General features: G+C 72.3%; 104 protein-coding genes, 2 pseudogenes and 2 riboswitches (2 of these 108 cut by a window edge). Of the genes and pseudogenes, 39 read left to right on the top strand and 67 right to left on the bottom strand.

Going from position 1 to position 115343, the window contains the following annotated elements; genetic code table 11:
* Positions 1-257, bottom strand: partial view of a histidinol dehydrogenase gene (gene hisD, locus KYY02_RS07505; RefSeq protein WP_371236737.1) — the 5' end (the start) only. Its footprint begins 1069 nt before the window's first position; 257 of the gene's 1326 nt are visible here — the first part of the coding sequence; the start codon lies at positions 255-257; the stop codon falls past the left edge of the window.
* Positions 258-449: 192 nt separating this feature from the next.
* Between hisD and KYY02_RS07500 the strand changes: the two genes are divergently transcribed.
* From KYY02_RS07500 to ybaK, 4 genes are all read left to right on the top strand, one after another.
* A complete protein-coding gene (locus tag KYY02_RS07500) occupies positions 450-2027 on the top strand; it encodes an oxidoreductase (protein WP_371236736.1) in 1578 nt (525 codons plus the stop codon).
* A gap of 148 nt (positions 2028-2175) precedes the next feature.
* A complete protein-coding gene (locus KYY02_RS07495) occupies positions 2176-3252 on the top strand; it encodes a hypothetical protein (RefSeq protein WP_371236735.1) in 1077 nt (358 codons plus the stop codon).
* An 11-nt stretch (positions 3253-3263) separates the two neighbouring features.
* Positions 3264-4004 (top strand): LON peptidase substrate-binding domain-containing protein, encoded by a 741-nt coding sequence (locus tag KYY02_RS07490; RefSeq protein WP_371236734.1) that lies wholly within the window; start codon positions 3264-3266, stop codon positions 4002-4004.
* A 600-nt stretch (positions 4005-4604) separates the two neighbouring features.
* Positions 4605-5153 (top strand): Cys-tRNA(Pro) deacylase, encoded by a 549-nt coding sequence (ybaK, locus tag KYY02_RS07485; RefSeq protein WP_371236733.1) that lies wholly within the window; start codon positions 4605-4607, stop codon positions 5151-5153.
* A 105-nt stretch (positions 5154-5258) separates the two neighbouring features.
* On the opposite strand, the gene KYY02_RS07480 is transcribed toward ybaK, so the two are convergent.
* From KYY02_RS07480 to KYY02_RS07465, 4 genes are all read right to left on the bottom strand, one after another.
* Positions 5259-5966: an AAA family ATPase gene (locus KYY02_RS07480; RefSeq protein ID WP_371236732.1), complete on the bottom strand. Its 708-nt coding sequence runs from the start codon at positions 5964-5966 to the stop codon at positions 5259-5261.
* Positions 5967-6000: 34 nt separating this feature from the next.
* Positions 6001-6822, bottom strand: coding sequence for an ABC transporter permease (locus KYY02_RS07475; protein ID WP_371236731.1), 822 nt, complete (start codon positions 6820-6822; stop codon positions 6001-6003).
* Positions 6823-6902: 80 nt separating this feature from the next.
* Positions 6903-7877: an ABC transporter ATP-binding protein gene (locus KYY02_RS07470; RefSeq protein WP_371236838.1), complete on the bottom strand. Its 975-nt coding sequence runs from the start codon at positions 7875-7877 to the stop codon at positions 6903-6905.
* A gap of 232 nt (positions 7878-8109) precedes the next feature.
* Positions 8110-9318 (bottom strand): NYN domain-containing protein, encoded by a 1209-nt coding sequence (locus KYY02_RS07465; protein ID WP_371236730.1) that lies wholly within the window; start codon positions 9316-9318, stop codon positions 8110-8112.
* Between the two features lie 221 nt (positions 9319-9539).
* Here KYY02_RS07465 and KYY02_RS07460 point away from each other — a divergent pair, with 221 nt between their 5' ends.
* Positions 9540-9707 (top strand): hypothetical protein, encoded by a 168-nt coding sequence (locus KYY02_RS07460; protein ID WP_167353504.1) that lies wholly within the window; start codon positions 9540-9542, stop codon positions 9705-9707.
* Between the two features lie 104 nt (positions 9708-9811).
* On the opposite strand, the gene dnaE is transcribed toward KYY02_RS07460, so the two are convergent.
* Positions 9812-13351, bottom strand: coding sequence for a DNA polymerase III subunit alpha (gene dnaE / locus KYY02_RS07455; protein ID WP_371236729.1), 3540 nt, complete (start codon positions 13349-13351; stop codon positions 9812-9814).
* A 239-nt stretch (positions 13352-13590) separates the two neighbouring features.
* On the opposite strand from dnaE, the gene KYY02_RS07450 reads away from it, so the two are divergent.
* From KYY02_RS07450 to KYY02_RS07435, 4 genes are all read left to right on the top strand, one after another.
* Positions 13591-14928: a DUF2252 domain-containing protein gene (locus tag KYY02_RS07450; protein ID WP_371236728.1), complete on the top strand. Its 1338-nt coding sequence runs from the start codon at positions 13591-13593 to the stop codon at positions 14926-14928.
* Between the two features lie 68 nt (positions 14929-14996).
* Positions 14997-15698 (top strand): hypothetical protein, encoded by a 702-nt coding sequence (locus KYY02_RS07445; RefSeq protein WP_371236727.1) that lies wholly within the window; start codon positions 14997-14999, stop codon positions 15696-15698.
* 92 nt (positions 15699-15790) lie between these two features.
* Positions 15791-16606 carry a DsbA family protein gene (locus KYY02_RS07440; RefSeq protein ID WP_371236726.1) on the top strand — a complete coding sequence of 272 codons (816 nt, stop codon included), beginning with the start codon at positions 15791-15793 and terminating at the stop codon, positions 16604-16606.
* 90 nt (positions 16607-16696) lie between these two features.
* Complete coding sequence (locus KYY02_RS07435; RefSeq protein WP_371236725.1) at positions 16697-18382, top strand: alkaline phosphatase D family protein; 1686 nt, start codon at positions 16697-16699, stop codon at positions 18380-18382.
* Positions 18383-18394: 12 nt separating this feature from the next.
* Here KYY02_RS07435 and KYY02_RS07430 read toward each other — a convergent pair whose 3' ends face one another.
* Entirely contained in the window at positions 18395-18970 is a 576-nt protein-coding gene (locus tag KYY02_RS07430; protein WP_371236724.1) for a dienelactone hydrolase family protein, read from the bottom strand.
* Positions 18971-19077: 107 nt separating this feature from the next.
* On the opposite strand from KYY02_RS07430, the gene KYY02_RS07425 reads away from it, so the two are divergent.
* Positions 19078-20193 (top strand): mechanosensitive ion channel family protein, encoded by a 1116-nt coding sequence (locus tag KYY02_RS07425; protein WP_371236723.1) that lies wholly within the window; start codon positions 19078-19080, stop codon positions 20191-20193.
* Positions 20194-20200: 7 nt separating this feature from the next.
* On the opposite strand, the gene KYY02_RS07420 is transcribed toward KYY02_RS07425, so the two are convergent.
* The 6 genes and pseudogenes from KYY02_RS07420 to KYY02_RS07395 form a co-directional block, all read right to left on the bottom strand.
* On the bottom strand, positions 20201-20941 hold the full coding sequence (locus KYY02_RS07420; RefSeq protein WP_371236722.1) for an SDR family NAD(P)-dependent oxidoreductase: 741 nt from the start codon (positions 20939-20941) through the stop codon (positions 20201-20203).
* A gap of 105 nt (positions 20942-21046) precedes the next feature.
* A pseudogene (locus tag KYY02_RS07415) lies at positions 21047-21601 on the bottom strand (cation:proton antiporter domain-containing protein); the annotation flags it as partial.
* A gap of 59 nt (positions 21602-21660) precedes the next feature.
* A complete protein-coding gene (locus KYY02_RS07410) occupies positions 21661-22152 on the bottom strand; it encodes a GNAT family N-acetyltransferase (RefSeq protein ID WP_371236720.1) in 492 nt (163 codons plus the stop codon).
* A complete protein-coding gene (locus tag KYY02_RS07405; RefSeq protein WP_371236718.1) occupies positions 22149-23093 on the bottom strand; it encodes an RluA family pseudouridine synthase in 945 nt (314 codons plus the stop codon). Before KYY02_RS07405 ends, KYY02_RS07410 begins: the two co-directional genes overlap by 4 nt.
* Positions 23094-23136: 43 nt before the next feature.
* Positions 23137-23733, bottom strand: a complete 597-nt coding sequence (gene lspA / locus KYY02_RS07400; RefSeq protein ID WP_371236717.1) for a signal peptidase II — start codon at positions 23731-23733, stop codon at positions 23137-23139.
* A gap of 66 nt (positions 23734-23799) precedes the next feature.
* The gene (locus tag KYY02_RS07395; RefSeq protein ID WP_371236715.1) at positions 23800-24345 is read right to left on the bottom strand and encodes a TraR/DksA family transcriptional regulator; all 546 of its coding nucleotides are present in this window, start codon (positions 24343-24345) and stop codon (positions 23800-23802) included.
* Positions 24346-25514: 1169 nt separating this feature from the next.
* Between KYY02_RS07395 and ileS the strand changes: the two genes are divergently transcribed.
* A complete protein-coding gene (gene ileS / locus KYY02_RS07390) occupies positions 25515-28661 on the top strand; it encodes an isoleucine--tRNA ligase (RefSeq protein WP_371236714.1) in 3147 nt (1048 codons plus the stop codon).
* Positions 28662-28870: 209 nt separating this feature from the next.
* Here ileS and KYY02_RS07385 read toward each other — a convergent pair whose 3' ends face one another.
* From KYY02_RS07385 to rsmH, 16 genes are all read right to left on the bottom strand, one after another.
* Positions 28871-30112 carry a DivIVA domain-containing protein gene (locus KYY02_RS07385; RefSeq protein ID WP_371236712.1) on the bottom strand — a complete coding sequence of 414 codons (1242 nt, stop codon included), beginning with the start codon at positions 30110-30112 and terminating at the stop codon, positions 28871-28873.
* A gap of 52 nt (positions 30113-30164) precedes the next feature.
* Positions 30165-30455 (bottom strand): YggT family protein, encoded by a 291-nt coding sequence (locus KYY02_RS07380; protein WP_217136548.1) that lies wholly within the window; start codon positions 30453-30455, stop codon positions 30165-30167.
* A gap of 48 nt (positions 30456-30503) precedes the next feature.
* Positions 30504-31145 (bottom strand): cell division protein SepF, encoded by a 642-nt coding sequence (locus KYY02_RS07375; RefSeq protein ID WP_371236711.1) that lies wholly within the window; start codon positions 31143-31145, stop codon positions 30504-30506.
* A 128-nt stretch (positions 31146-31273) separates the two neighbouring features.
* Complete coding sequence (locus KYY02_RS07370; protein ID WP_371236709.1) at positions 31274-31993, bottom strand: YggS family pyridoxal phosphate-dependent enzyme; 720 nt, start codon at positions 31991-31993, stop codon at positions 31274-31276.
* 6 nt (positions 31994-31999) lie between these two features.
* Positions 32000-32728, bottom strand: a complete 729-nt coding sequence (gene pgeF, locus KYY02_RS07365; RefSeq protein ID WP_371236708.1) for a peptidoglycan editing factor PgeF — start codon at positions 32726-32728, stop codon at positions 32000-32002.
* Positions 32725-33915, bottom strand: a complete 1191-nt coding sequence (gene ftsZ / locus KYY02_RS07360; protein WP_030820607.1) for a cell division protein FtsZ — start codon at positions 33913-33915, stop codon at positions 32725-32727. Before ftsZ ends, pgeF begins: the two co-directional genes overlap by 4 nt.
* A 288-nt stretch (positions 33916-34203) precedes the next feature.
* On the bottom strand, positions 34204-35001 hold the full coding sequence (locus tag KYY02_RS07355; RefSeq protein WP_371236707.1) for a cell division protein FtsQ/DivIB: 798 nt from the start codon (positions 34999-35001) through the stop codon (positions 34204-34206).
* A 25-nt stretch (positions 35002-35026) separates the two neighbouring features.
* Positions 35027-36121, bottom strand: a complete 1095-nt coding sequence (gene murG / locus KYY02_RS07350) for an undecaprenyldiphospho-muramoylpentapeptide beta-N-acetylglucosaminyltransferase (protein WP_371236706.1) — start codon at positions 36119-36121, stop codon at positions 35027-35029.
* A 6-nt stretch (positions 36122-36127) separates the two neighbouring features.
* The gene (ftsW, locus tag KYY02_RS07345; protein WP_371236704.1) at positions 36128-37480 is read right to left on the bottom strand and encodes a putative lipid II flippase FtsW; all 1353 of its coding nucleotides are present in this window, start codon (positions 37478-37480) and stop codon (positions 36128-36130) included.
* 74 nt (positions 37481-37554) lie between these two features.
* Positions 37555-38982, bottom strand: coding sequence for a UDP-N-acetylmuramoyl-L-alanine--D-glutamate ligase (gene murD / locus KYY02_RS07340; protein WP_371236703.1), 1428 nt, complete (start codon positions 38980-38982; stop codon positions 37555-37557).
* On the bottom strand, positions 38964-40034 hold the full coding sequence (mraY, locus tag KYY02_RS07335; protein ID WP_371236836.1) for a phospho-N-acetylmuramoyl-pentapeptide-transferase: 1071 nt from the start codon (positions 40032-40034) through the stop codon (positions 38964-38966). The genes murD and mraY overlap by 19 nt, the downstream gene beginning before the upstream one ends.
* The gene (locus KYY02_RS07330) at positions 40034-41464 is read right to left on the bottom strand and encodes a UDP-N-acetylmuramoyl-tripeptide--D-alanyl-D-alanine ligase (RefSeq protein ID WP_371236701.1); all 1431 of its coding nucleotides are present in this window, start codon (positions 41462-41464) and stop codon (positions 40034-40036) included. The genes mraY and KYY02_RS07330 overlap by 1 nt, the downstream gene beginning before the upstream one ends.
* 4 nt (positions 41465-41468) lie before the next feature.
* Entirely contained in the window at positions 41469-42989 is a 1521-nt protein-coding gene (locus KYY02_RS07325; RefSeq protein ID WP_371236700.1) for a UDP-N-acetylmuramoyl-L-alanyl-D-glutamate--2,6-diaminopimelate ligase, read from the bottom strand.
* Positions 42990-43159: 170 nt separating this feature from the next.
* Positions 43160-45118 carry a peptidoglycan D,D-transpeptidase FtsI family protein gene (locus tag KYY02_RS07320; protein WP_371236698.1) on the bottom strand — a complete coding sequence of 653 codons (1959 nt, stop codon included), beginning with the start codon at positions 45116-45118 and terminating at the stop codon, positions 43160-43162.
* Positions 45119-45123: 5 nt separating this feature from the next.
* Positions 45124-45576 carry a cell division protein FtsL gene (gene ftsL / locus KYY02_RS07315; RefSeq protein WP_371236696.1) on the bottom strand — a complete coding sequence of 151 codons (453 nt, stop codon included), beginning with the start codon at positions 45574-45576 and terminating at the stop codon, positions 45124-45126.
* Positions 45577-45650: 74 nt separating this feature from the next.
* Entirely contained in the window at positions 45651-46607 is a 957-nt protein-coding gene (gene rsmH / locus KYY02_RS07310; protein ID WP_371236695.1) for a 16S rRNA (cytosine(1402)-N(4))-methyltransferase RsmH, read from the bottom strand.
* 417 nt (positions 46608-47024) lie between these two features.
* On the opposite strand from rsmH, the gene KYY02_RS07305 reads away from it, so the two are divergent.
* From KYY02_RS07305 to KYY02_RS07290, 4 genes are all read left to right on the top strand, one after another.
* Positions 47025-47573 (top strand): beta-class carbonic anhydrase, encoded by a 549-nt coding sequence (locus KYY02_RS07305; protein WP_371236694.1) that lies wholly within the window; start codon positions 47025-47027, stop codon positions 47571-47573.
* A gap of 261 nt (positions 47574-47834) precedes the next feature.
* Positions 47835-48881, top strand: a complete 1047-nt coding sequence (locus KYY02_RS07300) for an AAA family ATPase (RefSeq protein WP_371236693.1) — start codon at positions 47835-47837, stop codon at positions 48879-48881.
* Positions 48881-50242 (top strand): DUF58 domain-containing protein, encoded by a 1362-nt coding sequence (locus KYY02_RS07295; protein ID WP_371236692.1) that lies wholly within the window; start codon positions 48881-48883, stop codon positions 50240-50242. The genes KYY02_RS07300 and KYY02_RS07295 overlap by 1 nt, the downstream gene beginning before the upstream one ends.
* 47 nt (positions 50243-50289) lie before the next feature.
* A complete protein-coding gene (locus tag KYY02_RS07290; protein ID WP_371236835.1) occupies positions 50290-52626 on the top strand; it encodes a transglutaminase TgpA family protein in 2337 nt (778 codons plus the stop codon).
* Positions 52627-53010: 384 nt separating this feature from the next.
* On the opposite strand, the gene KYY02_RS07285 is transcribed toward KYY02_RS07290, so the two are convergent.
* The 3 genes from KYY02_RS07285 to KYY02_RS07275 all read right to left on the bottom strand — a co-directional run bounded on the left by KYY02_RS07285 (position 53011) and on the right by KYY02_RS07275 (position 55235).
* A complete protein-coding gene (locus KYY02_RS07285) occupies positions 53011-53412 on the bottom strand; it encodes an SCO2097 family morphological protein (RefSeq protein WP_371236690.1) in 402 nt (133 codons plus the stop codon).
* A gap of 290 nt (positions 53413-53702) precedes the next feature.
* Positions 53703-54473, bottom strand: a complete 771-nt coding sequence (locus KYY02_RS07280; protein WP_371236688.1) for a methyltransferase — start codon at positions 54471-54473, stop codon at positions 53703-53705.
* Between the two features lie 222 nt (positions 54474-54695).
* Complete coding sequence (locus KYY02_RS07275; protein WP_371236686.1) at positions 54696-55235, bottom strand: SAV_6107 family HEPN domain-containing protein; 540 nt, start codon at positions 55233-55235, stop codon at positions 54696-54698.
* Positions 55236-55404: 169 nt separating this feature from the next.
* Here KYY02_RS07275 and KYY02_RS07270 point away from each other — a divergent pair.
* The 3 genes and pseudogenes from KYY02_RS07270 to KYY02_RS07260 all read left to right on the top strand — a co-directional run.
* Positions 55405-55691: pseudogene (locus KYY02_RS07270) on the top strand (hypothetical protein); the annotation flags it as partial.
* A gap of 47 nt (positions 55692-55738) precedes the next feature.
* On the top strand, positions 55739-56365 hold the full coding sequence (locus KYY02_RS07265; protein ID WP_371236684.1) for a TetR/AcrR family transcriptional regulator: 627 nt from the start codon (positions 55739-55741) through the stop codon (positions 56363-56365).
* 391 nt (positions 56366-56756) lie between these two features.
* Positions 56757-58253 carry a phytoene desaturase family protein gene (locus tag KYY02_RS07260; protein WP_371236683.1) on the top strand — a complete coding sequence of 499 codons (1497 nt, stop codon included), beginning with the start codon at positions 56757-56759 and terminating at the stop codon, positions 58251-58253.
* 6 nt (positions 58254-58259) lie between these two features.
* On the opposite strand, the gene KYY02_RS07255 is transcribed toward KYY02_RS07260, so the two are convergent.
* From KYY02_RS07255 to KYY02_RS07230, 6 genes are all read right to left on the bottom strand, one after another.
* A complete protein-coding gene (locus KYY02_RS07255) occupies positions 58260-59225 on the bottom strand; it encodes an SCO2102 family sporulation regulator (protein ID WP_371236682.1) in 966 nt (321 codons plus the stop codon).
* 56 nt (positions 59226-59281) lie between these two features.
* Positions 59282-60205, bottom strand: a complete 924-nt coding sequence (gene metF / locus KYY02_RS07250) for a methylenetetrahydrofolate reductase [NAD(P)H] (protein ID WP_371236681.1) — start codon at positions 60203-60205, stop codon at positions 59282-59284.
* Between the two features lie 107 nt (positions 60206-60312).
* Complete coding sequence (thiE, locus tag KYY02_RS07245) at positions 60313-60978, bottom strand: thiamine phosphate synthase (protein WP_371236680.1); 666 nt, start codon at positions 60976-60978, stop codon at positions 60313-60315.
* Positions 60979-61122: 144 nt separating this feature from the next.
* Entirely contained in the window at positions 61123-61488 is a 366-nt protein-coding gene (locus KYY02_RS07240) for an Rv2175c family DNA-binding protein (protein WP_371236679.1), read from the bottom strand.
* A gap of 73 nt (positions 61489-61561) precedes the next feature.
* Entirely contained in the window at positions 61562-62803 is a 1242-nt protein-coding gene (locus KYY02_RS07235) for an NAD(P)/FAD-dependent oxidoreductase (RefSeq protein WP_371236677.1), read from the bottom strand.
* 32 nt (positions 62804-62835) lie between these two features.
* Positions 62836-63228, bottom strand: coding sequence for an avidin-fold protein (locus tag KYY02_RS07230; protein WP_503167862.1), 393 nt, complete (start codon positions 63226-63228; stop codon positions 62836-62838).
* Positions 63229-63279: 51 nt separating this feature from the next.
* Positions 63280-63391: riboswitch (TPP riboswitch) on the top strand.
* Here KYY02_RS07230 and thiO point away from each other — a divergent pair.
* The 5 genes from thiO to KYY02_RS07205 all read left to right on the top strand — a co-directional run bounded on the left by thiO (position 63389) and on the right by KYY02_RS07205 (position 68571).
* Complete coding sequence (gene thiO / locus KYY02_RS07225; RefSeq protein WP_371236676.1) at positions 63389-64555, top strand: glycine oxidase ThiO; 1167 nt, start codon at positions 63389-63391, stop codon at positions 64553-64555. Its footprint overlaps the riboswitch before it by 3 nt.
* The gene (gene thiS / locus KYY02_RS07220; RefSeq protein ID WP_371236675.1) at positions 64552-64752 is read left to right on the top strand and encodes a sulfur carrier protein ThiS; all 201 of its coding nucleotides are present in this window, start codon (positions 64552-64554) and stop codon (positions 64750-64752) included. Before thiO ends, thiS begins: the two co-directional genes overlap by 4 nt.
* A gap of 2 nt (positions 64753-64754) precedes the next feature.
* Positions 64755-65549, top strand: coding sequence for a thiazole synthase (locus KYY02_RS07215; RefSeq protein ID WP_371236674.1), 795 nt, complete (start codon positions 64755-64757; stop codon positions 65547-65549).
* Between the two features lie 183 nt (positions 65550-65732).
* Positions 65733-67658: a Stk1 family PASTA domain-containing Ser/Thr kinase gene (pknB, locus tag KYY02_RS07210; RefSeq protein WP_371236673.1), complete on the top strand. Its 1926-nt coding sequence runs from the start codon at positions 65733-65735 to the stop codon at positions 67656-67658.
* Between the two features lie 34 nt (positions 67659-67692).
* Positions 67693-68571, top strand: coding sequence for a deoxyribonuclease IV (locus tag KYY02_RS07205; protein WP_371236672.1), 879 nt, complete (start codon positions 67693-67695; stop codon positions 68569-68571).
* A gap of 13 nt (positions 68572-68584) precedes the next feature.
* Here the strand turns inward: KYY02_RS07205 and KYY02_RS07200 are convergent, their stop codons facing one another.
* The gene (locus KYY02_RS07200; protein WP_371236671.1) at positions 68585-69232 is read right to left on the bottom strand and encodes a sulfite oxidase-like oxidoreductase; all 648 of its coding nucleotides are present in this window, start codon (positions 69230-69232) and stop codon (positions 68585-68587) included.
* A gap of 184 nt (positions 69233-69416) precedes the next feature.
* On the opposite strand from KYY02_RS07200, the gene bfr reads away from it, so the two are divergent.
* Entirely contained in the window at positions 69417-69935 is a 519-nt protein-coding gene (bfr, locus tag KYY02_RS07195; protein ID WP_371236670.1) for a bacterioferritin, read from the top strand.
* Between the two features lie 20 nt (positions 69936-69955).
* Here the strand turns inward: bfr and KYY02_RS07190 are convergent, their stop codons facing one another.
* Complete coding sequence (locus KYY02_RS07190; RefSeq protein ID WP_371236669.1) at positions 69956-70192, bottom strand: (2Fe-2S)-binding protein; 237 nt, start codon at positions 70190-70192, stop codon at positions 69956-69958.
* 144 nt (positions 70193-70336) lie between these two features.
* Positions 70337-71689 carry a class II 3-deoxy-7-phosphoheptulonate synthase gene (locus tag KYY02_RS07185; protein ID WP_371236668.1) on the bottom strand — a complete coding sequence of 451 codons (1353 nt, stop codon included), beginning with the start codon at positions 71687-71689 and terminating at the stop codon, positions 70337-70339.
* 50 nt (positions 71690-71739) lie between these two features.
* Between KYY02_RS07185 and KYY02_RS07180 the strand changes: the two genes are divergently transcribed.
* Positions 71740-71841 carry a trp operon leader peptide gene (locus tag KYY02_RS07180; protein ID WP_371236667.1) on the top strand — a complete coding sequence of 34 codons (102 nt, stop codon included), beginning with the start codon at positions 71740-71742 and terminating at the stop codon, positions 71839-71841.
* Between the two features lie 107 nt (positions 71842-71948).
* Positions 71949-73829 (top strand): anthranilate synthase family protein, encoded by a 1881-nt coding sequence (locus KYY02_RS07175; protein WP_371236665.1) that lies wholly within the window; start codon positions 71949-71951, stop codon positions 73827-73829.
* On the opposite strand, the gene KYY02_RS07170 is transcribed toward KYY02_RS07175, so the two are convergent.
* The 4 genes from KYY02_RS07170 to KYY02_RS07155 form a co-directional block, all read right to left on the bottom strand.
* The gene (locus KYY02_RS07170) at positions 73781-74776 is read right to left on the bottom strand and encodes a 2-hydroxyacid dehydrogenase (protein ID WP_371236664.1); all 996 of its coding nucleotides are present in this window, start codon (positions 74774-74776) and stop codon (positions 73781-73783) included. The two genes, KYY02_RS07175 and KYY02_RS07170, sit on opposite strands and share 49 nt — an antisense overlap.
* 79 nt (positions 74777-74855) lie before the next feature.
* Positions 74856-75548, bottom strand: coding sequence for a response regulator (locus tag KYY02_RS07165; protein ID WP_371236662.1), 693 nt, complete (start codon positions 75546-75548; stop codon positions 74856-74858).
* Entirely contained in the window at positions 75545-76777 is a 1233-nt protein-coding gene (gene macS / locus KYY02_RS07160) for a MacS family sensor histidine kinase (protein WP_371236661.1), read from the bottom strand. The genes KYY02_RS07165 and macS overlap by 4 nt, the downstream gene beginning before the upstream one ends.
* An 87-nt stretch (positions 76778-76864) precedes the next feature.
* The gene (locus KYY02_RS07155) at positions 76865-77611 is read right to left on the bottom strand and encodes a lysophospholipid acyltransferase family protein (RefSeq protein WP_371236833.1); all 747 of its coding nucleotides are present in this window, start codon (positions 77609-77611) and stop codon (positions 76865-76867) included.
* 180 nt (positions 77612-77791) lie between these two features.
* On the opposite strand from KYY02_RS07155, the gene KYY02_RS07150 reads away from it, so the two are divergent.
* Both KYY02_RS07150 and KYY02_RS07145 read left to right on the top strand, forming a co-directional pair.
* Positions 77792-78589 carry an alpha/beta hydrolase gene (locus tag KYY02_RS07150; RefSeq protein ID WP_371236659.1) on the top strand — a complete coding sequence of 266 codons (798 nt, stop codon included), beginning with the start codon at positions 77792-77794 and terminating at the stop codon, positions 78587-78589.
* Entirely contained in the window at positions 78582-79241 is a 660-nt protein-coding gene (locus tag KYY02_RS07145; protein ID WP_371236658.1) for a hypothetical protein, read from the top strand. The genes KYY02_RS07150 and KYY02_RS07145 overlap by 8 nt, the downstream gene beginning before the upstream one ends.
* Before the next feature lie 6 nt (positions 79242-79247).
* Here the strand turns inward: KYY02_RS07145 and KYY02_RS07140 are convergent, their stop codons facing one another.
* From KYY02_RS07140 to KYY02_RS07115, 6 genes are all read right to left on the bottom strand, one after another.
* Positions 79248-80024, bottom strand: a complete 777-nt coding sequence (locus KYY02_RS07140) for an endonuclease/exonuclease/phosphatase family protein (RefSeq protein ID WP_371236656.1) — start codon at positions 80022-80024, stop codon at positions 79248-79250.
* A gap of 259 nt (positions 80025-80283) precedes the next feature.
* Positions 80284-81237, bottom strand: a complete 954-nt coding sequence (locus KYY02_RS07135; RefSeq protein WP_371236654.1) for an ROK family glucokinase — start codon at positions 81235-81237, stop codon at positions 80284-80286.
* A 126-nt stretch (positions 81238-81363) separates the two neighbouring features.
* Positions 81364-81882, bottom strand: coding sequence for a DUF5304 domain-containing protein (locus KYY02_RS07130; RefSeq protein ID WP_371236653.1), 519 nt, complete (start codon positions 81880-81882; stop codon positions 81364-81366).
* Positions 81883-81939: 57 nt separating this feature from the next.
* The gene (locus KYY02_RS07125; protein WP_371236651.1) at positions 81940-83094 is read right to left on the bottom strand and encodes an ArsA family ATPase; all 1155 of its coding nucleotides are present in this window, start codon (positions 83092-83094) and stop codon (positions 81940-81942) included.
* A 187-nt stretch (positions 83095-83281) separates the two neighbouring features.
* Entirely contained in the window at positions 83282-83725 is a 444-nt protein-coding gene (locus KYY02_RS07120) for an SRPBCC family protein (protein ID WP_371236650.1), read from the bottom strand.
* Positions 83726-83851: 126 nt separating this feature from the next.
* A complete protein-coding gene (locus KYY02_RS07115) occupies positions 83852-84649 on the bottom strand; it encodes a metallophosphoesterase family protein (RefSeq protein ID WP_371236648.1) in 798 nt (265 codons plus the stop codon).
* Positions 84650-84945: 296 nt separating this feature from the next.
* Here KYY02_RS07115 and KYY02_RS07110 point away from each other — a divergent pair, with 296 nt between their 5' ends.
* Positions 84946-86742: an AMP-dependent synthetase/ligase gene (locus KYY02_RS07110; protein ID WP_371236647.1), complete on the top strand. Its 1797-nt coding sequence runs from the start codon at positions 84946-84948 to the stop codon at positions 86740-86742.
* Positions 86743-86870: 128 nt separating this feature from the next.
* Here the strand turns inward: KYY02_RS07110 and KYY02_RS07105 are convergent, their stop codons facing one another.
* Positions 86871-88013, bottom strand: coding sequence for a glycosyltransferase family 4 protein (locus KYY02_RS07105; protein ID WP_371236646.1), 1143 nt, complete (start codon positions 88011-88013; stop codon positions 86871-86873).
* 120 nt (positions 88014-88133) lie between these two features.
* Between KYY02_RS07105 and KYY02_RS07100 the strand changes: the two genes are divergently transcribed.
* Entirely contained in the window at positions 88134-89369 is a 1236-nt protein-coding gene (locus KYY02_RS07100) for a glycosyltransferase 87 family protein (RefSeq protein ID WP_371236644.1), read from the top strand.
* A gap of 264 nt (positions 89370-89633) precedes the next feature.
* Here KYY02_RS07100 and KYY02_RS07095 read toward each other — a convergent pair whose 3' ends face one another.
* The 5 genes from KYY02_RS07095 to KYY02_RS07075 all read right to left on the bottom strand — a co-directional run bounded on the left by KYY02_RS07095 (position 89634) and on the right by KYY02_RS07075 (position 95015).
* Positions 89634-90824 carry a hypothetical protein gene (locus tag KYY02_RS07095; protein WP_371236642.1) on the bottom strand — a complete coding sequence of 397 codons (1191 nt, stop codon included), beginning with the start codon at positions 90822-90824 and terminating at the stop codon, positions 89634-89636.
* Between the two features lie 32 nt (positions 90825-90856).
* Positions 90857-91870: a C40 family peptidase gene (locus tag KYY02_RS07090; RefSeq protein WP_371236640.1), complete on the bottom strand. Its 1014-nt coding sequence runs from the start codon at positions 91868-91870 to the stop codon at positions 90857-90859.
* A 176-nt stretch (positions 91871-92046) separates the two neighbouring features.
* Positions 92047-93087, bottom strand: coding sequence for a C40 family peptidase (locus tag KYY02_RS07085; RefSeq protein WP_371236639.1), 1041 nt, complete (start codon positions 93085-93087; stop codon positions 92047-92049).
* Between the two features lie 279 nt (positions 93088-93366).
* On the bottom strand, positions 93367-94710 hold the full coding sequence (locus KYY02_RS07080) for an NYN domain-containing protein (RefSeq protein ID WP_371236638.1): 1344 nt from the start codon (positions 94708-94710) through the stop codon (positions 93367-93369).
* Between the two features lie 65 nt (positions 94711-94775).
* Positions 94776-95015 carry a hypothetical protein gene (locus KYY02_RS07075; RefSeq protein ID WP_004989130.1) on the bottom strand — a complete coding sequence of 80 codons (240 nt, stop codon included), beginning with the start codon at positions 95013-95015 and terminating at the stop codon, positions 94776-94778.
* Positions 95016-95171: 156 nt separating this feature from the next.
* Here KYY02_RS07075 and KYY02_RS07070 point away from each other — a divergent pair, with 156 nt between their 5' ends.
* The 7 genes from KYY02_RS07070 to KYY02_RS07040 all read left to right on the top strand — a co-directional run bounded on the left by KYY02_RS07070 (position 95172) and on the right by KYY02_RS07040 (position 101496).
* Positions 95172-95906 carry a rhomboid family intramembrane serine protease gene (locus KYY02_RS07070; RefSeq protein WP_371236636.1) on the top strand — a complete coding sequence of 245 codons (735 nt, stop codon included), beginning with the start codon at positions 95172-95174 and terminating at the stop codon, positions 95904-95906.
* Entirely contained in the window at positions 95903-96184 is a 282-nt protein-coding gene (locus tag KYY02_RS07065; protein WP_371236634.1) for an Lrp/AsnC family transcriptional regulator, read from the top strand. Before KYY02_RS07070 ends, KYY02_RS07065 begins: the two co-directional genes overlap by 4 nt.
* A gap of 224 nt (positions 96185-96408) precedes the next feature.
* Positions 96409-96744, top strand: coding sequence for a small secreted hydrophilic protein (locus KYY02_RS07060; RefSeq protein ID WP_371236633.1), 336 nt, complete (start codon positions 96409-96411; stop codon positions 96742-96744).
* On the top strand, positions 96656-98170 hold the full coding sequence (locus KYY02_RS07055; RefSeq protein ID WP_371236632.1) for a sensor histidine kinase: 1515 nt from the start codon (positions 96656-96658) through the stop codon (positions 98168-98170). Before KYY02_RS07060 ends, KYY02_RS07055 begins: the two co-directional genes overlap by 89 nt.
* Positions 98167-98829, top strand: coding sequence for a response regulator transcription factor (locus tag KYY02_RS07050; protein WP_371236630.1), 663 nt, complete (start codon positions 98167-98169; stop codon positions 98827-98829). The genes KYY02_RS07055 and KYY02_RS07050 overlap by 4 nt, the downstream gene beginning before the upstream one ends.
* A gap of 77 nt (positions 98830-98906) precedes the next feature.
* Positions 98907-100322 (top strand): SLC13 family permease, encoded by a 1416-nt coding sequence (locus KYY02_RS07045; protein WP_371236629.1) that lies wholly within the window; start codon positions 98907-98909, stop codon positions 100320-100322.
* Between the two features lie 10 nt (positions 100323-100332).
* Entirely contained in the window at positions 100333-101496 is a 1164-nt protein-coding gene (locus tag KYY02_RS07040) for a glycerate kinase (RefSeq protein ID WP_371236628.1), read from the top strand.
* A gap of 91 nt (positions 101497-101587) precedes the next feature.
* On the opposite strand, the gene KYY02_RS07035 is transcribed toward KYY02_RS07040, so the two are convergent.
* From KYY02_RS07035 to ctaE, 6 genes are all read right to left on the bottom strand, one after another.
* Positions 101588-103006: an aminotransferase class V-fold PLP-dependent enzyme gene (locus tag KYY02_RS07035; protein ID WP_371236627.1), complete on the bottom strand. Its 1419-nt coding sequence runs from the start codon at positions 103004-103006 to the stop codon at positions 101588-101590.
* 162 nt (positions 103007-103168) lie between these two features.
* A riboswitch (SAM riboswitch) is annotated at positions 103169-103285 on the bottom strand.
* Positions 103286-103362: 77 nt separating this feature from the next.
* The gene (gene trpD / locus KYY02_RS07030) at positions 103363-104427 is read right to left on the bottom strand and encodes an anthranilate phosphoribosyltransferase (RefSeq protein WP_371236626.1); all 1065 of its coding nucleotides are present in this window, start codon (positions 104425-104427) and stop codon (positions 103363-103365) included.
* Positions 104428-104584: 157 nt separating this feature from the next.
* Entirely contained in the window at positions 104585-106222 is a 1638-nt protein-coding gene (gene qcrB / locus KYY02_RS07025) for a cytochrome bc1 complex cytochrome b subunit (protein WP_371236625.1), read from the bottom strand.
* Positions 106219-107277 (bottom strand): cytochrome bc1 complex Rieske iron-sulfur subunit, encoded by a 1059-nt coding sequence (gene qcrA / locus KYY02_RS07020; RefSeq protein ID WP_371236624.1) that lies wholly within the window; start codon positions 107275-107277, stop codon positions 106219-106221. Before qcrA ends, qcrB begins: the two co-directional genes overlap by 4 nt.
* The gene (qcrC, locus tag KYY02_RS07015) at positions 107274-108086 is read right to left on the bottom strand and encodes a cytochrome bc1 complex diheme cytochrome c subunit (protein ID WP_371236623.1); all 813 of its coding nucleotides are present in this window, start codon (positions 108084-108086) and stop codon (positions 107274-107276) included. Before qcrC ends, qcrA begins: the two co-directional genes overlap by 4 nt.
* 80 nt (positions 108087-108166) lie before the next feature.
* The gene (gene ctaE / locus KYY02_RS07010) at positions 108167-108778 is read right to left on the bottom strand and encodes an aa3-type cytochrome oxidase subunit III (RefSeq protein WP_371236621.1); all 612 of its coding nucleotides are present in this window, start codon (positions 108776-108778) and stop codon (positions 108167-108169) included.
* A gap of 227 nt (positions 108779-109005) precedes the next feature.
* Between ctaE and KYY02_RS07005 the strand changes: the two genes are divergently transcribed.
* Positions 109006-109407: a hypothetical protein gene (locus KYY02_RS07005; RefSeq protein ID WP_371236620.1), complete on the top strand. Its 402-nt coding sequence runs from the start codon at positions 109006-109008 to the stop codon at positions 109405-109407.
* A 116-nt stretch (positions 109408-109523) separates the two neighbouring features.
* On the opposite strand, the gene KYY02_RS07000 is transcribed toward KYY02_RS07005, so the two are convergent.
* The 4 genes from KYY02_RS07000 to ctaC form a co-directional block, all read right to left on the bottom strand.
* Positions 109524-110801 (bottom strand): L,D-transpeptidase, encoded by a 1278-nt coding sequence (locus tag KYY02_RS07000; protein WP_371236619.1) that lies wholly within the window; start codon positions 110799-110801, stop codon positions 109524-109526.
* A 119-nt stretch (positions 110802-110920) separates the two neighbouring features.
* Complete coding sequence (locus tag KYY02_RS06995) at positions 110921-111319, bottom strand: cytochrome c oxidase subunit 4 (RefSeq protein WP_371236618.1); 399 nt, start codon at positions 111317-111319, stop codon at positions 110921-110923.
* Positions 111316-113052: an aa3-type cytochrome oxidase subunit I gene (ctaD, locus tag KYY02_RS06990; protein WP_371236616.1), complete on the bottom strand. Its 1737-nt coding sequence runs from the start codon at positions 113050-113052 to the stop codon at positions 111316-111318. Before ctaD ends, KYY02_RS06995 begins: the two co-directional genes overlap by 4 nt.
* Positions 113049-114008 carry an aa3-type cytochrome oxidase subunit II gene (ctaC, locus tag KYY02_RS06985; RefSeq protein WP_371236615.1) on the bottom strand — a complete coding sequence of 320 codons (960 nt, stop codon included), beginning with the start codon at positions 114006-114008 and terminating at the stop codon, positions 113049-113051. The genes ctaD and ctaC overlap by 4 nt, the downstream gene beginning before the upstream one ends.
* Before the next feature lie 299 nt (positions 114009-114307).
* Here ctaC and KYY02_RS06980 point away from each other — a divergent pair, with 299 nt between their 5' ends.
* Positions 114308-115343, top strand: the 5' portion of a protein-coding gene (locus KYY02_RS06980; protein WP_371236614.1) for a cysteine desulfurase/sulfurtransferase TusA family protein. Its footprint extends 353 nt past the window's final position; 1036 of the gene's 1389 nt are visible here — the first part of the coding sequence; it begins with the start codon at positions 114308-114310; its stop codon lies off the right edge, out of view.

The following is a 115343-nucleotide window of genomic DNA, read 5'->3' as shown; positions in this document are numbered from 1 at the left end:
GCGCGCACGGCCGGGTCCAGCTCTTCCAGCGCGCGCCGGATGGCGGCGGCCGGGACCCGTACCCGGTCCAGCTTCACGCCGTCGAAGCGCTCGGCGAAGTCGATCAGTGCCGCGTCACCCCGATGATGCACGTCCTCGCAGATGGGCCGCACCTTCTCCAGGGCAGCCGCGACGTCGAAGTCGGCTCGGGGCAGCAGGTCGCGCAGGGCGGGGCCCTCGGGGAGGGCGTCGCCGCGCAGATCGATTCGCGAGATCACGTGCCCAATTCTCTCAGACCCGCGCGGTGTACCGTCCGCCGTCCCAATGGCTGATACGTCACCCCTGCGGTGACGGTCCGCGCACGTTCCGGAGATCCTCTTCACTTTCCGTGTTCAGCGCGTCACCGTACCGGGCATGAACGGTTGTACGAAGGAACGAACCGGCGAGTAGGCGGGGAGGAGGGGAGTGCCGTGACCGACGGGGTGGGACCGGGCTGCGGAGAGCCGCCGGAGGATCTGACCGCCGCGGAGGCCGGCATGTGGCAGGCCTTCCGCAACGGCAGCGTATACGACCTGAGCAGCGGGGACACGGTCGTCGACGATCCGCACGGAGGACATCCGTGGGGCCCCGAGCGGACGGTCCGGGCGCGCGTGGTGTGCTGGCTGCTGCTGGACGGGCCGCCCGCCCTGGCCGGCCGGGTCTCGTCGCTGAAGCTGGTCGGGGTGCAGATCAGCGGAGCGCTGGACCTCGCGGGCGGCACGGTGGTGCCCTACCTGGAGATGCGGGCCTGCCGTTTCGAGCGGGACGTGCTGCTGCCGGAGGCCCGCTTCACGACCGTGCGGATGGTGGACTGCTCGGTACCGCGCCTGGAGGCGGCCCGGCTGCACACCGAGGGCGACCTGCACCTGCCGCGCTGCCGCTTCCTGGGCGGCATACGGCTCACCGACGCCCGGATCGGTACGGATCTGCTGCTCAACCAGGCGATCGTGCACCGGGACCGCAGCGGCCGCTCGATAGCGGCCGACGGCATGAACGTGGGCCAGGACCTGCAGGCGGAGCTGCTGGAGTCGCACGGCGAGCTGAGCCTGCGCAGCGCGACGATCGGCGTGTCGCTGAACCTGCGCGGGGCCCGGCTGGTCAACCCGCACACCCGGCTCGCGCTGAACGCGCCGCAGCTGACCGTGGAGCGCTCGCTGTATCTCACCCCGGCGGGGGTGGGCGCCCAGGCGCGCAGCGGGATGACACCGGCACGCGGGACACGGATCCAGCGCTTCGAGTGCCAGGGCGGGGTGCGGCTGGACGACGGGCGGTTCGGGGACGCGGTCGACTTCGAGGGGGCCCGGTTCGTCCTCACCGACGAGCAGGAACTGTCGCTGCGCCGGGTGCAGACGTCGGAACTGCGCTTCCTCGGGGAACGGCCGGTGCGCGGCAAGGTCGTGCTGTCGGGGGCGAGGGTGGTCAACCTGATGGACCGGGCGGACAGCTGGCCCGGCCCCGGCCGGCTGCACATGGGCGGCTTCGCCTACGAGAACCTGGTGCCGCGCGGGCCGTTCCCGCTGGCGTTGCGGCTGCGCTGGGTGGACGCGGCGAGCGCCGAGTACACCCCGGAGCCGTACGAGCGGCTGGCCGCCGTGCTGCGGGAGGGCGGGGAGGACGAGGACGCCCGCGAGGTGCTGCTCGCCAAGCAGCGCCGGCGCCGCGAGAGCCTGCCGCCGGCGGCCAAGCTGTGGGGTTACGCGCAGGACTGGACGGTCGCCTACGGATACCGTCCGGGCCGGGCCGCGGTGTGGATGGCGGTCCTGTGGGCGTGCGGTTCGCTGGCCTTCGCCCGCTCCGACCATCCGCCTCTCAAGAGCGGCGAGCATCCCGCGTGGAACCCGCCCCTGTTCACCCTGGACCTGCTGCTGCCGGTGATCGACCTCGGCCAGGTCGGCTTCTGGCAGCTGCGCGGCGGCTGGCAGTGGCTGTCGGCCGCGTTCGTCCTGCTGGGCTGGATCCTGGCGACGACGGTGGCGGCGGGGGCGACACGGACGCTGCGACGCACGTGACGGCCTGCGCGACCGCCCGGGGCCGGGGGCGCGAGGGGCCCGTCCAAGGTGAGGAACGCTCCGTTTTTTACCTGGCCTTGACCGGTTCCCGTACAACCTTCCACGACTTCCGTGTCGCCTCTGGCGCGCTGTGACCTGCGGACCTTCAATGGTCGGCACCATGGCTCTGCTGCACGCGTTCACCCGTGCGTCCCGGGTGCGAGGCAAGACGACGGGCGCCGCGTCCCCCGACCCCGTCGGGCTGCCCGCCGACGACGAGGTGCTGCTCGACGCACCCGACGACCTGCTGGGCCCGGCGCTGGTCGGGGCCGCGGGCGGCGACCACACGCCCGTCGCCGAACTGCTCGCCGTCACCAGGCGCACCGGCGCCTGGGAGCACCGCGACCGGTACGTGCGGCGGCTGGCCGTCTTCGCGCGTTCGCGCCCCGAGTGGCTGGACACCTGGCGCGCCCGTGACCCGTGCGACCCCGGCGGGCTGCTGGTCGACGCCCAGCGGGCGGTGGACCGCGCATGGGACTCGCCGGCCCGGGTCGAGCTGCTGCGCGAGGTGAGCCCGCTGATCACGGCCGCCGCCCGGGCGGACAACCACGACCCGGTGCCCTGGCGGCTCGCCCTGGACCACGCCCGCGGCGCGCGCGCCGGGCACACGTACTTCGAGGAGCTGTGGGAGGCGGCGGTCCGGCGGGCCCCGCACCACCACGGCTGCCATGTGGCGGCCCTGCTCTATCTGGCGTCCTCCTGGCACGGTTCGCACCGCGAGTGCCTCACCTTCGCGGACCTGGCCGCGCAGGACGCACCGGAGAACTCGCTCACCCAGTCGCTGCCGCTGCGGGCGGCGTTCGGCTACCTGACCGACCGTTGCGGTCCCGAGGTGCCCCGCGAACGGCTGGAGGCGGCGGCCGACCGGGCCGCGGCCCTGTCCGCCCGGCTGCCGGCGGGCCGGCCCTGGCCGGCCGAACTGCGCAATCTCCTGGCCTACGTCCTGGTCCGGCTGGAACGCCGGCGGGACGCCCTGGAGCAGCTGCGGCTGACCGGCCCGTACGCCACGTCCTTCCCCTGGGACCGTGACGCGGACGATCCGCTCGGCCGGTTCCTGGAGGTCCGTCGGAGCGTGCGCGCGGCGGTCGCGTCCGGCTGTCCCGATCCGGGATCCGGCTCCCCGGCACCGGCCTCCGGTCGACCGAGGAGTGAGCAGGGCGGCCGATTCCGCTTCGGCGACCGTTAGGCTCTTGGTTCGTGACGACCGTCCGGCTTCCGCTCTTCCCCCTGAGCACGGTGCTGTTCCCGGGGCTCGTGCTTCCGCTCAACGTCTTCGAGGAGCGCTATCGCGCCATGATGCGCGAACTGCTGAAGACCCCGGAGGACGAGCCGCGCCGGTTCGCCGTCGTGGCGATCCGCGACGGGCACGAGGTGGCGCCGAGCGCACCCGGCCTGCCCGATCCGACGGCCGTGCCCGCGCGCGGCCCGGCGGCGGGCTTCGGCGCCGATCCGCTGCACGCCTTCCACAAGGTGGCCTGTGTCGCCGACGCGGCGACGATCCGGGAGCGGGCCGACGGCACCTTCGAGGTGCTGGCGACCGGTACGACCCGGGTGCGGCTGCTGTCCGTCGACTCCTCGGGGCCGTATCTGACGGCCGAGGCGGAGCCGCTGGCCGAGGAGCCCGGCGACGAGGCGGGGACGCTGGCCGAGGGGGTGCTGCGGTCCTTCCGCCAGTACCAGAAGCGGCTGGCGGGGGCGCGGGAGCGGTCGCTGACGACCGGCGCGGACCTGCCGGACGAACCGGGTGTCGTCTCCTACCTGGTCGCCGCCGCGATGATGCTGGACACGCCGACGAAGCAGCGGCTGCTCCAGGCACCGGACACCGCGTCCCGGCTCCGTGACGAGCTGAGGCTGCTGCGCACGGAGACGGCCCTCATCCGCAACCTGCCGTCACTGCCCGCAGCCGATCTCACAAGGGGACCGACCAGTCAGAACTGACGCAAAACCGATGGGGTGCGCGGTGCCCGCCCGCCTAAGATCATCATGGCCGTGATCGCGCAGATGCGGGAGGGACGACCGCATGAACCCTCGCAGCGTGCTGACCGTCGCCGCGACCGCCGCGGCGGGCTCCGCACTGGTGACCGCTCCCGCACAGGCGTCCACGGGTGGCACCGCCCCCGCCGCGGAGGCGGGCATCCGGGCCGGGGACGGGTGCACGAGTTCCGAGCAACGGCCGGCTCCGCATCTCCCCGGGCGTCGGTCCCGGCCGTATCGCGGTCTTCCACACCGCGTCGGGCGGCCCGACGATCACGGCGAACCCGGGGTTCCGCGACTCCGCCGGGACCACGACCTGGGGACCGGACGAGAGCATCGGCCCGAACGAGCGGGCCGACAGCACGGGGAACACGAGCCGCCCGTGCTCCCGTGACCACAAGGGTCCGACCGAGGTCTCCGGCCAGGAACCTTCGGGACCGCCCGGGCGACCTGCTGACCGCGGGACGACCCCAAGCGGTAGCGCTCGCGGCCGCCTTCGCCGGGGACCGTTCCGGCCGGAGGCGGCCGCCTTCCCGTCACAGCTCGTCTGGAAGGATGTACCGGATGGCGAAGAAGTCCAGGAAGCAGCAGAAAGAAGGGGCGCGCGAAGCGCATCAGCACAAGGGCGGTGGCGGGCGACGGGCGGGCACGCCCGCGACGGTGGCGCTCACCGCGGCCGGGGTGCCGTTCACGGTGCACTCCTACGACCACGACCCCTCCCACCCCTCGTACGGCGAGGAGGCGGCCGAGGCGATGGGGGTCTCGCCGGACCGGGTCTTCAAGACGCTGGTGGCGGACGTCGACGGCGTGCTGACGGTGGCGGTGGTGCCGGTGGCGGGACAGCTGGACCTGAAGGCCCTCGCGGCGGCGACCGGCGGCAAGCGGGCCGCGATGGCCGACCCGGCCCTGGCGGAACGCACCACGGGCTACGTCCGGGGCGGCATCTCCCCCCTGGGCCAGCGCAGGAGACTCCCCACGGTGGTGGACGAGTCGGCCACCCTCCACGAGACGATCTGCGTCTCGGCGGGCCGCCGCGGCCTGGAGGTGGAACTCTCCCCCGGCGACCTGACCGAGCTCACCTCAGCGACCCTGGCCCCGATCGGCCGCGGATAGCCCGCACCCGCGGGCAGCCGTGCCGCAGGGCGGCACGGGTGGGCGCGACGGCGCCACGCAGACGCCGGGCCGCGCGAACACCCCCGCCCAGCGGCACCGGGCGCCCTACGCGCCCGGCACCTCGTACGCCCCCGCAGGCAACTGCTCCGGGTCCCGCGGCCCGAACAACCCCGTCAACCCCAGGTGCAGCACCAGCGCCGCGAACGGCCACGCCAACAGCGCCCCCTTCGCGCCCAGCTTCAGCGGCGCGTCGAACGTGACCCCCTCACCCACGCTCCTCGCCTGGGCCATCACGTCCGACGCCGGCCCCAGCCACACCCCGAGCCGCCACGCCAGCACCGATCCCAGCAGCCCGCCGACCGCCAGCGCCACCACCAACGGCACGCCGCCACGCCGCCGCACCAGGAACACGACGAGCGCGCTCACCGCGCCGAACCCCAGCGCGAGCAGGGTGAACGTCCCGTCCACTCCGATGCTCTGTTCGCCCTCGGAGTCCTTGAGGTACACGACCCAGCTGCCACCGGCCACGTCGCCCACGTACGGCACGCGCGGCGCCAGCCACCACCACAGCACCCCGAGCAGCACCCCGCCGAGCGCCACCGCCACCGCGGTCACGGCGGCCTCCCGTATCTCCACCTTCATCCCGGGGCCGTCCTGTTCGTACCACCAGCCGTGCCGTGGCTGACCGGTGGCGGGCCCGGTCCCGTCCGCGTGCGGAGTCATGGCGGCCGTCTGCCCGTCGGACGGCGGCCGCCACACATCCCGCGGGGAACGCTCGTGCGGAGGCGGTGGTGGTGTCAGAGGTGCGCTCACCCTGCCATCGTGCCAGGCCCGGCTGTGCGGCGCGTCACCGGACGGCAGCCCTGCGGTACGCCCAGGTCGCGACGGCCAGCGAGAGCACGCCGACGCCCCCGCACACGGCGAGGTCACCGAGCACCCGCGCCCAGTCGGGGTGCGGTCCGAAGGTCCGTGCGAAGGCCTCGACGCCGTACGTCGACGGCAGCAGGTCCCGGACGAGACGCACCGCCTCCGGCATCCGCTCCGCCGGCAGCACGCCGAGCAGCAGCGCGGCCGACATGCCGAGCTGGCCCAGCAGCGTGGCCACCTCCGCGCGGGGCGCGAGCAGGCCGAGCGCCGCGCCGAGTCCGGCGAGCGCGGCCCCGGCGAGCGGGATCACGGCGGCCAGCACCCACAGGTTCGCCAGCGGCAGCTCGAACAGCACGCATCCGAAGACGGCGGTCACCAGGGTCCCCGGCACGGTGAACGAGGCGTACGCACCCGCCACGCCCAGCACCACCGCCGCCGGCGGCACCGGCAGCGTCGCGTAGTGGTCGAGCCCGCCGCTGGCCCGCAGCTGCCCGAAGTACTGGGCGAGCAGGTTCAGCGCGACGAAGGCGACGACCAGGACCGCCGAGCCGGCGACCACGGCCTGCGCCTCGCCGCCGCCGTCCACGACCCCGCGCATCAGGACCATGATCCCGACCGACTGGAAGGTCGCCACGAACAGCAGCGGTATCCGAGCGACCCGGGCCCGGGACAGTTGCGCCCGGTACACGGCCGCCAGCGACGGCCACAGCCGCGCCCGGGGGCCGAGTCCGGCTGCTTCCGGCGCGGCCTCCTCCACGGCCAGGACACCGCCCGGCACGACATCGGCGGGTACGACACTCACGTCGTGCTGCTCCCCTTCGTTCGGAGGTTCGCCCGGAACCGCTGCGACCCCGTTCCGTACGGATGTCGCGGCCCGTGTGCTCACGCCTTCACCAGCCCCTGTCGTGCGGCGCCGCCCAGCGCCAGGTAGACGTCCTCCAGGCTGGGCGTGGCCAGCGTGAAGTCGTCCAGCGCGGCGAAGGCCGCCCCGCCGGTGACGGTGGCGACGACCGTGCGGGCCTCCTCCGGCGCGAGCCGCAGGGTCCAGCGGCGGCCCGACTCGACGACCCGGTCCCGCAGTGCGGCGACCTCGGGCACGTGCAGGGGCGCCGCCTCGCGCCACACCAGATCGACCCGGACCTCGCCGGCAACCCGCTCCTTGAGTCCGGCCGGGCTGTCGCAGGCGATGACCCGGCCCCGGTCGAGCACGGCGACCCGGTCGAGCACCGTCTCGGCCTCGATGACGTTGTGGGTGACCAGCAGGACGGTGGTGCCGTGTCCGGCGCGGCGCCGGTCGACGGCGGACCACACGGCACGCCGGGCCACCGGGTCCATGCCGGTGGTGGGCTCGTCCAGGACGAGCAGCGGCCGCTCCCCCACCAGCGCGGCGGCGAAGCAGGCCAGCCGGCGCTGGCCGCCGGACAGCTTCTTCAGCGGCCGTCCGGCGATCGGGGCGAGCCCCAGTTCGTCCAGGACGTCGTCCCGCTCGGCCCGCGCCCGCCGCACGTCGAGTCCGCGCAGCCGCCCGGTGGTCTCGGCGGCGAGGGACACGGTCAGCTCGTCGAGGGCGCTGGACTCCTGGCCGAGGTAGGCGAGGATGCGGGCGGCGCGCTCGGGGTGGCGCACGATGTCGTGGCCGAGGATCTCGACGCTGCCGCGGTCGGGCCGCATCAGCCCGGTCAGCTGGCGCACGAGAGTGGACTTGCCGGCGCCGTTCGGCCCGAGCAGCCCGAAGATCTCACCCCGCCGGATGTCGAGTCCCACGTCGTCGGTGGCCCGGACCTCGGGCGTCGCGGGGACCCCGCGCCGGCCGCGCACCGCCGGATAGGTCTTGGTCAGCCCGCGCACCGCACACACGACGTCACCACCGTGCCGGAATCCCTGTGCCGCGCGCGTACTCACAAGGGACGAGCCTACGGGGTCGAGGGCCCCGCCCCGCCCTCGGGTCCACCCCGCCGCCCGCACACCCGCCCCGGCCGCCCACCGGTCCACCGGATCGGGTGGCGGACGGGCACAGGCCGGGGCCCGGGGGACGGGACCCCTCCGGCGGAGCCCCGAAACCGGGGAACGGGGGCGACGCACCGCCCGCTCACTCCTCGGCGGGAGCCCTTTCCGTACCGGTGCGGAGATCCAGTTCGCGCCAGAAACCCGCCCGGATGGCGTAACGGTCACGCTCGTCGATCTGGTCGTCCTTGTGGGCGAGCAGGCCGAAGCGGGCCGCGTAGCGCAGCAGTTCGCCGTCGACCCGATGCGGGATGCGGGGGTACATGGCGGACAGCTTCTGGATGTGGCTCTGGTCGCCGAGCCGCTCCACCCAGCGCCGGGCGAAGACCTGCCCCACCTCGAAGGGGTCCCCGCCGACGGTGGTGATGTCCTCCTCCCGGTCGGCCCACCGCTGCTCCGCCGTGGTCAGCTGGGCGAGCGTCGGCATGGAGGCCGCGTCCGGCGGCTCGGCGACCGGCCGGTCGACCCAGCCCTTGTCGGAGGACCAGCGCAGGGTGGCGGAGGCGGGCTGCTGGGGCGGGTGCGGGCCGGGGCCACGCAGCGCGGCCAGGTCCTTGGGGGTGGGTACGCCCTTGGCCGTGGACGGCCGCTCGGCGGTGCCGTTGTGCTCGGCGCCGGTCGGGTGCTGCGGCTCCTGGGCGGTCCGCCCTGCCGTCGCGCCGAGCGCGGACTCCGGCAGCGGGGCGGAGAGGATCGCGGCGATCTCGGACCGCGGCACGGGCGACGGGGCGCACACCCCGGTGTGCTCCTTGGCCCGCACGGCCCGGGTGATCCACACCCGGTCCAGCACCCGGCGCTCGTCGGCCTCGGCGACCAGGTCCTCGGACTGGTTGTAGTCGCCGTCGGCGGCCTGCACGGCCCACAGGTGCACGGCGACGCCGTGCTCCTTGGCGGCCATCATGCCCGGCAGCAGGTCGCCGTCCCCGGTGACCAGGACGATGTCGGAACAGGCGCGGTTGCGGGCCAGCTCGGTCAACTCGGCGTGCATCGCGGCGTCGACGCCCTTCTGCGCCCAGCGGCCGTCGCTGCGGGTCAGCGCGCCGAGCCGGACGGTGACCCGGGGCATCACGCGCAGCCTGCGGTGCTCGGGCTGCGGAACGCGGTCGGGGGCGCCGTCGAACCAGTAGATGCGCAGCAGCGGCTGACGCGTGTCGGACTCGGCGCGCTCCCGCAGCCCCTGGATGAGGGCGGCGTGGTCGACGGTGATGCGGGACCGCGACGGCTCCCCGGCGAGGAGACTGGCGGCGGCCCCCAGCAGATACCCGGCGTCCACCAGGACGATGCAGCGGTCCACGCGGTCCACCCTCTTTCCGGGAGGTTTGCTTCGGGCTTGCTTCGAGTCTGCCCGACCACGCCGGGGTTAACGGCCCGAACTCGATCTTCGGCGTGGCGTTTCCACGGTTCCTCCCCCGATCACCCTGATCACACACGGTAATTGTCCGATATGCATCCGTCACCGGGCTGTGTGAATCTGGTTCCGGCCCTGGCCCCTAGTCCCCCACAGGAGGCACCACCATGGCCAAGAACAAGAACCGTGACCGTAAGCAGCCGCAGGCCGAACGCGCCCAGCGGGCGGCACAGTCGTCCACGATGGAGACGCCGGACGAGCAGCGCACCACACAGGTCGTACCCGGCGAGGTCGGCCGGGGCAAGGGCCGGCAGAAGCGCTTCGGCCACAACTGACGTCCGTGTGACGGGCCGCCGCCCGGGCGCAGGAAGCTCCACGCACGGCAGGAGGGGCGCACCCACCGCAGGGTGCGCCCCTCACACCTGCCGGGCGGGCGTCCTCAGCCCGCCAGGCAGGACGGTCCGAGGAGGACCTTCAGATCTCCGAACAGGGCCGGGTCCGGCTTCACCCGGTGCCGGTCCAGGCGCAGCACCGTCGTCCTCGTCGGTCCCTGGAGCTTGATGCGGACCTCGCTGTCGCCCTTGTGGTGGGTGAGGATCTCGCCGAGCCGGCTGACCATCGGCGGGGTCACGCGGGTGGCCGGGATGGTGAGCACCACGGGCGCGTTGGTGCCCGCGTTGGACAGGTCGGGGATCATCAGCTCCATCGCGACCAGCCGCGGCACGTCCTCCCGCTTGTCGAGCCGACCCTTGACGAACACCACGGCGTCCTCGACGAGTTGCGTCGAGACGAGCTGGTACGTCGCCGGGAAGAACATGCACTCGATGGAGCCCGCGAGGTCCTCCACGGTGGCGATCGCCCAGGCGTTGCCCTGCTTGGTCATCTTGCGCTGCAGGCCCGAGATGATGCCGCCGATGGTGACCACCGCGCCGTCGCCGAAGTCGCCGCCGGTGAGCTGGGAGATGCCCGCGTCCGCCTTGTCGGACAGCACGTGCTCCAGGCCGAACAGCGGGTGGTCGGAGACGTAGAGGCCGAGCATCTCGCGCTCCTGGGCGAGCAGGTACGCCTTGTCCCACTCGTCGTCGGTGAAGGTGACGTCGAGGCCGAAGCCGGGCTCGCTGCTCTCCTCCTCGCCCATGCCGCCGAAGAGGTCGAACTGTCCCTCGGCCTCCTTGCGCTTGACCGCGACCACGTTGTCGATCATCGACTCGTAGTGGGCGGTGAGGCCCTTGCGGGTGTGCCCCAGCTCGTCGAAGGCGCCGGCCTTGATCAACGACTCCGTGGTCCGCTTGTTGCAGACGACCGCGTCGACCTTGTCGAGGTAGTCCGGGAAGGAGGCGTACTTCCCCTTGGCCTTGCGGCACTTGATGATCGACTCGACCACGTTGGTACCGACGTTGCGCACGGCCTCCAGGCCGAAGAGGATCACGTCGTCGCCCTGGGCGGCGAAGTTGTGCACCGACTCGTTGACGTTCGGCGGGAGGACCCTGATGCCCATGCGGCGGCACTCGTTGAGGTAGATCGCCGACTTGTCCTTGTCGTCCTTCACCGAGGTGAGCAGCGCGGCCATGTACTCGGCCGGGTGGTTCGCCTTGAGGTAGGCGGTCCAGTAGGACACCAGTCCGTACGCGGCGGAGTGCGCCTTGTTGAAGGCGTAGCCGGCGAAGGGCACCAGCACGTCCCACAGGGCCTGGATGGCCTCGTCGCTGTAGCCGTTCCTGCGGGCGCCGGCCTGGAAGATGGTGAAGTTCTTCGCCAGTTCCTCGGGCTTCTTCTTGCCCATGACGCGACGGAGGATGTCGGCCTCGCCGAGCGAGTAGCCGGCGATGATCTGGGCGGCCTTCTGCACCTGCTCCTGGTAGACGATCAGGCCGTAGGTGACGTCCAGGACCTCCCTGAGCGGCTCCTCCAGCTCCTTGTGGATCGGGGTGATCTCCTGGAGCTTGTTCTTGCGCAACGCGTAGTTGGTGTGCGAGTCCATGCCCATCGGGCCGGGACGGTAGAGCGCGGAGACGGCGGAGATGTCCTCGAAGTTGTCCGGCTTCATCAGCCGCAGCAGCGAACGCATCGGTCCGCCGTCGAACTGGAAGACGCCGAGGGTGTCGCCGCGCTGGAGGAGTTCGAAGGTCTTCGGATCGTCGAGCGGCAGGCTCAGCAGGTCCAGGTCGACGCCCTTGTTGGCCTTCACCATCTTGACGGCGTCGTCCATGATGGTCAGGTTGCGCAGGCCGAGGAAGTCCATCTTCAGCAGGCCCAGCGACTCGCACTGGGGGTAGTCCCACTGCGTGATGGTCACGCCGTCGGTGTGCCGCACCCAGATGGGGGCGTGGTCGACGATGGGCTCGCTGGACATGATCACACCGGCGGCGTGCACGCCCATCTGCCGGACCAGGCCCTCGACGCCCTTGGCGGTGTCGATGACCTTCTTCACGTCCGGCTCGTTCTCGTACATCGCGCGGATCTCGCCGGCCTCGCCGTAACGGGGGTGCGAGGGGTCGGTGATGCCGTTCAGGTCGATGCCCTTGCCGAGGACGTCGGCGGGCATCGCCTTGGTGAGGCGGTCGCCCATCGCGTACGGGTAGCCCAGCACGCGCGCGGAGTCCTTGATGGCGTTCTTCGCCTTGATCTTGCCGTAGGTGCCGATCATGGCGACCTTGTCGGCGCCGTACTTCTCCGTCACGTACCGGATCACCTCGACGCGCCGGCGCTCGTCGAAGTCGATGTCGACGTCGGGCATGGAGACGCGCTCGGGGTTGAGGAACCGCTCGAAGATCAGTCCGTGCGGGATCGGGTCGAGGTCGGTGATGCCCATGGCGTAGGCGACGATCGAGCCGGCCGCGGAACCACGGCCGGGGCCGACGGCGATGCCGTTGTTCTTGGCCCACATGATGAAGTCGGCGACGACGAGGAAGTACCCCGGGAACCCCATCTGGATGATGACGTCCATCTCGTAGTCGGCCTGCTTCTGGCGGTCCTCGGGAACGCCGCCGGGGAAGCGGCGCTCCATGCCGCGGCGGACCTCCTCCTTGAACCAGCTGACCTCGGTGTACCCCTCCGGGATGTCGAACCTGGGCATCAGGTCCCGCTTGACGAACATGCCCGTGGTGTCGACCATCTCGGCGATCAGCCGGGTGTTGGCGCAGCCCTGCTGCCAGGCGTCCGAGGAGTCGATGGCGTACATCTCGTCGGTGGACTTGAGGTAGTAGCCGGTGCCGTCGAACTTGAAGCGGTCGGGGTCGGAGAGGTTCTTGCCGGTCTGGATGCACAGCAGCGCGTCGTGGGCGGTCGCCTCGTGCGCGTATGTGTAGTGCGAGTCGTTGGTGACCAGGGGCGGGATGCCGAGCTTCCGGCCGATCTCCAGCAGGCCGTCGCGGACCCGGTGCTCGATCTCGATGCCGTGGTCCATCAGCTCCAGGAAGTAGCGGTCCTTGCCGAAGATGTCCTGGTAGTCGGCGGCGGCCTTGAGGGCCTCGTCGAAGTGGCCGAGGCGCAGCCGGGTCTGCACCTCGCCGGAGGGGCAGCCGGTGGAGGCGACGATGCCCTCCGACCACTTCGCGATGGTCTCCTTGTCCATCCGGGGCCACTTCTGCAGCCAGCCCTCGGCGTACGCGTCGGAGGAGAGCCGGAAGAGGTTGTGCAGACCGGTGTTGTTCACCGCCCACATCGTCTTGTGGGTGTAACCGCCGGAACCGGAGACGTCGTCCCGCTTCTGGTGCGGCTGGCCCCACTGGATCTTGCGCTTGTTGCGCCGGGACTCGGGCGCGACATACGCCTCGATCCCGATGATCGGGGTGACTCCGGCCTTCTGCGCGGAGTGGAAGAAGTCGTACGCCCCGTGCAGGTTGCCGTGGTCGGACATGGCGATGTGTGTCATGCCCATCTCATTGCAGGCGTTGAACATGTCCTTGAGCCGCGCGGCACCGTCCAGCAGCGAGTACTGGGTGTGGACGTGCAGGTGCGTGAACGGCGGCTTCGACACGGTTCGGCCTCCAAGGAGAACTCTCGGCGACGGGCGGGCGGACAGTCCGGGGGACAGCGTCGAAGTCTATGCCCCGGCACGGGTACGGGGCGCGCGTCCCGACGTACCTTCGGGCGGTGGCGCGGGCGCTCCCGCGCCCCGTCGCGCGTCAGGCAGCGGGCACTCCCGCGCCCGGTCGCGCGTTAGGCAGGGGACGGACCAGCCGTCCCGAGACATCCCGCACCTGGAGGCACACAGCGATGTCGGTCCCGCAGCTCAACGACGAGCACCGCGGTGAGGAGATCCTCGCCGTCCTCGACACCGCCTTCGGCGAGCTCCTGGCCGCCGACCCGGCGGCGTTCCGGGTGAAGTTCCGGAAGATGGCGGCCTCGGCGTTCGCCTTCTACCGCGGGACGGCGTGCCTCTTCTACCACGACCTGGACGCGAAGGGCGCCGGGCGGACGCACAGCGCCCCGTACCTGGACGAGCGCACCTCGCGCGTGTGGATCCACGGCGATCTCCACGCGGAGAACTTCGGCACGTACATGGACTCCAACGGCCGCCTGGTCTTCAACGTCAACGACTTCGACGAGGCCTATGTCGGCCCCTTCACCTGGGATCTCAAGCGCTTCGCGGCCTCCGTGGCGCTGATCGGCTACGCGAAGGCGCTCAGCGACGGGCAGATCACCGAGCTGGTCACGATCTACGCGGCCGCCTACCGGGAGCGCATCCACGCGCTGGCCACCGGCGCGAAGAGCGACGAGGTGCCGCCGTTCACGCTGGACACCGCCCAGGGGCCGCTGCTCGACGCGTTGCGCGACGCCCGCTCGCTGACCCGGTTCGGGCTGCTGGACTCGATGACGGAGATCCGCGACTTCGAGCGCCGCTTCGCCTCCGGCGGCGGCGCGGTCGAGCTGGACGCCGCCACCCGCTACAAGGTGCTCGACGCCTTCGACGGCTATCTGGAGACGCTGCCGGACGCCTCCCTGGCCCGCCCGGACTCCTACCGGGTGAAGGACGTCGTGGGCCGCCGCGGCATCGGCATCGGCTCGGCCGGGCTGCCGTCGTACAACATCCTCCTGGAAGGGCACAGCGACGCCCTGGAGAACGATGTGGTGATCTACATCAAGCAGGCCCAGACCCCGGCCGTCTCCCGCCACATCCCCGACCGGGCGATCCTGGACTACTTCCAGCACGAGGGCCACCGCACGGTGATCTCCCAGCGCGCCCTCCAGGCGCACGCCGACCCGTGGCTGGGCTGGACCGAGCTGAACGGCGCGGGCCAGCTGGTCGCCGAGGTCTCGCCGTACGCCGTGGACCTGGACTGGGGCGACATCGACGAGCCGGAGGAGATCGCCCAGGTCGTCGCCGACCTCGGCCGGGCCACCGCCGCGATGCACGCGGCGGCGGACGACACCTCCGGCGAGTCCCTGGTGCCGTTCTCCACCGAACGCGCCATCGACGCAGCGATCGCCGCCGACGAGGACTCCCTGGCCCCCCTCCTGGTCGAGTTCGCGCACGACTACGGAGCCAGGGCGCGCGGCGACCACCAGATCTTCCTGGACCTGTTCCGCAACGGCAGGATTCCGGGACTGTAACCATCGGGACGTCCACAGGAACCCTTTAGGGATCCCTTACCGGAGCACGTGACACACTCTTCACCGCCATGGACATATCCGGAACCCAGCTCAGAGCCGTGCGCGCGGCGCTGTTCACGGCCGTCGTCGTGACGCTCAGCACCGCGTCGCACGTGCTGCTGTCCGGGGTCCCGCTGCCGCTGAACACGGTGGCCCCGATCGCCGCCGCCGTGTTCGCGGCGGCGTACGCCCTGGCGGGTCGGGAGCGTTCCTTCGGGCGGATCGCCGCCCTGCTGATCCCGCTGGAGCTGGCCGCCGACACCGTCTTCACCACCGGCCAGCACGTCTGCTACGGCCGGATGGGCGGACCCGTGGCGGGCCCGCTGCGTTCCGTCGGCTTCGACGTGCTGTGCGGGGACGGCACCGGTGTGGGCGCCCCGCTCGCCCGGGCCACCGGGCACACCGCCGAGGGCGGCGACCGGCTGGCGACGCTGCTGGCCCAGGCCGATCCGGCGACCGCCTGGGCGCTGCTCGGCGCGCACATCGGGGTCGGTCTGTTCGCCGCCGCCTGGCTGCGCCGCGGCGAGCGGGCGCTGGCCCAGCTGCTGGGCGCGGTGACGGCCACGACGTTCCGGCCGCTGCTGCTCGCGGTCGCCGCGGTGACCGTGCGCCGGGCCCCGGGGACCATCCGTCCGGTCCGCCCGGTCCGCCGCACCGCCGTCGTCCGGACCCTGCTGCTCGCGCACTCCCTGGGGCGGCGCGGACCGCCGTGCTCCGCCACCTCCGCCTGAGGCGTCCCCGCCCCGGCGGCCCCCCGAGCACCAGCAGTCCCCCATACGTATCCCGCACACGGCCCGTGTGCGTCCCCCGTGGAGACATCACCATGAGCAAGCGGAACAGCCAGGCGGCGAAGACGGCGGCCCGGGAGCGGCTGCGCGTGGAGCGCGAGCGCCAGGCGAAGAAGGCGAAGGCCAAGCGGCAGCTCGTCGTCGCCCTGTCGGTCGTCGGCGTGCTGGCCGCGGCCGGCGGCATCGGCTACGCGGTCGTCCAGGCCAACCAGCCCGACCACTGGGAGTCGGCGAAGGACGCCAAACTCGTCAAGCCGGCCAACACCAGCGGCGAGAACGGCACGACCGTCGTCATCGGCGAGCCCGAGGCGAAGAAGACCCTCGAGCTGTACGAGGACCTGCGCTGCCCGGTCTGCGCCTCCTTCGAGCAGACGGTCGGCAAGACCATCGAGAAGGACGTCGAGGACGGCAAGTACAAGATCCGCTTCATAGGCGCCTCGTTCCTCGACCGCAGCATGACCGGCGAGGGCTCCAAGAACGCCCTGAGCGCCCTGGGCGCCGCGCTGAACGTCAGCCCCGAGGCGTTCCTCGCCTACAAGAGCGCGCTCTACTCGGCCGAGTACCACCCCGAGGAGACGGACGACAAGTTCAAGGACGACGCGTACCTGATCAAGATCGCCGACACGGTCGACGCCCTGGAGAACAACAAGGAGTTCCAGTCGGCCGTCGAGGACGGCACCTACGACAGGTGGGCGCTGGAGATGTCCGACGTGTTCGACAACAACGAGGACGTCCAGGGCACACCGACGCTGATGATGGACGGCAAGAAGCTCACCGGCTCCGACGGGCAGAACGCGCCCATGACGGTGGACGAGTTCAACAAGGCGGTCGACGCGGCCCTCAAGGCCTGAGCCCCGGCCGGCTGACGGCGCGCTGAAGAGCGGGCGAACTTTCACGGTTTCGCCCGCTCTTGCGTGTACCTGTCAGTAGCCTGATCGGCTGTGACCAGTCGACACAGATCATCCGAGAGCGTCGCCTCCGCCATCGCGGACACCGACTCCCTTTCCCCGCGCCGCCGTTCGGTCGTCAAGGCGGCCGCCGCCACCGCGGTGCTGGCCGGACCGTTCGCCGCCGCCCTTCCCGCGCGCGCCGCGACCGCACAGGCACCCGTCTTCCTGCACGGCGTGGCCTCCGGCGACCCGCTGCCGGACGGCGTCCTGCTGTGGACCCGGGTGACGCCGGTTCCGGAGGCGACACCCGGCTCCGGGCTCGGTCCGGACACCGAGGTGAGCTGGACCGTCGCCCGGGACAAGGCGCTCACCGACGTCGTCGCGAAGGGCTCGACCCTCGCCACCGCCGCCTCCGACCACACCGTCAAGGCGGACATCCGCGGCCTGCGGCCGGCCACCGACTACTGGTTCCGCTTCTCCGCCGGCGGCGCCGACTCCCCCGTCGGCCGCACCCGCACCGCCCCGTCCGCCGACGCCGCCGTGACCGGACTGCGCTTCGGCGTGGTCTCCTGCGCCAACTGGGAGGCCGGCCGCTTCTCGGCGTACCGCCACCTCGCGGCCCGCGGCGACCTGGACGCCTGGCTGCACCTGGGCGACTACATCTACGAGTACGGCACCGGCGAGTACGGCGCCCGGGGCGAGGTCGTCCGGCCGCACACCCCCGCCCACGAGATCGTCACCCTCGCCGACTACCGGCTCCGGCACGCGACGTACAAGACCGACCCCGACCTCCAGGCGCTGCACGCCAAGGCGCCGGTCGTCGCCATCTGGGACGACCACGAGCTCGCCAACGACGCCTGGTCGGGCGGCGCCGAGAACCACACCGAGGGCGCGGAGGGCGCCTGGGCGGCCCGCCGGAACGCCGCCAAGCAGGCCTACTTCGAGTGGATGCCGGTACGGCCCGCGATCGCCGGCACCACCTACCGCCGGCTCCGCTTCGGCAAGCTGGCCGACCTCTCGCTGCTGGACCTGCGCTCGTTCCGCTCCCAGCAGGTCCCCCTGGGCGACGGCAGGGTCGACGACCCGGACCGCACGCTCACCGGGCGCGCCCAACTGGACTGGCTGAAGGCGGGTCTGACGGCGTCCGACACCACCTGGCGGCTGGTCGGCACCTCGGTGATGATCTCGCCGTTCGCCCTCGGCTCCCTTCCCGCGAGCCTCCTCAAGCCGCTCGCGAAGCTGCTGGGCCTGCCGCAGGAAGGCCTCGCCCTCAACACCGACCAGTGGGACGGCTACACCGACGACCGTCGCGAACTCCTCGCGCACCTGCGCGCGAACGCCGTCCGCAACACGGTCTTCCTCACCGGCGACATCCACATGGCGTGGGCCAACGACGTGCCGGTGAACGCCGGCACCTATCCGCTGTCGGCGTCGGCCGCCACGGAGTTCGTGGTCACCTCGGTCACCTCCGACAACCTCGACGACATCGTGAAGGTCCCCGAGGGCACCGTCTCCGGGCTCGCCGCACCGCTGATCCGGGCCGCCAACCGCCACGTCCACTGGGTCGACACCGACCGGCACGGCTACGGCGTGCTGGACATCACCGCCGAACGGGCGCAGATGGACTACTACGTGCTGTCGGACCGTACGGCGTCGGACGCCACGGCGAAGTGGGCCCGCTCCTACCGCACCCGCAGCGGCACGCAGCGGGTCGAGCGCGCCCACGCCCCGGTCTGATCCGCGCCCGGATCAGTCCTCCAGGGAGTCGAGGAAGCCGAGCGCCACCCGCCAGGTGGCCTCGGCGGCCTCCTCGTCGTAGTCCGGCAGGTCGGGGTCGGTGTAGAGGTGACCGGCCCCCGCGTACCGGTACACCTCGACGTCGGCCCCGGTCCGGCCCATCCGCAGGTACCAGGCGGTGAGCCAGTCGTCGGTCTCGAACGGGTCGGGCTCGGCGACGTGCAGTTGCACCGGCAGTTCGTCCGCCGAGGCGCTCTGCGCGATGTCCGACGTGCCGTGCAGGAGCAGCAGTCCGCGCGCCCTGTCGTCGCCGAGCGCCAGCGTCTGGGCGACGGAGGCTCCGAAGGAGAACCCCGCGTACACCAGCCCCCGCTCGGAGTAGGGAGCGGCGGCCAGCACGGCCCGCCTCAGCAGCTCCTCCTTGCCGGTCCCGTCCTTGTACGCCATGCCCTCCTCGACCGTGTCGAACGTGCGGCCCTCGAAGAGGTCGGGCGTCCACACCTCGTGTCCGGCCGCGCGCAGCCGGTCCGCGGCCCGGTGCACCGCGGGCCGCAGACCGTAGGTCGAGTGAAAGAGCATGATGTTCATGCGGTCCATGGTGCCAGCCCGGTGTGAGGACGCCGGACCGCGGCGCTACCCGTGATCGCGTGGAAGTCACATGTTCATGTCCGCCCGGGCCGGTTAGGTTCGGGGGCATGGATGACGTGCTCCGCCCGTTGATCGTCGTCGGCGGCTCGGTCGTGCTCACACTGCTGCTCGGCTGGGCCACCGACCTGCTGCTGCGCAAGGCCGACGAACGCCACCACGAGACCCCGCTGTGGGGCCTGCTGCGCCGCGCCCGGGTCCCCTACCAGCTGGTGCTCTGCGCGATGCTGCTCAGGGGGTCGTACGACGAGGCACGGCTGTTGCCGGACCGCGAGGTCGCCCTCGGCCGGCTCCTGACCCTCGTGCTGATCGGGTCGGCCGCCTGGCTGGTGGTCCGGATCGCGGCCGCGGTCGTCGAGACCACGTACACCCGGTACGCCAGCATCCACCGCGAGCGGAACCCCGCCCGGGTCCGCCGGGTGCGCACCCAGGTGACGCTGATCCGGCGGGTGGTCTCGGCGATCGTCGGTGTGGTGGCGGCGGCCGCGATGCTGCTGACCTTCCCCGCGATGCGGGCGGCCGGGGCCTCGCTGCTGGCCTCGGCCGGCATCCTCGGCATCGTCGCCGGTGTGGCCGCCCAGTCCATGCTGGGCAACATGTTCGCCGGGCTGCAGATCGCCTTCGGCGACATGGTGCGCATCGGCGACACGGTGGTCGTGGACGGCGAGTGGGGCACGGTCGAGGAGATCACGCTGACCTTCCTGACCGTGCGCACCTGGGACGAGCGCCGGATCACCATGCCGGTGTCGTACTTCACGTCCAAGCCGTTCGAGAACTGGTCGCGCGGGACGCCGCAGATGACCGGCACCGTCTTCTGGCACGTCGACCACTCGGCACCGCTGGAGGCGATGCGCGACAGGCTCCGGGACATCCTCCGGGAGTGCCCAACCTGGGACGGCCGCGCCTTCAACCTGACCGTGACGGACAGCACCCCCAGCACCATGGAGGTGCGCGCCCTGGTGACGGCCAAGGACGCCGACGACATCTGGACGGTACGGGTCACGGTCCGCGAACAGATGATCCGCTGGCTGACGGTCGAGCACCCCTACGCCCTCCCCCGGGTCAACACGGCGGACGCGGTGCCCGTGCCCCGCTTCGACGGGTACCGCGTTCCCGACGGCGTACCCGCGGCCCGCCGTGCGCACCACCATCCCCGGGAACGCTGACCCGCCTTCAGTGGCCCCGTTCGGCCCCGCCGTTGACCTGGATGATCTGCGAGGTGATGTGCGCGGCGCCCGGGGAGGCGAGCCAGTGCAGGGTCGCGGCTACGTCCCCGGGCGTTCCGGCGCGTCCGTCGGACGTCTCGGCGATCAGCCGGGCCCGCCGCTCCTCGTCCACGCCGTCGCCGAAGAACCCGGTGTCCTCGATGTAGCCCGGCGCGACCACGTTGACCGTGATGCCGTGCGGCCCCAGTTCCCGGGCCAAGGCGTGGGCGTACGGATGCAGCGACGCCTTGGCCGCCGCGTACGACCTCCGTCCGGACCCCCGGTAGGCGGCGATGGAACCGAGGAACAGCACCCTCCCGCCCGGTTCGGCGAGCCGTTCCCTCAGGGCCTCGGTGAGCAGGACGGCGGTCAGCACATTGAGGCGGAAGTTGACCGTCCAGTCACGGGCCACCGCGTCGAGGGGGTCGTCGCCGCCGACGGGGGGTTCGAGGAGTCCGTTGCCGCCGGCGCAGTGGATCAGCACGTCCACGGCGCCGAACTCCCGGCCCACGAACCCGGCCGCGCCGCGCACGGCCTCCGGGTCGGCAAGATCGGCGGCGTACGTCAGGGCGCCCGGCACCTTCGCCCGCTCCAGCACGTGCCCGCGCCGTCCGAGCAGCAGCACCTGGTCCCCGTCGGCGGCGAACACCTGCGCGGCGGCCAGTCCGATCCCGGTACCGCCTCCGCTGATCACAACGTTCCGAGTCATGGGGCGATCCTAGGAACACGGAGCCCACGGCGCCGCGCAGCTCACCGCAGGCTGCGCACGTCCAGGTGCCGCAGCACCCGGTCCACGACCTCCGGATCCGCTCCGGCTCAGCCCGATCTGCAGGGTCGCGTCCCCGAGGAAGTCCATCAGCTTGTTGGCGCCCCAGCCCAGCGCGAGCCCGACCGCCACCGCCACCACGGCCGACAGCACCAGGTCGAGTCCGGCCTCCCGGGCCGAGAAGCCGCCGCTCACGGCGGCGGCGATCGCCACGTTGCAGAGGACGATCGCCGTGACGTCTTGAAGAGCCCCTCGCCCCCAGGATCGACACCAGCCGGCGCGGCAGCCCCGGCACGATCGTATGGGCGACGACGGCCACGCACAGCGTGGTGACGAGGACCAGCGCCACCGCGAGCAGCGGGATCGGTCCGGCGTTCGCCGCGAACTGCCGCCAGGAGGTCCGCCGTACGGCGGCGTGGAGCAGGGGCGGAAGCAGCAGCGGGAGGATCAGGTCGGGCGGGACGTCGACGTTCGGCACGAACTCCAGCAGGGCCGGTACGGCCCCGAGGACCGTCATCAGCACCGGCGCGGGCAGTCCCAGCCGTTCCCGGCCGGGGCGCTCACCACGGCCCCGAGCAGCAGGGTCAGCTGCTCCACGGTCACGTCTCCGGGCGGATCGACGATCAGCGGGCGGGACCCCCGCCCTGCCGCGTCGAGGCGCCTCACCCGGCCGTTCTCGGCCCCGGCGGCAGAACGCGCCGCATGGCACGGTGCGGCATCCCGGCGTCCGGGAACTCGGGGCCGTAGGCCTCATAGCCCAGCCTCGCGTAGAAATCGAGGGCGTGGGTCTGCGCGTGCAGGTCGACGGCGGCGAGGCCCTGCGCGCGGGCCGCGTCCTCGATGGCCCGCACCAGCGCCGCCCCGACCCCGAGGCCCCGGGCCCGGCGGACCACCGCGAGCCGGCCGAGCGAGCCGACCGCCGGGTCGCCGCCGTTCCTCGCCGCGGCGGCCTCGCCGTGCAGCAGCCGTCCGGTGCCGAGCGGTGTGCCGTCCCGCCCGGCCGCCAGCACATGGACGGCGCCGGTGTCGTGGGCGTCGTACTCGATGTCCTCGGGAACGCCCTGCTCGGCGACGAAGACCTCCTTGCGGACCGCGAAGCACGCCTCCCGGTCGGCGGACCCCTCCGCCACGCGGACCGTGAAGGCGGCGCTCACGCGTAGGTCTCCTCGCGGACCTGGTCCAGCGCCTGCCGCAGGTCCTGCGGGTAGTCGCAGGAGAACTCCGCCCACTGCCCGTCGCCCGGGTGCTCGAAGCCGAGGCGCACGGCGTGCAGCCACTGGCGGGTCAGCCGGAGCCGCTTGGCGAGCGTGGGGTCGGCGCCGTAGGTCAGGTCGCCGACGCAGGGGTGCCGGTGGGCGGCCATGTGGACGCGGATCTGGTGGGTGCGGCCGGTCTCCAGCTTGACGTCGAGGAGGGAGGCGGCGCGGAAGGCCTCGATGAGGTCGTAGTGCGTGACGGACGGCTTGCCCTCGGCGGTGACCGCCCACTTGTAGTCGTGCTGCGGATGGCGGCCGATGGGGGCGTCGATGGTGCCGCTGGTGGGATCGGGGTGGCCCTGGACGAGCGTGTGGTAGCGCTTGTCGACCGTGCGCTCCTTGAACTGGCGCTTCAGCGACGTGTACGCGTACTCCGACTTGGCGACGACCATCAGGCCGGAGGTGCCGACGTCGAGGCGGTGCACGATGCCCTGGCGCTCGGCGGCGCCGGAGGTCGAGATGCGGTACCCGGCGGCGGCCAGACCGCCGATCACCGTCGGGCCGGTCCAGCCCGGCGAGGGGTGGGCGGCCACGCCGACGGGCTTGACGATCACGACCACGTCGTCGTCGTCGTGCACGATCTCCATGCCCTCGACCGGCTCGGCGACGACCTGGACCGGCGCGGGCGCCTGCGGCATCTCCACCTCGAGCCAGGCGCCGCCGCTGACCCGTTCGGACTTGCCGACCACCGATCCGTCGACCGTGACCTTCCCCGCGGCGGCGAGCTCGGCCGCCTTGGTACGGGAGAAGCCGAACATGCGGGAGATGGCGGCGTCGACGCGCTCGCCCTCCAGGCCGTCGGGCACGGGCAGGGTGCGGATCTCGGGAATCGTGCTCACCCGTCGAGTATGCCGGACGGGGCCGACGACTCCGTACGCGCGTTCAGTCCTTGTGGACGGTGCCGTCCGGGTCGAGGCCCCGGAACGACAGCAGCACGATCAGGATGCCGCCGCACACGATCGCCGAGTCCGCCAGGTTGAACACGGCGAACCCCTTGGGCGCGATGAAGTCGACCACCGCGCCCTCGAAGACGCCCGGCGACCGGAAGATCCGGTCGGTGAGGTTGCCGAGAGCGCCGCCCAGCAGCAGGCCCAGCGCGATCGCCCACGGCAGGCTGTAGAGCTTGCGGGCGAGGCGGATGATCACCACGATCACGGACGCGGCGATCACCGTGAAGATCACGGTGAAGGCCTCGCCGAAGCCGAAGGCCGCGCCCGCGTTGCGGATCGCCTCGAACCTCAGCCACTCCCCGACCACCTCGACGGGCTCGTGGTGCTCCAGCCTGGCGACCACGATCATCTTGCTGATCAGATCGAGGGCGTACGCGAACACGGCGACGGTGAACAGCACGGCGATCCGCCGCTTGCCCCGGGGCCGCCCGGCCCCCGCCACCGTCTCCTCGGTGCCGGCCCGCTCCTGCTCCTCCCCGTCCGCGTCCGGGGTGTCCGGCGTACCGATGATGCGCTCCGCCTCTGCCACGTGAGTCCCTCAGCCTAGGTGCCTGACTAAAGGACGAGGGTACGGCACGCCCCGGGCGCCCGCCGGTCAGTACCGCCGCTCCTGCTTCTGCTTGCACTCGACGCACAGGGTGGCCCGGGGGAAGGCCTGCATGCGGGCCTTCCCGATGGGGTTGCCGCAGGTCTCGCACAGGCCGTAGGTACCGGCGTCGAGGCGCTGCAGGGCGCGCTCGAACTGACTGAGCATCTCGCGCGCGTTCGCGGCGAGCGCGAGTTCGTGCTCGCGCGTGATGTTCTTGGTGCCGGTGTCGGCGTCGTCGTCGCCCGCGCCGTCGCCGGGGTCCCGCATCAGGCCGGCCAGCGACTGCTCGGAGGAGGTGATCTCCTCGCGCAGCCGCAGCACCTCGGACGTCAGCTCGGCCCGCGCCCCCTCGGCCTCTTCCGGGGTCCAGGGATCCTCGCCCGGCCGTACCGCGAGGTCGCCCGGCTCCGCCGCGCCGATCCGGGCCTTGGGTACGGGGCTCTTCGCCGCCGTGGCCGTGCCAGGAGTCTTCTTCGCACCCACCGTCGTCACTCCCGTCTGCGCCGCGGCATCCACCGCGTCCGCGTCATCGGCCGTGCTGTGCCCGGCCACATCCTGTACGGGCCCGGCGGCACCGCCGCCCGAGCCCGGGAACCCGGCCTCTCGGCCCCCCGCGGGAACCGTCCCCGAACCGGCCCCCCGTCCCGAGACCTTCTTCCCCGCCCCGCCCCCACCAGGCCCGACCGCCTCGCCGGCCGCCTTCCCGGCCGTCGCCTTCCCGTCGGGGGCCTTCTTCGCAGGGGTCCTCCTCGTCGCGGACGCCTCCCCGGCGGCCGTCTTCCGCGCGGACGCCTCCCCCGCAGCCGCCTTCCGCTCGGCCACCCTCCCGGTCACGGCTCTCCTGGCCGGCGTCTTCTTCGCGGGCGCCTTCCTCCCGGGCACCGCGGGGAGCGGCTGCGCCGCCGTCCCGTCGCCGTGCACCGTGCGTGCCGTCGGCCCTTCCGCGGCGGCCGGCGCCTTCTCCGCCGCCTGCCCGGCGGGTGCCTTCCCCGCCGCCCCCCGCCCGGCGGGCGGCTTCGCCGCCGTCGTCCGTGACGCCGCAGCTCCGGCCGGCCCGCCCGCGTCCTCGGTCCCGCCGCCATGAGCGGGCCCGCGCCTGCCGGACGGTGCCGGCTGCTGTACGGCGGTCTTCTTCGCCACCATGGCCGCGGCCCCTTCACATATTGTGATCTTGCGCGCAAATCGTGTTGGGACGATAAATCGACTCGAGTCCCGCGGCAACGGGGCGCACCGCCCGGTTCCCTCGCCCCGCGGACGCCGCGCGGCGAACCTGCATGCGTTGTGCCCAGCTCCCCGCCGGGTATGCCACCGACACGGGCGTCCCTGGATCCGGACGGGCGCACTTCGCCATTCGGGGGAGGCCGGGTCGCACGGCGAGCGGGAATCCGGTCGGCCGCCGTCCCCGCCACGCCGTACACTGGGCGGAGCGAAAAGCGTGGATGGGGACGAGTAGCGGCGTACGCAGCCCAGAGCGACCCGGGGACGGTGTGAGCCCGGGGGCGAGCGCGACGTGAAGATCACCCCGGAGCCGCCGGAAGAAACCCCGCACGGGGCGGTAGAACCGGCATCGCGACCCCAATGAGGGGGCTCACCGGAGCACGCGTGGCGCCGGGGGCCAAGGAGGGTGGTACCGCGGGAGCGCGCCGACGGCGGCGCAGGGATCGACACAGCTCTCGTCCCTCCGGACGGAAGGCAGCAAGTCCGCCGGAGGAAGCCAGCTGATGACAACGCCGACGTACCGCCAGGTCCCCGCCCAGATCGACCTGCCCGCCCTCGAGCACGCGGTGCTCGACTTCTGGCGCGAGCAGAAGATCTTCGCCAAGAGCCTGGAGCGGTCCGAGGGACGCCCCGAATGGGTGTTCTACGAGGGTCCGCCCACTGCCAACGGCATGCCCGGCGCCCATCACATCGAGGCCCGCGTCTTCAAGGACGTCTTCCCCCGCTTCCGCACCATGCGCGGCTACCACGTGGCCCGCAAGGCCGGCTGGGACTGCCACGGCCTCCCGGTGGAGCTGGCCGTGGAGAAGGAGCTCGGCTTCTCCGGCAAGCAGGACATCGAGGCGTACGGCATCGCCGAGTTCAACGCCAGGTGCCGCGAGTCGGTGACCCGCCACACCGACGCCTTCACCGAGCTGACGACCCGCATGGGCTACTGGGTCGACCTCGACGACGCCTACCGCACCATGGACCCGGAGTACGTCGAGTCCGTCTGGTGGTCGCTGAAGGAGATCTTCAACAAGGGCCTGCTGGTCCAGGACCACCGCGTCGCCCCCTGGTGCCCCCGCTGCGGCACCGGCCTGTCCGACCACGAGCTGGCGCAGGGCTACGAGACGGTCGTCGACCCGTCCGTCTACGTCCGCTTCCCGCTCACCTCCGGCCCGCTGGCCGGCGAGGCCTCGCTGGTCGTCTGGACGACGACCCCGTGGACCCTGGTCTCCAACACCGCGGTCGCCGTCCACCCCAAGGTCACCTACGTCGTCGCGACGAAGGGCGCCGAAGGCGCGGAGAAGCTGGTCGTCGCCGAGCCGCTGCTCGCCAAGGCCCTCGGCGAGGGCTGGGAGGCCACCGGCCGGTCCTTCACCGGCGCCGAGATGGAGCGCTGGACGTACCGGCGCCCCTTCGAGCTGGTCGAGTTCCCCGAGCCCGCCCACTACGTGGTGAACGCCGAGTACGTCACCACCGAGGACGGCACGGGTCTGGTCCACCAGTCCCCCGCCTTCGGTGAGGACGACCTCAAGGTCTGCCGCTCCTACGGCCTGCCCGTCGTCAACCCGGTCCGCCCCGACGGCACCTTCGAGGAGGACGTCCCCCTGGTCGGCGGCGTCTTCTTCAAGAAGGCCGACGAGAAGCTCACCGCGGACCTGGAGGAGCGCGGCCTGCTCTTCAGGCACATCCCGTACGAGCACAGCTACCCGCACTGCTGGCGCTGCCACACCGCGCTGCTCTACTACGCGCAGCCGTCCTGGTACATCCGCACCACCGCCATCAAGGACCGGCTGCTCCAGGAGAACGAGAACACCAACTGGTTCCCGGACACGGTCAAGAACGGCCGCTACGGCGACTGGCTGAACAACAACATCGACTGGGCGCTGTCCCGCAACCGCTACTGGGGCACCCCGCTGCCGGTCTGGCGCTGCGAGGACGGCCACCTCACGGTCGCCGATTCCCGCGCGGAGCTCACCGAGCTCACCGGCACCGACCAGTCGGAGCTCGACCCGCACCGCCCGTACATCGACGAGGTCACCTTCGCCTGCCCGACGTGCGCGAAGACGGCCACGCGCGTGCCGGAGGTCATCGACGCCTGGTACGACTCGGGTTCGATGCCGTTCGCGCAGTGGGGCTACCCGTACAAGAACAAGGAACTGTTCGAGGCCCGCTACCCGGCGCAGTTCATCAGTGAGGCCCTCGACCAGACCCGCGGCTGGTTCTACACGCTGATGGCGATCGGCACCCTGGTCTTCGACAAGTCGTCGTACGAGAACGTCGTCTGCCTCGGTCACATCCTCGCCGAGGACGGCCGCAAGATGTCCAAGCACCTGGGCAACATCCTGCAGCCGATCCCGCTCATGGACCAGCACGGCGCCGACGCGGTCCGCTGGTTCATGGCGGCCGGCGGTTCCCCGTGGTCGGCCCGCCGGGTGGGCCACGGCACGATCCAGGAGGTCGTCCGCAAGACGCTGCTGACGTACTGGAACACGGTCGCCTTCCAGGCCCTGTACGCCCGCACGTCGAACTGGGCGCCCTCGGCGGCCGATCCGGCCCCGGCCGACAGGCCCGTTCTCGACCGCTGGCTCCTTTCCGAACTGCACGCGCTCACCGACCAGGTGACCCAGGCGCTGGAGGGATACGACACCCAGCGCGCCGGCAAGCTGCTGTCCGCGTTCGTCGACGACCTGTCCAACTGGTACGTCCGCCGCTCCCGCCGCCGCTTCTGGCAGGGCGACAAGGCCGCGCTGCGCACGCTGCACGAGGTCGTCGAGACGGTCACCAAGCTGATGGCCCCGCTGACCCCGTTCATCACCGAGCGGGTCTGGCAGGACCTGATCGTCCCGGTCACCCCGGACGCCCCGGAGTCGGTCCACCTGTCCTCCTGGCCCGAGGCGGACCTGTCCGCGATCGACCCCGAGCTGTCCAAGCAGATGGTGCTGGTGCGCCGGCTCGTGGAGCTGGGCCGGGCCACGCGCGCGGAGTCGGGCGTGAAGACCCGCCAGCCGCTGAAGCGCGCGCTGATCGCGGCGGGCGGCTTCGCCGACCTCGGCCCCGAGCTGCACACGCAGATCACGGAGGAGCTGAACGTCGAGTCGCTGGCGTCGCTGTCCGAGGTGGGCGGCTCGCTGGTGGACACCACGGCGAAGGCCAACTTCCGTGCGTTGGGCAAGCGGTTCGGCAAGCGCGTCCAGGACGTCGCCAAGGCGGTCGCGAACGCGGACGCCGCCGCGCTCTCCCTGGCGCTGCGCGAGGGCACGGCCTCGGTGGAGGTCGACGGTGAGACGATCACCCTCGCCCCCGAGGAGGTGATCATCACGGAGACCCCGCGCGAGGGCTGGTCGGTGGCGTCCGACGCCGGTGCCACCGTCGCCCTCGACCTGGAGATCACCGAGGAGCTGCGCCGCGCGGGCCTGGCCCGTGACGCGATCCGGCTGATCCAGGAGGCCCGCAAGAACAGCGGCCTCGACGTGGCCGACCGGATCGCCCTGCGCTGGACGGCGACGGAGCCGGCCACGGTCACCGCGCTGGCGGAGCACGCGGAGCTGATCGCCGACGAGGTCCTCGCCACGGACTTCGCCCAGGGCGAGGCGGACGACACGTACGGGACGGCGTTCACGGACGAGGGCCTGTCCCTGACGTTCCGCCTGCGCAAGGCGTAAGGGGACGTACGCCGAAGGCCGGTGTCCACCGATTTCTCCGGTGGACACCGGCCTTCGGCGTTGCGTACGTCGGACATCACGCCTGAGCCCGAACAGGCGCCGCACACCCCGTGAACACGCGTAGCGAAAGGGCGGGCCCCGGGTTCGTGAACCCGGGGCCCGCCCTGAACGCTGCCGACCGCTACGCCGTACTCATGGCCACAGAGCCGTCAGTTGTCGTCCTCGTCGATCAGGAAGCCGCGCATCGGCGAGGGGGCCTGGCCCATCGGCGAGGGGCCCTGCGGACGCACCGGCGCCATCGGCTGGGTCATCGCCGGCTGCATCTGCTGCTGACCGCCGCCGTAGGACGGGCCGCCCTGACCGCCGGGGCCGCCGCCCATCGTCTGGTTGCCTCCGTAGGACGGCGCACCGGCGCCGGCCGGAGCCATCGAGGGTGCCGGGGACGGCGGCAGCGACGGCGCGGCGCTCGCGGGCTGGCGCGGCGGGGCGAGCGAGTCGTCCGCCTGGGTCTCCAGCTGGCGCAGCTGCGACTCCAGGTAGGACTTCAGCCGCGTGCGGTACTCGCGCTCGAAGCCGCGCAGGTCCTCGACCTTGCGCTCCAGCGTGGCGCGGGCGGACTCCAGGGAGCCCATCGCGACGCGGTGCTTCTCCTGCGCGTCCCGCTCCAGGGCGTCCGCCTTGGCACGGGCGTCCCGCTCGAGGCCCTCGGCACGCGAACGCGCCTCGCCCACGATCTTGTTGGCCTCGGAGCGGGCCTCGGCGATCGCCTGGTCCGCGGTCTGCTGGGCCAGCGACAGGACGCGCGCGGCGCTGTCACCGCCCGGACCGCCCTGACCGGGCATACCGGGGCCCCCCTGGCCGGGCATACCGGGGCCGCCCATGTGGCCGCCCATCGGGCCACCGTGGCCCATCTGCCCCTGCATCGGGCCACCCTGGCCCATCGGCCCGCCCTGACCCATGGGACCGCCCTGGCCCATGGGACCGCCCTGGCCCATCGGCCCGCCCTGGCCCATCGGGCCGGGACCCTGCGGGCCGCCCTGTCCGCCGGGGCCGGCGGGCAGTTGAGGAGCACCGCTCGGCAGCTGGGGCGGACCACCCATGGGGCCACCCATCTGCTGCTGCGGCGGGCCCGATATGCCGGCGGGCACCGGAGCGCCGGGACCTCGCATGCCCTGCTGGGGCATACCCTGGGGCGGCCCCTGCTGTTGCTGCTGCTGTTGCTGCTGCTGGTCCTGCTGCTCGGGAGGCTTGCGCATGTTCTGCTGGTTCTGGGCAGCGGCGCGCGTGGCCGCGGCCAGCTTGGCGCGCAGGTCCTCGTTCTCGCGGAGCAGGCGCGTCAGTTCGGCTTCGACCTCGTCGAGGAAGGCATCGACCTCGTCCTCGTCATAGCCTTCTCGGAGGCGGACGGTCGTGAACTGCTTGTTCCGCACGTCCTCGGGGGTCAACGGCATCTCTTCACCTCAACGTAGTCATCGGCAGTCGGCAAGACCGTATCGTCCACAGTCACCTCGCGAGATTGCCCACGATCGAGATCAGGATGTAGACGATGATCATCAGGACGAAGAAGGACAGGTCGAGCGCCACGCCCCCGAGACGCAGCGGCGGGATGACCCGCCGCAGAAGCTTCAGCGGTGGATCGGTGACAGTGTAGGTGGCCTCCAGGACGACCACCATCGCCTTGCCGGGTTGCCACGAGCGGGCGAACTGGAACACGTAATCCATGACCAAACGGAAGATCAGCACGATGAGGAACACCATCAGCGCGATGTAGATCACCTGCGCGAACACGCTCATGGCCTGCTTTCCCTCTCCCCTGTACCGCTCTTGATCCGGTCCTGCGTCTCAGCTCTGGTTGAAGAACCCGCCCTCTGCGATGCGGGCCTTGTCCTCCGCCGTGACATCGACGTTAGCAGGAGACAGCAGGAACACCTTCTGCGTCACCCGCTCGATACTGCCGTGAAGACCAAACACCAAACCGGCCGCAAAGTCGACAAGTCGCTTCGCGTCCGTGTCATCCATCTCGGTCAGATTCATGATCACCGGCGTGCCTTCACGGAAGTGTTCCCCGATGGTACGGGCCTCGTTGTAGGTCCGGGGGTGAAGTGTGGTGATCCGGTAAGGCTCTCGTTCCGACACGACCTTGGGCATGATCACCGGTGCGTTCTTCTCCAGGCTTGCGCGTTCTTGTGTGATGGATGCCACGGGCGCGATCCGCGCCGGGCGTGGCGATTCCGCGGGGAGCGAAGCGGATCGGGCGATCGGTTCGCGCGGCGCGGGAGGATGGACGACTCGTACCTCTTCGTCCCTTTGGGACTGATGCGACACGTGCGGCTGATGCGACGGCTCGTGCCGCCGGTGGTCCCGCTCGGGCTCCGGGTCGAGTTCGGGTTCAAAGTCGTCGTCTGGGTCGAATCCGCGGCCGTCGTACCCATCGTCCTCCACGAGGCCGAGATAGACCGCCATCTTGCGCATCGCGCCGGCCATGCTTCGAGTCCTCCGCTCTGTGGTGGATCCGCTGACGACCGCCGAGTGCCCGCGATCCACTGGGTCTTACGTCCGCTGTTCGGCGGAACTGACCATATTTTCTGCTGTGGTCCGACTTCTTGGCGACGTTACCCGAGCCCGGGGCGGACTCCGAGTACCGCACTGCCGACGCGCACATGTGTCGCTCCGGCGGCCACGGCCTGTTCGAGGTCCGCGCTCATCCCCGCCGAGACCATGTTCGCAGCCGGATAGGTCCGGCGCAGGTCGGTCGACAGATCCACCAACCGCTCGAAGGCCGCCCGTTCACGCCCCGCGTACTCCCCGGTGAGCGGGGCGACGGTCATCAGTCCGCCGAGCCGCAGCCCTTCGGAGCGCGCGATCAGCTCGGCCAACTCCGCGACGCCGCCGGGCGCCACGCCTCCGCGCTCGCCCCGGCCGCTGTCACCGGCGTCGAACGCCACCTGGATCAGACAGCCGATCTCCCGCCCGGCCCGCACGGCCTCCCTGGAGAGGGAGGTCACCAGTCGGACACGATCGACGGACTGTACGAAATCGGCGTAACCTACCACAGAGCGCACCTTGTTGGTCTGAAGTTGACCGACAAAGTGCCAGGCAAGGGACAAATCCGCACATTCCGCCGCCTTGGGGGCGGCGTCCTGGTCGCGGTTCTCGGCGACATGACGCACCCCGAGCCCGGACAGGATCCGCACGTCGTCCGCGGGGTAGGTCTTGGTGACCACGATCAGGGTCACCTCGTCGCGTCCGCGCCCGGCGGCGGCGCACGCGGCGGCGATCCGGCTCTCCACTCTCGCCAGGTTCGCGGCGAGTTCGTCCTTACGGTCCGTCATGTCCCATCAGTCCAGCCACACGTAGCCCGCGAGCCGCCCGGTGGTGCGGTCGCGGCGGTACGAGAAGTGATCGGCCGACTCCAGCGTGCACACCGGCGACTGCTCCCGGTCGCGCACCCCGAGCCGTTCGAGCTGCGCGTGCACGCCCGCGCCCACGTCGACCGCCGGCGTGCCCCAGCTCGTCCCGGCGTGCGCCGCCGGCTCGACGGCGGCCACCTCCTCGCGCATCGCCTCCGGCACCTCGTAACACCGGCCGCAGACGGCGGGACCGGTGCGGGCGACGATCCGCGCGGGATCGGCGCCGAGTCCGGTCATGGCCCGTACGGCGGCGGGGACGGTTCCGGCGACCATGCCGGGCCGGCCCGCGTGGGCCGCGGCGACGACGCCCGCGACGGGATCGGCGAGCAGCACCGGCACACAGTCGGCGGTGAGCACCGCGAGGGCGAGCCCGCGCCGCGCGGTGACGATCGCGTCGACCTCGGGGACCGGGTCCTCGCCCCAGGGCTCGTCGACCACGGCCGCGTCGGCCCCGTGCACCTGGTTCATCCAGACCACCCGGGCCGGGTCCACACCGAGGGATCCGGCAGCCAGTTCGCGGTTGGCGCGTACGGCGCCGGGGTCGTCACCGACGGCTCCGCCGAGGTTGAGCTCCTCGTACGGAGCGGCGCTCACCCCGCCCCACCGGTCGGTGAAGGCGAAGTGCGCGCCGCTCACGCTCTCACGCCGTCCTATCACTTCAGGAAGTCCGGTACGTCCAGTTCCTCGGCCGCGCTGTCGTAGGTCCGCGACGGCGGGACCGGGGGCTGGACGACCGGGATGTCCACCGGCTCCGGCGCCACCGGCTCCGGGTCCTCCTTCGGCGTGACGCTGCCGAGCGAACCGAAGGACGGGCGGCTCTCCGGCTGCCGCGCCGGGGCGGGCTCCTCGCGCTTGGCGGAGGACGAGCCGAGGACGTTGTCCCGCTTGGCCGGCGGCTGGCCGCCGTCGAAGCCGGCCGCGATCACGGTGACCCGGACCTCGTCGCCGAGGGCGTCGTCGATCACCGCGCCGAAGATGATGTTGGCCTCGGGGTGGGCGGCCTCGCTGACCAGCTGGGCGGCCTCGTTGATCTCGAACAGACCGAGGTCGGAACCGCCGGAGATGGAGAGCAGCACGCCGCGGGCGCCGTCGATGGAGGCTTCGAGCAGCGGCGAGGAGATGGCCATCTCGGCCGCGGCCACCGCACGGTCGTCGCCGCGGGCCGAGCCGATGCCCATGAGGGCCGAACCGGCCTCGGACATGACCGACTTGACGTCCGCGAAGTCCAGGTTGATCAGACCGGGCGTGGTGATGAGGTCGGTGATGCCCTGCACACCGGAGAGCAGCACCTGGTCCGCCGACTTGAAGGCGTCGAGGACCGACACCTGGCGGTCGGAGATGGACAGCAGGCGGTCGTTCGGGATCACGATGAGGGTGTCGACCTCTTCGCGGAGCTCGGCGATGCCGTCCTCGGCCTGGTTCGCGCGACGCCGTCCCTCGAAGGTGAACGGGCGCGTGACCACGCCGATGGTGAGGGCGCCGAGCGAGCGGGCGATGTTGGCCACGACGGGTGCGCCGCCGGTGCCGGTGCCGCCGCCCTCGCCGGCCGTCACGAAGACCATGTCGGCCCCCTTGAGGACCTCCTCGATCTCCTCGCGGTGGTCCTCCGCGGCCTTGCGGCCGACGGCCGGGTTGGCTCCGGCGCCGAGTCCGCGGGTGAGTTCACGGCCGACGTCGAGCTTGACGTCGGCGTCGCTCATCAACAGGGCTTGCGCGTCGGTGTTGATGGCGATGAACTCGACGCCCTTGAGACCGACCTCGATCATCCGGTTGATGGCATTGACACCACCGCCGCCGACACCGATGACTTTGATGACTGCGAGGTAGTTCTGCGGTGCTGCCACGTCGAAGGCCTCTCGCCTCGAGTTACGTGTCGCCCGGCCGCTGAGGCACTGATGCCCCCGCGACCCGACGACTGATGCCGAATGGGACGGTCCGTAGCGCCGACCCGAACCCTAACGTTGAAGTTTAGGGTTACCAGTGTGTCCGTTCCCTGGAGTCTTCTGAACAGGACACTAAGTCGACAAGCGGCGCCCGTTCAACGAACACGCCGAACCTCCCGTTTTTCTTTTCACCCTATGTGATCAGCCGTAGCGCTGCCCAATCAGGGTGCTGGCCTGCACCGATGTGCGTCAACTTCCCGCTGACGCGGGGGCCGTGGGCACGCTGACGTCGAAGTGCCGCGCACCGGGCTCCGCTTTCATCAGTGCGGTGAGGGCACGGCCCTTCTCGGCGCCCTTCTCACTGCTTCCCCAGTCGACCGTACGACCGTCCGCCAGTTCCAGCGAGATGTCGTCGTAGGAACGGACCTTGACGCTGCGGGTGGCGTGCGCCACGGGGTCCGGGAGTGCGCCGGCCACCCGCACCGCCTCCCGGGTCAGCCGGCCCTCGCCGAAGCGGCGCAGGCTCGCCGCCGCGGAACCGGCCCTGGAGACGGCCACCTTGAGCGTGGGCACGCCCTCGGGAGCCCTGGAGACCGTGGCGAACCGGACACCTTCCTCGTCCACCTCGATGAACTTCCCGCCTTTGCGAACGAGGAGGACAGCGGTACGTTCCGTTACTTCCAGGGTGATTTCGTGCGGCCAGGAACGGACCACTTCGACGGTGTCGATCCGGGGCAACGCCGAGGAAAGCCGCGCCTCGATCGCGTCGGTGTCGACGGAGACCAACTGTTCCCCGAGAGGGACGTCGGCGGCCTCGCGCACCTCCGCGGGCGTCAGGACCCGGGTTCCCGACACCGACACGCGCTCCACACGCACCAGGTCCGACCCGTACAGCAGCCAGAACGTCCCGCTGCCGAGGAACACCAGGGCGACGGCCGATGCGATGATCCGACGAGCCTGCCGCCGTCCGAACCGCCGGAAACGCGGCGGCGGGCCGGACGACTCCCGCTTGCGTTCACCACGCTCGGCGGTGGTCGATCCGGCCATGCTGCCTGCCCTCCGTCATACGCCTCTAGCGGTGCGCACGGGCGGCGATCGCCTCGTACACCATGCCGACGAGCAGGTCGTCGGCGTCCCGGCGGCCGAACTCGGCGGCGGCGCGGGACATCTCGTACAGCCGGTGCGGGTCGGCGAGCACGGGCAGGACGTTCTGCTGCACCCACTCGGGCGTCAGCTCCGCGTCGTCGACCAGCAGACCGCCGCCGGCCTTGACCACCGGCTGGGCGTTGAGCCGCTGTTCGCCGTTGCCAATGGGCAGCGGGACGTAGGCGGCCGGGAGCCCGACGGCGGAGAGTTCGGCGACGGTCATCGCGCCCGCGCGGCAGAGCATCATGTCGGCCGCGGCGTACGCGAGGTCCATCCGGTCCAGGTAACTTACCGGGATGTAGGGAGGCATGCCCGGCATCTGGTGCACCTGCGGCAGTTCGTTCTTCGGGCCGACCGCGTGCAGGATCTGGATGCCGGCCTGCTGGAGCCACGGAGCGACCTGCTGGACGACCTCGTTGAGCCGGCGAGCGCCCTGTGAGCCGCCGGAGACCAGCAACGTGGGCAGATTGGGGTCGAGGCCGAAGGCGGCACGGGCTTCGGGGCGCACGGCGGCCCGGTCCAGGGTGGAGATGGAGCGGCGCAGCGGGATGCCGATGTAGCGGGCGCCCCGCAGCTTGCTGTCGGGCGTGGAGACCGCGACCTGGGCGGCGTACCGGGAACCGATCTTGTTGGCCAGTCCGGGCCGGGCGTTGGCCTCGTGGATCACGATCGGCACGCCGAGCCGCTTGGCCGCGAGGTAGCCGGGCAGGGCGACGTAGCCGCCGAAGCCGACCACGGCGTCCGCCTTGGTGCGTTCCAGGACCTGCTCGGCCGCCTTGATGGTGCCGCGCAGCCGGCCCGGAACGGTGATCAGCTCGGGGGTGGGCTTGCGCGGCAGCGGCACGGCGGGGATCAGCGCCAGCTCGTACCCGCGCTCGGGTACGAGACGGGTCTCCAGGCCTCGCTCCGTGCCCAGGGCCGTGATGCCCACGGCCGGATCCTGCCTGCGCAGGGCGTCCGCGAGGGCGAGCGCGGGCTCGATGTGGCCCGCGGTTCCTCCGCCGGCGAGTACGACATGCACCGAAATTCACCGCTCTCCGGACGAACGCGCCACCGGGGCACGCCGTCGCATCGTGTTCCGTCTGCGGGGCCGCTGTGAACCCCCGTTCCGCTTTCTACCAAAGCGGGGTTGCCGCATGGCAAGCGCCATCCGTGCAGCGGGGTCCTCACGCGCGAAGGCGATCAGCAGCCCGATGGCGAACATGGTCGGCAGCAGGGCGGACCCTCCGTAGGAGAACAGCGGGAGCGGGACTCCGGCGATCGGCAACAGGCCGAGCACCGCACCCATGTTGATCACGGCCTGGGCCGTGATCCAGGTGGTCACGCCTCCCGCGGCATACCTGACGAAGGGGTCCTCCGTGCGTCCGGCCACGCGGATACCCGCATAGCCTAGAGCCGCGAACAGGGCGAGTACCGACAGCGTTCCCGCCAGGCCCAGTTCCTCACCGGTGATGGCGAAGATGAAGTCCGTGTGGGCTTCCGGTAGTTGGCCCCATTTCTCCACGCTCGCGCCAAGCCCGGAACCGAAAATTCCGCCGGAGGCGAGGGCGTAGATCCCGTGCACGGCCTGCCAGCAGTCGACCGGTCCCGTCTGGGGCTCGGTGGCGCCGAGGCAGGTGAGCCGGGCCATGCGGTTGGGGCTCCTGCGGATGAGGATCGCGCCGAGCAGCGCGGCGATCGACAGCACGCCGACGAACAGCCGGGTCGGCGCCCCGGCCAGCCACAGCAGACCGAAGAGGATCGCCGTCAGGATGATCGCCGTGCCCATGTCGCCGCCGAGCATGATCAGTCCGAGCAGCATGAAGGTGGCCGGGACGAGCGGCACCAGCATGTGCTTCCACTGGGACAGCAGCCGCCTGTCCTGCTTGCGGGCGAGCAGGTCGGCGCCCCACAGCACCAGCGCGAGTTTGCCGAACTCGCTGGGCTGGAGCTGGAAGGAGCCGCCGAGGGCGATCCAGTTCTGGTTGCCGTTGACCGAGACCCCTATCCCCGGCACCTGCACCAGGGCCATCAGGACGACGGATCCCGCGAGGATCGGGTAGGCCAGGGCGCGGTGCAGCTTCACCGGCATCCTGGAGGCCGCCAGCAGCAGTACGCCGCCGATCGCGGCGGCCAGCAGTTGCTTGCGGAAGAAGTACGAGCCCGGCAGCGACATCTGCAGCGCCTTGATCTGGGAGGCCGAGTAGACCATCACCAGGCCCAGCACGATGATCAGCGCACTGCCGCCGAGGATCAGGTAGTAGGAGGTCAGCGGCCGGTCCCAGGCCCTGCGCGCCCGGGTGACCAGGGCGTGGAAGGGGTTCTCGCCCGGGGGCCCGGGTACGACGGGCCTGCGCACGGCCCGCTGTACGGGCGGGCGCCCGGTACGGCTACCGGTCATCCTGGCCTCCGCTGCACGCAGTCGACGGTCCCACGCGTCCCTCCCGAGGTCGCCCGGCGCCAGGCGGGCCGGGGTCAGGCGCCGAGCTCGCGCACCGCCTGTGCGAACGCGTCACCGCGCTTGTTGTAGTTGGCGAACATGTCCATCGAGGCGCAGGCCGGGGCCAGCAGCACCGTGTCGCCGGGCCGGGCGAGCCGCCGCGCCTCCTGGACGGCCCGGAGCATCGCCCCAGTGTCGGTCCGGTCGAGGTCGACGACGGGTACTTCCGGGGCGTGTCGCGCGAGGGCTTCGCGGATCAGGGCGCGGTCCCGGCCGATCAGCACGGCGCCGCGCAGCCGCTTCGCCGCGCCGGCGACCAGTTCGTCGAAGACGGCTCCCTTGGCGAGCCCGCCCGCGATCCACACGATCGACTCGTAGGCCGCCAACGAGGCTTGCGTCGCATGCGTGTTGGTCGCCTTGGAGTCGTCGACGTACGCGACCCCGTCCACGTCGGCGACGTGCGCGATGCGGTGGGCGTCCGGGGTGAAGGCCCGCAGACCGTCCCGCACGGCGCTCGCGGGCACCCCGTAGGCCCGCGCGAGGGCCGCGGCGGCAAGGGCGTTGGCGATGTTGTGCGGGGCCGGGGGCGTCACGTCGGAGACCTCGGCGAGTTCCTGGGCGTTCCTGTGCCGGTTCTCGACGAAGGCCCGGTCGACCAGGATGCCCTCCACGACGCCGAGTTGGGAGGGCCCCGGCGTGCCCAGGGTGAAGCCGATCGCGCGGCAGCCCTCCTCGACGTCGGCCTCGCGGACCAGGTCCTCGGTCGACGGTTTGTCGGTGGCATCCGCGTTGTAGACGCAGGCGACGCGGTTGCCCTCGTAGATCCGGCCCTTGTCGGCGGCGTACGCCTCCATGGAGCCGTGCCAGTCGAGGTGGTCCGGGGCCAGGTTGAGGACGGCCGCCGCGTGGGCGCGCAGGGAGGGCGCCCAGTGGAGCTGGTAGCTGGACAGCTCCACGGCGAGCACGTCGTACTCCTCCTCGCCGAGCACCACCTCGAGGAGGGAGACGCCGATGTTGCCGACGGCGGCGGTGCGCAGGCCCGCCGCCTTCAGGATGGAGGCGAGCATCTGGACGGTCGTGGTCTTGCCGTTGGTTCCGGTGACCGCGAGCCAGGGAGCCGCGTCGGGCTTCCTGAGCCGCCAGGCGAGTTCGACGTCGCCCCACACCGGCACCCCGGCCGCGCCCGCCGCCGCGAACAGCGGCTTGTCGGGCCTCCAGCCGGGGGCCGTGACGATCAGCTCGGTGTCCTCGGGCAGGGTGTCACCGTCGCCCAGGCGCACGGTGACGCCCAGCGCCTCCAGTTCGGCGGCCTGCTCACGCGCCCGCGCGTCGTCCCCGTCGTTGACGACGGTGACCTGCGCGCCGAGCCCGTGCAGCACCTTGGCCGCCGGGACGCCGGAGACTCCGAGTCCGGCGACGGTGACGTGTTTTCCCTGCCAGTCGGTCACTTGTCCGCTGCCCATCCCGCGTAGAAGAGGCCCAGTCCGACGATCACACAGATGCCCTGGATGATCCAGAAGCGGACCACCACAAGGACTTCGGACCAGCCCTTGAGTTCGAAGTGGTGCTGGAGTGGTGCCATCCGGAAGACCCGCTTCCCGGTGAGCCGGAACGAACCGACCTGGATGACCACCGACATGGTGATGAGGACGAACAGACCGCCCAGGATGGCCAGCAGCAGCTCGGTGCGGGAGCAGATCGCGAGACCCGCGAGCACACCGCCGAGTGCCAGCGAACCGGTGTCGCCCATGAAGATCTTGGCCGGGGAGGTGTTCCACCACAGGAAGCCCAGGCAGGAACCCATCAGCGCGGAGGCGACGACCGCGAGGTCCAGCGGGTCGCGCACCTCGTAGCAGGCGCCCGGGTTGGTCAGGGTGTCCCCGTTGGCGCAGGACTCCTGGAACTGCCAGACGCCGATGAAGGTGTAGGCGCCGAAGACCAGCACGGAGGCGCCGGTGGCGAGACCGTCCAGACCGTCGGTCAGGTTCACGCCGTTCGACATGGCGAGGATCATGAACAGCGCCCAGACGACGAACAGCACCGGGCCGATGGTCCAGCCGAAGTCCGTGATGAACGACAGCTTCGTGGAGGCCGGGGTCTGGCCGCGGGAGTCCGCGAACTGCAGCGAGAGCACCGCGAAGGCGACGCCGACGATCAGCTGGCCGGCCATCTTCGCCTTGGCCCGCAGACCCAGCGAACGCCGCTTGACGATCTTGATGTAGTCGTCCAGGAAGCCGACCAGGCCCATGCCGACCATCAGGCCCAGCACCAGCACGCCCGAGTACCTCGGTGACTCGCCGCTGATCACCTTGCTGAGGAAGTACGCGGCGACCGTCGCCAGGATGAAGGCGATACCGCCCATGGTCGGCGTACCGCGCTTGCTGGCGTGCTCGCGCGGGCCGTCGTCACGGATGTACTGCCCGTACCCCTTGCGCGCGAGCAGTTTGATCAGCAACGGGGTGCCGATCAGCGTCAGGAAGAGGCCAATGACTCCTGCGAACAGGATCTGATTCATCATCGGGCTGCGACCTCACCCTCGGCACCGGTCTCGAGCAGCGCCTGCGCCACGCTCTCGAGCCCGACCGAACGGGACGCCTTCACGAGAACGACGTCTCCCGGGCGCAATTGGCTGCGCAACAGGTCGACCGCCGCCTGTGCGTCGGACACGTGCACCGACTCCTCACCCCACGAACCCTCGTTATATGCGCCCAGTTGCAGCCAGGCGGCTTCCCTGCCCCCGACCGCGACGAGCTTGCTGACGTTGAGCCGGACGGCGAGCCGTCCGACCGCGTCGTGCTCGGCGAGCGCCTCGTCCCCGAGCTCGGCCATCCTGCCGAGCACCGCCCACGTACGGCCCCCCTTCGCCCGTGAGGCTTCGCCCATGGCCACCAGCGCGCGCAGCGCGGCCTTCATGGACTCGGGGTTCGCGTTGTAGGCGTCGTTGACGACCGTCACGCCGTCCGGGCGCTCGGTGACCTCCATCCGCCAGCGGGAGAGGGAGCCCGCTTCGGAGAGCGCGGTGGCGATCTCGTCTGCGGACATGCCCAACTCGTGGGCGACGGCGGCCGCGGCGAGCGCGTTCGACACGTGATGCTCACCGTACAGGCGCATGGTCACATCGGATGCACCGGAGGGTGTGTGAAGCCTGAAGGCAGGCTGTCCGCTGTCCGTGAGTCGCACGTTCTCGGCCCGAACGTCCGCTTCGTCGGATTCTCCGAAAAGGATCACCTTCGCCTTCGTACGGGACGCCATGGCCCGTACGAGCGGGTCGTCCGCGTTGAGGATCGCGGCGCCGCCCTCCTCGGCCGGGGGCAGGGACTCCACCAACTCGCCCTTGGCCTGCGCGATCTGCTCCCGGCCGCCGAACTCGCCGATGTGGGCGGAGCCTACGTTCAGGACCAGTCCGACCTTCGGGGGCGTCAGACCGGTGAGGTACCGGATGTGGCCGATGCCACGCGCTCCCATCTCCAGCACGAGGAACCTCGTCTCCTCGGTGGCGGTGAGCGCGGTGAGCGGCAGCCCGATCTCGTTGTTGAGCGAACCGGGGGTGAAGACGGTCGGCGCCGCACGCTGCAGGACCTGCGCGATGAGGTCCTTGGTGCTGGTCTTGCCGGCCGAGCCGGTGAGCGCGACGAGGGTGGTGCCGAGCCGGCCGACGACGTGCCGGGCGAGGGCGCCGAGGGCCGCCTGGACGTCCGCCACGACGATCGCGGGGACCCCGACGGGCCGGGAGGCGAGCACGGCGACCGCGCCCGCGTCGACGACCTGCGCCGCGAAGTCGTGGCCGTCCACGCGCTCGCCGACGAAGGCGACGAACAGGCTGCCCGGCCCCGCCTCCCGCGAGTCCCGGACGACCGGTCCGGTGACCTGGACGGACGGGTCCGGTATGTCGTGCGTCTGCCCGCCGACGACTTCTGCGATCTCGGCGAGGGAGAGGGCGATCACAAGTTCATCCCTGGGTTTTCTCGATGGCTTCCCGAAGCACCTGGCGGTCGTCGAAGGGACGCACCACCCCGGCGATGTCCTGTCCCTGCTCGTGGCCCTTGCCGGCGACCAGCACCGTGTCACCGGGCCGCGCCCGGGCGACGGCGGCGGCGATCGCGGCGGCGCGGTCCTCGAAGACCTGCACCTCGCCACGCTCGTGGGCAGGCACGGAGGCGGCGCCGTGGAGCATGGCGGCGAGGATCGCGAGGGGGTCCTCGGAGCGGGGGTTGTCGGAGGTCAGTACGGCGGTGTCGGCGAGCCGCGCGGCGGCGGCGCCCATGGGCATCCGCTTGGTCACATCGCGGTCGCCGCCGCAGCCGAGCACGACGTGCACCCGGCCCTCGGTGACCTTGCGCAGGGCACGCAGCACCGATTCCACGGCGTCGGTCTTGTGGGCGTAGTCCACCACCGCGAGGTACGGCTGTCCGGCGTCCACGCGCTCCAGCCGGCCCGGCACGCCCGGTACTGCGGCGACGCCGTCGGCGGCGGCCTGCGGGTCGAGTCCGGCGGCGGCGAGGGCGACGATCGCGGCGAGGGTGTTGGCCACGTTGAACGGTCCCGGCAACGGCGACCTCGCGCCGATCCGCTCGTCCTCGGGGCCGATCACGGTGAACGTCGAGTCCATCGGGCCGACCGCGACGTCCTCGGCGCGCCAGTCGGCGTCGGGGTGCCCCTCGGCGGAGTAGGTGACGACCGGGACGCCGGCCTCCCTGGCGAGCCGGCGGCCGTACTCGTCGTCCACGTTGACCACGCCGAGCCTGCTGCGCTCCGGCGTGAACAGCTGGGCCTTGGCCCGGAAGTAGTCCTCCATGCCGGAGTGGAACTCCATGTGCTCCGGGCTGAGGTTGGTGAAGACGGCGATGTCGAAGACGCAGCCGTCGACCCGGCCGAGGACCAGGGCGTGGCTGGAGACCTCCATGGCGACCGCGTCGGTACCGCGCTCGCGCATGACGGCGAACAGGGCCTGCAGGTCGGTGGCCTCGGGTGTGGTGCGCTCGGACTTGATGCGCTCGTCGCCGATGCGCATCTCGACCGTGCCGATCAGTCCGGTGCTGTGGACCGTCCTCAGCCCGCCCTCGACGAGGTAGGCGGTGGTGGTCTTGCCCGAGGTGCCGGTGATGCCGATCTGGAGCAGATCGCGACCCGGGTGGCCGTAGATGGTGGCCGCCAGCTCGCCCATCCGGGCGCGCGGGTCGTCGACCACCAGCGCCGGCAGGCCGGCCGCGGCGACGCGCTCGGCGCCGGACGGGTCGGTCAGCACGGCGACCGCGCCGAGGCCTGCGGCCTGGGTGACGAAGTCGGCGCCGTGGGCGCGGGCGCCCGGGAGGGCGGCGTACAGGTCGCCGGGGCGGACGGCGCGCGAGTCGTGGGTGATGCCCGTGACCTCGGCGGACCGCTCCGGCGTGGGGGCACCCAGCTGACCGGCGAGTTCCGCGAGGGATGTGGCGGAGACCTGAACCGGACGGGGCGGTCCCGGATATGTCACGGGGTGGCCCTTCTGGGCGGTTTGGGACTGATCGGCGTGTGGCACGGCGGTGAGCGTACCCGGCGCACCGGTTGGGGGGCCAAGCGAGGGGCGGGAGGCGTTCCGGTTCCCGGGGTCGGGGGTGATCGTCGTCACGGGATGGTTCCTGGTGGCTCGGTGCTCGGTACGGGTCAGGGCGTGAAGGTGACCGGTAGGTCTGCGGGGTCGGCGCCGGTCGGCGGCACCTGGAGGGTCTTCAGGGCGAACTCCATGACCTGCTTGTACACGGGTCCGCAGATCTGGCCGCCGAAATAGCTGCCTTCGGTGGCGTTCTGGATGACGCAGTAGACGGTGATCCTGGGCTTGTCGGCGGGGGCGAAGCCGGCGAAGGAGGAGGTGTAACCGTGGTATCTGCCGGTGGCAGGGTCCACGCGGTTCGCCGTACCGGTCTTCCCCGCGACCCGGTAGCCCGGGATGCGGGCCTTGGTCCCGGTGCCCTCCTCGTCGTCGACGACCGACTCCAGCATCCGGGCGAGCGTCTTCGCCGTCTCCTCGCTGACGACCCTGGTCCTCTCCGGCTTCGGGGCGGGGGTGAAGCGTCCGTCGGGGCCCTTGGAACCGCGCACCAGAGTGGGCTCGACCCGGACGCCGCCGTTGGCGATGGTCGAGTAGACGGAGGCGGCCTGCATGGCGTTGACGGAGACGCCCTGGCCGAAGGGGATCGTGTACTGCTGCGAAGTGGACCACTGGTCCGGCGGGGCGAGGATGCCCCTGGTCTCGCCGGGGAATCCGAGCCCGGTCTCGTCGCCGAGGCCGAACTTGCGCAGGTACTGGTAGAGGACCTTGTTGGCCTGGGCCTGGGTCCTGCCGAGCTGGCCGGTGGCGAGGATGGTACCGATGTTGCTGGACTTGGCGAGCACGCCGTTGAGCGTCAGGTACCAGGTCGGGTGGTCGATGTCGTCCTTGAAGAGCCGGTCGCCGCGGTGCAGCCGGTTGGGCACGACAACGTGCGTTCCGGGGGTGGCGGCGTCCTCCTCCAGGACCGCCGCCATGGAGAGCACCTTGGCGGTGGAACCGGGTTCGAAGGCGTCCTGGACGGCCGCGTTGCCGAGCGCGTCCGGATCGGCCTCGGAAAGGTCATTGGGGTCGAAGCCGGGCGCGTTGGCCATCGCCAGGACCTCTCCGGTGCGGGTGTCCTGGACGATGACGTAGCCGCGGTCGGCCGCGGACTCCTCCACCTGCTCGGCGATGGCGTTCTGCGCGGCCCACTGGATGTCGCGGTCGATGGTGAGCTCGACGTCGCTGCCGGGCACGGCCGGGGTCTCGGTGGAGCCCGCGGTCGGGACGAGACGGCCGCCGGACTGGGCGTAGCGGATCTTGCCGTCCTGGCCGGCGAGCCGCTTGTCGAGCTGGAGCTCGATGCCGCCGGCGCCCTTGCCCTCGGCGTTGACCCAGCCCAGTATCCCGGCGGCGAGCTCCTTGTTGGGGTACACCCGCTTGCTGGTGGGCACGGAGAAGACGCCGGCCAGGACGTTGGTGGTGGAGTCGTCGGTCTCGGCCTTCTTGGAGAGCGCGGTCTTCAGGTCCTTGATCTGCTTCCAGGTCTGCGGGGTCTGGCGGCCGGCCAGTTTGACGTAGCGCAGGGCCTTGTTCTCCGGGCGCAGCTTCTCGACCAGTCCGTCCTGGTCCTGGCCGAGGATCGGGGCGAGGAGGGCGGCGGCCTGCTCGGGGCCGTCGGCGATCTCCAACTCGTCCGGGGCGAACATCGTGGGGTCGGCCGTGATGTCGTAGGCGTCCTCGGTGGTGGCCAGGGCCACGCCGTGGCGGTCGGTGATCCCGCCGCGCTCGGCCTCCAGCACCTGGCCGACGTAGCGGTTCCGGTCGGCCTTGGCGGCGTAGGTGCTCGCGTCGACGGCCTGTACCTGGAACAGGCGTACGGCGAAGACGAGCAGGATCAGGGTCAGGGCCACGCCGACCAGACGCAGCCGGGGGCGCGGGCTGCCCAGCCGGATGGCCTTCGGGGGCGCGGAGCGGGGCCCAGCGGGCCCGCGGGCCGGGCGGGCGCCGGGGCCGGGGCGCTGTCCGGCGGCCGGGCGGGCGGGCCTGGCGGGGCCGGGCACCCGGCGGCGGGGCGGTTCCCTGTCGGACACTTCCGTCACCTGCCGGGGGTCGAGTTCGATACGGAGGAGGGCGCGGCGGGCGCGAGGACCAGGGGCGCGCGGGCTGCGGAGGCGGCGCCGGGCACACCCTTGACCGTGCCGTCGGGGGCGAGGAAGGCGGGGTCGCCGCCGGGCACCATGCCGAGCTCCCGGGCGCGCTCCTGGAGGGCGTCGGGGGCGGAGTAGGCGTCGATGTCCCGCTGCAGGGCCTGTTCCTCGTCGGTGAGGTTCTTGGTCTCCCGTTGGATGTCGTCGACCTGGAACGCGCCCTCGCTGAGAGCGGAGTTCAGCACCAGGAGGCCGATCAGACCGCCGCCGAGGAGGACGACGACGAGCAGGACGAAGGGGGTGCGCGCCGCCTGGGCGCGCCCGGTGGGCAGGAGCCGGGCGAGCCGGGCCGCCCTCCCCTTCAGCTCGGGCCGCCCCTTCGGTTCGGGTTTCCTACTCACTCACGCTCCCCTGAGCTCGTTCTTCCCACCCGTGCGACGGCTGCCCGTCACCCGCCTCGCACGCCGTCCGTGCCTCAATCGACGTCCTCCCGGATCCGCTCGGCGCCGCGCAGCCGCGCGGGGGCCGCGCGCCGGTTCTCGGCGATCTCCTCCTCGGTGGGAAGTTCGGCACCGCGCGTGAGCAGCTTGAGCCGGGGCTGGTACTGCTCGGGGACGACCGGGAGTCCGGGCGGAGCGGTGGTGGCGGCGCCGGCCGCGAACACCTGCTTGACGAGCCGGTCCTCCAGCGAGTGGTACGAGAGCACGGCGATCCGTCCGCCGACGTCGAGGGCCTTCACGGCCGCCGGGACCGCCCGCTCCAGCACCGACAGCTCGCCGTTGACCTCGATCCGCAGGGCCTGGAAGGTGCGCTTGGCCGGGTTGCCGCCGGTGCGCTTGGCGGCCTGCGGCAGCGCGTCGCGGATCAGCTCGACCAGGCGCGCGCTGTTCGTGAACGGCTCCTTCTCGCGCTCGCGCACGACGGCGGCCACGATCCGCTTGGCCTGCTTCTCCTCGCCGTAGGCGCGCAGGATGCGGACGAGTTCGCCGGGCGGGTAGGTGTTGAGGACCTCGGCGGCGCTGACGCCGGTCGTCTGGTCCATGCGCATGTCGAGGGGGGCGTCCTGCGCGTAGGCGAAGCCGCGGTCGGCCTCGTCGAGCTGCATGGAGGACACCCCGAGGTCGAACAGGACGCCCCGCACGCGCGGGACGCCGAGCCGGTCGAGGACGTCGGGGAGCTCGTCGTAGACGGCGTGCACCAGGGTGGCCCGCTCGCCGTAGGGCGCGAGCCGCTCGCCGGACAGGCGCAGGGCCTCCTTGTCGCGGTCGAGAGCGACGAGCCGGGCCTCGGGGAACCGTTGGAGCAGGGCCTCGCTGTGGCCGCCGAGCCCGAGCGTGCAGTCGACCACCACCGCTCCGGGCCGCTCCAGGGCGGGCGCCAACAGGTCCAGGCACCGCTGGAGCATCACCGGGACGTGTCGACTCTGGCTCAAGTGGCCCTCTCAAATCCGGCACGGCGCTCACGCACCGCCGGGTCCTCGCCCTCCCCCGGTGAGGGGCGGCCGACGCCCTCGGGCGTCGGCCGGGCGGCGGCGGGAGGAGGCCGAGCCGTACGTGCGCGCCGCGCACGCGGGGAGATCCTCCGGTCGTCGCCGGGGGATCCGGGGGAATCAGTGCAGCGGGCGCTTTCGCCTCCCGCTCCGCGCCACTTTAGTCCACGGTCCCGCCCGGTCAATCAACCGGCCTGCGCGTCGCGGTCCACGCGGCGGGTCAAGGGGCGGATCGGGCACATCACCCGTAGGGAGGGGCTCACACCACCCCTGTGGGTTACCTCACACCAAGACCCGCTGACGTTCTTTGTCGCCTTTCGCAACGGGCCTCACGCCCTCATGACCATTACCGTCATGGGTATGACGACTTCTGCATCGGTTCCCACCGGCCCCCAGGACGCCGCCACCGGCCACGGTACGGTCACCGACCGTCTGGTGGAGGCCAACCAACAGTACGCGGCCGCCTTCACCGACCCCGGGATGGACGCCCGCCCGGTGCTCCAGGTCGCCGTGGTGGCCTGTATGGACGCCCGCCTCGACCTGCACGACGCGCTGGGCCTGTCGCTCGGCGACTGCCACACCATCCGCAACGCGGGCGGCGTCGTCACCGAGGACGTGATCCGCTCGCTGACCATCAGCCAGCGGGCGCTGGGCACCCGCAGCGTGGTCCTCATCCACCACACCGGCTGCGGTCTGGAGTCCATCACCGAGGAGTTCCGGCACGACCTGGAGATGGAGGTGGGCCAGCGTCCCGGCTGGGCCGTGGAGGCCTTCCGGGACGTGGACCAGGACGTACGGCAGTCGATGCAGCGCGTGCGCACCTCGCCGTTCCTGCTGCACACCGACGACGTGCGCGGCTTCGTCTTCGACGTGAAGACGGGTCTGCTGCGCGAGATCGACCCCGCCTGACCTGACCGCCCGCCCCGGAGGGAACTTGGACTCCGGACTCCGTTCGACGTCGCAGGAGCTGACATCTCACTGTCAGTTGTCCACAGGCGAGTGACACGAATCGGTAACGGCGGCAAGAATGCGGGAGTGGTGTCACGCGGATCCTTTCCCGCGTGGTGTCCGTGATTCGGGGTGGGCCGGGCCGCACAGCAAGGCGTCGGCCCGGGACATTTGGGGTCCCCCGCTCCTTGTGGAGCGCGGGGAAGGGCCGAGGAGGGCCGGGTGACGACCTATGACGATCGAGCGAGCCTCACTGATCTGACCGCCGTGGTGGAGCGCGTGCGCAGTTCGGTGGAAGGCGTGATCGAGGGGAAGCCCGAGGTCGTACGGCTCTCGCTGACCGTGCTGCTCGCCGAGGGGCATCTGCTCATCGAGGATGTGCCGGGAGTCGGCAAGACGATGCTGGCCAAGGCGCTGGCGCGGTCCATCGACTGCTCGGTGCGGCGGATCCAGTTCACGCCGGACCTGCTGCCCTCGGACATCACCGGTGTGCCCATCTGGGACCAGCAGCGCCGCGACTTCGAGTTCAAGCCGGGCGCCATCTTCGCGCAGGTGGTGATCGGCGACGAGATCAACCGCGCGTCACCGAAGACGCAGTCCGCGCTGCTGGAGTCGATGGAGGAGCGCCAGGTCACCGTCGACGGCAAGACCTACGAACTGCCCAGCCCGTTCATGGTCGTGGCGACGCAGAACCCGGTCGAGATGGAGGGCACCTACCCGCTGCCGGAGGCCCAGCGCGACCGTTTCATGGCCCGCGTCTCGGTCGGCTACCCGAGCGCGGAGGCCGAACTGCAGATGCTGGACGTGCACGGCGGCGTCTCGCCACTGGAGGACCTCCAGCCGGTGGCGCACGCGCACGAGATCCTCAAGCTCGTCGAGGCGGTGCGCGACGTGTACGTGGCCGAGCCGGTCCGCCGGTACGTGGTGGACCTGGTCGCCGCCACCCGCACGCACCCGGATCTCAGACTCGGCGCCTCGCCGCGCGCGACGCTGCACCTGATGCGCGCGGCGAAGGCGGCGGCGGCCCTCGGCGGCCGGGACTACGCGCTGCCGGACGACGTGCAGGCACTCGCCGTGGCCGTCCTCGCCCACCGGCTGCTGCCCACCGCCCAGGCGCAGCTCAACCGACGGACCGCCGAGCAGGTGGTGCAGGACATCCTCCAGCGCACCCCGGTGCCCGCGGACCGCTCCCAGACGCCCGTGGACGCCCCGCGGCGGAGCGGCCTCGGCCGTCCGGAGTTCGGTCAGCAGCCGCCCCGGAGGCCGTGATGACCACCGCCGGCGCCGTCCACGCGGACGGCGACACGGGCGGCCGGAGCGGGGTCAGGACGGCCCTGGCGGGTCTCACCACCCGGGGGCGTTCCTTCCTGGCCGCCGGAGTGGCCGCCGCGGTCTGCGCGTACGTGCTCGGACAGAGCGATCTGCTGCGGGTCGGGCTGCTGCTGGCGGTGCTTCCGCTGGTGTGCGCGGCCGTGCTCCACCGCACCCGCTACCGGGTCGCCGGCAGCCGCCGGCTCTCCCCCGGGCGGGTGCCCGCCGGCTCCGAGGCACGGGTGCACCTGCGGATGGAGAACGTCTCGCGGCTGCCCACGGGCCTGCTGATGCTCCAGGACCAGGTGCCCTACGTGCTCGGCCCGCGCCCGCGGTTCGTCCTGGACCGGGTGGAGGCGGGCGGGCGCCGTGAGGTGTCCTACCGGGTCCGCTCCGACCTGCGCGGCCGTTATCCGCTGGGCCCTCTGCAACTGCGGCTGTCCGACCCGTTCGGGATGTGCGAGCTGACCCGGTCCTTCTCCACGTACGACACGCTGACGGTGATCCCACGCGTGGAGCCGCTGGCGCCGGTGCGGCTGAGCGGCGAGGCGAAGGGCTACGGCGACGGGCGCCGGCACGCGCTGGCGCTGGCCGGCGAGGACGACGTGATCCCGCGCGGCTACCGCTACGGCGACGATCTGCGTCGGGTGCACTGGCGCTCCACCGCCCGCTACGGCGAGCTGATGGTGCGCCGCGAGGAACAGCCGCAGCGCGCCCGGTGCACGGTCCTGCTGGACACCCGGACCGTCGCCTACGCGGGCACCGGACCGGACTCGGCGTTCGAGTGGGCGGTGTCGGGCGCGGCGTCCGTGCTGGTGCACATGCTGGAGCGCGGTTTCTCGGTGCGGCTGCTGACCGACACCGGCACCTCGGTGCCGGGCGAGGGTCCCGACGGGTTCGCGGGGGTGGGCCAGGAGTCGGCGGACGCGGCCGGGCTGATGATGGACGCCCTGGCCGTGGTGGACCACTCCGACGAGGAGGGCCTGTCCCGCGCCCACGACGTGCTGCGCAGCGGGAACGAGGGGCTGCTGGTCGCCTTCCTCGGCGACCTGGACGAGGAGCAGGCCGCGGTGCTCGCCCGGATGCGACAGCGCAGCGGAGGCGCGTTCGCCTTCCTGCTGGACAGTGGGACCTGGCTGCGGGAACCGGCCGATGCACCCGGTGCGCCGGACCGGCGCGGGGAGCGGCTGAGGATGCTGCGCGAGGCGGGCTGGACGGCACTGGGCGTGCCGCGGGGCGCCTCGCTGGACGAGCTGTGGCGGCAGGCGGACCGGGAGCGTTCGGGCCTGGCCGCGGCGAGTGGCGGGGAGGGACCGTGATCAGCGGAGGGGCGAGGCTGGCACTGTGCGCGTGGGCGGCCACGCTGATGGCGGCGTGCGCCCTGTTGCCGTTGGTCGATCCGGCGACCTGGATCCTCCAGGCGGCGTTTCTGCTGGCGGTGCAGTCGGGCGTGGGCGCGGCGGCCCGGCGGGTGCCGCTGGCGCGTCCGCTGACGGTGGCGGCGCAGGTCCTGGTGACGCTGGCGCTGCTGACCCTGGTGTTCGCGCGTGAGCACGCCTTCGCCGGGCTGATACCCGGGCCGGACGCCCTGCGTTTCTTCGCCGGGCTGCTGGAGCAGGGCGGGAACGACGTCGGCCGGTACGCGATCCCGGCGCCGCTGTCCGACGGCATCCGGCTGATGCTGGTCGGCGGCGTCCTGGTGATCGGGCTGCTGGTGGACACCCTCGCGGTGACCTTCCGCAGCGCGGCCCCGGCCGGGCTGCCGCTGCTCGCCCTGTACTCGGTGGCCGCGGGGCTGTCCGACGACGGCGACGACTGGCTGTGGTTCCTGCTGGCGGCGGCCGGCTACCTGATGCTGCTGCTCGCCGAGGGCCGGGACCGGCTCTCCCAGTGGGGGCGCGTGTTCGGCGGGGCGCCGGGCCCGGGCGGGGAGTCGCCCGGCGCCGTCGCACCGGCGCGCACCGGGCGGCGGATCGGCGTGGTCGCGCTGAGCATCGCCCTGGTGGTGCCGCTCGGCCTGCCCGCGATGAACGGCGGCCTGCTGGATCCCACCGGTGCGGGGGCCGGCTCCGGCACCGGCGGGGGCGGCACCATCTCGGCGGTGAACCCGCTGGTGTCGCTGCGCGACTCGCTGAACAGGGACGAGGACCGCCAGGTCATGTCGGTGCGCTCCGAACTGACGGGCGTGTCGGACCTGTACCTGCGGATCGTGTCCCTGGACGACTTCGACGGCACCACGTGGAAGCCGTCGAAGCGGTCCATCACCACCGTCCCCGACGGCACGTTCCCGACGCCGCCGGGCCTCGGCACCGACATCGAGCGCACGGAGATCGGCACGACGGTCTCGACCGCCGACTGGTATGCCCAGAACTGGCTGCCGATGCCGTACCCGCCGAGCGGGGTGAGCATCCGGGGCAACTGGCGCTACGAACCCGTCGGCATGACGCTGGTCGGCGACCACGGGCAGAACACGCGCGGTCTGACCTACGAGGTGCGCAGCCTCCATGTACGGCCCACGGCGGAGCAGCTGGCCGACGCGCCGGAACCGGCGCCCTCGCTGCGGCGCGAGTACACCGAGCTGCCGGACTCGCTGCCGGCCGTGGTGTCCCGCACCGCCCGCGAGGTCACCGAGGGCGCGGCCAACGCCTACGACCGGGCCGTCAAGCTCCAGGAGTACTTCACACTGACCGGCGGCTTCGAGTACGACACCGAGGTCGACGTCGGCAGCGACTCGCAGGCGATCGCCCGTTTCCTGCGGGACAGGCAGGGCTTCTGCGTGCACTTCTCGTTCGCGATGGCGTCGATGGCCCGTTCGCTGGGCATACCGGCGCGGGTCGCGGTGGGCTTCGCGCCCGGCACCCCCCAGGCCGACGGCACGGTCGCGGTCGGGCTGCGGGACGCGCACGCCTGGCCGGAGCTGTACTTCGAAGGTGTGGGCTGGACCCGGTTCGAGCCCACCCCGACCCGTGGTTCGACGCCGTCGTACACCGTGCAGGACACCGCGGAGAACACGCTGCCCGATCCCGCGCGGCCCTCACGGGCCACGCCCTCGGAGCCGTCGGCGCAGCCCTCGGCGAGCGAGAGCTGCACGGCGGAGCGGAGGAAGCTGGGGGCGTGCGAGAGCGAGTCGCCACAGGCGGCCCTGCCCACCGGAGACGACGGCCCGAAGTGGTACGCGCTGCTGGGATGGGCGCTGGCCGGTCTCGCGGTGCTGGTGCTGCCGCTGTCGCCGATGCTGTGGCGGACGAGGGCCCGGGCGGTGCGGCTGGGCGGGCACGGCCGCTCGGAGGCGGGGACGGCGCCGTACGTCCTGGCCGTCTGGGACGAACTGACCGACACGGCGTGGGACTACGGCATCGCGCCGGACGATTCGCTGACCCCGCGCGGGGCGGCGGACCGGATCGTGCGGCTGGGCCGGCTCGGCCCGGATGCGGCGGCGTCGGTGCACCGGGTGGCCGGTGCGGTGGAGCAGGTCCTGTACGCGCCCCGGCCGCGGCCGACGACGGGTCTGACGGACGAGGTGCGGGGCATTGCGGCGGGGCTGCGGTCCTCGGTCGACCGGCGGGCGCGGGCGCGGGCGGTGTTCGTGCCGCGGTCGAGCGTGCGGGTGGTGTGGGCGGTGTCGGCGTGGTGGGCCGGGGTGCGCGGACGTCTGTCCGCGCTGCGGCCGGACTGGCATCGGCCGTCACGGCAGCAGGGCTGAGCCTCACCGGTCGCGCGGGGCGTGGGCCCGCCCTGCGAGGTGAGGGTCCACCCTGCGAGGTGAGGGCCGGCCCGCCGGAACAGGGGCCGGACGGGGGCACGCGGCCCGGCGCTTGCGGGATCCTCCCCCGCTCCCGGCTTCGCCCGAGCGGGTGACCGTATGAGCGGGAGGTGCCCCCATGGCCACCCTCCCCCCGCTCTCGGATTCGCTCGAACGGGGGGAGGCACGACTGCCCGCGGGGAACGAGGAGGGGGATGCGGTTGTCCGCCGGAACAGGGGCGCGGGGGTGCCCGCCGGAACAGGAATGCGAGGCTGTCCGCCGGAATGCCGCAGGGGGCGGCCACCGTGTCGGTGGCCGCCCCCGGGCTCGTCCTCGGTGGGAGGCTAGTGACCGCCCTGTTCGTCACGGCGGCGTTGCCAGCGTTCCTCGATGCGGTCCATCACGGAGCGGCGCTGTCTGCCCTGGCGTCCCGCCTGCGGCGTACCCGCCGCGCCGGCGGGCTGCTCCCCGGGCTTGGGCGCCTTGCGCCAGCCGGTCACCGCGAGGACCGCACAGCCCAGCATCACGAGGAACCCGACGACACTGAGCCAGACCTGCTGGGCGACCATACCGGCCATGAGGAGCGCAATACCCACGAGGAAGCCCGCGACCGCCTGGTAGACCCGTCGCCGGGTGTACGTACGCAGCCCGCTTCCCTCGAGCGTTGTCGCGAACTTGGGATCTTCGGCGTACAGCGCTCGCTCCATTTGCTCGAGCATGCGCTGCTCGTGCTCCGAGAGCGGCACGGAGTCCTCCTCATCGTGCAGTCGCCGGGGCGACCCGGGGGGGTCCCTTCAGGATAGGCGGGGAATCGCCCCCGTGAAACCCGCCCCTCTGCGCCAATTGGCCAACCGGTACCAGCCATCACGTCCCGGCCCGCTGAGGCTTCTCATTCCCCGGCGTCCGGCCCGTCATGCCGGGCGGTCTCCCTCGATCATACGGTGCCAAGCCGCCATTCGGGGGGCCTGTGGCTCACTCGATGCGCAGCGGGGCTGCCGGGACGCGCCGCTGATCAGCGGCGCGTCCCGGCAGCCGCTCAGGTCCCCGGTGTCCCCCGTGTCTCGCCGAGCACGTGAAGTTGCGTGGCCACGGAGTGGAAGGCGGCGAGTTCGGCCGCCGCGGTCTCCAGCCTCAGCAGCGCGTCCAGGGCCCCGGGCTCGGTGTCGACGAGCACGCCGGGGACGAGGTCGGCGAAGACCCGCACGCCGTGCACGGCGCCGACCGTCAGTCCCGCACCCTCCACGAGCGCGGTGAGCCGGTCGGCGGTGAAACGGCGCGGCACGGGATCGCCGGCGCCCCATCGGCCGTCCGGGTCGTCGAGCGCCTGCCTGGCCTCCGTGAAGTGGCCGGCGAGGGCGCGGGTGAGCACGGCGCCGCCGAGGCCCGCGGCGAGCAGGCTGACGACGCCGTCGGGGCGCAGGGCCGCCACCGCGTTGCGGACGCCCTCGGCGGGGTCGTCGACGTACTCCAGGACGCCGTGGCACAGCACGACGTCGTAGCCGCCGCGCTCGGCCACGTCGAAGAGGCCCCGGACATCGCCCTGGACGCCCCGGACCCGCTCGGCGACATCGGCCTCGGCGGCGCGTCGCTCCAGGGCGAACAGCGCGTCGGGGCTGGGGTCGACGACGGTCACCTGGTGACCGAGCCGGGCCAGGGGCACCGCGAAGTTGCCGCTGCCGCCGCCGGTGTCGAGGATGTCCAGCGCCTGCCGTCCGGTCGCCTTGACCCGGCGTTCCAGGGCGTCCTGGAGGACCTCCCAGACCACGGCGGTACGGAGGGCGGCACGGGGCCGCATCGGGTCCGACACGGTAGTTGACTCCTCGGCGCGGCACCGCCCGGTCTTCGGCGGAGCAATGGGTTTCAGGCGCTGTCCACCCTATGGCCTGCACCGTGGTGCGCGGCCACCTGGCCGAGGGCCTACGGTGCCGCGCGTGGTGTTCCGCCCCGGCCGCCCCTTCCCGGCCCCTGCCGCCGGAGGGCTCCGCCCCCCGGTCTCCTTCGCGCCCGCGCGGCGGAGCCGCACGTTCCCTCAGCCCCGCGTCCCTGTGGCGTCGCCCCTGTCGCCGTGCGGCTGGGGCAGGACCGGCTGGAGGACCAGCATGCGTTCGACCAGGCGGAGGAACATCGCCACGTCGCGTATCAGGTCGTCGGCGTCCCGGTCGCTCGCCGCGCCCTGGATGCCGGCCTCGGCCCGCGCCCGGCGCCGGGCCCCGGAGGCGAACAGTGCGCTCCATTCGGTGAGCTCGGGCGCGATCTCGGGGAGCACGTCCCAGGCGCTCCGTATCCGGGCCCGGGCCCGGGGCGAGGTCTCGGGCCGGCCGCGGGCGGCGAGCACGGCCGCGGCGGTGCGCAGGGCGGCGAGGTGAGCCGTCGCGTAACGCTCGTTGGGGGTTTCGAGGACGGTGGCCTCGTCGAGTCCGGCACGGGCCTGGGCGAGCAGGCCGAGGGCGGCGGGCGGGGCCGTGGCGCGGCGCAGCACGGGGTGGATGTCGCTCGCCGGGCCGTTCAGTGAGGGGGCAGGGCCGGTTGCGCGGCGCCGACGGGCGGCGGCTGCGGACGAGTGGGCCATGACGAACCTCCTGTCGTCTTTGTGACGCCACCTCTACTAAGAGATGCCGTATGTACACATCGTGAGGTATGGCACTGACAATCCGTTCTGAGCTGGTCCTTTGCTTCGCTCGTCTGTTCGCGTCCGAGGAACTGCGCGACAGCGGCGCCTTCGGCCGGCGGGAGGGGAGCGGATCCTCGTCCTCGCGCTGCCGATGCTCCAGGTGACCTCGGCGGGCGGTACGTACCCCGGGCAGACCGGCCCGGCTTCTTCGACGCGCTGCACCCGTTCCTGCCGATGAGCCATGTCGCCGAGGCGCTGCGGCGGCTCATCACGGGCGGCGGCCTCGGACCGGTGCGGCAGACGTGCGCCGTGCCGACGGCCCTCGCCGCGGGCGCCCTCGCGCTCACCGCGCTGTCGGCCCGCCGCCACCGGGTGAGGGCGGGGAACCGGCTGCACCCCGAGCTGAGCCTGTGAGCCGACCCGTGAACGGACGGACCGGCGCCCCTGTGACAATCGGGGCCATGGAACGCAGCACCACGCCGGGCGGCAGTGCCCGCCGCGAGGCCACCCGGCAGAAGCTCTACGAGGCGGCCGTCATCCTCATCGCCGAACAGGGCTTCTCCGCCACCACCGTGGACGAGATCGCCGAGCGGGCGGGAGTCGCGAAGGGCACGGTCTACTACAACTTCGCGAGCAAGTCGGTCCTCTTCGAGGAGTTGCTGCGGCACGGGGTCGGTCTGCTGACCGCCTCGCTGCGGGAGGCGGCCGAGCGGACGGCCGGGGAGGGCGGCGGCAAGGTCGACACCTTGGACGCGATGATCCGCGCGGGGCTCGTCTTCATCGACCGTTACCCGGCCTTCACCCAGCTGTACGTGGCCGAGCTGTGGCGCACCAACCGGGCCTGGCAGTCCACGCTGACGGCGGAGCGGCAGCAGGCGGTGGCGGTGGTCGAGGGCGTGTTGCGCGAGGGCGTGGCGAACGGCGAGTTCAGCGAGGAGATCGACGTGCCGCTGACGGCGGCGGCGCTGGTCGGCATGGTGCTGGTGGCCGCGCTGGACTGGAAGTCCTTCCAGCCGGAGCGCTCCCTGGACGACGTGCACTCCGCCCTGTCGCGGCTGCTGCAGGGACGGGTCAGCGGCCGCCGCTGAGTCCCGGACGGACGAAGGCGCCGGCCCTGGGTGGCCGCGTCCCCCGCGGGCCGCCGTCGGACCGGCGCCTTCCTCGCTCCCCCGTACGTCCCCCGTGCGGTCGTCCCCCGGGTTCCCCGTGCCTCGCTCCCACCGACGCCGCCGGCGGAAGGAGCGGATCGCGGGCCCGTACCGTTCCGGCACCCCGTGTCGCCGGTTCCGGGACCGAGCCCCTCTCCGTGGTTCCCACTCTCTCGTCCCCGCGGGCCGTCCCCCATCCGCGCGCGTACTCAACTCGGCGGGTAGGTACGGGTACTCAGGGCCGTGCACGCGCCCCCACGCCCCGGTGCCGCGGGCCGGGCCCCGGGTACTCGGGAACAGGCTGCCGACGGCGGCGGATAAAGTCCTCGGCATGGCACGGATTGCGGTGATCGGCGCCGGGATGGGCGCGATGGCGGCCGCCGCCCGGCTGGCCGTCGCGGGCCACCGGGTGGCGGTGTACGAGCGGACGGAGACGTACGGCGGTGCGCTGCGCCGTCTCGAGCGGGACGGGTTCGCCTTCGACACCGGTCCCGGGTTGCTCCCGCTGCCGGCGGTCTACCGGGATCTGTTCGTGAAGACCGGCAAGGAGCCGCTGGAGGCGTGTGTCGAGCTGGTCCAGGTCGACCCGTCGTCGCACCACGTGTTCGCGGACGGCACGCGCGTGTCGCTGCCGAACGCCTCCCGCGCGGGCGTCGTCTCCGCGCTGGAGGAGAGCCTCGGGGCGGACGCGGCCAGGCGCTGGAGGGACTTCCTGGTGCGGGCGCGGGAGGCCTGGGACCGCTCGCGCCGGCCGCTGCTGGAGGAGCCGCTGTGGCCCGACTGGCAGGTCCTGGCCGAGCGCGAACCGTATCCGGCGGTCCCCCACAGGAGGTTCCTGCGCACCCGTACGGCGGGCACGCTCGCGGAGGTCGGCGCGTGGGAGCTGCGCGACCCCCGGCTGGCCGCGCTGCTGGAGGGCCATGCGCTGGCGCACGGCCTCGATCCCTGCACCACCCCGGCGAGCGCGGCGGTGCTGCCGTACATGGAGCACGCCTTCGGCATGTGGTACGTGCGGGGCGGTCTGCGGGAGCTGGCGCGGGCGGTGTACGAGCGGTGCGTGGCCCGCCGGGTGGAGTTCCACTTCGGCGCGGAGGTGGCCGGGGTGAAGGAGGAGGACGGCCGGGCGGCGGGGCTGGAACTCGCCGGCGGCTCGGTGGTGGAGGCGGACTTCGTGGTCGCCGGGGTGGCTCCCGGGGTGCTGGACCGGCTGAGCCGGGGGAGGCGGGTGCGCGGTGACGGCGAGGTCCAGGGCCGGCGGGGGACGGCGAGCCGGGTGACGGTGGCGCTGGCGCTGCGGGGCGGGCGTCCGGAGGGGACCCCGCACCGTACGGTCGTGCACACGGAGGACCGGGAGGCCGAGCTGGAGTCGTTGTCCGGTGTGTCCGGGGACCTGCCCGCGCGGCCCACGGTCACGGTGCTGCGGCCGGACGACCCGGCGCTGGTCCCGGACGCCGGCCACGAGGCGGTCACGGTGACGTCGGTGGTGCCCGCCGGGGCCGAGGGGGCCCGGGAGACGTACGCCGGGAACCTGATCACCGTCGCCGAGCGCGCGGTGCCCGGCCTGCGCGACCGGTTGCTGTGGCACGAGGTGCGCACCCCGGCCGACATCGCCGGGGAGACCGGCGCGGAGGGCGGCGCGGTGCCGGCGCCGGCGCTGGCCGCGGCGGGCGGGCGGCTGCTGCACCCGGCCAACACCACCGGTCTGACGGGGCTGTTCACGGCCGGGGGCTGGTCGCACCCCGGCGGCGGGCTCCCGCACGCCGGGATGTCGGGGGCGCTGGTGGCCGGACTGATCGTGGAGGGACCGGAGTTCCGCGGGTCGCGGTGAGTGCGCTCAGTAGCGGTACCGCTCGTCGTAGCCGTTGCCGCCGCCGTGCGTCTGCCCGTCGCCCTGGTACGGGTACTGCGGTTGCTCGGGCGGGAGTTCACCGCCGTACGCGTCGTCGGTGCTGCGCTGCTGCGGGACCCACAGGCCGTCGGCCGGGGTCTCGCCGCCGTAGCCCTGCTGGGCGTACGGGTCCTGGCCGTAGCCCTGCTGGGGGTACTGCTGCGGTTCGGCGTAGCCGGTGTCGTACGAGGTGTTCCCGTAGGTCGAGTTGCCGATGTACGGGTCGGAGTAGGCCGCGTACTGCTGCTGGCCCGTGGTGTCGTAGCCCTGCTGCTGGCCGTAACCGGAGTAGTCGTGGGCGTAGTTCGGGTCGGCGCCCTGGGTGGCCGCCGCGTACTGGTCCTGGGGCGGGGCCGCGTGCCCGGTGTCGCCGTAGACGCCGTAGGAGCCGGTGTCCTCGGGCACGGGCTGCGGCTCGTAGACGGCGGTGGTCTCGGCCGCCGTCGGCTGACCGGAGCGGGCGGCGGGGGTGAACACGTCGTCGCGGTCGTAGTCGTCGTCCGCGTACCGGTCGGTCGGGTCGGTCCGGTCGGTCCGGTCGCGGTGGTCGTCGCCCTCTTCGTCGTGACCGGCGCCGGACGCCTCCAGGTCGGAGACCTCCAGGGTCGGCTCCTGGCGTCCGCGGCCGCCGCGCCGGCCCTTGGCGGCGGCCAGCATCGGCGCGTTGACCGCCCAGCCGGCCGCGAAGCCGCGGCGGAAGGACAGCGTCACGTAGGTCTGGCCGACCGCGAAAGCGGCGGTGCCCAGCCCGATGACGATCACGGACGGGATCAGCACACCGAACACGACCCCGAGGAAGCCGGTGAAGGCGAGCAGTCGCCAGCGCAGGCGCGCCTTGTACTGCAGCAGCACCTCACCGAGCAGCCACAGCGCGACGACGCCGAACGCGATGTAGAGGACCGTCCAGCCCATGTACGCCCCTCTCCCAGTGGTCGCTACGCAGTGTGTCGTATATCAGTGCGACCGGTCTAGGCCCGCGGTGGGTGGTGCAGGCCCAGGTTCTCGTAGATTTCCAGGGTCGCCGTGGAGTTGTTGAGCGTGATGAAGTGCAGTCCGGGCACTCCCTCGGCCAGCAGCCGGGCACAGAACTCCGTGGCGAACTCGATACCGATGGAGCGTACCGCCGACGGATCGTCCTTCGCTGCGAGGATCCGCTCCTTGAGGGCCTCCGGGAACACGGCGTTACTGAGCTTCGGCAGCCTCTCCAGCATCTTCACGCTGGTCACCGGCATGACCTCGGGGATCACCGGGGTCGCGCAGCCCGCCGCGTGGACTCGGTCACGCAGCCGCAGATAGGACTCGGGCCGGAAGAACATCTGGGTGATCGCGTAGTCGGCGCCGGCCCGGCACTTGTCGACGAAGCGGGCGACGTCGGTGTCCCAGTCGGCCGAACGCGGGTGCATCTCCGGGAAGGCGGCGACGCCGACGCAGAAGTCGCCCGACTCCTTGATGAGCCGGACGAGTTCGGCGGCGTAGGTCAGCCCCCGCGGGTGCGGCACCCAGTCGCCCATCGGGTCGCCGGGCGGGTCGCCGCGCACGGCGAGCATGTTGCGGATCCCGGCGTCGGCGTACTGGCCGATGATGTTGCGCAGCTCGGCGACGGAGTGGTCGACCGCGGTGAGGTGGGCGACCGGGGTGAGGGTGGTGTCGGCGACGATCTGCTGGGTCTCCTTGACCGTGCCGGCGCGTGTGGAGCCGCCCGCGCCGTAGGTGACGGAGACGAAGTCCGGCGCGACCGCCTCGACCCTGCGCAGCGCGCTCCACAGGTTCCGCTCGCCCTTGGGGGTCTTCGGTGCCGAGAACTCGAACGAGAACGTCGTCTTGCCGGTGGCGAGCATGTCACGCACGGTACGCGCGCGGTCAGTCCTGGTGGATGCGGTTCCGAGGGCCATACCGGCAGGTTAGCCAGGGGAGGGCGGTCTCCCAACCGGATGGGTGATATTCGCCTGAAATGCCGACTTGCTGTCCACGCCTTGGACAAACCTGGGACGGGCGGGGGTCATCCGGCGTCCGGGAGCGCCGCCTGCCGCAGCCGCTCCGCGAACCCGGCCGCCGCCGCGCCCGGGTCGTCCGCCTCGGTGACGGCCCGTACGACGACGACCCGGCGGGCGCCGGCGTCCAGCACCTCGTCGAGGTTGCCGAGGTCGATGCCGCCGATGGCGAACCAGGGACGGTCGGTGCCGAGGGCGGCCGTGCGGCGGACCAGGCCGAGGCCGGGGGCGTGGCGGCCGGGCTTGGTGGGGGTGGGCCAGCAGGGGCCGGTGCAGAAGTAGTCCACGCCGGGCTGGACGGCCGCCGCGGCGGCCTCGGACTCGGTGTGGGTGGAGCGGCCGATCAGGATGTCGTCGCCGAGGATGGCGCGGGCGGCGGGGACGGGGAGGTCGCCCTGGCCGAGGTGGAGGACATCGGCGCCGGCGGCGTGGGCGACGTCCGCGCGGTCGTTGACCGCGAGCAGCTTGCCGTGCCGGGCGCAGGCGTCGGCGAGGACCGCCAGGTGCTCCAGCTCCTCGCCGGCCTCCATGCCCTTGTCCCGCAGCTGCACGATGTCGACCCCGCCGGCCAGGACCGCGTCCAGGAACTCCGGGAGATCGCCCTGCCGCGTGCGGGCGTCGGTGCACAGATAGAGCCGGGCGCCGGCGAGCCGGGCGCGAGCGGTGGCGGTCATGCGAGGGGCCCCCCGGGGGTGTCGGCGGCATGCGGACCCGGCGGGTCCGCCACGGGGGACCCTATGCCGCCGGCACGGGCGCCCCCGGGCCGGGGCCTGCGCCCCGGCCTGTGGTGTTCGGATGGGTGGATGGTCGGGTCCGGGTCAGACCGCGAGTGCCTGGGCCCGGCGCTTCACCTCCGTGCCGCGGTTCTCGCTGAGTGCCTGCGCGGGCGTGCCCGGCAGGGTGGGGTCGGAGGTGAAGAGCCATTCCAGCATCTCTTCGACCGTGAAGCCGTCGTCCCGCAGGAGCGTCAGGGTCCCGGTCAGCCCCTTGACGATCTTGTCCCCGTCGATGAAGGCGGCGGGCACGTGCAGCGCGCGGTTCTCACCCCGGCGCACGGCGATGAGCTGGCCCTCCTTGACCAGCTGCCGGACGCGCGTCACCTCGACACCGAGCATCTCGGCGATGTCGGGGAGGGTGAGCCAGGCGGGGACGAGAGCATCGATCTTTGCGTCAATCTCGGTCACGGGACAAGCGTGCCATCTGCCACCGACAGTCGGAAGTCAGCCCCGCCCGGGCGGACGCGCCGGACCGGGAGCGTCACGCCGTCGCCGACTTCAGGGGCCGCGCCGGGTCCGCCAGCAGCTCCGCGTCCATCGCCGTGCCCGCCTCGATCAGCCTGCGGCCCTGCGCCAGGTCCCGGGGCCGCCCCACCGCGAGCAGCGCGACCGGGCGGGACCCCCGCAGCCAGCAGACGCTCCACGCCGCCTCGGCGGGGTCCCCGCGCCACACCGTCCGGTCGGCGTCCGCGTGGTGCCCCGCGTACTGCACGAAGCGCCCGAACTGCTCGGACCAGAAGTACGGCACCGGGTCGTAGACCGCCGGCGTCCGGCCGGTGGAGGCGCCGAGGATGTTCTCGGCGACCGTGCGCGGCCCCTGGAGGGCGTTGTCCCAGTGGTGGACCAGCAGACGCTCGCCGTAGCGCCCGGACGGGAAGGACGCGCAGTCGCCGACCGCGTACACGTCCGGCAGGGAGGTCGCCAGATGACGGTCGGCGACGACCTCCCCGTGCGCCCCGAGCTCGATCCCGGAGCCCGCCAGCCAGGCGGTGGCGGGCCGGGCCCCGATGCCGACGACCACGGCGCCCGCGGGCAGCCGCGTACCGTCGTCCAGGACCACGGTGCCGGGCTCGACGCGCGCCACGCGCGCGTGCGTGCGCAGCGTGACGCCGGCCTGCGCGTACCAGGCGGCCATCGGAGCGGCCACCTCGGCGGGCAGCACCCCGGTGAGCGGCCGCTCCTCGGCCTCCACCACGGTGACCGCGCAGCCCGCCTCGCGGGCCGCCGTGGCGAACTCCGCGCCGATCCAGCCGGCGCCGACCACCACGATGTCGTGCTGCCGCGCGAGCACCGGCCGCAGCCGCGCGGCGTCGTCCAGCGTGCGCAGCAGGTGGACGCCGGGGACGCCCTCCGCGCCCGGCAGCCGGACCGGTCCCGCACCGGTGGCGACCACCAGGACGTCGTACGGGACGGGCCCGGTCTCCGTGTCCAGCTCGTGGTCGCCGGGGCGCAGGCCGAGCACCTCGCAGCCGAGCCGCAGTTCGACGCCGGCGTCCTCGAAGTCGACGTCGAAGGCGGAGCCCTCGGCCTTGCCCAGCAGCACCGCCTTGGACAACGGCGGCCTGTCGTACGGCTGGTGGGGTTCCGCACCGATCAGGGTCACGGCGCCGGTGAAACCCTGCTCCCGCAGGGCGAGGGCGGTCTGCACGCCGGCCATGCCCGCGCCCGCCACCACCACCCGCCGCGGCTGCGGCCGTCCCGGTTCCTGTGTCTGCTCGCTCACCCGATCACCTTAGACACCCGGCGCGGCATCGATCAGCCGAGCTGCTCCACCACACTCGTCCCGCTGCCCGGCTGCGACTCCCACGCCCAGTTCTCCTCCAGCCGTATCCGTCCGTCGGACAGCTCCACGACCGTCGAGACGCAGTGCCCCGAGGAGGTGGTGCCGTCCTGTCTCAGCTGCACGTACCGGAAGTCCAGCCGGTCCCCCGCGCGGGTGCCCACCAGGTACCCGCGCACGACGTCGCCGCCCTCGTACTCGGCCCAGATCTCGTCGCCCCGCTCGTGGTAGACGAAGCGGGTGCGGGTGCCGACCTGGCCGGGGGCCTGGTCGGCCACGGGGGCGAGGACGAGTCCGTCGAGCGATCCACGGGGCGGGGCGGAGTCCCTCGGCCGAGGACGGCGGCGGGTGACGGGCGGGCGGGCCACGGTGGGGCTCCCTTACGAGTGCGATGCGCCGGAGGTTAGGGTGGCCAACGTACAAGCACTCGCGGGAGCCCGGACGCACCGGGCTGAGAGGGAGGCTGGCGGCCTCCGACCGTACGAACCTGATCCGGGTCATGCCGGCGAAGGGAGGGGCTGGACGCCCATGTCGCCCACGCGCACCTCGGACGTCCTCGTCGTCGGGGGCGGGATCATCGGACTGGTGACGGCCTGGCGGGCCGCGCAGCGCGGTCTCGGCACGGTCGTGGTGGACCCGGAGCCGGGCGGCGGCGCCGCGCGGGTGGCCGCCGGGATGCTGGCCGCCGTCACGGAACTGCACTACGGCGAGGAGACCCTGCTCGGTCTGAACCTCGCCTCCGCGCGACGCTATCCCGACTTCGCGGCCGAGCTGACCGAGCTGACCGGCCACGACCTCGGCTACCGCGCGTGCGGCACGCTCGCCGTGGCGCTGGACGCCGACGACCGTGTCCACCTGCGGGAACTGCACGCCCTGCAGCAGCGGTCGGGACTGGACTCGCAGTGGCTGTCCGGGCGGGACTGCCGGCGCCTGGAGCCGATGCTCGCGCCGGGCGTGCGCGGCGGCCTGCGGGTGGACGGCGACCACCAGATCGACCCGCGGCGGCTGGCGGCCGCGCTGGTCACCGCCTGTGAGCGCGTGGGCGTGACCGTCCACCGAGCACGGGCCGAGCGGCTCGTCGTCGCGGGAGGCCGCGCGACGGGCGTCGTCACGGCCGACGGCGCCGGACTCGGCGCCGGACAGGTGGTGCTCGCCGCGGGCAGCCTCAGCGGGCGGCTCGCGGGCGTCCCGGCGGACGTGCTGCCTCCCGTGCGTCCCGTGAAGGGGCAGGTGGTACGGCTGACGATGCCCGCGCGGCACGGCCCCTTCCTGAGCCGGACCGTGCGGGCCGTGGTGCGCGGCAGCCACGTCTACCTGGTGCCGCGCGGGAACGGCGAACTGGTGATCGGGGCGACCAGCGAGGAGATGGGCTGGGACACCGCCGTGACCGCGGGCGGCGTGTACGAGCTGCTGCGCGACGCCCACGAGCTGGTCCCCGGCATCACCGAGCTGCCGCTGACCGAGACCCTGGCCGGACTGCGCCCCGGCTCCCCCGACAACGCGCCGCTGCTCGGCCCGACGGAGCTCGAGGGGCTGCTGCTCGCCACCGGCCACTACCGCAACGGTGTCCTGCTGACGCCGGTCACCGGCGACGCCATGGCGGAGGTCCTGACCACCGGCGCCCTGCCGGAGGTGGCCCGCCCCTTCACCCCGCGGCGCTTCGGCGCCGCCGTCCGCACGGAGCAGCCCGCATGAACATCTCGGTCAACGGGGAGCGCCGGGAGTTCGCGCCCGGCACGGCTCTCGACCTCGTCGTGAAGTCGCTCACCGAGGCGCCCTCGGGGGTGGCCGCCGCCCTCAACGAAACCGTCGTCCCGCGCGCGCAGTGGCCCGCCACGCCCCTCGGCGAGGGTGACCGCGTGGAAGTCCTGACCGCCGTCCAGGGAGGCTGACCATGGCCGACGATCCGTTCCTCCTCGGCGGCACGTCCTTCACGTCCCGCCTGATCATGGGCACCGGCGGGGCGCCGAGCCTCGATGTGCTGGAGCGGGCGCTGGCGGCGTCCGGGACGGAACTGACGACCGTCGCGATGCGGCGGGTGGACCCCTCGGTGCACGGGTCCGTGCTGTCGGTGCTGGAGAAGCTGGGCATCCGGGTGCTGCCGAACACGGCGGGGTGCTTCACCGCCGGTGAGGCCGTGCTCACCGCACGCCTCGCGCGGGAGGCGCTCGGCACGGACCTGGTCAAGCTGGAGGTCATCGCCGACGAGCGGACGCTGCTTCCGGACCCGATCGAGCTGCTGGACGCGGCGGAGACGCTGGTCGACGACGGGTTCACGGTGCTTCCGTACACGAACGACGATCCGGTGCTGGCGCGGAAGCTGGAGGAGGCCGGATGCGCGGCGATCATGCCGCTGGGTTCGCCGATCGGGTCGGGGCTGGGGATCCGCAATCCGCACAACTTCGAGTTGATCGTGGAGCGGGCCGGTGTGCCGGTGATCCTGGACGCCGGGGCGGGGACCGCGTCGGACGTGGCGCTGGCGATGGAGCTGGGGTGTGCGGGGGTGATGCTGGCGTCGGCGGTCACCCGGGCGCAGGAGCCGGTGCTGATGGCTTCCGCGATGCGGTGTGCGGTGGAGGCGGGGCGGCTGGCCCGGCTGGCGGGGCGGATCCCCCGGCGGTGGTTCGCCGAGGCGTCGTCCCCCACCGAGGGCATGGCCGTGCTGGATCCTGAGCGGCCTGCCTTCTAGGCGCTGCTCGCCGGAGCCGGGCGGGGGGGCGGGTTCGCCCGCCGGCGCTCGCAGGGTGCCGCCGCGTCCGCCCGCGCCCGTCCTGCGGCACGGGTGGGCGCTCACGTGATGCGCACGTCACAGCTCCGCTGCAACGGACGGTGAGCGGGACGGGGTGCCGGCGGGGGCTCGTAGACTCGGGGCGTGGACACGACCCTTCAGGACCCTCTGGTCGGGCAGGTGCTCGACGGCCGGTATCACGTCGAGGCGCGGATCGCGGTCGGCGGGATGGCCACGGTCTACCGGGCCGTGGACACCCGTCTGGACCGCGTCCTCGCGCTCAAGGTGATGCACCCCTCCCTCGCGGCCGACGGCTCGTTCGTCGAGCGGTTCATCCGCGAGGCGAAGTCGGTCGCCCGGCTGGCCCACCCGAACGTGGTGCAGGTCTTCGACCAGGGCACCGACGGGACGTACGTCTATCTGGCGATGGAGTACGTCGCCGGCTGCACCCTGCGCGACGTGCTGCGCGAGCGCGGGGCGCTCCAGCCGCGCGCCGCGCTGGACATCCTGGAGCCGGTGCTGGCCGCGCTCGGCGCCGCGCACCGGGCCGGGTTCGTGCACCGCGACATGAAGCCCGAGAACGTGCTGATGGGGGACGACGGCCGGGTCAAGGTCGCCGACTTCGGGCTGGTCCGCGCCGTGGACTCGGTGACGAACACCACGGGCACCGTGCTGGGCACGGTCTCGTACCTGGCCCCGGAGCAGATCGAGGACGGCACCGCCGGCCCCCGTGTGGACGTCTACGCCTGCGGCATCCTGCTGTACGAGATGCTGACCGGCGAGAAGCCGTACGACGGCGACTCCCCCGCGATCGTGCTCTACAAGCACCTGCACGACGAGGTGCCCGCCCCCTCGGCCGCCGTGCCCGGCATGGCGTACGAGCTGGACGAGCTGGTCGCGTCGGCGACCGCGCGCAACCCCGAGGTCCGTCCGCACGACGCGGTGGAGCTGCTCGCGCAGGTCCGCGCGGGGCGCGGCCGGCTCACCGACGGGCAGCTCGACGCGGTGCCGCCGCAGGCGCTGGCGTCGGAGCACGACAACGCCGAGGACCGTACGAGCGTCATCCCTCGCTCGCTGACCGTCCCCCGCCCGCTGCCCGTCGACGAGGACGCGGCCGCGGGCCTCACGCACCGCACCAGCCGGTTCCGGTCCCCGCCGCCGCTGCCGCCCCGGCGCCGGACGGCGCTGCGGCGCGGGCCGATGGCGATCGTCGTGGCCGTGCTGCTGCTCCTCGGGGCCGGCACGGGCATCTGGTACATCAACTCCGGCCAGTTCACCAAGGTCCCGCCGCTGCTGGGGAAGACCGAGCAGGAGGCCCGGGAGCGGCTGGCGGACGCCGGGCTGGACACCGGTCAGGTGGCGGAGGCGTACAGCGACACCGTGGAGCGGGGCACGGTGATCAGCACCGACCCGGAGACGGGCGCCCGCATCCGCGGCGACGACTCGGTGTCGCTGACCCTCTCCAAGGGGCCGCAGACCGTGCGGGTGCCCGACCTCGACGGCTACCCGCTGGACAAGGCGCGGGACGTGCTCGGGGACGACGGCCTGGAGCCGGGCATGGTGACCCGGGAGTTCAGCGGGACCGTGGCCCGGGGTTCGGTGATCTCCACGGAACCGGGCAAGGGCACCGAGGTCCGTGCGGGCTCCGCCGTGGCGCTGACCGTGAGCAAGGGCAGCCCGGTGGACGTGCCGGACGTGACCGGTGACGACGCGCAGGACGCCCGCGCGGAGCTGGAGGAGGCCGGTCTCAAGGTGGAGATCGCCGCCGAGCGGGTCCACTCCGGGCACGACGCCGGCCGGGTGGCCCGGCAGACCCCGGGCGCGGGACGGCAGGCCGCCGAGGGCGACACCGTGACGCTGACCCTGTCCAAGGGGCCGGAGATGGTCGAGGTGCCGGACGTGATCGGCGACAGCGTGGACGAGGCCAAGGAGAAGCTGAAGGACGCCGGGTTCGACGTGGACGAGGACCGCGGACTGCTCGGACTGTTCGGCGACACCGTCAAGGACCAGTCCGTGGACGGCGGGGAGACCGCGCCCAAGGGCTCGACGATAACCATCGGGATCCGCTGACCGACGGGGCCGGCGCGCGTGGCACCCTTGACGGGTGAAGAGTCACCTGTCCGGCCCCGCCCGCAACCCGGTCGGCGGCCATGTGCCCGTGGCCGGCGGCCTGCACTCCGTCGGCCTGTCCTACGCCCGTGAGCTGGGCGCCGAGACCGTGCAGGTCTTCGTCGCCAATCCGCGCGGCTGGGCCACCCCGGCCGGCAACCCGAAGCAGGACGAGGCGTTCCGCGCGGCCTGCGCGGACCGGTCGATCCCGGCGTACGTGCACGCCCCGTACCTGATCAACTTCGGCTCCCACACCGAGGCGACCGTCGAACGGTCCGTGGAGTCGCTGCGGCACTCGCTGCGGCGCGGCCGGGAGATCGGCGCGCTGGGCGTGGTGGTGCACACGGGCAGCGCGACCGGCGGGCGGGAGCGGCCGGTGGCGCTGGAGCAGGTACGGGAGCGCATGCTGCCGCTGCTCGACGAGCTCACCCATGACGACGACCCGTTCCTGCTGCTGGAGTCGACGGCGGGACAGGGCTCCTCGCTGTGCTCACGGACCTGGGACTTCGGGCCGTACTTCGAGGCGCTGGACGCCCATCCGAAGCTGGGCGTCTGCCTGGACACCTGCCACATCTTCGCGGCCGGCCACGACCTGACCGGGCCGGACGGGATGCACCAGACGCTGGACCTGCTGGTGGACACGGTGGGCGAGGGCCGACTGAGGCTGATCCACGCCAATGACTCCATGGACGTGGTCGGCGCCCACAAGGACCGGCACGCGAACATCGGCGCGGGACACATCGGCGAGGAGCCGTTCCGGGCGCTGATGACGCACCCGGCGACCGAGGGCGTGCCGCTGGTGCTCGAGACGCCCGGCGGCAAGGAGGGGCACGCCGCGGACGTGGAGCGGCTGAAGAAGCTGCGGGACTCCTGACGCCGTACGGCGGTCAGAGCTCGGGGCCCTCCCCGGGCTCCTCCTGGTAGGAGTAGCGCTGCTCCTTCCAGGGGTCGCCGACGTTGTGGTAGCCGCGCTCCTCCCAGAAGCCCCGGCGGTCGGCGGTCATGTACTCCACGCCGCGTACCCATTTGGGGCCCTTCCAGGCGTACAGGTGGGGGACGATCAGCCGCAGCGGGAAGCCGTGCTCGGCGGTGAGCAGCTCGCCGTCCTTGTGGGTGGCGAAGAGGGCGCGCTCGGAGGTGAAGTCGGCCAGCCGCAGGTTGGAACTGAACCCGTACTCCGCCCAGACCATCACGTGGGTGACGTCCGGCGCGGGCGGGGCGATGTCCACGACGGTGCGCGCCGGGATTCCGCCCCACTCGGCGCCGACCATGCTGAACTTGGTGACGCAGTGCAGGTCGGCCTCGACGGTGGTGTGGGGCAGGGCCGTGAACTCCTCGTGGTTCCAGCAGTGCTTCTCACCGTCGGCGGTGGCGCCGAAGACCCGGAACTCCCAGCGTTCGGGCCGGAACCTGGGAACCGGTCCGTAGTGCGTGACCGGCCAGCCCTTCTGCAGTCGCTGCCCCGGCGGGAGCTCGAACCGCGCCGCTCCTCCTGATGCACGCTCCCCCGATTCGCGTTCCGCCGGCTGACCCATGTCTCCATCCTGACAGACCGGTGGCGATGCCCCCGAACCGGGCCTGTCAGATTCGGTCAAACAGGTACGTAACCCCATAAGCGCGGACTTACTTACTAAGTGAAGACTTACTGGACGATCTTCTCCGCCGGTGCAATCATGCGCTCCAACCCGCCAGTCCCCCCGCGCGGAAGGAGCCCATGCGATGCAGGGCGACCCCGAGGTCATCGAATTCCTGAACGAACAGCTGACCGCCGAGCTCACGGCGATCAACCAGTACTTCCTGCACTCGAAGCTGCAGGACCACAAGGGCTGGACGAAACTCGCCGAGTACACGCGCGCCGAGTCCTTCGACGAGATGCGGCACGCCGAGGCGCTCACCGACCGCATCCTGCTGCTCGACGGCCTGCCGAACTACCAGCGGCTGTTCCACGTCCGGGTCGGGCAGACCGTGACCGAGATGTTCCAGGCCGACCGGGAGATCGAGCTCGAGGCGATCGACCGGCTGCGCCGTGGGGTGGAGGTCATGCGCACCAAGGGCGACATCACGTCGGCCAACGTCTTCGAGGCGATCCTGGCCGACGAGGAGCACCACATCGACTACCTGGACACCCAGCTGGACCTGATCGAGAAGCTGGGCGAGTCGCTGTACCTGTCGACGGTCGTCGAACAGTCCCGGCCCGATTCACCGGGCCCGGGGACGAGCGGTGTCCCGGCCCACTAGGACGGCGCCGGAGGACGGGGTCAGGCGGCTTTTGGGACCTTCGCCGTGAGGGGCTGCCCGCCCTGGTCGACGAGCTGCCGGCGGGAGCAGGAGCCGCGGCCGAGCAACGCCTGGATGCGCCGTACGCAGCCGCCGCAGTCGGTGCCGGCCTTGCAGGCCGAGGCGATCTGCCGGGGCGTGCACGCTCCGGCGTCCGCGTGACTCCTCACCTGTTCCTCGGTCACACCGAAGCAACTGCAGACGAACACGCGGTTCACCTCCCGGGAAGGTACTGGGGCGAGCCGTCCCGACCCCTGATCGGTAAGGCTAACCTAACCTTACCTGCCGCCCGGAACACACAGAAGAGGGGCGGGGCGCGATCCGATGTGACGCAAGCCCCACCCCCTGTCCGGTCCCACCGGCTACTGGTCCCGGTACATCTCCGCGACGAGGAACGCCAGGTCGAGCGACTGGCTGCGGTTGAGCCGCGGGTCGCAGGCCGTCTCGTAGCGCTGGTGCAGATCGTCGACGAAGATCTCGTCGCCGCCGCCCACGCACTCGGTGACGTCGTCGCCGGTGAGTTCCACGTGGATGCCGCCCGGGTGCGTGCCGAGGCCCTTGTGGACCTCGAAGAAGCCCTTGACCTCGTCGAGCACGTCGTCGAAGCGGCGGGTCTTGTGGCCGGAGGCCGCCTCGAAGGTGTTGCCGTGCATCGGGTCGGTCACCCAGGCCACGGTGGCGCCGGACGCGGTGACCTTCTCGACCAGCTCGGGGAGCTTGTCGCGGATCTTGTCCGCGCCCATCCGGACGATGAAGGTCAGCCGGCCGGGCTCACGCTCGGGGTCGAGGCGCTCGATGTACTGCAGCGCCTCCTCGGCCGTGGTGGTCGGGCCGAGCTTGATGCCGATCGGGTTGCGGATCCGCGAGGCGAACTCGATGTGCGCGCCGTCCAGCTGCCGGGTGCGCTCACCGATCCACACCATGTGCGCGGAGACGTCGTACAGCTTCCCGGTGCGCGAGTCGACCCGGGTGAGGGCTGACTCGTAGTCGAGCAGCAGCGCCTCGTGCGAGGAGAAGAACTCGACGGTCCTGAACTCCTCCGGGTCGGTACCGCAGGCCCGCATGAAGTTCAGCGCGTTGTCGATCTCCCGGGCGAGCTGCTCGTAGCGCTGGCCGGAGGGCGACGACTTCACGAAGTCCTGGTTCCAGGCGTGCACCTGGCGCAGGTCGGCGTAGCCGCCGGTGGTGAAGGCGCGCACCAGGTTCAGCGTGGACGCCGACGCGTGGTACATGCGCTTCAGCCGCTCGGGGTCCGGGATCCGGGCCTCTTCGGTGAAGTCGAATCCGTTGACGGAGTCGCCCCGGTAGGTGGGCAGCGTCACGCCGTCGCGGGTCTCGGTGGGCTTGGAACGCGGCTTGGAGTACTGGCCGGCGATCCGCCCGACCTTCACCACGGGCACCGAGGCGGCGTACGTCAGCACGGCGCCCATCTGGAGCAGCGTCTTCAGCTTGTTGCGGATGTGGTCGGCGGACACGGCGTCGAAGGCCTCGGCGCAGTCGCCGCCCTGGAGGAGGAACGCCTCTCCCTCGGCGACGGACGCCATCCGGGCGCGCAGCTGGTCGCACTCGCCCGCGAAGACGAGCGGCGGATACGACTCGAGGTCCGCGATCACATCGCGCAGAGCCTCGGCATCGGGGTACTCGGGCTGCTGCGCCGCGGGAAGGTCTCGCCAGGTGTTGCCAGCGCTCGCGCTGGGCTTAGCGTTCACGGTCACGCCCCCAACATTACGGGGTGCTTTCGCGGCCACCGGGCCGTGCCCAGGAAATGAGACACGGGATGCGCTCCGTGGCATGGGGTAGGGTGCGTCGCATGTTCGCGCACTCGACCCGGAACTGGTGGTGGCCCGCTTCTCCGGCGGCCCACTGACTGCGCGTACGCACAGACTTCGCGAAGGCCGCCCGAGGGGCGGCCTTCGGTGTTTCCCGGGGTCGTTCCTCACGCTCACGACAGCGACGAGACGAGGGACACCCACCATGGACCTGACACAGCTTCCGCACGACGAACGCCCTTTCGCCCTGCTGCGCCGCCGCACGCCGGGCCACGCCCACGACGTGGTCGAGCTGCTGGTCGGCCCGGTCGGCACCCGTGAGCGCCTGGCCGACCTGCCCGACGAGTGCCTGGCGGTCGTCCCCTTCCGGCAGATCCGCGAGCGCGGCTTCGACGTCCGTGACGACGGCACCCCGCTGCTGGTGCTGACGCCCGAGGAGCGGTACGAGATCCCGCTCGCCGAGGCCCTCGACCGGCTCCCCGCGCACGACGTCCGGGTGGAGGGCGGCGGCTTCGACGTCGACGACGAGGAGTACGCGCGGATCGTCGGGCGGGTGCTGGACGAGGAGATCGGGCGGGGCGAGGGTGCCAACTTCGTGATCCGCAGGACGTACGAGGGCGGGATCCCCGGGTTCGGACGGGCCGACGCGCTCGCGCTGTTCCGGCGCCTGCTCGAGGGCGAGCGGGGCGCGTACTGGACGTTCGTCGTGCACACCGGGGACCGGACGCTGGTCGGCGCCAGCCCCGAGGTGCACGTCAGGGCGGCCGGCGGGACGGTCGTGATGAACCCGATCAGCGGCACCTACCGCTATCCGGACGGAGGGCCGACCCCCGAACACCTGCTGGGGTTCCTCGCCGACGGCAAGGAGATCGAGGAGCTGTCGATGGTCGTCGACGAGGAGCTCAAGATGATGTGCACCGTCGGCGACATGGGCGGGGTCGTGGTCGGGCCCCGGCTGAAGGAGATGGCGCACCTCGCGCACACCGAGTACGAGCTGCGCGGCCGGTCCTCGCTTGATGTGCGCGAGGTGCTGAAGGAGACCATGTTCGCGGCGACCGTCACCGGCTCGCCGGTGCAGAACGCCTGCCGGGTGATCGAACGGCACGAGGTGGGCGGGCGCGGCTACTACGCGGGCGCGCTGGCCCTCATCGGCCACGACGAGGGCGGGGCCCAGACACTGGACTCCCCCATTCTCATCCGCACCGCCGACATCGACGCCGCAGGCGGGCTGCGGGTGCCGGTCGGGGCCACGCTGGTGCGCGGCTCGGACCCGGCGGGCGAGGTCGCGGAGACCCACGCCAAGGCGGCCGGCGTACTGACCGCACTGGGCGTGCGTCCGGGACGCCCGCGCGAGGAGTCCGTACGGCCGAGGCTGGCCGACGACCCCCGGGTGCGGGCGGCGCTGGACGGACGGCGGGCCTCCCTGGCGCCGTTCTGGCTGCGGATGCAGGAGCCGTCGGACGCGCTGGCCGGTCACGCCCTGGTCGTCGACGGGGAGGACACCTTCACCGCGATGCTCGCCCACGTGCTGCGCGCCGCCGGGCTGGACGTGACCGTCCGCCGGTACGACGAGCCGGGGCTGCGGGAGGCGGTGCTCGGACACGACGGACCGCTGGTGCTGGGCCCCGGACCGGGCGACCCGTCCGACACGGCCGACCCGAAGATGCGTCTGCTGCGCGCGCTGACCGCCGAGGTGCTCCGGGGCGACCGGCACGGCGTCCTCGGGGTCTGCCTCGGCCACGAGCTGATCGCGGCCGAGCTGGGCCTGGAGACCGTGCGCAAGGAGGTGCCGTACCAGGGGGCGCAGACGGAGATCGACCTGTTCGGGCGGCCCGAGACGGTCGGCTTCTACAACAGCTTCGTGGCGCACTGCGACGAGGACGCCGCGCGGGAGCTGGCCGCGCACGGCGTCGAGGTGAGCCGCGCCGCAGGCGGCGAGGTGCACGCTCTTCGGGGGCCCGGCTTCGCCGGGGTGCAGTTCCACCCCGAGTCGGTGCTGACCCTGAACGGCGCGGCGATCGTCCGCGAGCTGGTGGGTCAGCTGCGGGGCACCAGGACGTTCTCGGAGCGGCGGCCGGCGGTGTAGTCGAGGACGTTGTCCACCGTGGTCTCGACGATCTGCCCGACGGCGTCCACGGTGTAGTACGCCTGGTGGGACGTGACCAGGACGTTCGGGAACGTGACGAGACGGGCCAGAGTGTCGTCGTCGACGGCCTGCAGGGACCTGTCGAGGAAGAACAGCCCCGCCTCCGCCTCGTACACGTCCAGGCCGACGCCCGTGAAGCGGCCCTCGCGCAGCTCGGCGACGAGGGCCGCGGTGTCGATGAGGCCGCCCCGGCTGGAGTTCACCAGGATCGCGTCGTCCCGCATCGTCCTCAGGGCGTCGGCGCCGATGAGGTGCCGGGTCTCGGGCAGCAGCGGGACGTGCAGGCTGATCAGGTCGGACTCGGCGAGGAGCTGCTCCTTGGGGACGTAGGTCATGCCGAGGTCCAGGCAGGCGGGATTCTCGGTGACGTCCCAGCCGAGCAGCCGCATGCCGAAGCCGTGGGCGATCCGGGCGAACGCCTCGCCGATCTTCCCGGTGCCGAGGATCCCGGCGGTGCGGCCGTGCAGGTCGCGGCCCATCAGTCCGTCGAGCCGGAAGTCGAAGTCACGGGTGCGGGTGGAGGCGCGCACGACCCGGCGGTTGACCGCCATGGCGAGCGTCCAGGCGAACTCGGCGACCGAGTACGGCGAGTAGTACGACACCCGGGCGACCGTCAGGCCGAGCCGTTCGGCGACCTCCAGGTCGATGTTGTTGAAGCCGGTGGAGCGCTGGGCGACCATCCGGGTGCCGCCGGCCGCGAGGCCGGAGAGCACCTCGGCGCCGAGGTCGCAGTTGACGCTGGTGGAGACGATCTCGTGGCCCGCGGCGATGGGGGCGGTGTCCGCGTTGAGGAAGACGTCGAGGCCGCGTACCTCGTGATGTCCCGCGAAGGCCCGCTCGACCAGGGGCTTCTCGTCGGCCTGCACTCCGAACGCCAGGATCTCCACGGTTCCCTCCGGGGTGGTGTCGCCGTATGCGCGAACATACGGGTGCCCCCGAGCCGCTCGGGGCAGGCACGGGGACGCGCTACACGTCGTCGAGGCCGCGCTCTATGGCGTAGCGGACGAGCTCGACGCGGTTGTGCAGCTGGAGCTTGCCGAGGGTGTTCTGCACGTGGTTCTGCACGGTGCGGTGGGAGATGACGAGCCGTTCGGCGATCTGCTTGTAGCTGAGGCCCTTGGCGACCAGGCGCAGCACCTCGGTCTCGCGGTCGGTCAGCCGGGGCGCCCCCGGTTCGCCGTCGGCCGGGGCGGGTCCGGCCGGTTCGGAGGCGAGGCGGCGGTACTCGCCGAGGACCAGTCCGGCCAGGCCGGGGGTGAACACCGGGTCGCCGACGGCCGTACGGCGCACCGCGTCCCGCAGGTCCTCGGTGGAGGCGGACTTCAGCAGGTAGCCGGTGGCGCCGGACTTCACCGCCTCCAGGACGTCGGCGTGCTCGCCGCTCGCCGAGAGCACGAGCACCCGGACCGCGGGGTTCGCGGCGACGACCTCCTTGCAGACCTGGACGCCCGGCTTGCCGGGCAGGTTCAGGTCGAGGACGAGGACGTCGGGGACGACGGCCTTGGCGCGGCGCACCGCCTGGTCGCCGTCACCGGCGGTGGCGACGACCCCGAAGCCGGACTCGGAGAGGTCGCGGGCGACGGCGTCGCGCCACATGGGATGGTCGTCGACCACCATGACCCTGATCGGGTCCTCGTGGTTCCCGGTGCTGTCCGTCATCGCCGTTCCGCCTTCCCTCGCGGGTGGTCCGCTTCCTTCGCGCTCCTGGGCACCTTCAGTTCGACCTCCGTGCCCTGCCCCGGCACCGAGATCAGTTCCGCGCTGCCGCCGAGGTCGCGCAGCCGGCCCCGGATGGACAGGGCCACGCCGAGCCGGCCCTCGCCCTCGGCCTGGGCGAGCCGGCCCTCGGGGATGCCGGGGCCGTCGTCGCGGACGGTGACGATCACCTCGTCCGGTTCGTCCTCGACCAGGATCCAGGCGCGTGCCTCCTGGCCGGCGTGCCTGCGGACATTGTCCAGGGCGGCCCCGACGGCGGCGGCCACCTCCCGCGCGGCGGCCGGCGCCAGCCGCACCGGCGCTCCCGGCTCGGCGAGGCCGACCAGGGATCCGGCGTAGGGGGCGAGCAGGGTGCGCAGGTCGACCGGCTCGTCGTCCGCGGTCTCGTCCACGGCCCGTACGACGGCGCCCTCGGCGGCGTCCTCCGAGGCCCGGGAGGCGGGGACGAGACCGCCGGAGACCAGGGTGCGCAGAGCGATCTCCTGCTCCCCGGCCAGCCGGCCCAGTTCGGCGGCCTCGCCGCCGATCACCGCGCCCCGGCGCTGCACCATGGCCAGCACCTGGAGCACGCTGTCGTGGATGTCCCGCGCGAGCCGCTCCCGCTCCCTGGTCGCGGCCTCGATCTCCAGGGCTCGGGCGAGGGTGCGCTCGGAGGCGCGGGCGACCTCGACGACGTAGCCGATGGCGATGGAGGCGACCCACACGAGGATCACGTTGTGCACGGTGTCGCGGGCGGGGCTGCCGCGTTCGATCAGGTTGGCGACGGCGACGAGGGTGGAGGCGAGGGCCGCCCAGCGCCAGCCGCCCTTGATCGCGAACGCGAGCACCGATCCGGCGGTCCAGATGGACGGCAGGGTCGGGCCTCCCCCGTGGATGCGCTCGGGCGCGTCGGCGAGGGGTGTGAGCAGGATGCCGGTGATCGCCACGGTGAGGTCGGCGGTGAGGAAGCGCCTGGTGCAGGCGGCCTCGCCCGCGGTTCTGGGCAGGGTGGCCAGGGTCCACACCGCGAGGACGGCGAAGTAGCCGACGGCGAGCCAGGGGCGGGGGAAATCCTCGTAGGCGGTCGCGAACAGACCGATGGCGTACACCAGGGCGAGGATCCGGTAGCCGGTGAGCGCGCGCCACAGCGGCTGCTCGACCGACATGCGCATGACTCGCTCGCGCCTGGCCATGTCCCCCACTTCCCCCCTGCGCCCCCGTCCAGGGGGCGGGCCGTCGCCCGTTCCGCTGCTTCCGGCCGGCCTGCTCCCTCGCGGCCTTCAGCTTCCGGCCTGTTCCCTCTCCTCGCGGGCGAGCGCGGCCTTCGCCGCCCTCTCCGCCTCCTTCTCGGCCCTGGCCGCCTCCGAGAGCTGCCGCTTCATGGCGGTGGCGTACATGTCGACGTACTCCTGGCCGGACAGCTTCATGATCTCGTACATGACCTCGTCGGTCACCGCGCGGAGCACGAAGCGGTCGTGCTCCATGCCCTGGTAGCGGCTGAAGTCCAGCGGCCTGCCGATCCGGATGCCGGGCCGCATCAGCTTCGGCATCACCCGTCCGGGCGGCTGGATCTTCTCCGTGTCGATCATGGCGACCGGGATGACGGGCGCCCCGGTGGCCAGCGCCACGCGTGCGAGGCCGCCGGGCTTGCCCCGGTAGAGGCGGCCGTCGGGCGAGCGGGTGCCCTCCGGGTAGATGCCGAACAGCTCGCCGCGCTCCAGCACCTCGATGCCGCTCCTGATCGCCGCCTCGCCCGCGCCGCGCGCACCGGAGCGGTCCACCGGGAGCTGGCCCGCGCCCTTGAAGAAGGCGGCCGTCAGCCGGCCCTTCACGCCCGGGGTGGTGAAGTACTCGGCCTTGGCGATGAAGGTGACCTTGCGGTCCAGCACGGCCGGCAGGAAGAAGGAGTCCGAGAACGACAGGTGGTTGCTGGCCAGGACGGCCGGGCCCTCGGCGGGGATGTTCTCCAGGCCCTCCACCCAGGGCCTGAAGGCGAGCTTCAGCGGCCCTCCGATGGCGACCTTCATCGTGCCGTACAACAACCGAGTGCCTCCCGTGCGTGTTGTTCAGACCATATCCCGGAGCACCGTCGACGGGCCCGACGGCCCTGGTCGGTGTCAGTGCGGTCGCGTACGGTGAAGGTCCTGCAACCCGTGTGCGGCGCCTGCCGCGATCACCGTGACCTTCCTACGAACAGGAGGCCGAAGGTGCCGCTCCTGACCGGAGCCGAGCCGTTCCGCCACGAGGGCGGGGAGACCGCCGTCCTCCTCTGCCACGGCTTCACCGGTTCACCGCAGTCGCTGCGCCCCTGGGCGCAGCACCTCGCCGCGTGCGACCTGACCGTCTCACTGCCGTTGCTGCCCGGGCACGGCACCCGCTGGCAGGACCTCGGGGTCACCGGCTGGCAGGACTGGTACGCGGAGGTGGACCGCGAGCTGCGGCTGCTGCTGGACCGCCGTGAACGGGTCTTCGTCGCCGGCCTGTCGATGGGCGGCGCGCTGGCGCTGCGGCTGGCCGCGTCGCACGGTGACTCGGTGAGCGGGGTGATGGTCGTCAACCCGGCGAACAAGATGCACGGGGTGGCCGCGCACGCCCTCCCTGTCCTGCGCCACCTCGTCCCCGCGACGAAGGGCATCGCGAGCGACATCGCGAAGCCGCTGAGCAGGGAGCTCGGCTACGACCGGGTGCCACTGCACGCGGCGCACTCGCTGCGGGACTTCCTCCGGCTCGTCGACGGCGAGCTGCCCCAGGTCACCCAGCCCCTGTTGCTGATGCGCAGCCCGCAGGACCATGTGGTGCCGCCCGCGGACTCGGCGCGGATCCTCGGCCGGGTGTCGTCGACGGACGTCACCGAGATCCTGCTGGAACAGAGCTACCACGTGGCGACGTTGGACCATGACGCGGAGCGGATCTTCCAGGAGAGCACCGCGTTCATCGGCCGGCTCGCACCCGGTGCCGTCAAGGAGCCCGGTCTCGGCAAGGAAGGGACGACCGCAGGTGGCTGAGCACGACTCGGACCGCGAGGACCGTGAGGACCGCGAAGGCCGTGAGGACCGCGAAGGCCGCGAGGACCGCGAAGGCCGCGAGGACCGCGAAGGCCGCGAAGGCCGTGAGCCGGAGGAGAAGGGGCTCCCCCTCGACGAGTCCGCCGCGTGGGAGGCGATCGTCGCCGGGTACGGCGAGGAGCCGCCGGACCCGCCGGGCGCCAAGCCGTTCAAGTCCGTCGAGGACCTGGCGCTGCTGGAGCCCGAGACGAACGACGGCGAGGCGGAGGCCGAGGCCCCCGCCAGGGCCGAGGACAAGCCGGCCAAGCCGCTGGGCGGCTCCGTCTCCTTCGCCCCCGGCGTCGGCGGCCCGCGCGACTACAGCGTGGCCGAGCCCTCGGACGACGACCTCGGCGAGACCGACGAGGGCCACTTCGTCCCGCCGGAGCCCCCGCCGCTCCCGGACGCCGACGTCACGTCGAAGTTCGCCTGGCTCGGCGTGCTGGGCGGCCCGGTCCTCCTCCTGCTGGCGATCCTGCTCGGCTGGGAGATGACCTGGTGGCTGACCACCCTGTGCATCGGCGGCTTCCTGGGCGGCTTCGCCACGCTGGTGATGCGCATGCGCACGGACGACGAGGACGACGACGATCCGGGGCGGGGCGCGGTGGTCTGACCGCTGCTACGCGGCGGGAATCCCGTTCCGCGCGGCGGGAATCCGGAGAGCGGCCAGGACCGGGAGGTGGTCCGTGGCCGCCCTCAGGTCTGCCGCGCTCACCCCGGGCTGTTCGAGCGGAACCCCGCAGCCCAGCACCTCGACGCCCTTGGTGGCGAAGAGGGCGTCGATCCGCCGCAGCGGTTCGTCACGGACCCAGGTGTGCTCGCCGCCCCAGGGAGCGGCGGCCCAGCAGTCGGTGAGCGACTCGGCCAGCCGCCGGAAGGTGCGTCCGTCCGGCCGCTCGTTCACGTCCCCGCCCGCGACCGCGTGCTCGACCCCCATCCCGGCGAGCCGGTCCAGGAGCATGCCGCCCTGCTCGTACCGCTCGTCCTTCCGCAAGGACAGATGACAGCTCAGCACGCCGAGCCGGGCGCCCCCGAACCGTACGACGGCGGTGGCGAACCCCCGCCGGTGCTGCCCGGGGGTGAGCGGCAGCAGTACGTCCTCGGTCCGCTCGACGGTCGCCCGCAGCGAGCACAGCATCGCGGGCCCGGCGGCCGTGGCGCCCCCGGAGAGGATGACGAGGCCCGTCTCCGAGGCGAGCCGTGCCAGCTTCTTGCGCCAGCGGAAGAACCGCGGCGCCTCCTGGAGCAGGACGAGGTCGGGAGCGCAGGCGGTGATCACCCGGGCGAGGGCGTCGGTGTCGTCGCGCATCGAACGGATGTTGTAGCTGAGTACCCGGATGACGGCCGAACCGTCGGACTCGGTCCGTGAGTCGGGCAGCAGCGGAGTCGTCGCCATGCGGATCAAGATACGCCGTTCGGCGACGCCTCCTCGGCGGCGGGATCCCGAACACGGCCGATCGGAGCGACGCGCTCGGCCCCGCTCCAGCGAAGCGGTCGCATCCGTCGACGACGCCGGGAAGAGATGGACCTCGCTGCTCACCGAGGGTTCCCCTCGGCTTCCGGCTCCGCACCGGGCGCGCCCTCCGCCGGTCACGGCTGCGCCCGCCGTCCCCGGAGGGGGCAGGCGGGCGCGGCCGTGCGGGCGGGCAGGGGTGTCACATGATCGGGTCGGGCTCCCTGGCCAGGTCCGCCGCGCCCACCAGGCCCGCCTTGTTGCCGAGCTGGGCGCCGAGGACTTCGGCGACCGGACGCCAGTTGCCGCCGACCAGCCAGCGCTTGTAGGACTTGCGGATCGGGCCGAGGACCAGTTCGCCCTCGTCGGAGAGGCCGCCGCCGACGATGAAAGCGGAGGGGTCGAAGAGGGAGGCCAGGTCGGCGAGGCCGGCGCCGACCCAGCGGGCCAGCTCGCGGTAGGAGTCGACGGCCACCCGGTCGCCCTGGCGGGCGGCCATGGAGACGTGCTTGCCCTCGATGCCCTCAGGGGTGCCGTCGCCGAGGGAGAGCAGGATCTCGGCGTTCTCGGGGGTGGCGTTGGCGCGCTGCTTGGCGTAGCGGACGAGGGCGCGGCCGGAGGCGTACTGCTCCCAGCAGCCCTGCGAGCCGCAGCCGCACAGCAGGCCGTCCGGCACCATGCGGATGTGGCCGAACTCGGCGGCCACGCCGAAGTGGCCGCGGCGCAGCTTGTTGCCGATGATCACACCGCCGCCGAGGCCGGTGCCGAGCGTGATGCAGATGACGTTGCGGTGGCCGGCGCCCGCGCCGAACTTGTACTCGCCCCAGGCGGCGGCGTTGGCGTCGTTCTCCACGACGACCGGGAGACCCGTGCGGGCCTCGACCTTCTCCTTGAGCGGCTCGTTGCGCCAGTCGATGTTGGGCGCGAAGTACACCGTCGAACGCTGGCGGTCGACGTATCCGGCCGCACCGATGCCCACGCCGCCGATGTCGTGTCCGGCGCGCGCTCCCTCCACCGCGGAGGCGATGGCGTCCACGATCTCCTCGGGCGTGCCCGGGGTCGGCACCTTGTGGGTCGAGAGGATGTTGCCTTCCTCGTCGACCACGCCGGCCGCGATCTTCGTGCCGCCGATGTCGACGCCGATGGTGAGTCCCATGAATCCCTCAGTTCCGGTCGAGCCCCGCTACCGCCAACGGTACCCGAGGCGCTGCCCTCGGGGACCGGGCGTCCGTACGGTGAGCGGTCCGGCGGGGATCATGGGCGGCCAGCCGGGGCCCCGGCGTCAGTCCAGGTCGATGTGCTCGCCGGAGCCGGTGCCGGGGTCGTCGCCGCGGTCCCGGCGCTCGCCGGGGTCGCGGGGGCCGGACTCGTGGGCCGTCCAGCGGCGCTCCTGGTCCTGTACGGCGGAGCGGTAGGCGGCGAGGAGTTCGTTGCCGGCGGCGGCGAGGTGGTCGAAGACGTCGGGGTTGCGTTCGACGACGGGCTCGACGGCGGCCTTCGCCTGCTGGACGACCTGCCGCACCACCTGCTGCGCGGCCGGTCCGGCGACCGCGCCGAACAGCGGGGACTGCAGCCCGGAGAGCTTGTCGGCGACCACGTCGACGAACTTCTTCAGCTCCTCGGCGGCGGAGCCGGGGGGCGGTCCGTACCGGTCGCGGCGGCGGGCCTTCTCCGCCTCCAGGTCCTCGGCGGCGGCGGTCGCCCAGGCGTCGGAGTGGGTCTCGGCCGCCCGTGCGTCGTCCACCGGCTTGTCGACGATCTCGTCCCCGGCGTCGCCGGACGGGGGGAGCTGTTCGCTCATGACGGACTCCTGACTGCGGATGGCTCCTTCGACGTTACCCGAACGGCCGGCGTCGCTTCAGCGGGTGCGCGGCCACAGCTGCGGATCCGGCCGGAAGCGGATGCGCAGCTCGTCCTCGCGCAGGGCGGCGCCGACGACGGTGCAGCGGCGCAGCGCGGAGGGCAGCAAGACGATACGGCGGAACGGGCCGGCGGTGACCACGATCTCGTCGCCGCGCCGGATCAGGTCGAGTTCGTCGCGGCGGGCGCCCGGCAGGGGGATGTGCCAGACGAGGACGCCGTCGTCGGCGAGCCGGTCCTCCACCGGCCACCGGGTGGCGCCGCCCGGTTCCGTCCCGGCGCCGGGTACGGCGAGCGCGGTGAGGTCGTCGGCGCCGCGCGGATCGCGGCCCAGGTGGGCGACCGGGTGGACGGCGTACGACTCCCGCCACTCGTCCAGGGTCTTGCGCTGCTGGGCCACGGGCCCGGCCAACCAGCCGCCCGCCTCGCCCTCCGGCAGGACGCGGGTCGCGATCAGCGCGTCGGGGCGCAGTCCGCGCAGGGCGAGCCCGAGGACCGCGGTGCGTACGGCGTCGGCGCCGGCGGGGCCCGGCTCGGCGACCAGGCGTACGACGGTGGCGCGGTCGGCGAGCACTGCCTCCACGGAGGCCAGCTGGAGGTCCAGCCGGGCCGCCGTCTCGTACAGCCACTCCGCGGGCATGGGGACGCCGGCCAGGCGGCCGAGCAGGGGGCGCAGGGCGCGGGCGGCCTGCCGCTCGGGCGGGAGCAGACGGCGCAGGTAGCGGCGGAGTTCCCCGGGCAGGGCGAGGAGGCAGAGGGCGCGCGGGGTGGGCGGGAGGTCCACGACGACGAGGTCGTACGCGTCCTCCGCCAGCGCGGCGTCGCGCAGAGCGCGCAGGGTGGCGAGTTCCTCGGCGCCGGGAAGCGGGGCGATCTCCTCGGGCTCGAGGCGGGAGGCGCCGAGGAGGTCCAGGGCGGAGGCGGCGCGGTCCTGGAGGGCGGCGAGGTCGGCGCGGAAGTCGGCGTCGGGGTCGACGCGCTGCACTCTGAGGCGTGGGGTGGCCCCGGTGCCCAGCACGGGTCCCAGGGTGTCCGTGCGGTCGGTGCCGAGGAGCAGGGTGCGGGCGCCCCCACGGGCTGCGGCGAGCGCGGTGGCGGCGGCGGTCGTGGTGCGGCCGCTGCCGCCGGGGCCCGTGATCAGGAGGGTGCGCATGGACGTGAACCGTAACGGACGCGGGCGGGGGCGGGTGCTGCTCGCCCGCGCTTGCGGGTGCCTCCCCGCCCTGGCTCCTGCCCCACTTCCGGCTTCGCTCGAACGGGGGCCCCGTCGCCCCGGGGGCGCCACCGGGCCCTCAAGGCACCGAGGGAGGCACGACTTGCCCGCGGCTACGGGCAGGGCGCTACTTCTGGCCCGACTCCACCCGCTTCTTCAGGCCGGCCAGGGCTCGGTCGATGATGACCTTCTCGGCCTTGCGCTTGATCATACCGAGCATGGGGATCTTGACGTCGACGGTCAGGCGGTAGGTGACCTCGGTGGTGCCGGGGCCGGCCGGGGCGAGGATGTAGGAGCCGTCCAGGGAGCGGAGCATCTGGGACTTCACCAGGGTCCAGGAGACCTCGTGCTGACCGGTCCAGGTGTACGCCAGGGTCTGGTCGTCCTTGATCGCGCCGGCGTCCATGACGAGACGCACCTGCTCGGCGCGGCCCTCGGCGTCGGTCGCGAGGACCTCCGCCTCCTTCACCTCACCGGTCCAGTCCGGGTAGCGGGCGAAGTCGGCGATCACCCCCATGACGTCGGCCGCCGCCGCCTCGATCGTGATGCTCGAGCTGGTGTGTTCCGCCATCGCCGTGGCTCCTCCGGATGCGGGCCGGTCATCGTCGTCGCCGTGCGCCAGGCGTACGGCGCACGCGCGTGCAGCGGAAGGCTACCGCGCGTGCGGCCCGGACCACTCACCCGACCTGGGACATCGTCACCATTCCAGCCGCCAGGGCCGCCCGCTGCTCGCGAAGTGCCCCACGTTCACGCACTCGGTGGCGCCGATCCGCATCCGCCGCGCCAGCGGCTGGTGGACGTGCCCGAACAGGGAGTAGCGGGGCCGGGTGCGGCGGATGGCGTCCAGCAGGGCCCGGCTGCCGCGCTCGAAGCGGCGCGCGACGGTGTCGTAGACCAGTTCGGGCACCTCCGGCGGGATGTGCGTGCACAGCACGTCCACCTCGCCCACGGCCTCGATCTTCGCCGCGTACTCCTCGTCGTCGATCTCGTACGGCGTGCGCATCGGCGTGCGCAGGCCGCCGCCGACGAAGCCGAAGGTCCGGCCGCCGATCTCCACCCGCTGTCCGTCCAGCACGGTCGTGCCGGGGCCCGCGTACTCCGGCCACAGGGACGGCACGTCGACGTTGCCGTACGTCGCGTACGTCGGCGTGGGGAACGCGGCGAACAGTTCGGCGTACTGCTTGCGCACCCCCTTCTCGATCGCGGCGGCCCGGTCCCCGCCGATGTCCGCCCACAGCCGGCGCTGGAACTCGCGCGCCTCCTCGAAGCGGCGGGCGGTGCGCAGCTCCACGATGCGGTCGGTGTTCTCCACGCCGAACAGATCGGGGAAGATGCCGCGCGAGCGGTCGGCGTAGTCGAGGAAGAGCACCAGGTCGCCCAGGCAGATCAAGGCGTCGGCGCCCTCGCCGGCCCGGGCCAGGTCGCGGGCGTTGCCGTGCACGTCGCTGACCACGTGGACGCGTGTGCGCGGGGTCCCGCCGGGTGTCGATGCCATGGCGGTCAAGGGTAAGCGTGTGGGGCACACGGGGACAATGTCGGGCCTACCTGCGGTTACTGGCTCGTCGGTTCCGGGGTGGACTACTGTGCGCAATGAAACACCAACCTGTGTGACGCAGCGAACATCTCGCCGGGACCCCCTGTCGTCAACGCCGTACCGGCGGGTAACGTCCGGGCAGTCCAGTCGTGCTCGGGATTTCAACATGTGAATTCGCGAGCACCCGCCCGAGCCTTGGACCGCACCGTCGCATCGCACAACGTCGTGGCGCCGGCGCCCTAAGAGGAGCAGCAGTCTTGCGCGAGTTCAGCCTTCCGGCTCTGTACGAGGTCCCCGCGGACGGAAATCTCACCGACATCGTCCGCAGAAACGCCGCGCAGCATCCCGACGTCGCCGTCATCGCCCGCAAGGTCGGCGGTACCTGGCAGGACGTGACGGCCACCGCCTTCCTCGCGGAGGTGCGGACTGCCGCCAAGGGCATGATCGCCGCCGGTGTGCGGCCCGGCGACCGGGTCGGCCTGATGTCCCGCACCCGCTACGAGTGGACGCTGCTGGACTTCGCGATCTGGAGCGCCGGCGCGGTGACCGTGCCGGTGTACGAGACCAGCTCGCCGGAGCAGGTGGCGTGGATCCTCGGCGACTCCGGCGCCACCGCCTGCTTCGTGGAGCTCGACGCCCACGCGGCGACGGTGGAGTCGGTGCGCGACCGGCTGCCCGCGCTGAGGAACCTGTGGCGGATCGAGTCCGGCGGCATCGAGGAGCTGGGCCGGCTCGGTCAGGACGTCACCGACGAGACGGTCGAGGAGCGCGGCTCGTCCGCGAAGGCGGACGACCCGGCGACCATCGTCTACACCTCCGGCACCACCGGCCGTCCCAAGGGCTGTGTGCTGACCCACCGCAGCTTCTTCGCCGAGTGCGGCAACATCGTGGAGCGGCTGCGCCCGCTGTTCCGCACCGGCGAGTGCTCGGTGCTGCTGTTCCTGCCGCTCGCGCACGTCTTCGGCCGGCTGGTGCAGGTCGCGCCCATGATGGCGCCCATCAAGCTGGGCTGCGTGCCCGACATCAGGAACCTCACCGACGAGCTGGCCGCGTTCCGTCCGACGCTGATCCTGGGCGTCCCGCGGGTGTTCGAGAAGGTCTACAACGCGGCGCGGGCCAAGGCGCAGGCCGACGGCAAGGGGAGGATCTTCGACAAGGCGGCCGACACCGCGATCGCCTACAGCCGGGCGCTGGACACGCCGTCCGGGCCGTCGTTCGGCCTGAGGATCAGGCACAGGCTGTTCGACAAGCTGGTCTACGGCAAGCTGCGCGCGGTGCTGGGCGGGCGCGGCGAGTACGCCATCTCGGGCGGCGCCCCGCTGGGCGAGCGCCTGGGGCACTTCTTCCGCGGCATCGGCTTCAGCGTGCTGGAGGGCTACGGGCTGACCGAGTCGTGCGCGGCCACCGCGTTCAACCCGTGGGACCGGCAGAAGATCGGCACGGTCGGCCAGCCGCTGCCCGGCTCGGTGATCCGGATAGCGGACGACGGCGAGGTACTGCTGCACGGCGAGCACCTGTTCACGGGCTACTGGAACAACCCGGGCGCCACCGCCGAGGCGCTGGCCGACGGCTGGTTCCACACGGGGGACATCGGCACGCTGGACGAGGACGGTTACCTGCGGATCACCGGCCGCAAGAAGGAGATACTGGTGACGGCGGGCGGCAAGAACGTCGCCCCGGCGGTCATCGAGGACCGGATCCGGGCGCACGCGCTGGTGGCGGAGTGCATGGTCGTGGGCGACGGTCGGCCGTTCGTGGGTGCGCTGGTCACCCTCGACGAGGAGTTCCTGGGCCGGTGGTGCGCCGAGCACGGGAAGCCGGCGGGGTCGACCGCGGAGTCGCTGAGCGAGGACCCCGATCTGCTCGCGGCGGTCCAGGCGGCCGTCGACGACGGCAACTCGGCGGTCTCCAAGGCGGAGTCGGTGCGGAAGTTCCGTGTTCTGCCCGCGCAGTTCACCGAGGAGTCGGGGCATTTGACTCCGTCGCTGAAGCTGAAGCGGAACGTCGTCGCCAAGGACTACGCCCACGAGATCGAGGCGATCTACGCCGAGTGATCGGTGGTGAGGCGCCGTTCGGGGCGCCTCGTGGACGCCGTGGGCGGGTGCGGGCCGCACGTGGTTTCCCGCACGGTTCCCCGCGCCCCTGAAGCGCTGTTCCCGGCCGCGTTCCTCGGCACAGCTCGTCAGAGCAGCCTCTCCAGGCGCTCGGCCAGGAGGTCCCAGCGCCATCTCTGCTCGACCCACTCGCGGCCCCGCTCGCCCATCCTCCGGCGGAGTCCCTCGTCGGCGAGGAGGGTGGTGATGCGGTCGGCCGTCTGGTCGGCCGCATCACCCGCGACGACCCAGCCGGTCTCGCCGTCGAGGACCGCGTCGGGGGCGCCGCCGGAGTCGCCGGCGACCACCGGGAGACCGGTCGCGGAGGCCTCCAGGTAGACGATGCCGAGACCCTCGACGTCCAGGCCCCCGCGCCGGGTGCGGCACGGCATCGCGAAGACGTCCCCGGCGCCGTAGTGGGCGGGCAGCTCGGACCAGGGGACGGAGCCGGTGAAGCGGACGGAGGCGGCGACGCCCGTGTCCCGGGCGAGCCGGCGCAGGTCCTTCTCGTAGGGGCCGCCGCCGACGACCAGCAGGACGGCGTCCGGTTCGGCGGCCAGGATCGCGGGCATCGCCCGGATCAGCGTGTCCTGCCCCTTGCGCGGCACCAGCCGGGAGACGCACACGACCACCGGCCGGTCGGTCAGCCCGAGCCGGGCCCGGACCCCGTCGCCGCCCGAACCGGGGTGGAAGGTCTTCTCGTCGACCCCGGGCGGCAGCTGCACCATCCGCGAGGCGGCCCGGGGGGTGAGCGCCGAGGCGATCCGGGAGCGCGTGTACTCGCCGAGGTAGGTGATCGTGTCCGTGGAGTCCCCGATGCGGCGCAGGAGCTGCCGCGCGGCGGGCAACTGGGCCCAGCCGGCCTCGTGGCCGTGGGTGGTGGCCACGATCCGCTCGGCGCCCGCCCGGCGCAGCGCCGGCGCCATCAGGCCGAGCGGCGCCGCCGCCCCGAACCACACCGAGGTGCACCCGTGCTCGCGCAGCAGCCCGACGGCCCGCCGGGTGACGGCCGGAGTGGGCAGCAGCATGGTCGTACGGTCGCGTACGACGGTGAAGGGCTGCTCGGCGTCGAAGGCGGCGGTCGCCTCGACGCCCTCCCGGGAGCGCTTCCAGGTGGAGGCGTAGACGACGAGCCGCTCCGGGTCGAGCCGCAGCGCCATGTTGTGCAGGAACGCCTGGATGCCGCCGGGGCGGGGCGGGAAGTCGTTGGTCACGATCAGGGTCTTGTGCATCGCCGCCGACCTTACCGAACGGGGGAGCGCCGTCCGCCGCGACGGTGCTCTGTGGCACGTACACCGGTGTCCGGGACATCATGGCCCCTCACGACCGCACACCGGACGGGCAGGGAGCAGATGAAGACGACGGCCGCACGAGGGTCCCCCGCCCGGCTGCTGCTCCTGTGGGCACTGACGCGGGCCGCGCTGCTGCTGTGCGTCCTGAAGGTGATCGTCTTCCCCGGGCCGGACGTCACCAGCGACGTGTCGGTCATCTACCGGGGCTGGTACGACGTCCTGCGCACGGGGACGTTCCCGCTGGACGACGTCACCTGGCAGTACCCGCCCGCCGCGGCCCTGGCGATCCTCTCCCCCGGCCTGCTGCCGTTCCTGGAGTACGCCACGGCGTTCTTCGTCCTGGCCTGTCTCGCCGACCTGGTCACGCTGTGTCTGCTGCGGTACGCCGGCCGGCGTCCCGGACGGTCGCCGCGCGGCGCCTGGGTGTGGGTGGCGGGGGTGCCGCTGCTCGGACCGACGGTGTACGCGCGCTACGACGTGATGGTGACCGCGGTCGCCGTGGCCGCGCTGCTGGCGGCCGGCCGGCACCCCCGGCTGGCGGGGGCGCTCGCCGGTTTCGGGGCGCTGGTGAAGGTGTGGCCGGCGCTGCTGCTGCTCGCGGTGCGGCGGCGCGGTGCGTGGGCGTGGGCCGTGGGGACCGGTGTCGGTGTGGCCGCCCTGTTCGCCGTGCTGATGCCGGGCGCGTTCGCGTTCCTGACCTTCCAGCGGGACCGGGGGACGGAGGTGGAGTCGCTGGGGGCGCTCGTCCTCCATGTGGCCCGGCACCACGGCTGGGACGGCGAGGTGCTGCTCAACTACGGCTCGGTCGAGTTCCTCGGCCCGTACGTGAGCTGGGTGAGCACGGGGTCGCTGTTCCTCAGCGGGGCCGCGCTGGCCTGGCTGGTGCTGTGGCGGATGATGGCCGTCCGTTTCGAGGCGCGGACCGTGGCCGACGCGGCGTTCGTGGCGGTGCTGATGTTCACCACGACGAGCCGGGTGATCAGTCCGCAGTACATGGTGTGGCTGGTCGGGCTCGGGGCGGTGTGCCTGTGCTTCCGGGAGAGCCGGATGGGGGTGCCGGTGGGGCTGGTGCTGGTCGCCTCGTTGGTGACGGTGCTGGAGTTCCCGGTGTGGTTCGCCCATGTCGTGGCCAGCGATCCGCTCGGCATCGCGCTGCTGGTACTGCGTAACGGGCTCCTGGTGGGGGCGGCGGCGTTGGCGGCGCGTGTGCTGTGGTGTGCGACGGTTCCCCGGCGGCGTCCGGTTCCCCGGGTTCCCGGCCCGGGTCGTGCCGCCGAGGCGCCGGTCTCGTCCTGAGTCCGGTCCGGACGGTGCGCACGCGTGCCGCGAGCCGGGGTCTCCGCGCAGCCCGGCGCTCGCGGGCACTCCGCGTCGGTGCGGCCGGGGGATCGCTCGGCCCGGCGTCGACGGGGTGCTCCCCCTCCCGGCTGCGCTCGGGCGGGGCCCCACCGCCCACCCGTGCCGCCCTGGGCACCCCAGGCCCCAAGACACCGAGGAAGGCACGACCGCCCACGACGACAGGCGGCAGGCGGCAGGCGGCAGGCGGCAGGCGGCGAGTGCTCAGCCCAGTGCGTCCTTCACGTACTCCTGCCACTGCGCCGTGAAGTCCTCGCGGGTGGTGTCGAGGACTCGGTGCATCGCGTCCTCCACCGCGCCGTCGCGGTGCTCGTGGGCGCCCACGGCGCGGTAGAACTCGCCGAGGCGTTCCTCGCCCCAGTGCTCGGCGATGAGGCGGCAGGCCAGCCAGCCGCTCTCGTAGGCACGGGCGAGGTGGTCCGCGTCGCCGGAGAAGCCGAAGTCCTCGTCGTCCGGCAGTCCCCCGGGCACCTCGCCCCGGCCCACCGCACGGGCGAGTTCCGGTGCGACCTCCGCGGGGACGCGGTCGCCGCCGCGGTAGCCGGCCCAGTCGGCGAACCCCTCGGACAGCCACAGCGGGGTCGCGGCGGAGGTGTGTGCGCGGGTGGCGACGTGGGTGGTCTCGTGGGTGAGGACGACCTGCCGGCCCGAGTCGCCGAGCAGTCCGAAGGCCTCCGGGTTGACGACGACCCGGTCCGCCGGCGCCCGCCCGTCCGCACCGGTGGCGCCGGTGGTGACCGCCGCGATCCCCCGGTAGGAGGAGGCGGGCGAGCCCAGCAGGCCCGCCATGCCCTCCAGGCTCCCCGGGACCAGGACGACCACGCGCCGGCTCCACTGCGGGCCCCACGCGTCGGACACCGCGGGCACCGCGCGGTCGGCCAGTTCGGCGTAGTCCCGCAGCTCCCCGTCGGGCTGCCCGACGCCGAGGACGAGGCTCCGCTCGCCCCGGACGGCGCGTGCGGGCCCCTGGTCCCACAACTGCTGGGCGGACTCCCGCGCGGGCCGGTCGGAGTCGACGGACCAGCGGCCGTCGCGGTCCCTGCTCAGGCTCAGGGAGCGGGCGGTGGTGACCGGTGACCGGTCGTGGCCCTCGACGCGGTAGCTCAGGTCGGCGGAGGCGGTGGCGGTGTCACCGGTGCGGTCGAGGGCGGTGACACGGTAGGACCAGTCCGCGAACGGCACCGCGCGCAGGTTGTCGAACCCGTCCCGGGTGCCGGTACGGGCGTAGGCGGCGGCGTCGTGGTCGAGGACCGCCTGCGCGCGGCGGTCGAGGAGGGACTGCACCTGCGCGCGTACGACGTCGACGGCCGGTGGCCCGCCGCACCCCACCAGGGAGACGAGCAGCAGACACAGCGCCGTCACCGACGCACCCGGCACCCGCCTGCGACCAGCCACCTTCCGAGGGTACGGGCACCGGGCCGGTGCGGTCAGACCCTGGTGACCGACGAGACCGGCATCATGCCGACCGGGTCGTAGCGCACCGGGGCGCCGGGGTAGGGCGCGTGGATCACCTGGCCGTTGCCCGCGTACATCCCGACGTGGGAGGCGTCGGAGCGGTAGACGACCAGGTCGCCGGGGCGCGCCGCGGACAGCGGGACCTGCCGGCCGGCATACCGCTGGGCCTGCGAGGTGCGCGGCAGCGCGACCCCGGCCTGGGCGTACGACCACTGGGTCAGCCCGGAGCAGTCGAAGGAGGACGGGCCCTCGGCGCCCCAGACGTAGGGCTTGCCGAGGGCGGAGCGGGCCGCCGCGAGGGCGGCCGCCGCGCGGCCCGAGGCGGGCTCCGCGCCGGGGCCGGGCAGGTCCGTGCGTGCGGAGCGGGTGGCGCGGTCCCAGGCGGCGCGTTCGCCGGCCGGGAGGGAGGCGAGCAGCCGACGGGCCTCGGTGAGCTTGCGCTCGACGGTCCGCTTGTGCGCGGCGACGGCCCTGCGGCTCTTCTCCAGCGCGCCGAGCTTCCCGGCCGCCTCCGCCCGGTCCCGGGCGAGGGAGCGCAGGGTGCCCCTCAGCCTCCTCAGCTCACCGGCCTGGTGGACGGTGACCCGGTCCAGTACGGAGGCCTTCTCGAGGTAGTCCTCCGGGTCCTCGGAGAGCAGCAGGGCGAGGGCGGGGTCGAGACCGCCGGAGCGGTACTGGGCGCCGGCGAGCGAACCCAACGACTGCCGCATGGTGTTGACGCGCTGCTGCTGCCGGGCGATGCCGTCCTGCACGGCGGCGATCTGCCGGCGCAGTCCGTCCGCGCGCTCGTCGGCCTCGTTGTACGCCTCGGTCGCCTTCTCGGCCTCCCGGTACAGGCGGTCCACCTCGGCCCGGGTGACGTCGTACGGCGTGGCCGCGGCCGGTACGGCGACGAGGGCGGTGGCCGCCGCGGACAGCAGACCGAGGGCGACGGCGGCGCCCCGGTCGGATCCGGACGACGGTGCGGTACGGCGGTGGGACCCCACGGGAAGCCGTGCTCCTTCCGCTGGCGGACGGGGAAACGCGGCAGACAGTAGCCGTCACGGCGCGGACGGACCCATGGCCGAGGCGACAGCACACAGTGACGCCCCGCCTCTGACCTGTGTCGGAGACGGGGCGCGGGGAAGATCGGCGCGACGGGGAATCCCCCGAACGGCGGCAGTCAGACGCGGACGCCGAACATGAACGGGCCGCCGATGGTGTTCATCGACTCGTAGCGCACGACGGTGCCGGTGCGCGGGGCGTGCAGCACCTGGCCGTTGCCCGCGTAGAGACCCACGTGGTGCAGGTCGTTGAAGAAGAAGACGAGGTCGCCGACCTTGAGCTGGCTCATCGAGTAGATCTTGGTGCCCGCGCCGGTCTGCGCCTCGGAGGTGCGCGGGATGCCGACGCCGGCCTGCGCGTACGCCCAGGAGGTCAGGCCGGAGCAGTCGAAGGAGGACGGGCCGGTGGCACCGTAGACGTAGGGGGTGCCGATCTTGCTCTGGGCGGCGGCGAAGGCGGCGGCGGCGCGGCCGGAGCCCGCCGGGACCTTGACGTCGAGCGCCTGGCGCTCGCTGGCGCGGGTGGCGCGGGTCTCCTCCTGGGCGAGCTGGGCCTTCTCCGCCGCGGTGAGGCTGTTGAGCAGCTTCTGCGCGGCGGAGAGCTTGCCCTGGACTTCCTTCTTCTTCTTGCCCAGTTCGGTGCGGGTGGCGGAGAGGTCCTGGAGCTTCTCGGACGCCTCGGAGCGCTGCTGGGCGAGCTCGCGCTGCTTCTCCTGGATCTCCTTCAGCGCGTCGACCTGCTGGGCGCTCAACTGGTCGAGGGTGGACGCCTTGTCGAGGTAGTCGTCCGGGTCGGCGGAGAGGAAGAGCTGGACGGAGGGGTCGATGCCGCCGCTGCGGTACTGGGAGCTGGCCATCGAGCCGAGTTCGTCGCGCAGCTCGTTGAGCTCCTGCTGGCCCCTGGCGACGTTGTCCTGGATGGTGGAGATCTCCTTCTGGAGCTTCTCCTGCTTCTCCTTGGCCCCGTTGTACTTCTCGGTGGCCTGCTCAGCCTGCTCGTAGAGCTTGTCGACCTTGGCCTTGACCTCGTCCTTGCTCGGCTTCTCGCTCGGGGCGGCGTTGGCGGCCTGCGAGCTCATGACGACGGCAGCTGCGGCAGCGGTGGTGAGCACGGTGACGCGTGCGCGGCTCGGCTGCTTGGGACGACGGTGGGACGCCACGGAGACGAGCTCCTTCTCGAGAGTGATCGCGCGAGCGAGGGTTCGAAGGGAGACCCTAGTGATTCTCCTGTGATCAGTTCAAATCCCTGGACGCGAAATCTCCGTCACAGCGGGTTCATCCGGTCCGAAATCACCTGCGGTGACGCCTCCCTGACGCTACGTTGCGTGACGGTTCCGTCAATTCGGGCATAGATCCCGTACGTTGCACGAGGTACGGATGTGCATGAGGTGTGAGGTAAGCCTTTTGGGGGAGGTCCTGCGCGCGCCGCTCCGGAAGCGCTACGCGAGCCGCTTCAGGAGCACCGCCGAGGCGACCGGACGGGCGCCCGCGCGGGCCACTCCGTCGGCGACCTCACGGTCGGTGGAGGCGACGATGACGGGCCGCCCCGGCGGCTCGGCGCGCACCAGCTGGCGGATCAGCTCGTCGGCGGTGACACCCGGCTTGGAGAACAGCACCCGCACGCCGCGCGGTGGCGCGAGCAGCACCGGCACGGCCAGTTCGGCTCCGTCGAAGACACAGGTCACCTCGGCGCCGGTCTGGGCGGCGAGCTGGGCGAGCTGGCCCAGCAGGCGCAGGCGCTGCTTCTCCAGGGGCATCTGGGGATAGCCGGTCTTGGTGACGTTGTAGCCGTCGACGACCAGATGCGCCTGCGGCAGCGCCAACAGCTGGTCGAGGATGGCCGGGTCGTGCTCGGACAGCGCGCGGGCGGCGATGTCCTTCGGGGTCATGCGGCCGGGCTCGACGGCGTCCACGGTCTCGGCGGGCCGGACGGACACCGGAGGCAGTGCCAGCTCCCGACGGAGCCCCTGGGCGGCGTCCAGCACGGTGTCCAGCAGCAGCCGGACCCGCATGTCCTCCACGCTGCGGCCCTCCCGGGCGGCCCGGCGGGCGGCCTCCAGCGCGGCCTCGGTCTCCCCCAGCCGGGCCTTGAGGCGCCGGCTCTCGCTCTCGGCGGCCGACACCTGGGCGTGGCCCTCGGCGCGCACGGTCTCCATCTCGCTCCGCAGCTTGCGCGCGGCGGCCTCGCCGCGCTTGACGTCGCTGAGGGCGGAGCGCAGCTTGCGGTGCAGCGACTCGGCCTCCTTCTTCGCCGCCTCCAGCTCGGTGCGCAACCGCTCGGTCTCGGACCTGGTGTGCTCACGGGCCCGGTCGAGTTCGGCGCGCAGCCGCTCCAGCTCGGCCCGGGTCTCCTCGTCGGCGCGCTCGGCGTCGGCGCGCTGGACCTCCTCGCCTGCGGCGGTCACCAGTTTGACCCAGCCGGGCGGGCGGAGCACATAGGCCGCGGCCGCCACGTCGAGCGGGTCCGCGGCCGGGGGCGGGGAACCGGAGTCGAGGGCGCCGGTCAGTTCCGGCTGGGCCTCTCGGAGTTTCTCCCCGATGCGCTGCCGGAACAGCGGATCGGTCTCCAGGGCCGCGGCCATGGCGTTGCCGGCGAACTTGGCGCGGCGGTTCGGGGCGAAGCGCGCGTACTGCCGCAGCTGGGCGGGCAGCTCGGCGACCGTGAGTCCGCCGAAGCCGTCGGCGACGATCTGGACGACCCTGCGGCGCACTCCGTCGGGCAGCGGACGGTCGAGCATCTCGGCGGCGCCGTCCTGCGGCTCTCCGCCCGCGATCTCCACCATCCGTCACACCCCCATGCCTGTGTGCGACCCCGTGCGGGGGCGCCGTCAGCGGGGCCCGCTCCCGCTCAGGAGCCGGCGCCCGGCCTGTCCACGAGTTCCACCTGATCCACGGCGTTGCACCAGCGGCACCGCACCGACTCGATGGTCTCATCGAGCACCTCGCGCTCCTCGACCCTGGGCTCTCCGGCCAGATCGAGGTGCACGTACTCGACGACCTTCGACGAGCGGGTCACGTCGAAGCGGGTGAGGTTGCCGCAGAGGGTGCAGCGCCACCGCGTCGAGGCGGTCGGCAGGGGAACCGTCATCGTGGCTGTCCGCCTTCCTTCCAGTGTCCGTGACGCACCGGCTCCCCGGCGCGTCCGGCTCGTAACCCTACGGCCTGGCGGACGTCCGCCGTCCGCCCGTCCGCGGCGGCGAGGCGGTCTGTGTGGTTGCGTCCGGTTACGTCATGCTCTGTATCCATGATCCGCAACTGGAGCGCGTCGGCCGCCGGGGCGACCCGGGGCACCTCCGCGCCGGTGACCCACACCCTCATCGTGCTGTGCTGCCTGGTCTTCCTGGTCGGGCCGGCCTCCGGCCTGCATCCGGCCCACGGCACCGGGGAGGAGCTGCTGGACGCGCAGAGGGCCTACTTCCGGCGCTGGGGCGTCATCCCCGCGGACCTGTTCGAGGGATCCCCCGGCGCCGTCCTCACCCCCGCCACGGCGCTGTTCGTGCACGGCAGCTGGGTGCACCTGCTCGGCAACATGCTGTTCCTCCACGTCTTCGGAGCGATGGCGGAGGCACGGATGGGCCGGGTGCGGTTCACCCTGTGCTACGCCGGCTGCGGCTACCTCGCGCTGCTGGGGTACGCCGCCGCCAACGCGGACTCCGAGCGGTCCCTGGTCGGCGCCTCCGGGGCGATCTCGGCGGTGCTCGGCGCCTTCCTCTTCCTGTTCCCCCGGGCCCGGGTGACCAGTCTCCTGCCGTTCCTGTTCTTCCTGCCGGTGCGCCTGCCGGCGTGGGTGGTGCTGCCGTTCTGGGCGGCGCTGCAGTGGGCGGCGGCGGGGCGGGCGGGCGAGGGGCCGGGGGTGGCGTACCTGGCGCACCTGATCGGGTTCGGGCTGGGCTTCGGCTACGCGTGGGGGCGTTTCCGCAGGACGACTACAGTGAGCACCGCCCCTGCCCCGGCCCCCGAGGGAGAGAACCAGCCGTGATCACCGCGATCGTGCTCATCAAGACCAGCGTGGACCGGATCCCCGAGATCGCGGAGCAGATCGCCGCGCTGGACAGCGTCAGCGAGGTCTTCTCCGTCACCGGCACCTACGATCTGATCGCCATGGTGCGGGTCCGCGAGCACGAGGACCTGGCGGAGGCCATCCCCGGCCGGATCAGCAAGATCCCGGGCGTCGAGGGCACCGACACGCACGTGGCGTTCCGCACGTACTCGCAGCACGACCTGGAGGCGGCGTTCGCCATCGGCCTGGACAGCTAGCGGTCCGCCGGAGGCGGGGTCGCCCGCCCCCCGGACGGTGCCGGCCCGGGGCGCCTCAGCCGCTTCCTCGCCCTCACCGCCCCTTCCCGCCCCCGTCCCCCGGGGGCGCTGCCCAGGGATCCCCGCTCCCCGGGCGCCGGAGGGGCTGACGTCCAGCGGGTGGATGAGGAGTTCTTCATCCGGCGCTCATCCGGGAGCTCCGGTGCGGTGCGCAGGATCGGGGCATGGTCCTCACTCGCCGGATGGCGGCCCTGGCCGCCGTCGTCCTGATCCCGCTGGGCGTCGCGGCGACCAGCTTCGCGCTCGCCGACAGCCCCGCACCGCCCGAGGTGCCGCCCCGGGTCGTACTGGACAGCGGCTCCCCCACCCCGACACCCACGTCCGCGGCCCCGTCCGCACGGCCCGAGCCCACGCCGAGCGACGAGGTCGTCCCCCGTCCCCCGGTGACCGAAAGCCCAGCGGATGACGACGATGACGACGACCGGGTCCAGGACTCCCCGGACGACGCCCCCGGCGGGGACGACGGACCGGGCGACGAGGGACCGGGCGACGACGGCTGACCGGGTCCGCCGGCGGATCTCCGCCCGGGTCCGCATCCTGCTGTGGCTGCTGTTCGTCATGGCGGTCGCGCTCGCCTCGGTCGCCATGACCACCCGCTCCTTCCTGCTGCGGGACGTCGACCACCGGATCAGCGGGCTGCTCGCCCAGGAGGCCGGGGAGTTCGCCAACTTCGAGGAGCGCGGCTTCGATCCGGAGACGGGCCGGCCCTTCACCGACCCGGACCGGCTGCTGCGGGTCTTCCTGGAACGGCAGTACGCCGACCCGGACGAGGAACTGATCGGCCTGGTGGCACGGAGGAGCGGCGACCCGGCGAAACTCACCCAGCCGCGCGAGCTGCCCGTCGCCCTGCCCCTGCACCGGGACGGCGACGCCCGGCGCCGCATCTTCGGCTCGCCCGACGCCTCCGGTGTGCTGCACCGGCCCGAGGGCGAGATCCGCTGGGCCAAGGTGGCCGTGGCCCGGCACGGCGGCGGCGACCCGGAGGCGGCGTTCGTCGTCGCCTTCCACCCCGCGCGCGAAGTGGCCCGGGTGAACGAGGTGTTCCAGGTGCTGCTCGCCATCTCCGGGGTGGCCCTGCTGCTGACCACCGGCATCGGCTGGGCGGTCGCCGGGCGGATCCTGCAGCCCGTACGGCTGGTGCGCACCGCCGCCGCGCAGCTCACCGAACAGGACCTCACCCGCCGTATCGCGGTGCGCGGCCACGACGACATCGCGGCCCTCGCCGAGACGTTCAACGCGATGCTCGACCGGCTGGAGCGGGCCTTCGCCGCCCAGCGCCAGTTCGTCGACGACGCCGGCCACGAACTGCGCACCCCGATCACCATCGTGCGCGGCCACCTGGAGCTGATGGGCGACGACCCGGCCGAACGCGAGGAGACCGTCCGCCTCGTCACCGACGAGCTCGACCGGATGAGCCGCATCGTGGAGGACCTGCTGCTGCTCGCCAAGGCCGAACGCCCCGACTTCGTCACCCCGGAGCCGGTCCAGCTCGCCGAACTCACCGCCGACGTCTACGTCAAGGTCCGCACCCTCGGCGAACGCGACTGGCAGCTCACGGACATAGCCGACCGGGAGGCGCGGCTGGACCCCCAGCGGATCACCCAGGCCATGGTGCAGCTCGCGCAGAACGCGGTGCAGCACACCACCACCGGCCAGACCATCCGCATCGGCTCCCGTGCGCAGGGCGCCCGGATCGAACTGTACGTCGCCGACTCCGGCCCCGGTGTCCGGCCGCAGGACCGGGAGCTGGTCTTCGAGCGCTTCCGGCGCGGCACCTCCCGGCGCGGGGCGCGCGGTTCGGGCGCCGGGCTCGGCCTGTCGATCGTCAAGGCGATCGCCGAGGGCCACGGCGGCCGGGTCCGTCTGGACGACACCGAGGGCGGCGGCGCCACCTTCGTACTCACCCTGGAAGAGGCACGCCAGTGAACCGGATCCTGATCGTCGAGGACGAGGAGCGCATCGCCTCCTTCGTGGAGAAGGGCCTGCGCGCCAACGGCTTCACCACCACCGTCGTCCCCGACGGCGAGGCCGGCTACGAGTACGCCCTGACCGGCGGTTTCGACCTGGTCGTCCTCGACATCGGACTGCCCGGCCGGGACGGCTTCACCGTGCTGCGCGAGCTGCGCGAGTCCCGGGTGACGACCCCGGTGGTCGTGCTGACCGCGCGGGACTCGGTCCGGGACACGGTGGCCGGTCTGGAGGGCGGCGCCGACGACTGGATGACCAAGCCGTTCCGCTTCGAGGAACTGCTCGCCCGGGTACGGCTGCGGCTGCGCACGGCTGCCCGGGCGCCGGAGGTGACGGTGCTGAGGGCGGGCTCGCTGAGCCTCGACCTGCGCACCCGCCGCGCCCGCGCCGGGGAGCGCACCGTCGACCTGACGGCCCGTGAGTTCGTGCTCCTCGAGCTGTTCCTGAGGCACCCGGGACAGGTGCTCTCCCGCGGACAGATCCTCTCCCACGTGTGGGGCTACGACTTCGATCCGGGCTCCAACATCGTGGACGTGTACGTCCGCGCGCTGCGCAAGAAGCTCGGCGCGGAGAAGGTGGAGACGGTCCGCGGGATGGGCTACCGGCTCCCCGGGTGACGGGCCCGGCGGCCGGGTGAAGCTCCCTTCACCTCCGGCTCATCGACGGCTCACCGCCCGAGCGGATCGTCGATGACGTGACACTGACCCCCCGCTCGACCGCGACCCTGTGCGTGGCGCTGTCGCTGTGCGCGCTGCTCGCGCTCCCCGGCGCCCTTCCCGGTCTCGGCGGGGACGCGCGCCTCACCCTCGCCGTGTTCGCGCTGGCGACCTGCGCGTGGGTCGGCACCCCGATCGACGACACGTACATCGCGCTGGGCGCCGGACTCGCGCTGACGGCGACCGGGGTGATCAGCAGCGACACCCTGTTCGGCACCCTGGGCGACTCGACGGTGTGGCTGCTGATCTGTGCGTTCGTCCTGGCTGCCGCGGTGGCCCGGACCGGGCTCGCGGGGCGGGCGGCGGCCTTCCTGGTCGGCGGGGCGCGTACGGTACGGCAGTTGGCGCACCTGACCACGGCCGCGCTGGTCGTCACGGCGTTCGCGGTGCCGGCCACCTCCGGCCGGGCGGCGCTCGCCCTGCCGGTGTTCCTCGCCCTCGCCGAGGCACTCGCCGACCGGAAGCGACTGGTCGTGATGCTGGCGCTGCTGTTCCCGACCGTGATCCTCCTGTCGGCGGTGGCGACCCTGATCGGCGCGGGAGCGCACCTGATCACCGTGTCGGTGCTGTGGGAGGCCGCCGGGGAGCGGGTCGGCTTCACCGAGTGGCTGCTGCTCGGGCTGCCGCTGGCCGTGGTCTCCTCCCATCTCGCCGCCGAGGCCGTCCTGTCGACCACCACCCGGCGCGCGGACCGCGCGGGCCCGGTGCACATCACCGCCGAGGAGATCCAACGGCACAGCGACCGTCCGGTCACCGGCCCCTGGAGCCAGGCCGAGAAGCGCTGCGTCCTGCTGCTGGCCACGGTCGTCGCCCTGTGGTGCAGCGAGCCGCTGCACCGGGTGTCCCCCGCGATGGTCGCGCTGATCGGCGCGGTCGTCGCCGCCTCGCCGGCCCTCGGCACCGTACGGCTGAAGGACGCGCTGAAGACGGTGCCCTGGCCGCTGCTGCTGTTCATGGCGGCGACGACGGCGACGGGCGTGGCGCTCACGGAGTCGGGCGCGGCGAAGTGGCTGGTCGGCGGGTTGCCCGCGAGGATCACGCCGGTGATGTTCCTGACGGTCGTCGTCACGGTCTCCACCGCCGCCCACCTGATCCTGCAGTCCCGTTCCGCCCGTTCCTCCGTGCTGGTCCCGCTGGTGGTCGCGGCGGCCGTGGGCGCCGGGGTGAACCCGGTCGCGGCGGCACTGGCCTCCACCGCCGCCGCGGGCTTCTGCCACACGTTTCCGGCCTCCGCGAAACCGGTCACGCTCTTCGCGGAGATCCCCGGCACCCCCACCTACACCCCGCGCGACCTGCTGCGGCTGTCCGCCGTACTGGCCCCGCTCACCGCCGCCCTGGTCCTGCTGTTCGCCGTCGCGGTGTGGCCGCTGCTCGGCGTCCCCGTGACCCGCTGAGGAGCCCCCCATGCTGAACCGTGTCGTCGTAGCCCCCAGCGGCTTCAAGGAGTCGCTGTCCGCCCAGGCCGCCGCCGACGCCATCGCGGCGGGCGTCCGCCGGGTGCTGCCGGACGCCGAGATCGACCGGATCCCGCTGGTGGACGGCGGTGAGGGCACGGCCTCGGCGCTGGCCTCGGCGACCGGCGGCCGGCTGGTCGCCCTGGCCGCCACCGGTCCGGTCGGGGAACCGGTCGGCACCCACTTCGCGCTGCTCGGCTCCCGGGACACGGCGGTGGTGGAGATGGCGGCGGTCGCCGGCCTCTCCCTCGTCCCCCGCACCCGGCGCGACCCGGGCGCCACCACCACCTACGGCGTCGGGGAACTGATCCGCGCCGCCCTCGACCAGGGCGTACGGCGCGTCCTGGTGGGCTGTGGCGACTCGGGCACCTCCGACGGCGGCGCGGGCGCGCTCCAGGCACTGGGCGCCCGGCTGCTGGACGCGGACGGTCTCGAACTGCCGCCCGGCGGGCGCGAGCTGTCGCGCCTGGCGCGCATCGACCCGGCCGGCCTCGATCCCCGTCTCGTCGACGTGGAACTCCTCGTCGCCTGCAACCCCTTCAACGTGCTGTGCGGGGAGCGGGGCGTGGCCCGGGTGTTCGGACCGCAGAAGGGGGCGGCCCCGGAGCAGGTCGAGGAGTTGTCGGCGGCGCTGGAGAACTGGGCGCGGGTCCTGACCCGCGATCTCGCCGTCACCGGCACGGACCTGCGCCTCGGCCGCGGTACGGGCGCCTCCGGCGGGCTCGGCGCCGGGCTCGCCGCCCTGGGCGGGTCCCTGCTGCCCCGCTTCCCCGTCCTGCTGGACCACCTCGGCCTGGACGCCCGGCTGGCCCGCGCCGATCTGGTCGTCACCGCCGAGGGCGCCCTGGACCACCAGACACCGCGCGGCAAGGTACCGGCGGAGGTGGCCCGCCGCGCCAAGCTGTCCGGGCGGCCGGTGCTGGCGCTGGCGGGCACGCTCGGGGAGGGTGCGGGGGAGGTTCCGGGCGTGGACGCCTGCCACGGCATCCTGCCCGCTCCGATGGCTCTGGCCGAGGCGCTGGCCCGCGGTGCGGAACTCCTCACCGACGCGACGGAGCGCGCTCTGCGCATGATCGTGCTGGGCGCCCGGCTGCCCGCGCCCGCCCACAGCTAGGTTCCTCGCCCTTGCCGCCCCTTCCCGCCCCGGACCTGGGGCGCTGCCCCCGAGGGACGGGAGCGGGAAGGGGCGGCGGGGGCGGAACCCCTCAGGCGGAGGTGTCCGGCACGCAGCGGCCGTCCACCGTGCGGTAGGTCCACCGGGCGCCGTCCCGCACGAGTTCGCGCACCGCCCGTACGAACCGCTCCACGTGCTCGTCCGGCGTGCCCGCGCCGAAGCTGACCCGAACGGCGTCGAGGGACTCCTCGCCGGGCGCCGCCCCGGGGACGCCGCACTCGCCCCGGGCACCCGGGGCGCCGCCGAGCAGCGTGCGCACCAGCGGGTGCGCGCAGAACAGTCCGTCGCGCACGCCGATGCCGTACTCGGCGGAGAGCGCGGCGGCGAAGTGGGAACTGTTCCACCCCTGGACGACGAAGGAGAGCACGCCGACGCGCGGGGCGTCGTCCCCGAACAGGGACAGGAACCGCACCTCGGGCACGTCCGCGAGCCCTTCGCGCACCGCACGGATCAACTCCTCCTCGCGGGCGGCCAGGGCGTCGAACCCGGCCTCGGTGAGCGCCTTGCAGGCGGAGGCGACGGCGTGGGCGCCGATGACGTTGGGCGAGCCGGCCTCGTGGCGGGCGGCGCCCTCGTGCCACTCCACGTCCACTCCCCCGTCCGCACGCCGGGTGACCGTGCGGCTGGCGCCGCCGCCCGCGAGGTAGGGCTCGGCCTCCCGGAGCCAGTCGGCACGGCCGGCCAGCACCCCGGAGCCGAAGGGTGCGTACAGCTTGTGCCCGGAGAAGGCGACCCAGTCGACGTCCAGGTCCCGCACGCTCACCGGGTGGTGCGGGACGAGCTGGGCGGCGTCCAGCACGATCCGGGCGCCGTGCGCGTGCGCGGCGGCGGCCAGTTCCCGTACGGGCCACAGCTCGCCGGTGACGTTGGAGGCTCCGGTGACGCAGACCAGGGCGGAGCCGTACGGGTCGCGGTCGGCGAGGGCGCGCTCCAGGTCCTCCACGGCCTGGCGGGGGCTGCGCGGGGCCTCCAGGCAGGTGACCCGCGCGTTCCGCCAGGGCAGCAGGGAGGCGTGGTGCTCGGTCTCGAAGACGAAGACCTCGCAGCCGTCGGGGAGCGCGGCGGCGAGCAGGTTGAGGGAGTCGGTGGTGGACCGGGTGAACACCACCTGGTCGCCCTCCCGTCGCCCACCACCGCCCTTGCCGGACCGGGCTTCGCCCGGGCCGTCCCCCGTGCGGCAGTCGAGGAACTCGGCGACGGTCCGGCGGGCGTTCTCGAACAGGTCGGTGGAGAGCCGGGAGAGGTGTCCGGCGCCCCGGTGGACGCTGCCGTAGTACGGCGCGTAGGCGGCCACGTCGTCCCACACCCGCTGGAGGGCGGGGGTGCTGGCGGCGTAGTCGAGGGCGGCGTAGGCGACCTCACCGCCGGTGACGAGGGGGACGGTGACGTCCCGGCCGAGGACGGGCAGCGGGGCGCGGACGGACGGGGCGGCGGCGGTGGAGACGGACATGGCGGGGCTCCCGGTGGGGCAGGCGGAACCCCCGCGCGAGCGCGCGTCGCTCGAGCGCGGAGGGAAAGGTGAAGGGGTGTGCGGAGGCGGGGCTCGGCAGCCCTAGCGCATTCGCTTGCTCACGGAAGGCTCCTCGACGACCAGGACCCCTGGCGTGCGAGGGGTCCGCGCTTGCCGTGAGCCCTGCTGCTCACGGCCTGGTCCTCACCCGGGGCACCCCGCCACGGACGGAGGGTTGCCGGACAGCCGGCCGGGGCCTGATGGCTGTCACTCGTGACCTGGACAGGAAAGTACGGGAAACGATCGGCGTCCCGCAACCCGTGTCCGGATCGCGGGACGTCGCGCTCGCCCTGCGGCTACGCGTTGCTGACGGCCACCCAGCGCTCCAGGACCCGCTTGGCGGCCCCCGAGTCGATCGACTCGGCCGCCTTCGCCATCCCGGCGCGGATCTGCTCCGCCAGGGTGCCGCCGCCCGGCTCCAGGGCCACCAGCGCCGCCGCCGAGTTCAGCAGCACCGCGTCCCGCACGGGGCCGGGTTCGCCGTCGAGGAGCCGGCGGGCGACCTCGGCGTTGTAGGAGGCGTCGGCGCCGCGCAGCGCCTCCACGGGCACCAGCTCGATGCCGACGTCACGCGGGTCGAAGGTCTCCTCCTCGACCGTGCCCTCGCGGACCACCCACACCCGGGAGGTGGCGGTGGTCGTCAGCTCGTCCAGGCCGTCGTCGCCGCGGAACACCAGCGAGGAGTGACCGCGCCCGGCGAAGACGCCGGCGATGATCGGGGCCATCCGGGCGTCGGCCACGCCTACGGCCTGCGACCGCACCTTGGCCGGGTTGGTCAGCGGGCCCAGGAAGTTGAAGACCGTCCGCACCCCGAGCTGGCCGCGCGCCGCGGCGACGTGGCGCAGCGCCGGGTGGAACCTCACCGCGAAGCAGAAGGTGATCCCGGCCTCCTCGGCGACCTCGGCGACCCGTCGCGGGGTCAGCTCCAGGTTGACGCCGAGCTTCTCCAGGACGTCGGAGGCGCCGGACGCGGAGGAGGCGGCCCGGTTGCCGTGCTTGACGACCTTCGCTCCGGTGCCGGCCACGACGATCGAGGACATCGTGGAGATGTTCACCGTCCTGGCGCCGTCCCCGCCGGTGCCGACGATGTCGACGGTGGCGCCCGGCACCTCGATCACGTTGGCGTGGTCGTACATCGCCCGTACGCAGCCGGTGATCTCCTCGACGGTCTCGCCCTTGGCCCGCAGGGACACCGCGAGCCCGGCGATCTGCGCGTCGGTCGCCTCGCCGCGCATGATCAGGTCCATCGCCCAGGCGGTGTCGTCGGCGGACAGGTCCCGGCCGTCCAGCAGACCGTTCAGCAGGGCGGGCCAGGAGCGGCCCGCCGCGGTGTCGCCTCCAGCGGGGGTCACAGCGCTCATGGCCGCTCCTGACGGTCGGAGAAGAAGGGTCGGGGAGCCCGGCAGGGTCCCGGGCTCCACCCTATCCAGCTCCGGGTACGGCGAAGGGCCCCCGTCCGCAGAACGGACGGGGGCCCTTCGCCGTCGTGTGGCGACTGGGGTGAGGCGCGGAAGGCGATCAGTGGTGGCCGTGGCCGCTCGTGATCTCCTTGTACTCCTCGACGGTCGGCTTCGGGATCTGGGACTCCGCGCCGTAGTAGCCCTTGCTCAGCTTGGCGCGCAGCTTCTCGCTCGCCTTCACCTTGCGCTGGACGCCGTTCTCGTCGACCGTCGGGCCGATCTCGACCGGCTTGTACTGTTCGTGCGCCGTGAGGGTGTACATCTGCTCCTGGCTGAGCGGCTCGTGCACCTCGATGAACTCACCGTGCGGCAGGCGCTTGATGATGCCCGACTCGCGGCCGTGCAGCACCTTCTCCTTGTCCCGGCGCTGGAGGCCGAGGCAGATCCGCTTGGTGACGATGAACGCGACGACCGGTCCCGCGAAGAAGCCGATGCGGACGAACCAGGTGACCGCGTTGATCGAGAGGTTGAAGTGGGTGGCGAAGATGTCGTTGCCACCGCCGATCAACATGATCATGTACGCCGTGATCCAGGCGACGCCGAAGGCCGTACGGGTCGGGGCGTTGCGCGGCCGGTCCAGGATGTGGTGCTCGCGCTTGTCCCCGGTGATCCAGGACTCGACGAACGGGTAGAGCGCGATGATCGCGAGGAAGAGGCCGAAGATCACCAGCGGGACGAAGACGCCCATGACCAGGGTGTGGCCCCAGAAGTTGATCTCCCAGCCGGGCATGGCGCGGACCAGGCCCTCGGCGAAGCCCATGTACCAGTCGGGCTGGGCGCCCGTGGAGACCATGTCCGGGCGGTACGGGCCCAGGTTCCAGATCGGGTTGATGGACGCGATGCCGGCGATCAGCGCGGTGAAGCCGAAGACCAGGAAGAAGAAGCCACCCGCCTTGGCCATGTAGACAGGCAGCAGCGGCATGCCCACGACGTTCTTGTTGGTCCGTCCGGCACCCGCGAACTGCGTGTGCTTGTGGTAGAAGACCAGGATCAGGTGGGCGACCACCAGGCCGAGCATGATGCCCGGCAGCAGCAGGATGTGGATCGAGTAGAACCGCGCGACGAAGTCGGTGCCGGGGAACTCTCCGCCGAACAGGAACATCGAGATGTACGTGCCGACGATCGGCACGGACAGGATCGCGCCCTGGGTGAAGCGGACACCGGTTCCGGAGAGCAGGTCGTCCGGCAGCGAGTAACCGGTGAAACCGGTGAACATGCCGAGGACGAAGAGCAGGAAGCCGAACAGCCAGTTGATCTCACGCGGCTTGCGGAACGCGCCGGTGAAGAAGACGCGCATCATGTGCACGAACATGCCGGCCAGGAAGATGACCGCGGCCCAGTGGTGGATCTGCCGGATCAGCAGACCGCCACGGACGTCGAAGCTGATGTCCAGCGTCGACTTGTAGGCCTCGCTCATCAGCTGGCCCTGCAGCGGCACGTAGGAGCCGTGGTACTCCACCTCGTTCATCGACGGGTGGAAGAACAGCGTCAGGTACACACCCGTGAGGATGATGATGAGGAAGCTGTAGAGGCAGATCTCGCCCAGCATGAAGGACCAGTGGTCCGGGAAGATCTTGCGCATGTTGGCCTTGGCCAGGGAGTAGATCCCCAGCCGGCCGTCGGCCCAGTCGGCGACGCGCTCGCCGGCCGGCGCCTTCCCGCGCGAGCGGGACTCGGGGGTCGTCGTGGTACTCATCCGCGCTCCCAGAAGGCAGGACCGACGGGCTCGTCGAAGTCGCCGAGCGCTTCGAGGTAGCCCTCGTCATTCACGCCGATGCGCAGCTGCGGCAGCGGGTGACCGGCGGGACCGAAGATCACCCGGGCGCCGTCGGCGAGGTCGAAGGTGGACTGGTGGCAGGGGCACAGGACGTGGTGCGTCTGCTGCTCGTACAGGGAGACCGGGCAGCCCACGTGGGTGCAGATCTTCGAGTACGCGAGGATGCCCTCGTGTCCCCACTCCATCGTGCGCTTGTCCTTGATGTCGTCCGGCCTGATGCGGACCAGCATCAGGGCGGCCTTGGCGATCTCGTTCTGGAAGCCGTGGTCGTGCTCCTCCAGGCCCTCGGGCTTGGCGAAGGTCAGCGAGCCGGTGATGAGATCGGAGGGCCGCAGCGGCTCGTCGGTGTTCATGTTGACGAGCAGCTTGCCCTTGGACCACAGGGTGTGGCGCAGCTTGTTCTCGGGCAGCGGGCCGAGTTCGCGCAGCAGCACGACGCCGGACAGCGGCACCAGCGTGAGCGCGCCGAACATGGTGGTGCGGATCAGCTTGCGGCGGCCCAGCTGCGACTCCTTGGCACCCTGCCGGAAGTCGTCCATGATCTTGGAGCGGACCTCCGACGGCGCCTCGATCGGGTGCCGCTCGTCGGTCAGCTCCTCGTCGGACATCAGGGTGCGGGCCCAGTGGACCGCGCCCGCGCCGATGGCGAACAGCGCTACGCCGAGCGTCACACCGAGCGCGACGTTCAGGGCGCTGACGTGGCCCAGCGGGAAGATGTAGACGATCTTCTCGACCGGGATCGCCACGAACGAGGCGATGAAGCCGATGGTGGCCAGCATCGACAGCGTGAACAGCAGGGCGACCGTGCGCTCGGACCGCTTGGCGGCGCGCTCGTCGATGTCCTGGACCCGGTGCTCGTGGGGCGGAAGGCCCGGGTCGGCGAACGGGTGCTCCTCGTCCGCGACCTTCACCGCGCCGTGGCCGGTGTCCCTCGCTGCGGGCAGGTTCTCTTCGGGAATGTCTTGGCTACTCATGACTTCTTGGCCTTTGCGGTCCGAGCGGCGACCCACACGGCGACGGCGATCAGTCCGCCGAGACCGAAGATCCAGCCGAACAGGCCCTCACTGACCGGGCCCAGCCCGCCCAGCTCCATGCCGCCCGGGTTCTCGGACTCTTCGGTGTTGACCTCGCCCAGGTACGCGATGATGTCCTTCTTGTTCTGCTCCGACATCAGGGTGTCGGGGAAGGAGGGCATGTTCTGCGGGCCGGTGAGCATGGCCTCGTAGATGTGCTTGGGGGCGACGTCCTCCAGGCTGGGGGCGTACTTGCCGTGCGTGAGCGCACCGCCCTTGCCGGTGAAGTTGTGGCACTGCGCGCAGTTGTTGCGGAACAGTTCGCCGCCCTTGGCGATGTCGGCGCCCTGGGGGCCGTACTGCTCCTCGGTCGGGATGGCCGGGCCGGCGCCCAGGGAGGCGACGTACGCCGCCAGCTGGTCGATCTCGGCCTGCGTGTAGACGGCCGGCTTGTCCGGGACCTGTGCGGCCTGGGAGGTGGCGGCCGGCATACGGCCGGTGCCCACCTGGAAGTCGACGGCGGCAGCGCCCACGCCCACCAGGGTCGGGCCGTCGGAGGTGCCCTGACCGCCGGTGCCGTGGCAGCTGGCACAGCCGACCGCGTAGAGCTTCTTGCCCTCCTCGATGGTGAGGGACTGGGCGGTTTCGTCGGCCTGCGCCTTGTCCGCGGGTGCGAACACGGCGTAGAGCCCCCCGGTGCATGCCAGCGCGAGGAGTAGGACGACGAGCGCCGCCAGCGGATGGCGTCGTCGTGCGGAGAGCTTTTTCACGGATTACCCCGGTGTCAGGATCTTCTGCGTCGATGCTTCTGGTTGGTGCGCTCCCGAGGAGCGCGTGGATGCGGGTCCGGCTACTTGATCATGTAGATCGTGGCGAAGAGGCCGATCCAGACGACATCGACGAAGTGCCAGTAGTAGGACACGACGATGGCCGCGGTCGCCTGCTCGTGAGTGAACCTCCTGGCCGCGTAGGTCCGGCCCAGGACCAGCAGGAAGGCGATGAGACCGCCCGTCACGTGCAGGCCGTGGAAGCCGGTGGTCAGGTAGAACACCGAGCCGTACGGGTCGGAGGAGAGGGACAGGCCCTCGTGCTTGACCAGCTCGGTGTACTCGAAGACCTGACCGCCGATGAAGATCGCGCCCATGATGAAGGTGACGATGAACCACATCCGGAGCTTCTTCACGTCACCGCGCTCGGCGGCGAACACGCCGAGCTGGCAGGTGAGGGAGGAGAGCACCAGGATCGTGGTGTTCGTCAACGCGAACGGGAAGTTCAGGGCGTCGGCCTTCTCCGACCAGAAGTCGGGTCCGGTCACCGATCGCAGGGTGAAGTACATCGCGAAGAGGGCCGCGAAGAACATCAGCTCGGAACTCAGCCAGATGATGGTTCCGACGCTGGTGAGGTTCGGCCGGTTGACCGACGGGTGCGCGTGCCCGGTATCTACTGTCGTTGCTGTCGCCACGCCGACATTATGTCGGTCGCTTATCCCGCCCTCACTCCCGGGGGTGCCGTTCGGTGTGTTCGGCCCTCCTGGACTGCCCGGATGGCCCACCCGGGGACCGTGGCGGGGCCGTCTCGAAGACGTGTCCGAACCAGTGTTGACAAGCGGTCGGAGGGGGTAGCATCCGCGCCATCGGTACCCGAAGTCCCCGACAGAGCCGTGCCCTCTCTCTTACGCGTGGAGGAACAATGCAGGCGACCGCCACGGTGCTGGTCTACAGCGACGATGCCAACACCCGGGAGCAGGTGCGGCTCGCCACCGGGCGGCGGCCGGCGCCGGACGTGCCCGTCGTGGAGTTCGTGGAGTGCGCGACCCCGGCGGCCGTGCTGGCGGAGCTCGACCGGGGCGGCATCGACGTGTGCGTGCTGGACGGCGAGGCCGTGCCGGTGGGGGGCATGGGGATGTGCCGGCAGATCAAGGACGAGGTGTTCAACTGCCCGCCGGTGCTTCTGCTGATCGGGCGGCCGCAGGACGCGTGGCTCGCCACGTGGAGCCGGGCGGAGGCGGCGGTCGCCCTGCCGGTGGAGCCGGTGGAGTTCGCCTCGGCGCTGGCGGGTCTGCTGCGGCAGACGTACCTGCGGAGTGCCTAGGAACCCGGTTCGTCCTGCGGTACGGCGGCTGCGGTCCGGCAGGGGTTGCCCGCGCCCACGCGGCGGAGCCGCACGTGTGACAGCCCCGCGCCCCTGAGGGCGCTGACCGGGGGCGTTCACACGGGCTGGGGCCTCGTGCGGGCCCGTTCGGCCGGATTCCGGGGGGTGCCGGGGGTCAGGGCGCTGCCCGCCTGCCACTCGGCCCAGTCGAGGTTCCAGTCGCCGTAGCCGTTGCCGAAGGGTTCCATCGTGTCGCCGGCCGAGTTCTCGACCTTGACGACGTCGCCCTCACGGACGGTGCCGAAGAACCACTCCGCGTCCTCGGGGCTCATGCCGACACAGCCGTGGCTGACGTTCTCGTGGCCCTGGGAGTCGACGGACCAGGGGGCGGCGTGCAGGTACTCGCCGCTCCAGGTCACCCGGGTGGCGAACTGGACGTCCAGGTCGTACGACTCCGTCGAGCCCTCGGCGATGCCGACGGTGGTGCTGCGCATACGTACGAGGCGTTCCTTGGCGAGCACGACCTTGACGCCGTTGCGGGTCTCGAAGCCGGGCTTGCCGGTGGTGACGGGGATCTGCTTGATCTCCTCGTCGTTCTTGTAGACCGTCAGCCGGTGCTCGGCGGCGTCGGTGACGGCTATCACCCGGTCGCCGGTGCGGATCGTCAGGGGCTCGGACCTGCCGCCCCGCAGCCGGTCGTCGACCTTGATGCCCTCCAGGGCGCTGTGCACGCTGACGGTGGCGTGGGCGGGCCAGTAGTCACGGGGGCGGTAGTGCAGCTTCCTGTCGTCCACCCAGTGCCAGCTGCCGGACACGGCGGGGGTGGACTCGACCGTCAGGGCGCGCTCCACGACGGCCCGCCGGGCGCGGTCCTTGACGGGGGCGCTCAGCTCGGCGGTGAGGGGCTGGCCCACGCCGTACGTGCCCGCCCCGGGGCCGAAGGCGACGGCCAGGCGCTCGCTGGGAGTGGGTCCGCCGGTGGTGAAGGCGAGGACGCTGCGGCCGGGCGCCCCGTCCTCGTCCTCGGTGCTCACCCGGACCGTGTACCGGGTACGGGCGGCCAGCGGGGAGGTGCTGTGCCAACGGCTGCCGTCGGCGGCCAGTTCGCCCGCCACATGGCGTCCCGAGGCGTCCACGGCGGTGACGTCCGTGATGCGCCCGTCGGCGTCCTCGGCGACGACCTCCAGGGGCTTGTCGGGGTCGGCCTCCCCGCCCTCCTCCACGGATCCGCCGAAGGAGATCCGGTCCGCCGCGTCGTAGGGCTCCGTGGACAGCGGGTCGCCGTCGGAGGAACAGCCCGTGACGCCCGCGCCGAGGGCGATCACCAGCAGCACGCGGCCGACGACGCGGCTCCGCCCGGCGCCCGCGCCACGAGGGGACTCGATGCGACTCATGGCCCCACGCTAGGAAGCCGCGTCCCCCTCGGCTCACCGGACGGCCCGAACGAGTGAGACGACGAGGGGCCCGGACCCTCCTGGTGGAGTGTCCGGGCCCCTCGGGAGGGACGCCCTTGTCACTGGGTGCGGTTCTCACCGCGGTAGTACTCGAAGACCCAGCCCCAGATGCCGATCAGGAGCAGCGGCGCCGAGAAGTACATCAGCCACCAGCCGATCGCGACACTCATGAAGGCCAGGGCGCCGCCCACGGCCAGGGCGAGCGGCTGCCAGCTGTGCGGGCTGAAGAACCCGACCTCGCCGGCGTCGTCGGCGACGTCCGCCTCCTTGTCGTCCTGCGCGCCCACGTCGACCCGCCGGGCCGTGAAGCCCAGGTAGAAGCCGATCATGATGCTCAGGCCGAAGGTCAGGAGGAGGGCGGTGGTGCCGACCGGCTCCCTCGCCCATGCGCCGTAGACCCCGGCCATGATGAGGAAGAAGAAGCTCAGCCAGATGAACATCTTGCCCTGGATCTTCACTTGCCGGCCTCCTTGCTGCCGGAGAGGGCCTTCTCACCGTGACCGGCGTTCTCGAGTTCGTCGAGTGCGGCGATCTCCGGGTGGTGCAGGTCGAACGCCGGGGACTCGCTGCGGATCTTCGGCAGGGTGAGGAAGTTGTGCCGCGGCGGCGGGCAGGAGGTCGCCCACTCCAGGGAGCGGCCGTAGCCCCACGGGTCGTCGACGGTGACCGGCTTGCCGTACTTGGCCGTCCTCCAGACGTTGTAGAAGAACGGCAGCATCGACGCGCCGAGCAGGAACGAGGCGATCGTGGAGACCGTGTTCAGCGCGGTGAAACCGTCCGCGGCCAGGTAGTCCGCGTACCGGCGCGGCATGCCCTCGACACCCAGCCAGTGCTGGACGAGGAAGGTGCCGTGGAAGCCGACGAACAGCGTCCAGAAGGTGATCTTGCCGAGGCGCTCGTCGAGCATCTTGCCGGTGAACTTCGGCCACCAGAAGTGGAAGCCGGCGAACATCGCGAAGACGACCGTGCCGAACACCACGTAGTGGAAGTGCGCCACCACGAAGTAGCTGTCCGAGACGTGGAAGTCCAGCGGCGGCGAGGCCAGGATGACACCGGTCAGACCACCGAAGACGAAGGTGATCAGGAAGCCCAGCGTCCACAGCATCGGGGTCTCGAAGGAGAGACTGCCCTTCCACATGGTGCCGATCCAGTTGAAGAACTTCACCCCGGTCGGGACCGCGATCAGGAACGTCATGAAGGAGAAGAACGGCAGCAGCACACCGCCGGTGACGTACATGTGGTGCGCCCACACGGTCACCGAGAGGCCGGCGATGGCGATGGTGGCGCCGATCAGGCCCATGTAGCCGAACATCGGCTTGCGGGAGAAGACCGGGATGACCTCGGAGACGATGCCGAAGAACGGCAGCGCGATGATGTACACCTCGGGATGGCCGAAGAACCAGAACAGGTGCTGCCACAGCAGCGCCCCGCCGTTGGCCGAGTCGAAGATGTGGCTGCCGAACTTGCGGTCCGCCTCCAGGGCGAACAGCGCGGCCGCCAGTACCGGGAAGGCGAGCAGGACCAGCACACCGGTCAGCAGCACGTTCCAGGTGAAGATCGGCATGCGGAACATCGTCATGCCGGGCGCGCGCATGCAGATGATGGTGGTGATGAAGTTGACCGAGCCGAGGATGGTGCCGAAGCCCGAGAAGGCCAGGCCCATGATCCACATGTCGGCGCCGATGCCCGGCGAGCGGACCGCGTCCGACAGCGGCGAGTAGGCGAACCAGCCGAAGTCGGCCGCCCCGTCCGGGGTGAGGAAACCGCCCACCGCGATCAGCGAGCCGAACAGGTACAGCCAGTAGGCGAACATGTTCAGCCGCGGGAACGCCACGTCGGGCGCGCCGATCTGCAGCGGCATGATCCAGTTCGCGAAACCGGCGAACAGCGGCGTCGCGAACATCAGCAGCATGATCGTGCCGTGCATCGTGAACGCCTGGTTGAACTGTTCGTTCGAGACGATCTGCAGACCCGGCCGGGCCAGCTCGGCGCGCATCACCAGGGCCATCACGCCACCGATGACGAAGAAGACGAAGGACGTCACCAGGTACAGCGTGCCGATCGTCTTGTGGTCCGTGGTCGTCAGCCACTTGACGATGACGTCACCACGGCTCTGGCGCCTGACCGGCAGCTCGTCCTCGTAGGAGGAGCCTGCTGCCGCGGCACCCTGGGATTCGTTGAGAATGCTCACAGGATGTTCGCCTCCCGGTTCCTCTCGTGCTCCGTCTGGGAGATGCCAGCGGGCATGTAACCGGTCTGCCCCTTCTTCACGAGGTCCTTCAGGTGCTGCTCGTAACGCTCGGGGGAGACGACCTTCACGTTGAACAGCATCCGGGAGTGGTCGACGCCGCAGAGCTCGGCGCACTTGCCCAGGAAGGTGCCCTCACGGTTGGGGGTCACCTCGAAGGCGTTGGGGTGGCCCGGGATGACGTCCTGCTTCATCAGGAACGGCACCACCCAGAAGGAGTGGATGACGTCGCGCGAGGTCAGCACGAAGCGGACCCGCTTGCCCTCGGGCAGCCACAGGGTGGGGCCCGGGTTGTTGGTCTGCGGGTTCCGGGTGCCGGGGACACCGCAGTCGTAGACACCGCCGGCGTCGTCCGGGAAGGCTTTCTTGTAGCGTTCCGGAACCGACTCGAGCTCCTTGGACGTCTTGGCGTCGCCCGTGGAACCCTCGACGTTCTCGACGTAGTTGAAGCACCAGCTCCACTGGAAGCCGACCACGTTGACGGTGACGTCGGGCTTCTCCTGGAGCTTCAGCAGTTCGGATTCGTCGCGCGCGGTGAAGTAGAAGAACACCGAGACGATGATGAGCGGAACCACCGTGTACAGCGCCTCGATGGGCATGTTGTACCGGGTCTGCGGAGGGACCTCCACCTTGGTGCGGCTGCGCCGGTGGAAGAAAGCACTCCACAGGATCAGGCCCCACACCAGCACGCCGATAGCGAGCGCGGCAGCCCAGGACCCCTGCCACAGCGAGAGGATCCGCGGAGCCTCTTCCGTGGTGGGGGTGGGCATACCAAGGCGGGGGAAGTCCTCCCATGTGCAACCGGTGGCGGTCGCCAGGACCAGGCCCGCGGTCAGTGCCTGCAGCAGCTTCCGCCGCATCGGGCGCCGCGGCGAGCGGTCGGAGCCGTTGGGACTCACGTAGCGCCTTCCCGAGAGTCTCGCCCGCGCGGATTGGCTGCGGCCTGCCTTCTCGCTGGTCGGTCGCCGCCCTGCGTCGGGCAGGGGTTTGGATGTTTATGCGGACCAAACCCTAGCCGACGCTCTCCGAGGGGTCGCGAGGAGGGGTGCCGTACGCGCCGCGGGTTACACCGAGCGCCTCACCACCCGGGGTGCGGGCCGTCTCGCGGCTGCCGCTGCGCCGTGGTCGGCCGCGCCCGCCCGGCCGAGCCGCACAGGAGAGGACGGCCCCGCGCCTCCAGGGGGTTTAGCGTTGCCGTGTGCCCTACTTCGATGCCGCTTCCGGTGCTCCTCTCCATCCCGTCGCCCGGCAGGCCCTGACGGCCTCTCTCGACGAGGGGTGGGCGGATCCGGCGCGGTTGTACCGGGAGGGCCGGCGGGCGCGGCTGCTGCTGGACGCGGCGCGGGAGGCGGCCGCGGAGGCGGTGGGGTGCCGGGCGGACGAGCTGGTGTTCACCTCGTCCGGGACCTCGGCGGTGCACTCGGGGATCGCGGGGGCGCTGGCCGGGCGGCGGCGTACGGGCCATCACCTGATCGTGTCAGCCGTCGAACACTCCTCGGTACTCCACGCGGCGGAAGTTCACCGGGCCGGCGGAGGGGCGGTCACCGAGGTCGCCGTGGACCGTACGGGTGCGGTGAGCCCTGCCGGGTACGCGGACGCCCTGCGGCCGGACACCGCGCTGGCCTGTCTGCAGTCGGCCAACCACGAGGTGGGGACCGTGCAGCCGGTGGCCGGGGTCGCCGAGGTGTGCCGGGCGGCGGGGGTGCCGCTGCTGGTGGACGCGGCCCAGTCGCTGGGGTGGGGGCCGGTGGAGGGCGACTGGTCGCTGCTCGCGGCGAGCGCCCACAAGTGGGGCGGTCCGCCGGGGGCCGGGCTGCTCGTCGTACGCAAAGGGGTGCGCTTCGCACCCCAGGGGCCGCGGGACGAACGGGAGTCGGGGCGGGCTGCCGGGTTCGAGAACCTGCCGGCGATCGTGGCGGCGGCGGCTTCGCTGCGGGCGGTGCGGGCGGAGGCCGCCGAGGAGGCGGTACGGCTGCGGGAACTGACGGAGCGGATCCGGGCGCGGGTGCCGCGGCTGGTGCCGGACGTGGAGGTGGTCGGGGACCCGCAGCGGCGGCTGCCCGGGACCGTCACCTTCTCCTGTCTCTACGTCGACGGGGAGACGCTGCTGCACGAGCTGGACCGGGCCGGTTTCTCCGTGTCGTCCGGGTCGTCCTGCACGAGCGGCACGCTGACGCCGAGTCATGTGCTGAAGGCGATGGGCGTGCTCAGCGAGGGCAACATCCGCCTCTCGC

The sequence above is a fragment of the Streptomyces pimonensis genome, assembly GCF_041380215.1.
GTDB classification, from domain to species: Bacteria; Actinomycetota; Actinomycetes; order Streptomycetales; family Streptomycetaceae; genus Streptomyces; species Streptomyces pimonensis.
Note: the sequence above shows the minus strand (reverse complement) of the source record. Positions and strands in the feature narration are given on the sequence as shown.

Excerpts from the sequence above, each read along its gene's own strand:
- mraY (WP_371236836.1), bottom strand. The coding sequence starts at position 40,034 with ATGAATCAGATCCTGTTCGCAGGAGTCATTGGCCTCTTCCTGACGCTG.
- KYY02_RS07255 (WP_371236682.1), bottom strand. The coding sequence starts at position 59,225 with ATGGGCTGGACGGTCCTCTACATCGCGTTCGGCGTCGTCGCGCTGTGG.
- KYY02_RS07035 (WP_371236627.1), bottom strand. The coding sequence starts at position 103,006 with ATGTCCGTCTCCACCGCCGCCGCCCCGTCCGTCCGCGCCCCGCTGCCC.
- KYY02_RS07305 (WP_371236694.1), top strand. The coding sequence starts at position 47,025 with ATGACGACTTCTGCATCGGTTCCCACCGGCCCCCAGGACGCCGCCACC.
- KYY02_RS07375 (WP_371236711.1), bottom strand. The coding sequence starts at position 31,145 with ATGGCCGGCGCGATGCGCAAGATGGCGGTCTATCTCGGCCTCGTGGAG.
- ileS (WP_371236714.1), top strand. The coding sequence starts at position 25,515 with ATGACAACGCCGACGTACCGCCAGGTCCCCGCCCAGATCGACCTGCCC.
- KYY02_RS07430 (WP_371236724.1), bottom strand. The coding sequence starts at position 18,970 with ATGAACATCATGCTCTTTCACTCGACCTACGGTCTGCGGCCCGCGGTG.
- bfr (WP_371236670.1), top strand. The coding sequence starts at position 69,417 with ATGCAGGGCGACCCCGAGGTCATCGAATTCCTGAACGAACAGCTGACC.
- KYY02_RS07495 (WP_371236735.1), top strand. The coding sequence starts at position 2,176 with ATGGTCGGCACCATGGCTCTGCTGCACGCGTTCACCCGTGCGTCCCGG.
- KYY02_RS07260 (WP_371236683.1), top strand. The coding sequence starts at position 56,757 with ATGGCACGGATTGCGGTGATCGGCGCCGGGATGGGCGCGATGGCGGCC.
- trpD (WP_371236626.1), bottom strand. The coding sequence starts at position 104,427 with ATGAGCGCTGTGACCCCCGCTGGAGGCGACACCGCGGCGGGCCGCTCC.
- KYY02_RS07200 (WP_371236671.1), bottom strand. The coding sequence starts at position 69,232 with ATGGGTCAGCCGGCGGAACGCGAATCGGGGGAGCGTGCATCAGGAGGA.
- ftsW (WP_371236704.1), bottom strand. The coding sequence starts at position 37,480 with ATGACCGGTAGCCGTACCGGGCGCCCGCCCGTACAGCGGGCCGTGCGC.
- KYY02_RS07420 (WP_371236722.1), bottom strand. The coding sequence starts at position 20,941 with ATGACTCGGAACGTTGTGATCAGCGGAGGCGGTACCGGGATCGGACTG.
- KYY02_RS07440 (WP_371236726.1), top strand. The coding sequence starts at position 15,791 with ATGAGCAAGCGGAACAGCCAGGCGGCGAAGACGGCGGCCCGGGAGCGG.
- KYY02_RS07105 (WP_371236646.1), bottom strand. The coding sequence starts at position 88,013 with ATGCACAAGACCCTGATCGTGACCAACGACTTCCCGCCCCGCCCCGGC.
- KYY02_RS07060 (WP_371236633.1), top strand. The coding sequence starts at position 96,409 with ATGGTCCTCACTCGCCGGATGGCGGCCCTGGCCGCCGTCGTCCTGATC.
- thiO (WP_371236676.1), top strand. The coding sequence starts at position 63,389 with ATGTCGCCCACGCGCACCTCGGACGTCCTCGTCGTCGGGGGCGGGATC.
- KYY02_RS07165 (WP_371236662.1), bottom strand. The coding sequence starts at position 75,548 with ATGACGGACAGCACCGGGAACCACGAGGACCCGATCAGGGTCATGGTG.
- KYY02_RS07175 (WP_371236665.1), top strand. The coding sequence starts at position 71,949 with ATGGACCTGACACAGCTTCCGCACGACGAACGCCCTTTCGCCCTGCTG.
- ybaK (WP_371236733.1), top strand. The coding sequence starts at position 4,605 with ATGGCGAAGAAGTCCAGGAAGCAGCAGAAAGAAGGGGCGCGCGAAGCG.
- KYY02_RS07130 (WP_371236653.1), bottom strand. The coding sequence starts at position 81,882 with ATGAGCGAACAGCTCCCCCCGTCCGGCGACGCCGGGGACGAGATCGTC.
- murD (WP_371236703.1), bottom strand. The coding sequence starts at position 38,982 with ATGGGCAGCGGACAAGTGACCGACTGGCAGGGAAAACACGTCACCGTC.
- KYY02_RS07460 (WP_167353504.1), top strand. The coding sequence starts at position 9,540 with ATGGCCAAGAACAAGAACCGTGACCGTAAGCAGCCGCAGGCCGAACGC.
- KYY02_RS07180 (WP_371236667.1), top strand. The coding sequence starts at position 71,740 with ATGAGACACGGGATGCGCTCCGTGGCATGGGGTAGGGTGCGTCGCATG.
- thiS (WP_371236675.1), top strand. The coding sequence starts at position 64,552 with ATGAACATCTCGGTCAACGGGGAGCGCCGGGAGTTCGCGCCCGGCACG.
- qcrA (WP_371236624.1), bottom strand. The coding sequence starts at position 107,277 with ATGAGTAGCCAAGACATTCCCGAAGAGAACCTGCCCGCAGCGAGGGAC.
- KYY02_RS07355 (WP_371236707.1), bottom strand. The coding sequence starts at position 35,001 with ATGGCCGGATCGACCACCGCCGAGCGTGGTGAACGCAAGCGGGAGTCG.
- KYY02_RS07140 (WP_371236656.1), bottom strand. The coding sequence starts at position 80,024 with ATGGCGACGACTCCGCTGCTGCCCGACTCACGGACCGAGTCCGACGGT.
- qcrB (WP_371236625.1), bottom strand. The coding sequence starts at position 106,222 with ATGAGTACCACGACGACCCCCGAGTCCCGCTCGCGCGGGAAGGCGCCG.
- KYY02_RS07005 (WP_371236620.1), top strand. The coding sequence starts at position 109,006 with ATGCAGGCGACCGCCACGGTGCTGGTCTACAGCGACGATGCCAACACC.
- KYY02_RS07055 (WP_371236632.1), top strand. The coding sequence starts at position 96,656 with ATGACGACGACCGGGTCCAGGACTCCCCGGACGACGCCCCCGGCGGGG.
- KYY02_RS07290 (WP_371236835.1), top strand. The coding sequence starts at position 50,290 with ATGGCGGCGTGCGCCCTGTTGCCGTTGGTCGATCCGGCGACCTGGATC.
- KYY02_RS07080 (WP_371236638.1), bottom strand. The coding sequence starts at position 94,710 with ATGGTGGAGATCGCGGGCGGAGAGCCGCAGGACGGCGCCGCCGAGATG.
- thiE (WP_371236680.1), bottom strand. The coding sequence starts at position 60,978 with ATGACCGCCACCGCTCGCGCCCGGCTCGCCGGCGCCCGGCTCTATCTG.
- KYY02_RS07385 (WP_371236712.1), bottom strand. The coding sequence starts at position 30,112 with ATGCCGTTGACCCCCGAGGACGTGCGGAACAAGCAGTTCACGACCGTC.
- KYY02_RS07135 (WP_371236654.1), bottom strand. The coding sequence starts at position 81,237 with ATGGGACTCACCATCGGCGTCGACATCGGCGGCACGAAGATCGCGGCC.
- KYY02_RS07275 (WP_371236686.1), bottom strand. The coding sequence starts at position 55,235 with ATGGCCCACTCGTCCGCAGCCGCCGCCCGTCGGCGCCGCGCAACCGGC.
- KYY02_RS07040 (WP_371236628.1), top strand. The coding sequence starts at position 100,333 with ATGCTGAACCGTGTCGTCGTAGCCCCCAGCGGCTTCAAGGAGTCGCTG.
- KYY02_RS07125 (WP_371236651.1), bottom strand. The coding sequence starts at position 83,094 with ATGCGCACCCTCCTGATCACGGGCCCCGGCGGCAGCGGCCGCACCACG.
- KYY02_RS07075 (WP_004989130.1), bottom strand. The coding sequence starts at position 95,015 with ATGACGGTTCCCCTGCCGACCGCCTCGACGCGGTGGCGCTGCACCCTC.
- KYY02_RS07070 (WP_371236636.1), top strand. The coding sequence starts at position 95,172 with ATGATCCGCAACTGGAGCGCGTCGGCCGCCGGGGCGACCCGGGGCACC.
- KYY02_RS07100 (WP_371236644.1), top strand. The coding sequence starts at position 88,134 with ATGAAGACGACGGCCGCACGAGGGTCCCCCGCCCGGCTGCTGCTCCTG.
- KYY02_RS07450 (WP_371236728.1), top strand. The coding sequence starts at position 13,591 with ATGTCGGTCCCGCAGCTCAACGACGAGCACCGCGGTGAGGAGATCCTC.
- KYY02_RS07265 (WP_371236684.1), top strand. The coding sequence starts at position 55,739 with ATGGAACGCAGCACCACGCCGGGCGGCAGTGCCCGCCGCGAGGCCACC.
- KYY02_RS07295 (WP_371236692.1), top strand. The coding sequence starts at position 48,881 with ATGACCACCGCCGGCGCCGTCCACGCGGACGGCGACACGGGCGGCCGG.
- KYY02_RS07120 (WP_371236650.1), bottom strand. The coding sequence starts at position 83,725 with ATGGCGGAACACACCAGCTCGAGCATCACGATCGAGGCGGCGGCGGCC.
- KYY02_RS07370 (WP_371236709.1), bottom strand. The coding sequence starts at position 31,993 with ATGACGGACCGTAAGGACGAACTCGCCGCGAACCTGGCGAGAGTGGAG.
- KYY02_RS07000 (WP_371236619.1), bottom strand. The coding sequence starts at position 110,801 with ATGAGTCGCATCGAGTCCCCTCGTGGCGCGGGCGCCGGGCGGAGCCGC.
- KYY02_RS07425 (WP_371236723.1), top strand. The coding sequence starts at position 19,078 with ATGGATGACGTGCTCCGCCCGTTGATCGTCGTCGGCGGCTCGGTCGTG.
- KYY02_RS07380 (WP_217136548.1), bottom strand. The coding sequence starts at position 30,455 with ATGAGCGTGTTCGCGCAGGTGATCTACATCGCGCTGATGGTGTTCCTC.
- KYY02_RS07445 (WP_371236727.1), top strand. The coding sequence starts at position 14,997 with ATGGACATATCCGGAACCCAGCTCAGAGCCGTGCGCGCGGCGCTGTTC.
- metF (WP_371236681.1), bottom strand. The coding sequence starts at position 60,205 with ATGGCCCTCGGAACCGCATCCACCAGGACTGACCGCGCGCGTACCGTG.
- KYY02_RS07215 (WP_371236674.1), top strand. The coding sequence starts at position 64,755 with ATGGCCGACGATCCGTTCCTCCTCGGCGGCACGTCCTTCACGTCCCGC.
- macS (WP_371236661.1), bottom strand. The coding sequence starts at position 76,777 with ATGGCCAGGCGCGAGCGAGTCATGCGCATGTCGGTCGAGCAGCCGCTG.
- KYY02_RS07155 (WP_371236833.1), bottom strand. The coding sequence starts at position 77,611 with ATGAAGGTCGCCATCGGAGGGCCGCTGAAGCTCGCCTTCAGGCCCTGG.
- KYY02_RS07115 (WP_371236648.1), bottom strand. The coding sequence starts at position 84,649 with ATGGCATCGACACCCGGCGGGACCCCGCGCACACGCGTCCACGTGGTC.